Below are 115343 nucleotides of genomic sequence, written 5' to 3'. Positions count from 1 at the left end.
GTTGTTGCGGTGTCTCCGCCGAGTTGAAGCTCGTCAGCCCGCGCTGGATCGGCATGAGGCTGTTGTCGTCGAAGAGGACCAGGGCCATGAGGTACTCGTTCCAGGCGTGCAGTCCCTGGATCACGGCGACGGCGGCGAGACCTGGACGGGCCAACGGCAGGATGATGCTCGCGAAGATCCTCAGAGGCGACGCGCCGTCGAGTGCCGCCGACTCCTCCAGTTCCCTGGGCTGACCGACGAAGAAGCTCCGCATGATCAACGTCGCCATGGGAACCCCGGAGGTGATCAGGATCAGGATGTAGCCGAGCCGGCTGTTGGTAAGACCGAGATCGAGCAGCAGCCGGTACTGGGCCAGGAACATCGCTGGCGCGGGGATGATCATGACCGCGAGGATCACGAAGGTGAAGAACCCCTTGCCCCAGAACTCGACCCGGGCCAGGACGTATCCCGCCATGCTGGACACGACGAGGATGCCCAGCACGGCGGTCAGCGTGTAGAACACGCTGTTGGAGAGATACGTCCCGAGGTCACCGTCGGTCCAGGCGGTGACGTAGGTCTTCCAGTGGAACCCGCTCGGTATGAGGCTGTCCCCGGACAGCAGTTCGTCCTGGGTCTGGAGCGATCCGGACAACATCCACAGAAGCGGGAAGAGCGCGGTCAGTGCCGCCACACCGAGCAGACCGTAGAGGCCCACCCGGTTGGCCCTGATCCGGCGTCGACGCGGCCGGGGAGACTGGTCCCGGGAGTCGCCGGACGGATCTTCGGCAGCACCGTTCTTCTCGGTGCCTACGAGCGACGTCACCATGTCTGCCCGGTCACCTGCTTTCGTCGTCATTTGTCGGCCCGCCGTCGCGCGATGGTGAGCTGGAGGAAGGAGAGCACCACGAGGGCGCCGCCGAAGAGCACCGACATCGCCGCCGCGCTGCCGTAGCGGTTGTTGGTGAAGGCCTCCTCGTAGATGAGCAGGGTGGGTACCAGGGTGTGCGAGCCGGGACCGCCATTCGTCAGGACCTGGACCGTGCCGAAGATCTGGAGGGCTGCGAGAAGTGTCAGCAGGCTGACGATCGTGGTCACGGGTGCGAGCTGTGGCCAGGTGACGTACCGGAACTTGGCCCAGGCACGCGCGCCGTCGAGTTCAGCCGCCTCGTACAGCTCCTCCGGAATGTCCTGGAGACCGGCGAGGAAGAGGAGGAATCCGAAACCCCAGTGGAACCAGATGAAGACCGCGGCGACGGACGGCAGGGCGAATGACGGGTCACCGAGCCAGTTCTGCTGAAGGGACTCCAGGCCGACCATGTCGAGCATCTGGTTGAGGACCCCGGAGCGGGGTTCGAACATGAACAGGAAGATCACGCCGACGACCACGACGGAGAGAATGCCCGGCAGGTAGAAGACGGTGCGGAAGAAGGTCCTCAGTCGCCGGATCCGGTTCACCGCGATGGCCATGCCCAGGGGGAGCGCGTTCCCCAGGAAGAAGCCGACCACGCCGAATATCGCGACGTTCTTCATGGACGCCCAGAATTCGTCGTCCCCGAAGACGAACTCGTAGTTGTCCAGGCCCACCCAGGGGGTCTCCAGGCTGATCCCGTCCCAGGACTGGAAGCTCAGCAGGATCGCCTGGACGAACGGTGTGATGGTGAACACTCCGATGAGCGCGATCGCGGGAGCGAGGAACGCCAGTGCGGTGATGTTGCGGCGCAGGGTGCGTCGGTCGCGGACGCGCGCCGTCAGCGAGGCCATCAGCCGCGTTCCTGTGCCGACTGGAGGTCATCGAGGATCTGGTCGACGGTCTTCTCGCCGAGGACCAGGCTCTGGGTGTCACGGGTGAGCGCCGCGTTGACATCGGGGGTGAGGCTGTTGGTCACCTTCTGCTGGTTCTCGGTGGCCGCGGCGAAACCGGTGAGCTGCGCGGGAAGGCTGCCGCCCGCCAGGAGCTCCTTGCTCGTCGGTACGATGCGGGCCTCCTCGGCGAACACCTTCTGCTGCTCCGGCATCGTCAGCCACTTGACGAAGGCCAGCGCTTCCTTGGGGTGCTTGCCACGGGGATTGACGACCGCGCCCTTGCCGGGGACACCCGGGGACCGGGGAGCGAGCGTGGCGTCGGAGGCGGCGGGCAGGGGCATCGAGGCGTAGTCGGTGTAGTTGGGGGCCGTGCGCTTGCCGACCGAGACGCCTGCCGAGGCGTCGAAGATGGCGCCGACCTCACGCTTGTTGAAGAAGGACGTCTCGACCGCGGGGTTGTCGCCCTGACCGCCGGGGAGCGCTCCGTTGGATATGACGCCGGCCTTCTTCAGATCGAGGAGGAGTTGGAACGCCTTGCGCCAACCGTCCGACTTCCAGCTCGACTTGCCGGCGAAGGTGTCCGAGATCTGTTGGTCGGTGAGCCAGTTGGAGGCGAACTGCTGGATCAGCGCCGGGGTGAGCGACGAGGCGACCGAGAAGTTCCCCTTACCGTCCTTGTTGGACGCCTTGAGCGCGGTGATGAGGTCGTCCATGGTCTTCGGCGGCGCCTTCGGGTCGATCTTGGTCCTGGCGGGATCGAGGATCAGGCCATAGGACTGCGTCTCCCAGTGCGCCGAGTAGATGCCCGGCGGGACATCGAGGTTGTTGTCCTTGATGAAAGCGGACTGCTCGACGACTCCCGGAGCGAACTGGTCACCCCACGCTCCCTTGAGTTCGGGCTCGAGGTTCATGGCCCAGCCGGCCTTGTAGAACGGGGCCATGTCGACGGCGAGGAAGGACGAGTACACGTCGGGCATGTTGCGGGACTGCGCCTTGGCCTGGAGCTTCGCGAGGTAGTCGGACGGTCCGGGGGACTCGACCTTGACGACGATCCCCGTCTCCTTCGTGTACTGCTTGGCGAGGGCGTTGAGGGCGGCTTCCTGGCCTCGCGACTGGTTCATGAAGGTCAGCTCTACCGTGCCGTCGTCGGACCCGGAGTCACTGCCCGACCCGCATCCCTGGAGGAGGAGCGACGCGGCGATGCCCAGCGAGCCGGCAGTCCAGACGAAGGAGCGGCGGCTCATGGGCCGGGACACGGACTGAGTGGTGGGATTCCTGCGCATGGCTATCACCTTTGATTCGTGCGCTGTTGACATATGGAGGTGTGCTGTGGTGCTGGAGTCGTGGGGGGATGTCGACGCCCCGGCGCGGATGCGCGGCCGGGCCGTCCGGGTAAGGCGGCCACTAGGCCGTCATCCGAAACCCTCGGCCGCGACGGTCCAGCCCGCGGGAGGCTTCGCTCCGCCATCCACGGCGGCCACGACGTGGGCGACCGCGGCGAGCAGTCCGCCGTTCGCCGGAAGATAGAGCGTGAGGAAGCCCGGCATCTGTGGGTTGTGGCCGTTGGTCAGGAACTGGTTCTTGGGTGAGGGGAACAGCAACGCGTCCAACGCGCGGCCCACGTCGCCGAGGCGCGCGGCCGTCATCGCCATGACCGGGTAGTCCCAGCCCCAACTGGTCTGGAAATCCCAGTGGTTCCACACCGCGTCGAGAGTCGCGCCCATGATGTCGGGGTCCACGATCCCGGTGTCGGGCAGCCAGCCGAGCGCCATCAGCATCGACGGATGGTCCTTGCGCACCAGGTACGGCGGCGTCGCGATCGCGGCGTACCTGCCGTCCGGCAGGACCAGCGGACGCCGCAGGCCGCGCGCGACGCGGTCCCAGTCGTCGCGGAGCGGGAGCCCGAGACGTCCCCTCCACGCGTTCGCGACGTCGAGTGCCCAGCACCAGTAGACGAGTTCGAAGGTCGGGTCGGCGTTGGTGAGGCGGTCGGCGAGGTAGCTCTCCTGCGCGGGAATGAGCGGAGGCGGCAGTGTGAAGACACCGTCGCGTTCCTCGACGAAGTCGGCCATGAAGTCCGCGGTGGCCTCCACCAACGGCCAGTGCTCTGTGAGGAACTCGGTCGAGCGTCCTTCGTCGTACAGCAGCTCCAGCAGATGGATGACGTGAGGCTGCTGCCAGATCAGGAACACGCCGATGTGGCTGGGCGACTCACGCGCCGAGTTGTCGGTCTGCTTCGGCCAGCGCGCGCCACGGTAGCCCTGACGCCGGGCTGTGCTCCGTGCGGCGGCCAAGGCGCCGTGGTACCAGCCGAGGCTGCGCTCCAGAAGTTCGCCGCGACCCCACAGCGCGAAGTGCGCCGCATGCCACCAGTGCATCTCCAGATGGAACTTGCCCGTCCACGTGTTGTACGTCAGCCCGGTCTCCGCAGGCGGTGTGGCACCGGCTCCGTTGACCGCCGTCAGGTACTGCGACAACACGACGCGGCGTTCCAGTTCCCCGGCCCGCTTGTCAGTGCTGCCCTCGAAGCTCACCGCGGCGCCACCGAGCCAGTGGTCCTCCCACCAGCGCGCGGAAGCCGCCTGGACGGACGTGAAGTCCGAAGCGGTCGTGCCGGCGTCCGCCCTCGGTAGCCCGTACGAGGGTGTCGGGGAGGCAGCTCGCTCCTCGGGCCGGAGGGTGACGATCACATCGAGTTCCGGCTGATCGGTCGTCACCAGGACGCGAGCGCCGTCGTCGTGGGGGGTGAGGTGACCGGTCGTCTCGATCGTGACGACGTACGCCGACGACTCCACGGCGCGGTGTGCTTCCCAGCGTCCGGGGCCCAGCTGGGCCCAACTGACGCGCTCGTCGAGCGGAAGCTCGAAAGGCGCCAGGTCGTCGGGCTGCGGGTCGGAGCACCAGGCCACGCCGAGGCCACGCGCCAGCAACGGGGATCGCAGACGCACCGCGAAGCGATGGACATCGGGGTGCGCCACGGTCGTGACCGTCACGGGGACTCCGTCGAGGCGGTACGTGGCGTGCACGGTCCCGGTCCACAGGTCGAGTTCGGTGCGGGTGTCCGTGAGCCGGTGCGGGCCGTCCAGCCGGGGTCCGTCGGATGTCACGTCGAGCGCGAGACGCCCGAGGTGCGTCCGGCGGGGGTTGAAGGCCAGCCAGGCACCGGCCGCGAACTCGTCCGGGATCGGGTCGCCGGCGCGGTGCAGTCTCTTGCGGTCGAGGTACGGCACCGTGCCACGCGACGTCTCGTAAGTGGTCGTCGCCTCGTCGGGGAGGAACTCGCGCTCGGTCCGGGTGCGGTACCACCCCCAGGTCGACTGCGTGCGCAGCGGTATCTGGTGGTCATCGCGGTCGAACGGGCGAGGGATGTGTGCGGGCAGGCCGGTCTCGCCGCCGTCGACGACTCGCCGCGGGTCCGGGCGCAGCTCGTGGAAGTCCGGGAACGTCTGAAGGCCCGACAGGTCGACCGTCATCGCTATGTCGCCGTTGCCGACGGTGAGGACGTCGGTTGGGTGCGGTGCCGTCAGGACGGGGTTGTGTCGGCGGACGAGCGCGCGTCGATCGAGCGTCATGTGAGGGCTCCCTCGCGGGAGCCGGCCTGCGGAGTCACGGCGGGGCGACGACGGACCGGGGTGGTGTGCTGGGCGGACATGCGTGCTTCCTTCATGTGCTGACGCCGCGCGAGGCTGTACGCAAGGCGGCGGAATGCTCGCCCTCACCCGCGGGGGCTCGGAGATGTTCAGGGGTGGCCGCGGCGGGCCACGTCGCCGAGCCAGGCGAGGCTCGGCTTGGGACGACGCTCGAAGGTCTCCCGGTCCACGGCGATCAGCCCGAACGTGGGTGCCCAGTGGCCCCACTCGAAGTTGTCCAGGGCGGACCAGTGCAGATAACCGCGTACGTCGACGCCGTCGCCCATGGCGGTGAACAGGTGGCGCAACGCCTCGTCCGTGTACGCGATACGGCGGGTGTCGTCGGCGGTGGCGATGCCGTTCTCGGTCACCAGGATCGGGGTGCCGCCGGTGACCTCCCAGGTGTGGCGCACCGCCATGCCCAGCGCGTCCGGCCGGTACGCCGAGCCGACCTGGGTGTTGTCCGGGTGCGGCGGGTGCGGCTCGATGCCGTCCTTGCCGACCCACACACTGGAGTACGCCTGGACGCCGATGAAGTCGTCGCCGCGCGCGGCCTCCAGGTACAGGTCCTCCCAGATGTACTCCAGTTCACGCTTCCGCTCCTCGGCACCGGGGCGGGCGGCGAAGGCCCGGTTGGCCACCGTCCAGCCGACGGCCGCGTCGGTGTTGGCACGCACGATGTCGCGGACCGCGTGGTGAGCCTTGACCAGGGCGTCGCTGATGTCGGTGTCCGGAGTCGGCCACTTCACGCGACGGTCGGTGTCAACGGTAGGGCTCTGCCACATCCCCGACCGCTGCTGCTCCTTGAGCGTCAGGCGGTCCCTGGTCAACATCATCGCAAGCATGTTGGGCTCGTTCATAGTGACGATGTACGGGACGTCGCCGAGGATGTCGGTCACCCGCTCCGCGTACGCGACGAAGCGGTCGACGGCCCGCTCGCCGGCCCAGCCGCCCTCCTCGGCGAACCAGCGCGGGTTGGAGAAGTGGTGCAGGGTGATCATGGGCGTCAGACCGAGACCGAGGGCGGTGTCGATCATCCGGCGGTAGTGGGCGAGTTCGGCCCGCGAGAACTCCCCTGGGACGGGTTCGATGCGTGCCCACTCCACGCCGAAGCGGTACGAGTTGAGCCCTGCATCCGCGAGCAACCGCATGTCCTCCTCGTAGCGGTGGTAGCTGTCGCAGGCGTCCCCACTGCGTTCCAGGCCGGGGACCTGGCCCTCTCGTACCCACCAGTCGCTGTTGGTGTTGTTGCCCTCGATCTGGTGCGGCGCGGAGGCGGCTCCCCAGAGGAAACCGACGCTGTGGGTGCTGTCCGACATTCCAGCTCCTTCGGATGCGGACGACGCCACTGTCCTATTGTTCATTCGATCATCCATGACACCTCCCGCCTGGTCGAGTCACGGGAATACTGATCGGCTTGCGACATTTGGTCAATAGGTCAATCAGAAGAAAATAAAACGTTCAAACGCTCACCCGGACACGAGGGCTTCCCTGTCCGCACCCCCTGGCCGGTGCCACTCAGGAGGCCACAAGTCGCCCATCAGTGGCGCGCGCCGTGCCCACTCTCACGTCGGCGACCCCAGGTCAGGGCCGACCTACGCCGCACGCAAGCGGCTCACATCGACGTGCGGACGGGGCGGAACTCATGCAACCTCCTACGCCGATGAGGACAACTACCGGCGAGGGCAACCGCGTTCAGGGTCTTGCCATCCGCTGCGATCGGGAGTCTAATCACCGAACTGCCACCACCGTGGTTACATTCTAACGAGCCGCCCCTCTCGCGTTCCCTCCCTGTCCTCATCCGAGGACCGCTCGACGCGCGGGCCACCCGTCGGCCCGCGCGAGCCCGTCTGCGCCGCCCCTGCCCCGTGAGCGCGACACGCGTCCCGCGCGCCGTTCACCTCGGGCTCCTCGCGGCACGCGGTGCCCCGGCCGGGCGACGGCGACCTCTTTCTGCCTCCCCGCAGAACCACAACCACACCCGAAGGAGCCGACATGCGCGTCGGGGGCACCGACGACGCCGAACCGAGAAGGAGCCCTGTGGCTGCGTCGAGTACGGGGACGCCGCAGCGGTTCATCACCGAGTGAACAGAGCCGACCCCGCCCCCTCCACGCGCGGGTCCGTCTCACGCCGACCGCTCTGGTGCCGGGCGACGCCTGCCGCCGAACGAGGAGGACATGGCCTTCCCTGCCAAGGACGCCTCCACCCATATGACGCCCAACTCAAGTAGGAGATGAGCATGCTCTTGCGGAGAAGAACAAGAATTCCGCGAGTCTGGCCGGTATTGGCGCTGATCCTCGCCCTGGCCGTGACCAGCACCTCATGGCAGCCCGCGCATGCCTCACCGGCCGCGGGCAGCGGGCAGGCCGTTCCGCCGCCGCCCAAGCCCGAGCCGATCAAGGTGAGGCAGCTGCCACTGCCGCCGGTCACACCGAGCATCGAGGCCGGTTCCTGCACCACGGAGAACAACCCGCGCGGTACCGGATGCATCGGGCAGTCCCCGGGCCTGTTCTCGGGGAACTTCCTGCCGGACAGCCGGAACATCGTCGCGACGGTGCTGTTCACGGGCGCACCGGCGGCACCCCATCCGTCGAGCATCTACACGGGCCAGCAGCTGATCCTCGTGCGGGCCGATGGGACCACCTTCCCCAACGGGGACGCGTGGAAGTGCGTCACCTGCGGCATCCCACCGGGTAATGCGCCGGGACCCGCCGATGCGATGGACTACCCCCAGGCTTTCGGCGACGGCAAGCGGGTCCTGGCCGGGACGAACATCATCGACTGCGGCCCCTACAAGCTGGCCGACCGGGCCTGCACCCCACAGCGGGTCCGCATCTACCCGATCCGGTGGAACACCACCGCGGACGGCTCGGGGCCCGGCGGAAGCATCCGCGAACTGCGCCTGCACCCCGACGACACACACCTGGGCTTCAGCTCCATGACCGTGACGGGCGGTCGGCTCGACCAGTTCTCGTACATGGGCCGGTTGCAGTTCAACCCGTCCCCGACGACGGGCACCCCACTGGTACCGCGCTATGACCTGGTCAAGGTCAGCCGGCTGTTCGACCCGAACGCCACGCAGCCGGTCGACGTCGATCCCAGCGACCCCGGCAAGCTGCGGTTCGACCCGTTCGTACCCTCGGTCGGCGAACTGCGGGGCTTCTCCGCCGACGGACGCGAGGTCACCTACGTCGGCTACCCGGCGGAGTCGTCCAACATCGACGTCTTCGCGGCCGACCTGACCACCGGCAAGGTCCGCCGGCTGACCGCCGATCCCGAGTACGTCGATCCGGTCGACCTCTCGCCCGACGGCAAGTGGACGGTGGTGATGGACACCCGGGGCACCGACCGGCTGTCGTTCCTGTCCGCCATGCGGGGCGTCCCCGGCATCACCGACCTGCTGAGTGCCAGCGCGATCTCGGCCGCCCGCAACAACGGCAAGCGCCGGTTCTTCCAGCCGTACCTCATCGACGCGTACGGCGACCGCGGCTCCTACGCGGGCCAACGGCTCAACGCCGCCGGCGACGGCAGCCCCGGCAGCATCAACGACCCGCTGTGGAACGGCCGGGCCGACCCCAAGTGGTCACCCGACGGAACCCACATCGCGTACTGGCAGTCGCTGGCCGTCGCGCCCGACTGCGGCGGCCAGAACCCGCTGCCCTGCCCCGTGTCCACCGCCCCCGGCGGCCGGACCGAGCGTTTGATGATCGCCGACCTCACCAGCCGCCCGCCGCAGACGCGGGAGCCGGTCGTCCCCGTCTCCGACACCGTCCCCTGGGGCGTCCCGTACGAGCCGGGCAGCGCGATCCCCGCGCGGACGCATCTGACGCAGGGCACCTACACCCTGGACGGCAAGAAGTCCGGCTCGGCCGAGGTCACCGTCACCGAGAACAGCACACGCACCGCCATCAGCACCGTCGCCGTCACCTACCAGGACTACTCCGACGACGGGCGCTACGTCATCAACGGCACCGAGACCATGACCCTGCAGAACGACACTCCCTTCCACAACAAGATCGACTGGTTCTCCGACCTGGTCCGGACCGACATCGGGACCGGCCGAGTCCATGCGACGAAGAGGACCAGCCCCGACGGGTTCCACCTGGACATCACCGTGGGGACCAACAAGTTCCAGGCGACCGGCACGCTGACCACCACCGTCGACGGCCACGTCTACAACCAACCCGCCAACGGAACCTGATCCAGGCGAGACCACGATGTAACGGGCAGATCCGGGTGGGCGGCGACAGCCGCCCACCCGGATCTGCCACGTCGCGGAGCACCCGTAGGACGTCAGTGGCGAAGCGAGCGGTGGTGCCGCATCCACCTCTCGGCGATCCCCTCGTTCGCCGCCTGGAAGGTGTCCTCCAAGCGCTCCGGCTACTTCGGCATCCCGGACGACGCCGGACACAGCGCCAGTGTCATCCGACGCAATCGCGTCCAGCCACGTCATGCCCTCTCACGCATCCTTGATGCGCCGCGTACGAGAGCGGGCGTTGTAGCCGGTCACCACCCGCGCGAGCGGCTGTCGTCGGCGCGCGGGCTCGGCGCGGCTGATGCCGGCTGTCCGGTCCGGACATCGACGACGAGCTCCGAGCGACAGAGCCGCACGGTTTCGGGTCCCTCTTCGTCACCGCTGACCAGCCGTCCACCTACCGCGCCGCAGTCGCCTGTCTCGAAGTCGAGGGCACCTGCGGCTCCGGAGCCACACCTCACGGCGAATGGACGCGCGGCACCGACCGCCTACTCGTGGGAGGACGCGATCCTCAGAAGCTTCGTCGGGGCTCCGCGATCCCGACGACGTTCGCGCCGAGGCTGATCCAGCTCTGAAGACAGGGCGGGTTCCGACTTCGACACGGGGCGCGGACTCACCGGATGAGGTCACTCGAGACGTGGATGACCTTGCCACCGGACGGCTGCCGGAAGGCGTCGATCAGCATCCCGTCCTCGCAGATTGCCTGACGGGCGATGCACCCGCCGTCTGCGATGCCGTCCACCTCGATCTACTTCGCCGTGTTCGGGTAGCTGGATGTAGTCCGCGGCCACATACCGGTCGAGGTGCTCCAGGCCCGCCACCGTGCCGTGGGCGATATCGAAGAACTCGCCTGATGGGTGGAGTGCTGGAGGGTGCCTGAGCGCCCTCAACGATGCCACCCACGCCCTGAACCCCTGCACGCCGAACCGATCCCCGCCGTCCAGGCACCAGGCCGACGTGATCGGGCAGGTCGCCCCATACTCCGGCGCGCACACCCGGACACGCGGCCTGCATCAGATGCCTACCGCGGCCCGGGACCCGACACGTGAACAGGGCCGGCACGCGGGATGGCATCCGGTCGCGGCACATCCCGGCACGGCCGTGCCGACCCGTCGCGGTCGGCACGGAGACGATCGCCCCCTGAGAGGTCCCACGCCGCGGCATCGGTCTCAGTGGCGACCTTCCGCTCCCGTCGCGAGCATGCCATTGACCACGAGTGCCGCAAGCGCGTCCGCCGTGGCCGTGAGCTGCTGCGGTGAGGACGGCACGGGTCGGCCCAGGCGTCGAGCCAGGGGCACGTCCACCATGCCCGAGACGGGCGGAATGATGGCGAAGAAGAACACGTCCACCGGGACGGGCGCCATGCGCCCGGAGGCGATGAGCCGATCGATACAGTCCGTCATGGTCTGCAGGACCGGGCCGATGTAGTGCGCGTACAGGTAGTCCAGCCGCTCGGTGTCCCGGTTCAGCTCGTCGACGAACAGCCGTCCGATGAGGGGCGCGTCCGCCGCCGTTCGGTAGAAGTTGCTGATGATCTGCCGCAACCGCTCGGCATCGTCCAACGAGGGGTCCACCTGCGGCATACCGGCCAGCCGCGCCCCGAGGGCGAACTCCACCACCGCCCGCCAGAACGCGGCCTTGGACCCGAACCGGTCATTGATGAAGTTGTGGCTGACGCCCAGTCGGCGAGCCAGCTCCCGCGCGGAGGCATGGTCGTACCCCAGCTCCGCGAAGGCTTCGAGCCCGCGTTGCAGGATGCTCTCCTCCCCCGGCACCGCGGGAGTGTCCGCGCCGGGGCGCCCCGGCCTGCGAGCTGATGCGGCGCTTGCTCCCATTTCCTGCCTCCACGACTGCCTGCTCGTCGAGCCCGCGCGGCAAGCACCCCGACAGGTGCTGCTGCGCGGCGGTCCGGTGGACCCGAGAACAGCTTACTTGACACATGTCAGATTAAAGCTAATCTGACATGTGTCAGGCTACCTCCGCGCATGATCGCCGGACCGCCTTGCCCTCTCGGAAGTGAGAGCCATATGACTGCGAACCAAGCACCCCGAAAAGCCCCCGAGCGAGTGATCGACCTGGCAGCCGCGCGACAGCGGCACACCCCACAGGCCGAGCAACTCGTCGCCCTGCTGACGGCCGGCGATCCGCTCGCCGACGCCGTCGTCGTCGAACTGGACCTCTACGGCAGGCAGGCCCGACAGGCCCTCGACACGGGCCTGAAGGGAGGGCTGGCGAGCCTCGATGATCAGCCCTCCACAGCCATCACCGCGCTGCTGAAGGAGCTGGAGGCCACTCCCTCCTGGGTCGACCCTCTGACGCTCCACCGCGGCGATGTAGTGAGCCAGTCCGTACCGCCCATGTGGTCCGGGCTCTGCTCGATCACCAGCGCGCTCGCCCACACCTACGCCTCCCCGGCAGTAGCGCGGCTGCTGGCACGGAGCGGCACGCCCACGAACACGGCTTCGCGCAGCCTTGTGGAGACCGCGGTGTGGGCACGGCAGATCGTCCGGCCGGGCGGCCTGTTGCGCGGACGGCAGGGATACGTGGCCACGGCCGAGCTCCGACTGAGCCACGCCCGTATGCGTGCCATGTCCCTTACGGACTGGGACATGGGTGCCCCCGGTCTACCGATCGGTCAGCTCGACATGGCCCGCACCTGGCTCGGCTTCACCCTGGTCGCCTACCGGGCCCTGGCGGCCGTCGGCATCCAGATCAGTCCCGAGGAAGAGCGCCGGCTCTACCAGTACTGGTCGTACGCAGCCCATCTCCTGGGACTCGACGAACGCCTTCACAAGGGCGTCGCCGACCACGCCGGAGCGCGTCGGCTGCAGGACCTGCTGGACTCCGTGACACCCCCACCTGACGAGAACTCACGTGCCCTGACGGCCGCCATGGTCGAGGGGCAGGCACATGCCATGGCCGGCGCGCCAGGCATCACCCTGCCCGAGGAACAGCTCAGCGCGCTGATGTACACCGTGCTACGGCAGACCTTCGGGGAACAGGCGTCGGACCGCATGGGCCTTCCCGTTCCGGCCACGCCGGATCTCATGCCGCTGATCGGCACTCTCAACCGGCAGGCCCGGCACTGGCAGGCCTTGTTCCCCGCCTCGGCGCGGGAAGCCCACCGCCGGGCGCTCGAGGAGTCCGGACCGGACGTGGTCCCACGTGTCCTGCGCTGTGGCGTCCGTCGGCGGCAGAGCTCAGGAGCGGGTCCCTCACAGTTCCCAGCCGCCTGATTCTCCTGCCTCCAGGGCGCGCGGAGCACCGGCCGACTCACCGGCTGCCGCGCACCACTCCGAACCACGTGACGAGCTCCGACGACGCAGCCGTCCCGCACCGCACCATCACCACTCCCACGTTTCGATTCGTCTGGAGCTCAGCCATGTCCCAAAACTCCACCGGCGCCCGTGGCGACACGGCCACCGTGTCCGCACTCCCTCCCGCCGAGTCACCGCCTCGTCATCGCTGGTGGATCCTCGCCATCATCGGCCTGGCCCAGCTCATGGTCGTCCTGGACGCCACCATCGTGAACATCGCCCTGCCCTCCGCGCAGCAGGATCTGGGCTTCTCCGACGGCGACCGGCAGTGGGTCGTCACCGCCTACGCCCTCGCCTTCGGCAGTCTGCTGCTGCTCGGCGGACGCATAGCGGACCTGTTCGGCCGCAAGATCACGTTCCTGATCGGCCTGGTCGGCTTCGCAGGCATGTCCGCCCTGGGCGGTGCCGCCACCAGCTTCGAGATGCTCGTCATCGCCCGTGCCGGGCAGGGCGTCTTCGGCGCGCTCCTCGCCCCGGCCGCCCTGTCGCTGCTGACCACGACCTTCACCGACGCGAAGGAACGTGCCAGGGCCTTCGGCGTCTACGGGGCCATCGCCGGCGCTGGCGGTGCCATCGGCCTGCTCCTCGGCGGGCTGCTCACCGAGTATCTCGACTGGCGCTGGACCCTGTACGTCAACCTGATCTTCGCCGCGGGTGCCTTCGTCGGTGGCGTCCTGCTGCTGCACCGCACCACCCGGGACAAGACCGCCTCCCTCGACATCCCCGGAGCCATCCTCGTCGGCTCCGGCCTGTTCTGCCTGGTCTATGGCTTCTCGAACGCCGAGTCCCACGACTGGAGCTCCCCGCAGACCTGGGGATTCCTCCTCGCCGGAGCCGTCCTGCTCGCCGTGTTCGCCTGGTGGCAGACCCGATCCACCCACCCTCTCCTCCCCCTGCGCGTACTGCTCGACCGCAACCGCGGTGCCTCCTTCGTCTCCGTCCTGATCAGCGGCGCCGGAATGTTTGGCGTCTTCCTCTTCCTCACCTACTACCTGCAGCAGAGCCTCGGCTACACACCGGTCAAGACCGGCCTCGCATTCCTGCCCATGGTCGCCGCGCTCATGATCGCCTCCACCCTCGCCGCCAGCGTGCTCGTGCCCCGCATCGGCCCCAAGCCGGTGGTCCCGCTCGGCATGGGCCTGGCCGCCGCCGGCATGGCCTGGCTGACCGCCCTCGATCTGAGCAGCAGCTACGCCGCTGATGTCATGCCGCCGCTGATCGTGGCAGGCCTGGGCCTGGGCCTGGTGATAGCCCCCGCCATGAGCCTGGCCGTCGCCGGCGTGGACACCGCGGACTCCGGTGTCGCCTCCGCTGCCGTCAACGCCATGCAGCAGGTCGGCGGTTCCATCGGCACCGCTCTGCTCAACACCCTCGCCACCAGCGCCGCCGCCGACTACCTCGTCGGCCGCGACCCCAAGGACCCGCTCGTCCAGGCCAACTCCGGACTTGAGGCCTACTCCACCGCGTACTGGTGGTCGGCCGTCTTCTTCGCCGTCGGCCTGGTCGTCAGCGTCCTCCTCTACCGACGCGGAGCACCCGAGCAGGACCCGGACGCGGCACCCGTCGTCCACATGTGAGAATCAGCCAGGGCCGGCCCGCGAGAAACTCCTCGCGGGCCGTCTCCGCATGACGGGAAAGCGCATGGCAGGCCACCCGCACGAAGCCGGGGCCGCTCGCCAGCAGGTCAACGGGTTCGCCACGGTCCTCGGGGACACGCTTGGCCCGCGCAGCCGCCCTTCGCCCGAGCGCAGGCCGTGCCAAGGCGCGAGTTCGGTAACGGCGCGTCGAGCGCATGCAGGGCATCACACCCTGCTGCTGAGGCAGAGCGGAGCCGACCCTACAAAGTCCCGTGGTGAGTTCGGTGCGGAAGGCGCTCCTTCCACCCGCGCGAGCGCTCTACGCTGCGGCGTCTGAGGACACCCTGGGGCGCGCGGCGCGGGTCTGTCCCATGGCGCCCCGTACGTCAAGCGCACCGATGTATGTCCGCCACGTTCGCAAGGTTCGGTCGAACTAGGTTCTGTCTCCTTGGTCAGCGTCGGGCCCAGATGAGGATCACGGCGAAGGTGGAGTGCCGCCTGCCCGTCTGTATCCCCCGAGCGGAGAATCCGGTTGCTTGGGCTGCCGATTCGTCCGCAGACTCACGATCATGATGTCTCACGCGCGCGGTCTGGTCCTTGAACGCTTCCGTTGGATCGGCGGCCACGCTGACGTCTGGCAGGTCTTTCGTGACCCCGAAGCTCTTGCTGCGGTAGTCCGTGAACTGGCCGGGCCGTTCCGGGAAGACGGCGTCACGGCCGTCTGCGGCATTGAGTCGCGGGGCTTCCTGCTGGGCGCGGAAGTGGCCGTCGAGCTCGGCGTCGGCTTCGTCGCGGTACGCAAGGGCGAGGGCATCTTCCCTGGGAAGAAGGCCACCAGGTGCAGCTACCCCGACTACCGGGGTACTCGCCAGGAGCTGCGTCTGCAGCGGACGGCGGTGGGCCCCGGGGACCGGGTGCTGCTGGTCGATGACTGGATCGAGACGGGTAGCCAGGCGTCAGCTGTGCGGTCGATGGTCGAGGAATGCGGCGGGCAGTGGGCCGGCTGCTCCGTCATCGTTGACCAGACAGCCCCGGCCCGGCGGGCGAACCTGGGCGTCCGCAGCATTGTCACCGCCACCGAACTTCCCGCTTGGGATGGGCAGTCCTGACACGTATCCGCCTGGCTGGTTGCTCGGTTGACTGGATGTGTCTGTCCGACTAGTGATCACTGATGCGATGTGGGACAGGATCGCGCCACTGATGCCGGCCGATCCCGTTCGCGGGCGGCGGTGGGCTGACCACCGCCGCACACTTGAGGCCATCGCGTGGAAGTACCGCACCAGCTCGCCATGGCGAGACCTGCCGGACGTGCTCGGTCCGTTCCAGACTGCTCACAAGCGTCTGATCAGATGGGCCGTCGACGGCACCTGGGAACGCATCCTCGCCGCTCTCCTGGTCGCAGCCGATGCCGAGGACGACATCGACTGGACCGTCTCGGTCGACTCGACCATCGTCCGAGCCCATCAGCACGCCGCCGGCGCACTCAAAAAGGGGCAGCCGACCGAGCCGAACCCGCTGATCACGCCCTCGGGCGTTTCCGCGGTGGGCTGAGCACGAAGGTTCATCTGACCGCCGACGGCCGGGCACGACCTCTGGCCTTCACCCTTACCGCAGGCCAGGCCGGTGACGCACCCGCCTTCGAGACGGTGATGTCCGGCATCCGCGTGCCCCGCAGCGACCTGGGCAGGCCACGAACCCGGCCCCTCGCCGTCCTGGCCAACCGTGCGTATTCTTCACGCGCCATCCGTACCCACCTGCGGCGTCGGGGCATCCGCGCTGTCATTCCACAACCGTCCGACCAGGTTGGCCACCGCCTGAGGCGAGGCAGACTCGGAGGCCGTCCGCGAGGCATACAAGCAGCGGAACACTGTCAAGCGGTGCATCAACCACCTCAAGCAGTGGCGCGGCCTGGCCACACGAACCGACAAGCTCGCGATCGCCTACCAGGCTGCCCTGCACCTCGCGGGCATCCTCATCTGGACCCGACGCTGACCAAGGAGACAGAGCCTAGGCGACAGATCGAAGGAGTTGCCGCTGCTCCTCGAAGGGGGCTGGGTCCGCGGGGGCCGATGCCGCGCAGCCACTACGCGACCGCGTCATGGGCTGCCCGCATCTCGTGCTCTCTGCTCAGACACACTCACCGGTCAGACTGCCCCTTCCGGTTCCGCCACGCCCAGACAGGTGGCCTCCTCCGCTACAACAGACTGGCCGTAGGAGCGCACTCGCTACGACAGGAACAGCCACGTGTACAGGGACCCTGCGAACGCCACGGCGATGCTGACGAACGCCAGCCATCGCCCCGAGTCCAGGCCCAGGAACGTCGGCGTCGGAGGACGGCCAGCCTGCTCCCGCTGATTGAGCCGCATCGTCTCCGTGCTCAGTGCGTCGGCGAGACGGCCCTGAAGCTCGGTGACCGCTTCGGCGCCAAGCTGCGCGGAGGCGCGCAGCCTGGAGGTCTCCAGATCAGTCGCGGCCACACTGACCGCCGCCAGTACTCCCAGCGATCCCGCGAGACCGTACTGCCCGGCCTGCACAGCAACGCCGTAGGCGGTACCGAGAATGGCCAGCCACAGGACGAGAATCTGAAGGAGCAATACCGCCCGGCCACGCCGGTTCTCGTACCAGCGCCACGCATGGTCCAACGCGATGGCCAAAGTCTCCCGCTCCCCCTCGATCACCGCCGCACCATCGCATAGGAGGCGGACCCCGTCCAGATCTACCCCAACTCCGAGGCAGCCGGGGCGAGCTGGCACGCCGTCACCTCGCAGACAAGTCCCTGCACCTCCATTCAGGCACTCGCTGCGAGGATCAACGACAACCGTGACAACCTGACGATCGAGGTGAACCGCGACTCAGCGCAACGCCCGAAGGAAGCACTCCAGAAAGCGGAGCCGCCAACGAGTCACAGCGGACGGAATGACCTGCACCCAGTCCCGCCAGCAGGGAGACACACCGGACGATACTTCCGAAGGCGCCCGAAGCGTCCCAACTCACCGACCACTGACTTGGGGCCGCATCCTGCACCCGACGGGTGCCCTATATGCCCTGCCCATCCCTTATCGGCGGGACAGGGTGGACGATACGAGCCGTACATCTCCGCGCCGTCGCCAACTCACACGGCTCGGATTCGACCCAGATTCGACCCGGCCAGTTTGTTCAATGAGTAAACATGCGCCTTGACCTGCGAAAACGGAGAGTGGCAGACGAGTCGGGCTGCACGCCGGGTTCCGTTCGAGACGTAATCGACGATTCGCGCACCAGGCCACTCAGTGCCTATTTCTGGTGGGCGACATCCGGGCCCTTGGCGAGTATCCAGGTACAGGACGCGGTGGCGCCGCACTCCGAGCCGGCAACGCTTCAGGCATGACGTGGGTGTCGAACGTGTCGATGCCCCTGGCGCAGGAACGAGGGGGAGCGAATCACTTATTACGAAAGTAATACACAAGTAGATTCGACCCCGAATCGACCCCCATCGGCTCGGCTGGACCTGCATCACGACCCTGACCTGCATAAATGTAAATTAAACTAAGGTCAAATGCTGTACTCCCAGTACTGGGTAAGCCCCACCACCCACGACAGCCAGGTCCTGCCCGGCATCCATACCCGCCTCGCCCGCCGCGGCCTGCTGCCCGGCGTGTACCTGGTCGACGCCGGCTACACGTCTCTGCCCCACCTGGAACAAGCCGCCCGTGAACAACAGGTCACCGTCTGCGGTCCACTGAAGGGCAATCCCACCGCCAGCACCGCCGAGGCGAAGGCTTCGCCCGGGACGACTTCCACATCGACTACGGCAAGCAGCAGGTCACCTGCCCCCAGGGACAGGTCAGCCGCGTGCGTCGGTCAGGCCAAGGCGTCCGTGAAGCCGGCCGGTGCGTACGGCGGCGTCTAGGACGCGGAACACCGTGAAGGTGCCGGGCGCCCCCTGGAGGTGGGGTCTTTTACGTCGGTCGACATCGATGCCGGTCGGCGTGGCATGGGTGGTGCAGTCCAGCGGCGATGTGGTGGAGGGGGCGTCGCCGGGCTGTGGGTCGAGCAGGTCGTCGCGGCGGTCGCGGTGTTGCACGGCGACGTGGAGGTCATCATCGGTGTTCCGGTTCCGTCGGGAGAGCTCCGAAGGCGGATTGGCCGAGGTCCTCTGCTCGGTCCTCAGTGTCTATTACTGGTTGGCGGCGTCGGTTCTAGGCGGTGCCCGGGCCGGTTTGTGAGAGGCGGACCATGGCGCGGTAGAGGGCGGTGGGCCTCGGGGCTTCGGGCAGCGGGGGGATTGGCGCGCCGGGCGCGGCGTAGGAGCGGAGCATGTGACCTACGAGGCGGCGCCAGGTGTCGGGGGCGGCGTCGCCGGTGGCGGTGACGACTCCGGCGTTGGCGATGAGCAGGATGACGACGTCCTGGTGAGTGAAGTCCTCGCGCAGGTGCCCGGTGTCCTTGGCGCGGGTGATGAGCTCGAGCAGCCGCTCGTACGCCTCGGCGCGGCGTGCTTCCAGCGCCTTGGCGGCGGGGAAGGTCATGGTCAGGACGTCGGCGAAGCCGCGGTCGGCGGCCTGCATGGCGCAGACGGCGTGGAGGTAGCCGATGAAGCCGTGCCAGGGGTCGGGGTCGGCCAGTGCCTCGGCGACGGCGTCGGCGTAGGCGTCCATGCGGTCGGCGAAGACCGCGTTGACGAGTTCCTCCCGGGTGGCGAAGCGCCGGGAGAGCGTGGCCTTGCCGACGCCTGCCTCGCGGGCGACGCAGGCCATGGAGACGCCGAGTCCTTCGGTGGCGTAGAGGCGGCGGGCGGCGGCCAGGATGCGGCAGCGGTTGCGTTCGGCGTCGGCGCGCAGTCCCGTGCCGGGCTGCTGGTCTGGCGTCTGGTCCGAGGGTGGCGAGGTCATACCCCCACTCTACCCAAGTGGAACGGGCGGACCGCTTCTGCTGTACGGTGGCCGACAGCAAAAGTGGGACGCCTGGCCCACTTACTTGAAAGGACTTCACCATGCCCAGCATCGCCATCGTCGGAGCCGGCCCCGGCATGGGCCTCGCCATCGCCCGCACCTTCGGCTCGCGCGGGTACGACGTCGCTCTCATCGCCCGCAACCGCGCCAAGCTCGACGATCTCGTCGGCCGGCTCACCGCCGAGGGCATCACCGCCGCCGCGTTCCCGGCCGACGTGCGCGACCACGACGCGCTGACCCAGGCCCTCAAGGACGCCGCCACCCGCTTCGGCGGCATCGACGTCCTGGAGCATTCCCCCGCTCCAAGCATCGCCTCCGTGAACCTCACCTACCCGTCCCAGACCAGCCCCTCCGATGTACAGGAATGGATCGACTTCCTGCTCTACAGCGCCATCACCGCCACCCAGGCCGTCCTGCCCGCGATGCGTGAGGCCGGCGCGGGCACCCTGCTCTTCACCAACGGCGCCGGCTCGGCCGACCCCATCCCGATGCTCGGCAACGTCAACCCCGCCCAGGCGGCGCTGCGCAACTGGGTACTCAACCTGCACAAGGAGCTGGCCGGCACCGGTATCCAGGCCGCGCACGTCGCCATCGGCGTGTGGATCGGCGCGGGCGGCCCTCCCGAAATCCCGACCGCCGAGGCCGAGGACATCGCCCCTCTCTACTGGGACCTGCACACCCAGCGCGACGAAGCCGAGCGTGTCTTCACCGTCTGACGCAGCCCAGCTCTCCCGCGTTGAATCCTGATCCGCTCAATCCTGATCCGCCGCGGCGATGCCCGCCGCGGCGCGGTCGAAGAAGAAGGTCTCCGCTCCGATGAACGTGTTCCTGTGGATCCTGCAGGGCGTCCTCGCCGCGCTGTTCGCGGCCGCCGGCGTCACCAAGTCCACCCAGCCCCGCGAAAAGCTCATATCCCAGCTGCCGTGGGTCAGTGACGTCTCGACACCCGTGGTGCGTCTGATCGGCGTCGCCGAACTCGCAGGCGGTCTCGGGCTGATCCTGCCGGGCGCCTTCGACATCGCCACCGTGCTCACCCCGCTGGCCGCCACCGGCCTGGCTGTGATCATGGTCCTGGCCATGGGACTCCACGCACGCCGCAAGGAGCCGCAGGCCATCGGGTTCAACGCGATCCTGCTCATCGTCGCCGCGGTCATCATGTGGGGCCGGTTCGGGCCCTACTCCTTCTGACCACCCGGTCTCCCGCCTCTTCACAACGGCCCGGCCCGCGACCACGCCGGCCGGGCCGCAAAGCGCTGTCGTACTCGGCCGCCGGACTGATCAGGAACGGCTGACCTTCGGGCACACCCGGGCCATCCAGCCGCTGATCCAGACCGTCGAACAGCGCATTGAACTCCCGTATGAATGGGCCCACTTCCCTCGGCCGCGCGAGGTCTCGCCGGGTGAAGTGCACCCGCCACCCTGTGATCGACATGGCGTATGACGGCCAGGCGCCGCTTGGCCTCGCGATCGAGCGGGGTTGTCTTCGACATGTGGATCTCCGCAGGCGTCGGGAGACCCAGGTGTCAACGATGGTCGTCAGTTCTAGACCGACACCGGGGCTGCTCAGGTCGCTGTTTCCCGACGGCCGCTTGGCGGGCGCGCTTCTGTGAGGTGCTACTGGGCGGTGAAGCTGCTGAGCGGTGTACGGGGGGTAGCCCTACCCACAAGTCGGTGGCTGGCGGCATCCCGGGCCCGGACCTTGATCGAAAATACTGGGCCCGTCCAGTCATGACCACCGCTTGAGGAGTCTTTCGTGTGCCAGCACGCGCATGCAGCAGACGGGTCACGTTCGTGCGGACGGGGCGGTCGCAGGTTGCGGCGCGCCGCCGTCGGGGCGTTGGCGGCAGCCGTGATCACCGCCGGACTCACCCTGCCCGCGTCAGCCGCGGGCACTGAGGACGCGTCGGCCAGGCGGTCCGAGCACGTGGCGACCCAGGCGGCCTTGGAATCGGTGGTCCACGACGGTCCGCCCGGCGGGATCGTGCTCGCCGAGCTGGGGCCCACTGCCTGGGCGGGACGTGCGGGCACCGCAAACCTGGCAACCGGCCGCACACCGCGGGCCGATGACCGCTTCCGGGTCGGCTCGATCACCAAGACGTTCGTGGCCACGGTGCTGCTCCAGCTGGAGGAGGAAGGCAAGCTGAGCCTGGACGACACGGTGGATCACTGGCTGCCGGGTCTGGTGGCGGGAAACGGCAACGACGGCAGCAAGATCAGGCTACGGCAGCTCCTGAACCACACCAGCGGCATCTACAGCTACACCGAGGACGACACCTTCAAGCAGAGGGAGTTCAGCACGGACTTCCTCCAGCACCGCTACGAGACCTGGACGCCTCGCCGTATCGTCCGGCTCGCCATGACCCACCAACCCACCTTTGCTCCCGGCCACGACTGGAGCTACTCCGACACCAACTATGTCATCGCCTCCATGGTGATCCAGAAGGCCACCGGCCACTCCTACGCCCACGAGATCGAGCAGCGCATTCTGCGTCCCCTGCACCTGGTTTCCACCAGTGTGCCGGGCACCCGTGTCCGTATCCCCGGGCCCAGCGGACGCGCCTACTCGAAGCTGACCGGGGAACTCGCCGGACCGGGGAAGCCCGGCGGCGCGGTCTACGACGTCACCGAGCTGAACCCCTCCTTCGCGGGCGCCGCCGGAGAAATGATCTCCAACGGCCGTGATCTCAATCGCTTCTACCGTGCCCTGTTCTCCGGCCGACTCCTGAAAGATCGTCAGCTCAAGGAGATGATGACGACCGTGCCGATCGAGAACCTGCCGAACTTCTCCTACGGTCTGGGACTGATGAAGATGACGTTGTCGTGCGGAACCGAGGTGTGGGGGCACAACGGCGGCATTCAGGGCTCCATCTCACAGACCATGGCGACGGCGGACGGCGACCACGTGCTGTCGCTGAACTTCAATGGCGACTGGAACGTCCACGAACAGCGGGTCGTCGACGCCGAGTTCTGTGGCGCATGAGCGGCGAGAACGCCCCTTTCGACCGAGCGCGACACACCCCGTTGTGAGGCCTTCTTGCGGTGACCGCAGACCGTTGGCCTGCGGCGCCGCAGACACATCGCGACGACTGCCGGACCCGGCTCGGGGCTGCTTACCTGTGGTCCTGCACGTCGGGTGAGACTGCCGCAGTTGCGGTGAGAACGCCGATGCAGGTGCTGGGGCAGTGTGCGGGAAGGTGATCACGGCCGCACCTCGGGGAGGGAGCGTTCATCGGTGCTCAAGGCCATGCGCTCAGGCTGGAGGCGGGCGCCGGGCCCACCCGGCCAACCGCGATGCCGCGTGACTCAACGGCTTCGTCCCCGCCGATGCGCTGGGCTGCGGCCGCCTCGGCGGCCATGCCTGCAGCGCCAGGTCCCCGGGATCTCCCAGCGGACGCCCACCCTCACGCATCCCTGATCGGCTGGGCCACCGACAACCACGACGAGATCCGCGCACACCGGGCCCGCGCTGCGGCACCAGCAGCCCGGTCCTGACCGCAGGATCAGCGATCGGCCGTCGGCGCCGGCTCACCACTACAACAGCTGAGCGGGTCCGAAGCCCGCGACGATGATCCGGATCAAGGACGGGAACTTACGCGTTCGCGTCGCGGAGCGTGCGCAGGATGCGCTCGAGGTGGCGGCGGTCCTCGACTGAGAGTGGTCCGGCGACGTGGTTGCGCAGGTGGGAGACGTGGGCGGTCAGTGCGCGGTCGAGCGCCTGACCACCCTTGTCGGTCAGTACGGCGAGTGCGGCTCTTCGGTCGGCAGGATCGGGGTCGCGGCGGATGAGTCCTTCCTTTTCCATGCGGTCGGCGAGCCGGGTGAAGCCGCCCGAACTGAAGGACACGGCCTCTGCCAGATCCGTCATGCGGAGCTGGTGGCCGGGGGTGCGGCCCAGTCGCAGCAGCACTTCGAACCAGGTGTGCGGTATATCGAGATCGCGGTTCACCAGGGCCTTGATACGGCTGTAGGCCTCCACGAAGAGACCGAAGAGTGTCACGTCGTCGTCGTTCAGCAGTTGCTCGTTCACTCCTCAAGGATGACAGAAGGACCTGAGAGGCAGAATCTGCCGTTGCAATATCTGTCACAGCAGATATATTGTCTGCGTCGGCAGATACTTCGTCGTGTCCACCCCACAGATGTGGAGTCCGCCCCATGGGAAAGCGCGTCCTGGCCGCCTTCGGCGTCGTAGCTCCCATGGACGGTGTCCTCGTGTCCGGCCTGTCTGCGGCGCTCACTTCGGCGGAGCGGCCACTTCCTCCATCGCCGAGCGAACCGGCTCAAGCGAGGAGGCCCAGTTGCGGGCGCTGTACCGGCAGACCATGGCCGAAGGCGGCCGGCTCGTTGTCCTTACCGGTGGTGACAGGTCCGCCTCGGCCCGGTTCACGCCGTACACCTCGCCGCGAGGCGATTTCCCCGACCGCTCACCTTCACCCGAGGAAGCACGCATGAGCACTCTCTCCTTCAAAGTCCTCGACCTCGACTTCCCGGCCGGCAGCAGGAACAAGACCGCCACCCTCGTCACCGGTGAGAACGAGGCGCTGCTGGTGGACGCCGCCTTCACCCGCGCCGACGGCCATCGCCTCGCCGCCGAGATCCTCGACTCCGGCAAGACGCTCACCACCGTGTTCGTCTCCCACGGCGACCCCGACTTCTACTTCGGCGCCGAAGTCCTCGCCGACGCCTTCCCCGAGGCGAGGTTCGTCGCCACGCCGATCGTCATCGAGCACATCCAGCACTCCTACGAGGGCAAGCTCAAGGCCTGGGCCGCCCTCGGCCCCAACCTCCCCACCCGTCTGGTCGACCTGGAGCCGCTGACCGGCGACCTCACCCTCGAAGGCCACCGCTTCGAGCTCAAGGGCGGCCCGGCCGGCCTGCCCGACCGCCACTACCTCTGGCAGGCCGAGCACCGCGCCCTGCTCGGCGGCGTCCTGCTCTTCCAGCAGGAGCACGTCTGGGTCGCCGACACCCCCACCCCCGGCGACCGCGCCGCCTGGATCGACCTGCTCGACGACATGGCCGCCCTCGACCCGCAGTTGGTCGTCCCCGGCCACCGCCTGCCCGGCACCGCGGCCGACGCCTCCGCCATCACCGCCACCCGCGAGTACCTGCTCGCCTTCGAGGAGGAGCTCGGCAAAGCGGCCGACGGCGCCGCCCTGACGGAGGCGCTGGTCAAGCGTTACCCGGACAACGGCATGCTGATCGCCGCCCAGATCGGCGCGAAGGTCGCCACGGGCGAGATGAAGTGGGGCTGACCATGAGCGAGTTCGCCTCGTCAACGGCTCCCGCCGACGTCGTGCGCCGCCAGTACCTGGCCTCGGCCGCCGGCGACCTGGAGGCCCTGCGCGCCACCCTCGCCCCCGACGTGGAGTGGACGGAGATGGCCGGCTTCCCGCTGGCCGGGACCTATCGCACGCCCGAGGGCGTCACCTCGAACGTCATGGAGCAGCTCGGCAAGGAGTGGGACGGCTGGACCGCCCACGACGACACCTACGTCGTCGACGGCGAGAACGTCGTCGTCCTCGCCCGCTACACCGCGATCAACAAGGCCACTGGCAAGCCGATCGACGTCCGTGTCGCGCACCACTTTGTCGTACGGGGCGGACTCATCGTCCGCTTCGAACAGTTCGTCGACACGGCGCTCGTCCGCGAGGCCATGAACGACTGAGTCGTACCACACCCACCGTGAGGCAGGAGACAGACATGTCCGCTGCGGACAACAAGGCACTCGTGACCGCCTTCTATGAGCAGGCATTCAACGACTACCAGCCCGAGGCGGCTGCCACCGCACACCTCGGCGAGAGCTATACGCAGCACAACCCCGAGGCGCAGGACGGCCCGCAGGCCTTCGTCGGCTATGTGCACTGGCTGCGCGGGCAGTTCCCCGACCTGCGCCTGGACATCAAGCGCGTGATCGCCGAAGGGGACTTGGTGGTCACCCACAGCAACCTGCACCTCAAGCCCGGTGACCGTGGCATGGCCGTCGCGGACTTCTGGCGCGTCGCCGACGGGAAGATCGTCGAGCACTGGGACGTGATCCAGGAGGTGCCCGAGAAGAGCGCCAACGACAACACCATGTTCTGACCCCACAGCAGCAGCACGGCACCCGTGCCGTACCCGGGCACCGTGCTGCTCCGCTGCCGTGGTCCAGCCGCACCACACAGACAACCGAACAGAACAGACAGAAAGGCTCACCCCCACCATGACCAGCCTTCCCAGCCGACGCCGCCTGCTTGCCACCGGAGCGGGCGCCGCTCTCGGTCTCGGTGTCGCCGCTGCCTCCGTCACCCCCGCTCAGGCCGCCACCGGCCAGGCCTCTGCGGGGCGCGTGACAACGGGCGGCGCCGAGGAGAAGCGGACTCTTGACGAGCTCTACCAGGCAGCCCTCGCGGAGGGCGGCAAGCTCGTGCTCTACGCCGGCGGCGATGTCTCCAGCCAGGCGGACGGAATCCGCAACGGCTTCAAGAGCCGCTTCCCGGACATCGACCTGACGGTGGTCGTCGACTACAGCAAGTACCACGACGTCCGCGTCGACAACCAGTTCGCCACCGACACCCTGATACCCGACGTCGTCCAGCTCCAGACCGTGCAGGACTTCGTGCGCTGGAAGGAGCAGGGCCGCCTGCTCGCCTACAAGCCGGCCGGTTTCTCCAAGCTCTACGCTCCCTTCAGGGACCCGCACGGCGCGTGGGTCGCCGTCCAGGTCAGTGCCTTCAGCTACATGTACGGTCCCGCCGCGGTCGGCTCCGACATCCCCAGCGGTCCGCTCGACCTGGCCGACGCCCGCTGGAAGGGGAAGATCGCTTCCTCCTACCCGCACGACGACGACGCGGTCCTCTACCTCTACACCCTCTACGTGCAGAAGTACGGCTGGGACTGGCTGGCCCGGCTGGCCACCCAGGACCTTCAGTTCGCCCGCGGCAGCTACACCCCGAGCGCGGCCGTCACCAGCGGCCAGAAGGCCATCGGCATCGGCGGCTCCGGCGCGCCGCTGTCCACCGGGCCGGTCAAGTGGGTGCTGCCCGAGGAGGCGCCGTTCATGTCCTGGGGGCAGCGGGCCGCGATCCTCAAGCAGGCCAAGAACCCCACCGCCGCCAAGCTGTACCTGAACTGGCGGCTCTCCGTCGAGCAGCAGAAGGCCGCCACCAACGGCTGGTCGGTCCGCACCGATGTCACCCCGCCGACCGGGCTGAAGCCCGTCTGGGAGTACCCCAACGGCAACCTCGACGGCTTCCCTCGCTTCATGGCCGACCGCGCGGCGATCGAGCGCTGGAAGCAGACCTTCGCCCTGTACTTCGGTGAGGTGAAGGGTGACCCCTCACCGGGCTGGCTCGGCCTGCACCCCGGAGCCTGACCGCCGACCGGTGCCCGTCCGCCGCCGAGACAACTGTGCCGCCGCCCGGAACCGAGGGCACCCCGCCGGTGGGCATCGCCGGGCGGTGGCTGGTGGTGGCACACTCCGTCCCGTCGGCCCCAGGCAACTGGGTCGACAAGTCCGGCGAGCCGCTGATGGCCCTCCCGCTCACCGGCGGCGACCCGATCACCCTGCTCCGGCACGCCGACACTTCCCTCGTCACCGCACCGGACGGCAGCCTGCTGACCGTCGGTGGCACCGACGTCGGCCGCTGGGCGGTCCGCAGAGTCACCGACACGGGGCCAGCACCCCGACGCTGCCGGAGTTGACCGCCTCACCGCCGGTGGCCGCGAAGATCGACCGGCTGTCGTTGCCGAACGGCACCCCTGGCCACCGACGAGGCCGACAGCAGCTCCATGGGGCCTACCAGACCCGCCGAATCGCCTCCGACGGAACTCCGAGCGCGCCGACCTGGCAGACCTGGAACAACCGAGGAGCGGGCCTCTACACCACCGGCGACGGGAAAACGGTGACCTTCACCGCCGCCCCCGGCCCCCATGGCACCATCGTCCAGTCCCCCGACAACGAGTCGGGTTCTTCGTGCCCTCGGCCGCCGGCACGGTCCTCGACATCGCCGGCCGCTACGCGATCGTCAACGGTTCCTCCCCCGCCAAGCAGTACGTCGGCGACCGCGGCGTCCACTCCGATCCGCAGCCCATCGTCATCCGCTCCGTCACGGCCGCGTCCGTCCGGGGCACCAAGTCGTGGACGCCGGGCTCGGGCAACGGCTTCGTCACCGCCGAGGACCTCCACATTCGACCTCCTCCGACGCCGCATCCTCCTCACACCCTGAGCAATTAGCGTCACTGCATGACCGCTTTCACCCCTGATGCCGAGGCCGACCTCGACTTCCGCCTCATGGCGAACGGCTTCGTCACACTCATGCGCCGCCGGAGCCTGCTGGAGGAGTCCGTCTCCTGGCTGGATGAACACGGCTACCAGGTCACGACCCTGGATGCGGCGGCCTGGTCCTCGCAAGAAGACCTACTCAGGGATGTCGGCGCGGCGCTGGACTTTCCCGACTACTACGGCCGTAGTCTCGACGCCTTCAACGACTGCTTCGGCGATGTCGTCTCTTACGCCGCCTACGGGATCGCCCTCGACCTCGCCTCGCCTCGCCCTACGCCGATCACCCTGACTACCCGCGACGCTCATAAGACGGAGATCGTTTGCGGGACAGCCCTTAAAGGGTGTTGCACAAGGCTGTCTTTGGGCAGGTCAGGGCCCGTGATCGCAGTCTTCTGGTCATGATGCGAGGGCGAGGTTGTGCATGTGGGCGATGGCCTGGACCGCGTGGTGGAGGCCGTCGCCGTGTTGGCGGCAGTCGCGGAGGATCTTGTAGTTCTTCATTCGGCCGATCACATGCTCCACCCGGGCACGCACCGTGCGGTGGGCGGCGTTGTCGTCCTCCTCGCCCGGCAGCAGGGGCCGGTGCGGGCGTTTGCGGTGTGGCACGACCATCCCGCAGTTGAGGTAGGCACCGTCGCCGAGCACAGTCACGCCCTGGCAGTGGGCGGCCAAGCCGGAGCTTCGCCAGGCGTGTGCGTCCGCGGTGGTGCCCGGCACCGGGCGGGCGGCGGCGATCACGAGGCGGGTGTCGGCATCGACGATGACCTGCACGTTTGCCGAGAACCGGTAGTTGCGTGATGAGGAACCGACGTTGCGGTCGCGGACCGGGACCAGGGTGCCGTCCACGATCCACAACCGGTCCGCCGCATCCCCCGTGCGGGAGAAGGGCTCCACCGCCAGCAGTGGTCCCAGCCGCTGGATGACCCGGCACACGGTGGAGGAAGAAACGCCGAACAGCGGACCCAGCTGCCGCATCGTCAGGTTCGTCCGGTAGTACACGGCAACGATCAGCACCCGCTCGGCCAGCGGCAACGACCACGGCCGGCCTCGGAGAGTGCCGTTGCCGCCCCGCTCCCGCACCACCTTCAACAGACCCAGAAACGGCGTCATCCGCAGCCCCGTGAACGTCTCCACCCACACCCGCTCAGCACGTAAGACCCCAGCCATACACGGGAGATGCCCAGTTCAGAGCCTTGTGCAACACCCTTTAGCTTCAAGAAGCGCGCTGCAGACCGGACTGCGGGTGCTTTTCAGCGTTGCCGCCCCAGGGTGAGGACGGACGTCAGGGCGATCATGTCGCATAGGGCAGCCGTCGCCCCGACGTATCGCTGATCAGTACCGCTGTCTGCTGGCTCGCCGACGAACCGCAACCGGGCCTGATGCTGGTGGAGTTCGCCGACGTCTACGACCGCGCTCACCAACTCGTCGGCAAAACTGCCTACTTCGGCGGAGACCTGCAGCCGACCTCGCCCTACCCCTGCCCCACCAGCATCCAGTGCACGATCGAAGAGATCGCCGACGACGTCGCCACAGTGAGCACCTGGTGGCTGGAGGGCGGCCCCAACGACACACGCTTCGTCTTCGACGTCTGGCTCGACATCCTCACACCCATCACCGATTCCTGACCTGCCGGCATCGCTCCGAGTTCCATCCCACGGTGGTCCACCAGCACTTACATGCCCCTCCGGACCGTGCGATCGTCACCCCGGCATTCGATGACTCAGCTGGAGACAGGCATGAACAAGGTCGGCCTGTACGTCAAGTTCCGCACTCAGCGCGGGTAGCGCGACGCCCTGGTCAAGATCCTCCTGCCCCTCCTGACGTACGGACGGCAGGAGGGGTGGCAGGACTCTCCCGAGGGGTGGCCTCAGTCGCCGACCTACAGCCGTTGGGCAACGTCCAAAGACATCGCTGCGCTCTATGGCCCGAACTCCCACGGCTGAACAACCCGCATCACGGCCGGTGAACGGGTCAACTCGGCTGCGGCGGCCGCCATCGTGCCACGGCACCGCCGGCCTCGCCCAAACCCGGCAACTCGTTCCCCCGAGCTGACGACGCGTTCCCCTTTACGGAATGCCGGGCGGCATGCCGCAGCAGGCAACGGTCTGGGTCTGGTCGGCGTTGGTGAACGGCGCGACAGTGAGCACCGCCACCAGAGCCACGAATACACCAAGTACGGCTTTACGCATCACAACTCCAGGTCGAGACGGACGCCGGCCAGCACTTCGGCCAGCAAATGACCCCGTTACGGATGACCGGGCGGCTGGGGGCCGCAGCAGGCAACGGTGTCGGTCTGATAGGCACTGGCAAGCGGCACTACCGCGAGCACCGCCACCAGCGCCACGAACAAGCCGAGCACGGCTTTACGCACTCTCTCCTCCTGATGGGGAAGCGGGAGCTGGGTCAGTGATCCACCCCGCCACCGCCACCGCAGCAGGCGACGGTTTCGGTCTGATCGGCGCCAGCCAGAGGTGCCACGGCGAGCACCGCTGTCAGGACCACGAACACAGCCAGCACGGCTTTACGCACTGTCGCCTCCAAGTAGATGTCGAACCCGGTACCGCTGAACGCGGCTCCCCCTCACACTCCGACAGCAGCAGCCTAGGTTGCACGCCAACCGTGTCCCTTCCATGCAGCACCCCGGCGTCCCCGGATCACACCCCACATGTGATCAAGCCCGCCGTCGTCACCACCCGCTCACGCGGGCTGGGATAAGAACATCGCTGCGGCCCGCCAACCACACCCCCGCGAGGGGCACCAGTACGTACCGCGCCAGCACCCGCGAGGACGTCGACAGGAAGCCGTTGGGGCTGGGGTCCTTCAGCACCAACACCCGACAGCGGGCCAACAAACTCCACCCCGAACGACGCGGCGCCCGGACCGACTTGGGAAGGCGCTGGCAGACGGCTGAGGCGGCGGGGAACGCGCGTACCGGGTTCACTCGCTGGCAGACGGTGCAGAGCAGTACACGACACCATTTTCAATCACTCGCCCCCGGACCTTCGCTGTACCGTCTCCGCAGACGATTACGGGGAGGGGTCGAGATGGCCGGACGTTGGTACACAGCGCTGGGCGTGAACCTGCTGCTTGGAGTCCCGGCAGTGGTGCCGATCTGGCTGCTCTGGTTCCTGGCGGCGAACTGGGCAGGGCCTCGGGAACCCACGGAGAACGACGGCATGGCCCTGTGGCTGGTGATCATCGTCCCCGTCGTCGCTCTTTACCTGCTGCTCTGGTCTGCCGCTAACCGGCCTCTGGCACGCCGGACTTCGCTCGACGCTCGCGGCTACTGGGCGCTCAGCATCCTGGGTACTCTCCTGCCCACCGCCGCACTCATCTTCATCTCACCCTGATCGGATCGCCACGAACCGAAGGTCCATACGTGGCCGACCTCAGACCTGATGGCTATGTAGCCGATCGAGAGTCCCTCATCAATCCTGTGGTCCCCCGATAGCAGTCGAGTTCGAGCCGACGCGGCGGACAATGCGGAAGGTCGGCCGCGGTCGTTCAGAACAGGTACCGATATGATCACCTGTCCATGGATGCGAGCGCAGGAAAGATGATCGCCATCCCGCCGGGACAGGTAACGCTGTCGGACCGGCGGACACAGCGCAGTTGGTCGGTCGAGCTCGCGCCCTACGAACTCGCGGCCTTTCCAGTCACCCAGGCACTGTACGCACAGGTCACCGGCCTGCGGCCAAGCTCCGCCCAGGGGGCCCAATTGCCCGTTGACAGCGTTTCCTGGTGGGACTCGGTCCGATTCTGCAATGCCCTGTCCCAACACGACGGGTTCGCACCCGCCTACCGCCTCCACACCGACGGCGAAGGCATCGAGTGGGACACGTCCGCCGACGGGTACCGGCTGCCGACCGAAGCCGAATGGGAGCACGCCTGCCGTGCCGGTACGACCGGACCGCACTACGGACCTCTCGACGAGATCGCTTGGTACCGCGGCAACTCCGACGAGCAGATCCACGACGTGGGTCGCAAAAGGCCCAACCCGTGGGGCCTGTACGACATGCTCGGCAACGTCTGGGACTGGTGCTGGGACATCTACGACGCCGAGGTCTACGGCGCCTACAGGGTGCTACGCGGCGGAGGCTGGTTCGACGAGCACTGGAGCTGCCGGACCTCCGCGCGGCGCCGCAGTCACCCAACCTTCCAGGTTGACGACGTGGGGTTCCGCATCGCACGTTCCCTCGTGTGCTGATCCGGTGTTGTGTGCATGACCGCTTCCCGCCAGCCGATGCGGTGCAGCAGTAGGTCCAACCCAGCCAGGGTGTACTCGACACCGAACCGGCAGCGCACAACCTCGTAATCCTCGTCAGCGTCCAGCACTGGTCATGCCATCCAGAGGCAGCCGGACCGGTATCCAACACCGTCTCCAGCGCACGAAGTTGTTGCGGGGTGAGGCGGCAGGGGGCGCCGCCGGAGTCGACAGCGGCCGCGGCGTCGACGACGAGGAAGCCGGGCTCACTCTGGTTCACCTCGTTGATGGGGGCCATTCAAGGCACTACGCTCGGGCCTTCGGGAGGCTCCTGGCAATCCAGCCACTTCACGGCCCCCGCGTACACCCCTGGCTGGGACGCGCGGTTCACCTCGATGTCGCCGCTGCCTACCCGGCGCGACTTCGTCGGATCAGTGGACGGCCGCACCAGTTCTCCCTTGGTGGCCTTGTCGGGCATCGTCAGCGTGAACTGACGAAGCCCTGTTCGAAGACGCTGTACTCCAACACGCTGTAACCCAGCGGCCCGGGTGATTCTCGGCCGACGAGGACCACACACTGTTCGCACCAGCGCCGGATGCTGCCCCGTCGTGCGCCGTCGCCGGGATGCGGCGACGGCGCCAACGAGGGAAGATGGAGAGGCGGTCGCCGTCGGGGGTGCCGGACCGCCGGGGGAATTCGTACTACCGACGCCCCCTTCATCCGGTCCGCATCGCATCGGCCACGCCTGGGTGCCCGAGCTGGGGCGCCCCGTGCGGCCTCAAGGACGTGGGGCGAACCAGCCCGTCCAGGAAAGCGAAGCCCGTGGTCCGCGACGCACGGGAGATGAGACGGCATGCCACTCGAGTTCTTCACGGAGGCCGCTGACGACAGCGGCACCGCCGCCGGACAACTGTCCCTGGCGGTCGACGAGACGAACACCCCCTGGCTCGCGTACGCGACGAACAACGGCTCCGTGGTCGTGGCCAGACGGGAAAAAGAAGGATGGATCAAGCAGATTCTGCCGCAATATTCGGCGGTACGGGACGCCTATCGCATCGGGCTGGCGATTTCGTCCTACCCGGACCTGAATCCGCACGTCGCATACCTGAACCCGGGCACCGATCACCTCATCTACGGGGTACGCGGCACTGAGTGGGCTCTCGAAGAGGTTCCCACCAAGGGAGGCATAATCATCGGCCCGGCCCGATTCGTCTCGCTGCGCCTGAACCCCGGGCTCGTCGATCCCTCCCTCAAGAACACCCCGAACCTCTCCTACCAGTCCGGTCTCTCCCTCTGGCACGCCGCGAAGGCAGCCTCGCCCACGGGAGGGCCTCCGCGGTGGAAGAAGAACGTGCACGAGGTCGATGCGGGCAACCTCATCGAGAAAGGCTGGTACTCCACGTTGGCGTTCGACCGCCACGGGCTCTTGCACATGGCCTCCTTCGACGACCTGTCACCCGCCGGACAGACAGCCAGCCGACTACGGGTCGTACGGCTCGCGGGAAACGCCGTGGTGGGCCAGCCGGAGGCCTGGATGGTGGAGCTCTTGGACGGCGATCAGATCCTCGGTTCCCGGCCCTCCATGACCTATGCGGACTCCGGAGAGGGGCTTGTCACCTACTACGAGCGACACGAGCGTGCGATCCGCCTCTGCATCTTCGGGACCGACGACCAACCGCCATCGACTCAAATCCTGGGCGATGGCGTGGAGAGCGATGAAGAGGCGTACTCGGCCTGCTGCATAGGCACGCACCCACCGATCCGTGTGGCGTACGGCGCAGGAGGCCAGCTAAAACTCGCCGAGCAGCAGTTCGGCGACACCTTCGACGTGAGCGACGTTGAAGCCGGCGGGGCCTGGAGCGACCTCGTGCTCGACCGCGAGGGGACCGTACACGTGGCGCACATGAACGGCAGCGAGGTCAGGTACGGCGCGGCGGCGCCGTGAGGCCTTGGCCCCCCAGACGGAAGCGGGTGAGGATCGATGGGAGCGCCGATCTATCTCATCGTGCGCAGCGCGGACTTCGTCGTCCTGACCGTGGAGTGGAGCGGGTTCGAGCTCAGGACGAGCGCAGCTTTCCCAGCGCCACGGCTGGCCGCCACCGGAGCCGATCCGTCCGTGACGCTCACCTTCCCTCCTCAGGCGGTCCTGGAGCAGACGACGACTTCCGACTTCCACACGGCAGGTCTCGTGTACAGCGACTCACGGCTGTCGAAGCCCAGCCGGCTCGTCTTCCGGGTCAAGTCGGGGACCCTGATCGAGTTGAGCGCGCAGGGCATCCTCGACGCGCTCGAGCGTGACGGGCAGGCGCAAGTCGAGGGGAAGCCGTCCGGACTCGAGCTGCCCTGGGGCATCGATGCGTACCCCGTGGCCCGCCACCATGGCGCCCTCGTCAGGTCGGACCACCCGACGCACCCCGTGCTCTCGATGCGGTCGGGTGCCGTGGGGTTGTGGGCGGCGTCCCTTCGTACGTCCGATGGGACCCGGTGGGACGCCGACGCGCTCCTGTCGTACCGGCCCACAGCGTCGCGGGAGGCCGTGGGCATCCCGGAAGGCGCCCTGTTCCAGTCGCCACCACTGGCGAACTGGCGGTCCAACATCGTGACGTGGAGCAACGCCAGCGAGTCCGCGCGCCCCGACGTCACCAGGCTGGAACTCACCGCTCTGGGTGGAGCCCTTTCGGCGAAGGGGAAGTGGGCCTCTTCCTCCTGGACCCACGATATGGCGCTCGGCCGTGACAACGTGGCGAACGGCACGGCGAAAGGGAAGCTCTGGCCGTTCGGTATTCCGTGTGTGTACCAGGACTTCACTCGCAGGTCGTTCTTGCGCGTGTACGGCGGGGACGCGGTCCGCTGCGTCGCGGCCCTCCGCAAGCGCAAGGTCCTCGTGATCCCGCACCCGCTGGTCATTGGGCTCCGCACTCCGACCTTCCCGTTCGACGAGGCGGAGGTTCTGGAGCAGGTCGTCGATCTCTCCGGCTCGCCTACCCCGGACTCCCCTGTCAACTTCCTGCCAGGGGGTGCCCTCTCGCCACTGAAGTTCCCCGTGTGCTGCCGCTCCGGCGGGACCACAGTGCGGTTCGACATCCCACTGGTCTTCGTCGGCGATACGGAACAGGGCCCCTCGCAGGCGGTACTGGACACCTGGCGGCCGCACGCCAAGGTGACGATCCCTGGCATCGACATCGACCTGATCGGAGCGGACGGGAAACCCGGTGACGTCCAGGAAGTCCATTCCCTGACGTTTTCCGGTACGACGTCGGGGCCCGAGTACCAACCGGACCTCGCGGCGTTCGGGGTCGTCCTGGCCTCGCTGCGCACGTTGCTTCCCGGTGTCGGGGGGCACGACCATCCGCGGCCCATGGCTTACGCCGACGAGATGCGCACCGGTTCCACGGGGGCTCACCTCCCCTCGGTGCCCCTGGTCTTCGACGCGTCGTCCAAGGTCCCGGTCAGTTTCACGGCCAACGCCGATCGCTCGGGCGGACTGGTGGCGCCCAAGTTCCTAGCCGACGGGATCTCACGCGAGCTGGGCCCCGTGACCACGAGCACCATCAGGGAGCGAGCCGACCTTGCGGCGGCGATCGACAGTGCCTTCAGCGGGGCTACCCTGTTCGGTCTCCCCCTGAACGCACTCATCGAGACGGCGGGCAGTCCCAAACCGACGCCACCACAGATCGTGCAACGCCGGGTGGGCTTGGAGATCCACACCCAGATGGTGTGGAAGGGGCTCCGGTTGAAGGCGTACAAGACCTTCCAACCAAGGCCCACCGGGCCGCCCCCGCTCCTCGACCTGGTCGTCGGCACCCGGCCACCTGCCAACGAGCCGCTGCCGGGAGCGGCGACCCCGCCTCCTCCGACCTGTGCCCTCAAGAACTTCTCGCTCGTGCTGCCTCCCCCGTCGTCCGCACACCCAACGGACCCGCTGCTGACGCTCTCGTTCGCCTCGGTCGAGTTCAACCAACGCCCGGGCCAGCCGGCGAACCTCGCCCTGGTCGATCCGGAGATCACCTTCCACGGTGCGCTGAAGCTGCTCCAGACCCTGCAGAACAAGCTGAAGGCGATCCTCGGTGACAAGGTGCAGAGCAAGGTCTCCACCACCGGGATCACCATCGGCTACGAGGTCGCGCTGCCCAAGGCCGCGGCCGGCATGTTCGTTCTGCAGAACATCGCCGCGAAGCTGGCGGTGACGGTTCCGTACACGGAGAAGCCGGTGAGCGTGGTGCTCGGGTTCGCGAGCCGTGAGCATCCCTTCGCCCTCTCCATCACGGGCTTCAGCGGCGGCGGATACGTCTGCGTGGAGATCGCCGGTGACGCGGAGCCGAAGGTGGAGATCTGCATGGAATTCGGTGCCATGCTCTCCGTCGACTTCGTGGTCGCGAGGGCGGAGGTCCACGCCCTCGGCGGAGTGCGCTTTCTCCGTAAGGACACCGGGGCTCTGGAGCTGGAGGCGTTCATACGCATCGGCGGAAGCGTGGAGCTGCTCGGTCTGGTGACAGTTTCGATCGAACTGCGTGTCTCCCTGATCTTCGAGGACAACCCGCCGAGGTTGCTCGGACGCGCGACCCTCGTCATCGAACTCGACCTCACGCTGTACTCGGGGTCCGTGACGGTCGACAGCGGGAAGTTCGAGCTCCTGGGCGGCGATTCCTCCGTGCGTGCGCTCGAGACCCCCGCGGAGGCCAGGGTGCGCGAGGCGACGGCGTTCGCGGCCTGGGAGGAGTACCGAAAGGCGTTCGCATCATGAGCGACTTGCTGTGGATACCCGTACCGGGCGGTTTCGTGAACGGCAAACCGCTGCTGCGCGTCCTCGTCGTGCCGAGGCTCGACGGTGGTTCGCTGGCGCAGCACGGCATGGCGGCCTGGCCGCCGGCGGCCCTCACGACCGGTACAGTGCGTGTCGAGCTGTTCCATCGCGACGCCGGACCGTCCGCTGCCCCGGACGCGGTGCGCAGCCTCACCCCTGTCGTGCCGTTCCAGCAGGGCGTCTGGAAGCGACTGGTCGCCGGACTCGCCGTCGAGGACACCTCCGTGCGGCAGGACGGCGTGGACACCGCCCAGTTGGTCGTGTCGGCTACCTCCGAGGAAGCGGCAGCGGTGGCCCAGGCGTTCCACACCGCGGCGAAGGCCAAGGTGACCCCGGAGCAGGGACCGCAGTCGGGGGACTTCGTACGGTGCGTACGCAAGGTTCTTAGCAGCACCTACTGGCTGAATCCCCCCGCGCAGCCGCCCGCCCCACCGAAAGAGAGGCAGCAGGCGCAGCCCCCGGCCGGGAAACCGGGATTCCACCGTGCGCTGTCCCTGCTGCGGGAGCACCCGGCCGTGCTGCGGGCACTGGGGCTAGTCTTCGAACTGACACTCACTCCGGGCGACGTCACCCACTACGCCGGAGGCTCGGTACGCGTGGCGTGGCCCGGCAAGCCTGCCCCGCTCCCGGTGATCGCGTCACCCCGCACGATATTCGGCACGGACTTCCGCCCCGGCGCGACGCCACGGATCAGCGGCGGCATGGTGCAGCTGGACCGGACCGACGACGCGGACCGGCCGCTCTGGCAGGTCGTGACCGTCGACGTGGACGTCGCGGTCCAGCGGATGCGCGAGGCCGCTCGCGCCGAGGACGCCCACCCGTCCGAGACCCCGACACTGCCGTACCTGCGCTCCAGCGGCCTTCAGCTCGTCCTGCGGGGCCGTGGCGAGGAGATGCGCGAACGTCTGGAGCGGGCGGCCGCCCGGAACGGAGCCCTGCCGGACGTCCTCACCGCGGACGACCTGGTGCTCGGCTACCGGATCGACGTCTGCCCGACGCTCGGCGGCACCGACTGGTTCTCACTCCACCGGCGCCGGGCCACCTACACGATCCGGCAGCCGCTCGCCGACGGCCCGCCGGTCGGCAGTCCCCTCGTGATCGGGGTGGCGGACGGACCGGAGGAGGGCCACACCAAGACCAATGCCGCGATCAGCGACTGGACCGGACTGCACGCGGACGAGATCGTGGCCAGCTGGCGCGGCGGGAGCCTCGCGGTTCCTCGACCGCCCATCGACGGGTCACCGCCGGCCACACCACCCCTCGACCCGGGCCTCGACCTCGGGACGTCGTTCCGGGTCGAGCCGGGCTCGCTGCCGCCGCTGCGCTTCGGACGCCAGTACACCTTGCGGGCGCGCGTGGCCGACGTAGCGGGCGGCGGACTCGCACTCGGCGACGCGGCAGCCGACCAGCACAGTACGGAGCCGGAGGTGTACGCCCGCCACGAACCGCTGCCGGCACCCATCGTCGCGTATCCCGTGGCGACCAGCCCCCTCGGCGTTCCGCCCGGCGAGGCCGCCGAGCGGGTGGTGATCCGCAGCGACCCCATGACCGGACTGGACGTCGCGGCGTACTCCGCGAAGAACGGCTACGCCATCAACGACAAGCGGCTGCTCCGGCTGCCCGACGGCACGCCGGACCTCGCCGAACGGCACGGCATGTTCGACCTCGCCGGCGATCCGGCGGTGGCGACCCACGTGACCTGGCAATGGGTCCGACGGGCACTCCTCGCGCCGGCGCCGGAGGCCGCCCCGGACGAGGCCTCCGAGGCGGCCGAACAGCCCCGCCTCCCGGATCCGGCCGCCGGTGGGATCGTCGTGGCGCGTGGCGACACGAACCCCCCGGTCATCTTGAGACGGGCCTGGGCGGACTTGGAGGCGTGGCCCGACCTGCCGCCGAAGACCCTCCACCTGACCACCCCAGAGGCCGGGAGTCCCCTGCTGACATGGGAGGCGGAACGGCTGGTCGCCCGCCTGGAGCCGGGACGGCAGCTCACCCTGGACATGTCGACCTTCCCGCGTGAGGGCATCACCGACGCCTTCGCCCTCCAGCTGGCCGATCCGCCGGAGTACTCCTCGAAGGCCTTCGGTCAAGGTCGTCATCCCCTGGCCACCCCGGCACGGCGCGTCACCCTCGTACACGCCGTGCAGCATCCGCTGCGCGTGCCCGAGACGGCCCTGACCGTGACGCGGGCCGCGGGCTGCACCTTCGCCGAGCTCAAGCCGCAGTCCGACGTCTTCGATCCGAAGAGCACCGCGGAGCTGCACGTCACCGCCAGGTGGGAGGACCAGATGGACGGCCGGCGCCAGGAGGCCACCGACGTCCCTGTCCAGACGCTCACGATCGATCCGGACGGCCCGGCGCGGCCCGCGACGCTCTTCCGCCACGAGTTCGGCGACACACGCCACCGCACCGTGACGTACACGCTCAAGGCGATCAGCCGTTTCCGGGAGTACTTCCGCAATCCCGAGCTGGTCGACGAGTTCACCGTGGCCAAGGAGCTGGTCCCGGTGTCCGTGCCCAGCTCCGCGCGTCCGGACCCGCCGGTGGTGGTTTCCGCCCGGCCCGCCTTCCTCTGGCGGCAGTCGGGAGACCTCGACGCCCCGTCCCACACCCTCACGCGCGAACGCTTGGCGGGCCGCATCCGAGTGGCCCTGCGACCGCCGTGGAACAGCTCCGGTGCCGGCGAACTGCTCGCGGTGGTGACGCGTCCTGAGGGTGCGAACCTGGACGACAAGCTCTCGGCCTACGTCTCGGAGGCCGGCAGTGACCCGCTCTACCCCACTCCTGGCCTGCCCGCCGGCTCACCGTTCCCGCCGCAGGTCTCCAGCGCGACGGGACCGGACGCGCGCCTGCGGCTTCCGGAGGCGGCCGCCGACGTCATCGTCAAACCGCACCAGCCGGAGTACCACGAGGACGACGGGCTCTGGTCGTGCGACGTGGCCCTGACCGGGACGGAGGGGACACCGCTCCACAACGTGCTGGTGAGCCTCGCCGTAGCCCGCTACCAGCCGGACAGCCTGGCCGGTCTGTCCCTGTCACCGGTCGTCAGAACGGACACCGTGCCCCTGCTGCCCGACCGGACCGTCCGCGTGACACGCCTCGCCGACCGGTTCAGCGTCAAGCTCACCGGATCGGTGTCACAGGCCGCCGCGGTGAACAAGGTCGACATGATTCTGGAACGCTGCAACGCGCCGATCGGCGTGACCCCGGCCCAGGTGGACCTCATCGGATTCGACGCCACCGCCACCGGAGTCCCCGCGTGGCACCTCGTTGCTCTGAAGAGTCCGACTCCCAAGAAGATCGGCCTGACCCGTGTACGGGAATGGACTCGCGAATTCGTCCCCCCGCCGGGCCCAGGAGCGCTCCGCGTACGCATCCGCGAGGTCGAGCTCATCCCCAACGGCCCGTCACAGCAGAACACCGTACTGAAGTCAGGCACTCCGGACGAGATCAAGGAGCGCATCGTTTTCACCGACACCGTCATGCTTCCCGAAATCTGAGCGGAGCCCAACCCGGCTTCCTAGGACGACAGGAAGCTCATTCGCCGCATGGAGTTCTTCACCACCTTCCTTAGGGGTGGTTACTGAAGGAGGAGATGCAGCCATGGCGCTACAGCTCGTATCAGCACGTTTCAGGGGGGATCCGATCCTGGAGAGGATCCGCGCGGCGGACACGACCGCATACCTCAAGTCCGGCCAGTCAGGCGAGCACATCAAGGCCGTCCAGTTCGCGCTCATCGACCTGGGCAATCCGGACTACGCGATCCCGAGCGGGGCCACCGGATTCTTCGGCGCGGAGACCGCCAATGCCGTCAAGAATTTCAAGCAGGACGAGGGTCTCGTACCGTCCGACCCCGTCGTCGGCGTCGGGACCATCACCAGGCTGGACGGGAAGTGGGCCCTGCCAAACGCGGACCGGGACGAGTGGCTCTCCTGGACCACGCGGCTGATCCCCGAGTTCAACTTCACCCGCAAGAACGAGATGACCCGCCTGTCGCTGGGTCAGACGTTCACGTTCAACCCGGTCTGCGGGGCGATCCCCACGAAGTTCAAGGACGCGATCACTGGCGCCCTGGCAGAGTTGCTGGACTACGAGGGATCACCGGACGGGAAATACAGCCCGTCGGCCAGCTGGGGCGCCTCGCCACTCGACTTCTACCACTTCCACGTTGACGTCGACTTGACGCCCACCGGCTACCACCCGAGCTGGGCCGGGTCCGGCAGCACGAAGGACAAAGCCGGCAAGTTCTTCGATCATGCTGAACAACTGAAAGCAAAGGCCAATCTGGTGGCACCGCAGGGATCGCCCGCCTGGACCGTCAAATACCGGAACCTGCTGCTCGCTCCCACGTCGGGCAGTTCCCCGGGCATGGTCGACCAGTACATAGACCTGATTAAGACGGCGCTCGCCAACAGCGTGGCCATCAACCAGCCCCTCCGCCTGATCTGGCACAGTTTCGAGGCACCGATATGGCGCCCTGTCAGCATGTACAGCACGGATTTGCGGCGCCACTGGCTAAGCAGTCTGTTGCAGACCCCGAGCACCCCGCTGACGCACCCGGCGTTCGTCCCGACATCCGACGGCTACAAGCAGCACTACTTCGAGCTCTTCGAGCCGCACTTCCTCGTGGATCAGAACCGCGTCATCACCCTCTTCGGGCCCACCATGATCGAGACTGCGGCCCTGGCCAACCTCAACATGCAACGCATCTGGGACGCCTGGCCCCCGGACCCCGTGTTGCTGAAGTCCGGAGCCGAACGAGCCTGATCACTCCATCTCGGATCGCTCGTTCAACCGGCCCCGCCCTCAGGCTCTGCGCGGGTCTGTACGGTCTTCGGTGTAACTTCCGATCATGGAAGTAGCACCTGATGAGCGACGTGATTGTCTCTGCTGAGGCGGTTGAAGAGGTCCGGCCAGCTGAGTCGCCGACGGACGTGCTGGACGAGCAGTTGATCGGGCAGTTGGTCGATCGGGCCCGCGCGAGCGCGCTGCAGCTGACTGGTGAGGGCGGATTGCTACAGCAGCTGACCAAGGGGGTATTGGAGTCCGCCCTGGAAGGCGAGATCACCGACCATCTCGGCTATGAGAAGCATGACCCGGCCGGTGCCGGCAGCGGCAACAGCCGTAACGGTGTGCGGTCCAAGACCGTGCTGACTGACGTCGGCCCAGTGCAGATAGAGGTGCCCCGGGACCGGGAGGGCAGCTTCGAGCCGCAGATCGTCAAGAAACGCCAGCGGCGGCTGACCGGTTCCCGCCCCGGCGCCCGGTTGTTCACGGCGCCGCCGAGGCGCTTCGCCGCTGGCCCGGAGACGTGGACGCCTCGGCGGGGATGTACGGGGTGCCTGGATCCCGGTATGCCGCGGGAACAGGATGCCGCCCAGTGCTTGCCGGTCCGGGGACCCGAGGCCGGCCCGCTACCAACTTCGGACCCGGTTCGGGCAGCAACGGCTCAATCAACGACCACAGTTCATCCGAGACGATCCACGGCCCCGGCTGGTGCTTCCCCACAACCGAACCAACGAACCACCGCACCGACAGCCACATAATCAACTGACTTCTGTTCGGACCTCTACGACCCGTGCTGCTCCTTGCTCGTCAGCGACACTGGGATCACAAGCCCCCAAGGCCCGTCCGGAGTGCAGTCCACCTGTCCTCTGAGGGACCTGCCTGCGTTGGATGACTTGCCCGACGACCTGCGACGTCTTTCGCGTTCACCGCGCACCTGATCGAGGCTGGCATCAACGCCTTGGCCTCGCCGACGTCGAACTCGCCACCGCGGAATGGGGCGACTGGTTCAACAACCAGCGCCTCTCGGGGGCGGCGGCGGGTTTCGTGGCCACGCCCCGCACCGAACCGGCACCGCCGGGAACGGGCCGGGAACGTCACTCCCAGCGCTGTGCGTTGCTGTCGTCGAGGTTTCCGGGCGGATGCTGGATGACACAGAACAGGAGGCCCGCCGGGTCTCGCATGACCCACCAGGAGTGGACGGGGCGTACGCGGGTCGCCCCCAGCCGTTCCAGCCGTCTCACCTCGGCCTCCACGTCGTCGGTGTGGATGTCCAGGTGGACCCGGGGGCCGCTCTCCTCCGAGTCCAGGCGCTGGAAGTACAGCCACATGCGGGGGCTGCGGAGCAACGCGCTCAGGTACTCCGGCGAGTCGGGGACCACCGCGATGGGTGCGCCGGCGGCGGCTCCCCAGAAGGCCGCGACGCTGTCGTGGTCGGCCGCGGGCACGTCGATGACCACCTTGCAGATCCTGCTGTAGTGCGCCATGTCAACCGGCCTGCCGCGTCAGGTGCTCCGCCTGCAGGCGGAGCGTCGCGTCCAGAAGGTCCCCTGTAGTCAGGCGCTCCAGCAGCAGCAGGGTCGCCCGTCGCAGGGCCCCCGCCGCCTCGACCCGCGCCGCGTCGGACAGGTGAGCGTGGAAGGCGGGTACCACCTGGTGCCCGACGGCACGGCCCCTCGCGACCTGCGCGAGGAACGGCAGGACCGCCGATTGCAGCGACACCGCCGGACAGACCAGGGACAGGCTCAGGGACTCCGCCTCGGACACCCCGGAGTGCAGCCAGAGGACCGGGATGTAGAGCAGGTCCCCCGGACGCACCTGAAAGGTCAGTACCTCCGTGTCCGGCAGGGCGTGGCTGCCGACGCCGGGGACGTCCATCATGCGCCGCGCCCTGGCCTCGGCCGGGATGTGGTGCGGCCCGGCGAGGGACCACTGCTTCGTACCGGTCTGCTGGAGCACGAAGTTGTCGCTGTGGTCGAAGTGGGCGCCGATACCGTCCGCGCCGTAGGTGCGCACCGTGTCGAACCAGGCCCGGGGCGCGCCGAAGACGCGGGCGAAGTCCCCGGCGCGCTCGGCCAGATCGGCGTCGAAGGCGGAGACCTGTTCGATGAACGTGACCTCGTCCAGGCGTTCGGTCACCGCGCCGCCGCCGTGTGCCAGCGCCCGGGTGCGGGCGGCGGCGAACTCCTCCAGGCTCCAGGAACGGCCGAGGAAGGTTTCGGCCCCGCCCCGCACGAACAGCGGCCGCTGCCGCCAGAAGACCGCGAAGAACTCGTCGAAGTCGAAGGTGCTGCGCTCACATTCCATGATCTCGGTCATTCACCGGGCTCCTTCTTCATGTCGTACCGGGGCAACCATCAGTACCGGCGCTTCAACAGCCCGCAGACGTAGTCCTGCTGGCTTTCCGTCAGGCGGGGGTGGCAGGGCAGGGAGAGGGCGTGGTCCGTGTACCGCTCGGCCGCCGGCCAGCGGCCCGGCTGCACGTGCGCGGACATCGCGGGGTGGTGCGGAACCAGTTGCCCGTAGAAGACCCGGGCGTCGACGCCGTTGCTGCGCAGGTACGCCAGGGTCTCGTCCCGGTGCTCCGGTCCGCCGGGTACGGTGACGGTGTACTGGTGGAACGCGTGCGTCCGCCCGACAGGGACCTCGGGGGTCCGGATGTCCGTGTCCCGGAGGAGTTCGTCGTACCGGGCGGCGGCCGAGATGCGCCGGGCGATGTCCCGCCGCAGGGTGCGCATCTTCACCGACAGGACGGCGGCCTGGAGGCAGTCGAGGCGGGAGTTGATGCCGCCCTCCTCAACGGCGACGTATCCGTCCGGCTCGAACCCGTGCTCGCGAAGCCTGCCGATCCGGGCGTGCAGCGCCGGGTCCCCGGTGACAACGGCGCCGCCGTCCCCGTAGCAGCCGAGGTTCTTGGTCGGGAAGAAGGAGAACACGGCCGCGTCGCCGAAGGAGCCCGCGGGCCTGCCCCAGTACGCCGCGCCGACGGCCTGGGCGGCGTCCTCCACGACCGCCGCTGACGCGCGTCGGGCGTCCTCCAGCAGCGGGTCCATGTCCGCAGTCAGCCCGAACAGGTGGACCGGCACGATCGCCTTCGTCCGCGGCGTGTACGCGTCCGCGGCCGCGGACGCGTCCAGGGTGAACGTCGCGGGGTCGATATCGGCGAAGACCGGTGTCGCCCCGGTGCGCACGATCGCGGAGACGGTCGCGACGAAGGTGACCGGCGAGGTGATGACCTCGTCGCCGCGGCCGATTCCCAGCGCGGTGAGTGCCATGAACAGGGCGTCCGTGCAGGTGCCGACGCCGAGGGCGTACGGCGTCTCGCAGAAGGCCGCGAAGTCGTGCTCGAATTCCTGGACCGCCGGGCCGAGGACGAGTCGACCGTCCGCGATCACCCGCGACATCGCCGCGTCCAGCTCGGGCTTCAATTCCGCGTACTGCTGCTGCACATCGTTGCCCAGGACGATCTGCCGGGACGGATCGATCATGTGGTCGTCTCCCTCTGTGCCACGTCACACCAGCGATCCCGACGATCCGCCGTCCAGTTTGCAGAGCATGCCGTTGGCCGTCGGGCCCAGTTCGGCGAGGTACCGGACGCTGCGGAGACAGGACGCGTGGTCGATGAATTCGTCGATCACCAGGTTCGGGTTCGATCTGCGCAGGAAGAGCCGTACGACGTCGGACGCGGGCAGCCCCTTGCGTGCGGCGATCGTCTCGATCTCCGCGAGTTTGGAGCGATCGGCCAGCGGGCCGAGCAGCAGCGTCGACACCGCGGCCCCGGCGGACCGGCAGCCGGCGGCCAGCCCGGCGGTGAGCACGCGCAGCGCCGCCTTGCTGGCGGCGTAGACCGCCGAGTGGTCATCGGCGCTGTAGATGGCTTCGGAGTTGACGACGACGTAGGAGCAGAACCGGTCGGCGGGCTTGCGTGCCAGCAGGTTCAGGGTGAGGTGGTAAGGGGCGAAGGCGTTGACGCGGAACACCTCCTCCAGGTCGCGCGGTTCGGGCCCGGACGGCCGGGCGGGCGGGTAGGCCACGGCGCAGTGCACGACCAGGTCCAGGGCGGGATCGAGCCGTTCGGACAGGGCGGCGGAAGTCTCTGGACGCGAGAGGTCCGCCTGGAGGTAGGTGACGTTGGATACGGCCGCAACCTGCTCTTCGGGACAGCGGCCGACGCCGGTCACGTCCCAGTCCTCGGCCGCCAGGCTCGCGGCGAGGTACTGGCCCAGTCCCTTGCAGGCGCCGGTGACCAGCGCGCGCCGGTCGGTCATCAGCATTCCTTCCGGCTGATCAGCAGGCCGTTCTCGGTGCCCGCGAAGGCCGAGAGAAGCCGTGGGCTGCGGCCGACGGCGCGGGTGTACGCGGTCAGGGCGGCGACCTCGCGGGCGTCCGTGGGCTCGTCCGGGGACTCGGCGCCGTAGTCGCCGAGGGCGAGGACATCGTCGGCGACGAGCAGGCCACCGGGTTCGAGGAGCGGGAAGCCGTGCGCGAGGTAGCGCGGGTAGGACCTCTTGTCGGCGTCGATGAAGAGCATGCCGACGCTTTCCGGTGCCACCGTGGCGAGATGGCCGAGAGCGTCGCCCACGACGACGGTCACGCGGTCCGCCACTCCGGCCAGTTCGAAGTTCTCCCCGGCGATGCGCGCCGCCTCGGGATCCACCTCCAGGGTGGTGACGGTACCGCCGGGCGGCAGCCCCCGGGCGATGTGCACGGTGGAGTATCCGAACAGGGTGCCGATCTCGATGACATGGCGCGGCCGGTGCAGTTCGGTCAGCAGTTGGAGCAGCCGGCCGGTATTGTCGTCGACCTGGATCGTGGGCAGCCCGGCGGCCTCCAGGGAGCGGCGCAGGATGGCGTCGAGGACCGGGTCCCTGGGGCCGAGCAACGCCCGGGTGAATCCGTTCGACAAAGTGATCATGTGGTGGGTCCTCCCCTCATCCGGTCAGGGCCGACGAGCCGTACAGCCGGAACACCGCCTCGCTGGCAGGGACTTCAGCCGGGGTGTCGGCGTCGAAGCAGGGGGCGAGGATCCGGCGCAGATCCGGCCGCGTGGTGATCTCCGCGAGGCTGAGCTCCCGGAACGCGGCGAACTTCCCGGCGCTGTCGGCCGCTCCCCACAGGTAGCTGAAGTTGGCACCAGGGTTGGCCACGTACATGGGCCAGGTGAAGTACGCGGCGACATCACCGAGCAGGTAGTGGCGGCCGATGCCGTACCGGCCGTCCAGGCGGTCGAAGGCGTCCCGCAATCCGCCGGTGTCGCTGCGGTGCACCTCCAGGTCCAGGGCGGCGGTGACGGCCTGTTCCAGCAGCCCGGCCCGCCCCTCGAACATCTTGATGCGGACGCACCGCGCCCATTGCTCCTCGCTCCCCGGGCCGAGGGCCAGCCGACGGGCGAACTCCGGGTGGTACGCCCACTTCTCGAACCACATGCTCAGGACCTCCAGCCGCTCCGGCGGCAGGGATTCGAGTCCGGAGCGGAACGGCACGCCGGTGCGCAGGAGGAGGTGGTTCAGGGCGTGGCCGAACTCGTGGAACATGCCGTGCACGTTCTGGAACGTGAGGTGCCCGGTGCCTCCGGCGTCCGCGTGGAAGCGGCACGAGACGTAGGCGACGGGCCGTTGGACCAGGCCGCTCCAGTCGGTGCGGGCGCGCAGGCCGAGGGTGTGGTTGGGGCCGGGCATCCTGCGGTCCGTGTCCCACAGGTCGAACAGGATGTCGCCGATCTCGTCGTCCGCGTCCCGCACGGCGACCTTGATCAGGTGCGGGTGCCCGCTCGGCCGCCGCGTCAGCGTGAGGCCGAAGACGGCACGGGTCACGTCGAAGAGAAAGTCCAGGCACTCCCCCACACCGAACGTCGGTGCCGGCTCGGCGCCGAACACGGTGCGCATCGCGAACCCGAAGTGCTCCATCGGCCGACTGGTGGCACCGGTCACGGCGGCGATCTCGGCCTCCACCTCCGCATGTGCGGCCAGGGCCGTTTCCAGGCCGCTCGTCACGAAGGCAGCGATCTCGGCCTCGGAGACCCGGCAGCGGGCCAGTGTTCCCGCCGCGACGTTCGGATGACCGGCCCGCGCGCTCCGCCGGCGCCGTGCCGCGACCATCGCGTCGAGGGCGGCGAGCAGAGCGGGCTGCCGGGCGTCCCGAGCCGCGGCCCACACCCGCGCCAGCTTGTCCCGAGTGACCGTGCTCTTCATCGTTCCCAGCACGGTGTAGTAGACCGCCGCCGGATCCGCCTGACCGGCCCGGACACCCACGCGTCGCAGGATCTCCCGGCGGTCGTCCTGCACCTGGGCCAGCACCGCCTTGGCCTCGTCGAGGAGATCGTCGAGCCGGCCGTCCTCGGCCGGGTCGCGCCGTTCCGCCGCCGTCAGTTCGGCGAGGTACTCCTCGCGGAGGGCGTCCAGCCGGGGGTCGGCGCAGCGCATTTCCCGCAGCCGGCGCACGATCCTGGCGGTGAGCTCCTGGTCCTGGTAGAAGGCCCGGCGCCAGGGCAGCAGCCGGGTGAAGTTCTCGTCGTCGTCGACGGCCTCCAGGTAGAGGAACACGTAGGCCACGTTGTTGTAGACGGCCATGAGTTCCACGAGCGTCCGGTCGGTCAGCGCGTCCGCGGCGAGGATGACGTCCAGGCGGGACATCATCCCTTCCAGTGACTCCTCGATCGGGCTCGCGCCGGTCTCGGGACCGGCGCCGGATGCTACTGCGGGCACGGGGCGACCTCCGTGTTCGAGGGCTGGAATCGGAATTCGTAGAAGTCCCCGGCGTAGGAGGCGCAGTAGAGGGTGCCGTCCGGCGAGGCCAGGGGGGTGGTGTCCATCCGGGGCTCGTGGTCGGGCAGTCCCAGGACCTGGCTGCTCTCCCAGCGGAACCGTCCGTCGCGGCGGCGCAGCGCGATCGCGTTGCCGCGCTCGGCGGTCGCGACGAAGTCCCCGCTCGGCAGCACGCTGAAGGACGTGTACGAGTGCGGGGCTCCCTGCGCGGCCCGCCACACGGGCGTGTGCCTGCGCACATCGAGGCCGGTCACGGTGCCGTCCTGCGCGCCCACCGCCAGGACGTCGGCCGAGAGCGCCGGACTCGCAGTGATCTTGGCCCCCAGGAACTCCGTGTGCCGCAGACGTCCGGTGCGGGAGTCGAGGAACAGACACTCGCCGGCGACGGTGCAGACCGCGATCTCAGCGGTGGCCCGGACGGCGACCGGGGAGGCCTTGATGTCGGCTTGCGCGGCGAACCGCCACACCTCCTCACCGTCGCCGGACAAGGCGACCACGTGGTGACCGCAGCAAAGGACGACGGTGCCGTCGTCGGTGACGGCCGGGCTGGCGTAGGGGTCCCGGTAGGACGCCGTGCCGCCGTCCGCCGCGTGCCAGGGTGCGGGCAGGTCCCGGTCGAAGACGGGTTCGCCGTCGGACAGGCGGAAGGCCAGGCAGCGCGCGTGGAAGGCCGCCACCACGAGCAGGTCGGCTGCCGGCAGCACGACCGGGGTCGCATACACCGGAAGCCGGGTACGGGCGGCCCACACCAGCTTCCCGCGCAGGTCGAGGCAGGTGATCAGGCCACTGGTGGCTGCGACAACGACCCGGCGCCGCACGGGGTCGACCACGAGCGAGGCGTACACCCCGCTGTCGAGGCGGCGCTCCCAGAACACCTTGCGCAGGCCCCGGCCGTAGAACCGCACCCGGCCGTCGTCGGCGGCGAGCAGCACCCCGATGCCCGGCACCACAGCGGGAGACGCGCTGACCGGTACGGGCAGCGTGCGGCCCAGCCGTTCGTTGTGGTGGGTGAGGCGGCGGTGGCCGAACACCACGGGTTCCCTGCTCCAGTGGAAGGTTCCGTGCTCGCCGCCGGGCAGGACGGACTTCACCGGGTCATGCCGGAACGCCGACACCTGTGTCACGACCCACCTCGCTCCGCGTCCAGTGGTCCTTGCGCAGCGACCTGTGGAAGGCGGCGGCGAGCACCGCCGAGGGGAGCACGCCGGAGGCGACCACCAGGAACGGGGAGTCCAGGACGAACACCCCGACCGCGGCCAGCGGGATGGCGAGGGCGTACGTGGTGACGGCCGAGGCGGTGGCGAGCAGGGCTCCTCGCTGGTGCACGGAGAGGATCTCCCCGTAATGGTTCTCCAGCAGGTAGGCGGGGACCGTGAGGAGGAAGGCGAGCAGGAGGGACCGGGTCAGCAGTTCGTCCTGGCCGGCACTCGCGAACAACCGCACCAGCCAGGGGGCGGTCAGCGCCACGGTCACCGCGCCGACCGCCGTGGGGACCGCGGCGTAACGCAGCAGGCTGCGGGCGGTGCTCGGCAGGGTCCGGGCGGTGGCCGGTAGGTCGGGGCCGGTCTTGCCGAGCCGGTAGCCGTAGTACACGAAGGTGCCGGACACGCAGGCCTGCGGGATGCGGCAGAACAGGCTCCAGATCTTGGTGGCCACCGTGACCGCCGCGAGGACCTGCACGCCCAGCGTGCCCAGCAGCATCGTGACGGTGATCGTGCCGGCGTAGTCGTTGAAGTGCCGGACGCCCACGCCCGGCGCGTTGCGCGCCATCGAGCGTGCCTCGGCGACGACCGTGGCACGTTCGGGGCGGGTGAACCGCTCACCGCGGGCCCGCATCCGGCGCAGGAAGATGCGCAGGGCGAAACAGGCGATCAGGAACTGGGAGCCGGTGGTCGCCGTCGCGACCGCGACCACCGGGGACGGGAACCACCCGGACAGCGGCGTGTAGAGGAAAGCCCAGTCGAGAACGGCGTTCGTGGCGAAGCCGACCACCAGGAGCAGCAGGGACCTGTTCTTCAGCCCGCAGATCTTGAGGGCCTCGTTCAGGGCCGCGTAGAGGATCGTGAAACCCATGCTGCAACTGCGCACGATCACGAAGTCCGCGGCCAGGTGGGTCAGTTGCTGGTCCTGCCCGGCCAGGAGCAGGCCAGGCTGCACAGCGGACGACAGCAGCACCGCCAGTGACTGGGCCACCAGGAGGAGGACGAGCAGGGCCCCGGTCAGCTCCGGCAGCCGCCGGGCGAGGTGTCCGCTGCCCTCGGCGATCGCCAGCCGGCTGCTGAAGGTGTCGACGACGCCGATGGCCAGCAGTGCGGTCATGCCCGCGTTGACGACGTCACCGAGGCCGACCGCCGCCACCTGGGTCAGGCCCTTGGGGGAGATCAGCAGGATGTCGATCGCTCCGAAGCCGACCGAGACCAGGCCGGTGAGGAAGATCGTGGTGGCGAAGCCCGTGTAGTTCCTGACGGACAGTTCGGTGTGCTTCATGTCGCCTCGCCCGCCGGGGTTTCGAGCCGGTCGAGCAGCGTCCGGAAGCGATCGGCAGAAGGGTCGCCGGTGCGCAGCGCGACGGCCAGTCCCTGTCGCAGTACCTTGTCGTCGCGGGACACGAGGTCGGCCAGGCGCCGGTAGTGCTCCAGGGCTCGTACGTCGTCGCCGAGGCGCTCCCTGGTCTGGGCCGCCCGCAGAAGGTGGTGCCCGTAGTACGGCGGTCCGGTCGCGACGGCTTTCTCGTACAGCGCGGCCGCGTCCGCGATCCGGTCGAAGTGGGCGTAGGCATCGGCGAGTTCGCCGTAGCTCGGGGACCAGGCCGGGTCCAGCGCGATGAGGTCGAGGCCCGCCTCCTCGGCACGGTCCGCGTCCCGGGTGACGTACATGTGCTCCTTCAGCGTGGACTCGTGGTACGTCTTGAGGAAGTGGGCCTCGTAGGCACGCGGCCGCCCTGCCAGGGAGAGCGCGGCGGTCTCGCGGGTGAACTCCATGTAGCGACGCGTCAGCCGGGCCTTGCCGCGGGCCGCGGGCACCATGGCGAGGGCGCGGTACCACGCCGACAGGGAACCGGCGCCCAGGTCCCGCGGGCGCCTGGCGAGTTCGCGGCCGGTCGCCAAGTACCAGAGGAAGTCCGCGGTCGGCAGGTCGCGGCGTTTCATGTACCAGACGACGGCCTGTGCGCAGGCGTCGAGGGTACGGTCCGCAGGCAAGGTGCCGGACTCGACGGCCCGGCGCATCGTGTGGAAGGCCCGGGAGATGGCGGGGCCGTCGCCCAGCCGGTTGGCCACCACGAAGCGCAGCATGGCCACCTCGAAGGAGTCGCGCGGTGTTGTGGTCCGCGGCTCGGTCCGGTCCAGGACCCAGGCGGCGGGGCCGAAGCGGGAGACGCTGATCAAGGCGGCCGCCACGTTGACCGCCGCCACCACCGGCAGGTCGCCGACGCCGTCAGCCAGTTCACCGAGCCGGGCGGTCGCCTCCGAGGGACGGTGGCGCAGGTCAGCCAGGTCGTCGTAGGCGATGCCGTCGAGCAGGGCCACCTCGCGCAGCACGTCAGGCTCGAAGACCTGCGCGAAGCGGTAGGCGTGGCGGGAGAGGTCGGCGGTCCGGTACTGCTCCACACACGCCCGTGAGAAGAGGTCGCTCTCCTGGAGCGGCGAGAACGTGAGACCGGTCATCGTCTCCTGGAAGGCGTTTCGGGTACGCGTTTCACTGGTGAGCATGGTCCCCCCGTGGGAAGGCTTCGGTACGTGCGGCTTCGGGAGTGCGCGGTGTCAGAGATCCGTCCGGGCGTCCTTCTGCCGGGCGGCCCAGCTCAGCAGGTGGACGAAGACGAGTGCGGCGCGTTGTGCGTCGGCGAGTGTCTTCGGGGACCGGTCCGCCCGGTCCGCGGCGAACTCCACGACGTCGTATCCGACGAGCCGGTTGTCCGCGAGGGCGAGGTCGATCAGCCGCAGCAGACGGCGCAGGCTCAGCCCAACCGTCGCGGGGTACCCGGTCGACGACATCTCGGCCGCGTCCAGCACGTCCAGGTCGACGCTGACGTAGACGTCCCCGCCCCGGCCGACCACCTCTCGGAAGGCCGCCGCGTCGTCGATCTCGGGAGCCGACACCGGCACCTGGCGGCCGATGGAGCGCAGGAACCCGGGCAAGGCGGGCGCGCTGTCGTCCTCCACGGTGGCGAAGGGGAAGACCCCGACCTGGAGCAGGCGTCCCGGGCCGAGCACGTCGGACACGTGGGACATGACGTTGGTGTGGAAGACCGGATCGCGTTCCCCGGGGTGCGCGGGAGCGCCCTCCCAGATCTGCAGGTCCAGGTGGTGGTCGAACTGGATCACGGTAAAGGGTCGGGTACGTCGTGCGGCGAGGGCCGAGACGACCGGGAGGGTCACGGTGTGGTCGCCACCGATCACGCACGGCAGCACGCGCGGCGGGAGCCCGGCGACGAACGCCCGGGTCGCCTCCAGCACGCCGGTCAGGGTGGTCTCGGCGGTGGCCAGGTCGCCCACGTCGACGACGCCGTCGAACGCTCCCGCGCCGTGGCGGAGGTCGACCACACGGGCCGACGCGGCCGACCAGGTGTACTCCTTCGAGACGGTACGAAGGAAGAACGGTCCGTGCTCCGCGCCGCGATGGGGGCTTCCCAGGGAATGGCCGACACCGGCGACGGCGGCCACCGTGCCGGCCGGAACGCTCCGCGGGTCCGCAAAAGGTAGCCCGCAGAAGGGAGTCGTGCTCTTGTCAGTGGACAATGCGCAGCCCTCTGTGCCGTACCGGGATGCGGGGACGGCGGGCCTGCCGCCGCCCCCGCGTGATCACTTCACGGATCGCCGGCGGGCAGGCGCGGGTCCGCCCGGCGTGCCCGTCAGCGGTCCGGTCAGGCCTCGGCGCCGAGCAGGGCGTCGAGTTCCGCGTCGACGTCGATGTCCTCGGCGAGCGAGCCGAGGACGACCTCGGTCTCCACAGCCTCGGACTCGAAGAACATCGCCACCGAAGTAGTGCGGAAGAACGCCGGCTTCTTCTCCAGGGAGTAGCTTTCCATCATGACCTCCTCCGTTGGACGGCGGCGCGCATCGAACCGGTCGAGAACAGCGGAAACGCGGCCCCGACCAACCGTCCCGCGGAGAGGGAGACCCCGCGGGAGCGATGTCGCCCCCGTGCGATTGACTGCCGCTTCAGGCTGAGGTCCGCCGCCCTGATCTCACAAACGTTTCAACGAGCGTCGAAACCGGTGTGACGCTCGCTCCGTCCGGGCAGCGCCGGTCGGCTGCCGCTGCGGCGGCCGCTCCCGCCGAACCGTTCACCGGTGCCCGTTCGCCCTGGTAGGAAGGGCCTTATGGAAGATCACTTCGGCGCGTCCGTACGGCGGTTCAGGCTGCGCGCGGGGCTGACCCAGGAGGCTCTGGCCGAGCGTTCCGGTGTCTCGGTCAGCACGATCCGCGGCATGGAGACCGGCAAGCGCCGCAACCCGCAGCTCGCGTCGCTGCGCAGAGTGGCCGCCGAGCTCGGCCTGCGGCCGGCCGAACAGGACGACCTGCTGGCCGCGGCGGGCGTGAGCGAGCCCCCCGTGGTCCCGGTGCCGCGCCAACTACCCGCCCCACCGGCGCCGTTCGTCGGCCGCGACCACGAACTGGCGCGGCTCGACGCCGCCTTGGGCCCGCGGGCCGACGCCCAGCAGGGGCCGCGTTCCGGTCCGGCGGCCCCGGTGGCCGTCTGCGCGATCGCCGGGGCGGGCGGGGTGGGCAAGTCCTGGCTCGCGTTGCACTGGGCGCACCGCAACGCCCACCGGTTCCCCGACGGGCAACTCTTCGTCGATCTGCGGGGTTTCAGCCCCGACAGCGATCCGATGGACCCGGCCGTGGCGGTCCGCGGATTCCTCGACGCGTTGGGCGTCGAGCCGGACCGCGTGCCCATCGCCGCGCACGCGCAGGCGGCGTTGTTCCGCAGCCTGGTGGCGGATCGGCGGATGCTGCTGGTACTCGACAACGCCGCCGACAGCGCCCAGATCACCCCGCTGCTGCCCGGTGGTGACAGCAGCACCGTGCTGGTCAGCAGCCGCAACCGGCTGCCGGGCCTGATCACCGGACACGGCGCGCATCACGTGTCCCTCGACATGCTCACCGACACCGAGGCCCGGGAACTGCTCGCCGCCCGCTTGGGTCCCGCACGCATCGACGCCGAAGCGGCGGCGGTGGACGAACTGGTGCGCCTGTGCGGCGGGTTCCCGCTGGCCTTGAGCATCATCGCGGGCCGTGCCCACACCGACCCGCACCTGCCGCTGGCCGACCTCGCCGACGAACTGCGCGAGGACACGCTCGACGTGCTCGACGACGCCGACCCCGCCGCCAGCCTGCCCGCGGTGCTCTCGTGCTCCCACCGCGCGTTGACCGGTGCGGAGGCCGAGGTCTTCGGGCTGCTCGCTGTCGCCCCCGGTCCGGACATCGCTCTGGCCGCCGCCGGCAGCCTCACGGGCCTGGGCCGACGCCGGACCCGGGCCCTGCTGCGCCGGCTTGAGCAGACATCGCTCATCGCCCAGGACGCCGGGGGCCGCTACCGCATGCACGACCTGATCCGCCGTTACGCCACCACCGCGCACCACCTGCCCGCCGGTACGCGCGGGGCGGCACTGCGGCGGGTGCTCGGCTTCTACCTCCACACCGCGTACGCCGCCGCCCGGTTGCTGGACTCCCATCGCACCCCCGTCGAGCTCGCTCCGCCGCCCCCCGGTTGCCACCCTCAGGCACTGGCGGACATCCCCGCGGCCATGGACTGGTTCGAGGGCGAGCACCGCAATCTGCTCGCCGCCCAGGGCGCCGCCGTGGCGGCCGCGGAACACCGCACGGCCTGGCAACTGGCCTGGACGTTGTACGACTTCCACTACCGGCGAGGACACCGCCACGACCAGCTCGCGGTGTGGCGGATCGCGGCCGACTCCGCGGCCCGGCTGCCCGACCCGGGCGCCCAGATCATCACCCAGCGGCTCCTGGGCCGTGCCCACGTCGTACTCGGCCATCACGAGGAGGCGATAGAGGCCCTCCACCGGGCGCTCGACCTGAGCCAGCAGCAGAACGACCGCGCCCTCCAGGCACAGGCGCACTACACGCTCGCGTCGATCTGGCCGGACGACCGGCGGGCTCTTGAGCACGCCAGGCGGGCGCTGGACCTCTACCGCGGGCTCGACCAACCGATCGCCGAAGCCAACGCGCTCAATGCGGTGGGCTGGTACGCCGCGCGCCTGGGCCGACACGACACCGGCCGCGAACACTGCCAAGCCGCCCTGGCCCTCTACCTCGACCACCAGGACGTGAACGGCCAGGCGCAGACCCTGGACAGTCTCGGCTACATCGACCACCACAGCGGCCGCCACCACGCCGCCGTCGAGCACTATCGCCAGGCCATCGGCCTGTACCGCGACCTCGACAACACCTACGAGGCCGCCGACACGCTCGGCCGGCTCGGCCATCCCCATGCCGCACTCGGCCACCACGACCAGGCTCGCGCGGTGTGGCGGGAGGCACGTGACTTGTACCGGCGACAGGGACGTGACCTGGAGGCCGAGCATGTCGAGCAGCTCCTCAACGGCCTCGCCGGACAGGACGACGCCGACAGCGGCCGGTGACATCCCCGCCGACGGCGGTCGCGAGCAGCGAAACCGGTCACAAGTGAACGATGCGTGAGCTGTTCGCCGGCGCGGTGGGCCAGCACGATGGTGCGGAAGCAGCCCGGCGTGCGGTCCGAGGCGGACCGCACGCCGGGCTTCACCAGCGCTGCCCGCGCCGGGTGTCAGGATCCGGCCGATGTTCCCGGCCGTCCGGCCCAACCCCCGGCCGACCCCCCACCGTTCGAGAATGAGGCCGTATGCTCCGCATCCACTTCACCGCGCACGACTTACAGAACATCCGCCTCGCACGCCGACCCGATCCGATGTGGGAACTGATCTGCGCCGCCTGCCGGCTGGTCACCCAGCAGGGCCCGTTGGAGTTCGGGGCCTGGCGCCGCTCCGTCCGGGAACGGGTCACCACGGATCCGGCGGCCGGCCATGCCCTGCACACGCTGCGAACACTCGTCCCGCCCGTCGGGTACATCCCCGACTTCCTCACCCCGTCCGTCCTGGAGGGAGGGCTTCCCGCGGCCTTCGAGGAGATCCGCGCCACTCCCGTCGGTCGGCTGCGGCACGAGTTGGAGAGGCTCGCTGTCGCGCGTCCCCTCCCGCCGTGGACCACGGCGCTCGGCCGACCCGGCGCCAACGGCATGCGCTCCCTGGTGAAGGCCCTGGAGATCTCCGCCAGGACATTGCTCGAACCGCGCTCGGCCCATATCCGCAGAGCCGTCCGTGACGAAGTCGACATGCGCTCCCGCATCCTCCTGGACGGCGGTGTCCTGGCCCTGCTGGAGAGCCTGCGTCCGCTGGCCCGGTGGCGGGCGCCCGTCCTGGAAGTGGAGTATCCAACCCACCGCGACCTTCGTCTGGAGGGGCGCGGACTGCTTCTGGTCCCGTCCTACTTCTGCTGGCGCAGGCCCACCGCCCTCGCCGATCCCGCCCTGGGCCCGGTCCTGGTCTACCCGGTCGGCGAACGGCCGCTCGACTCGATCGCCCTGAACGACAACGGCCTGGACCGTCTCCTGGGCCGTACCAGGGCCTCGGTCCTCAGCGAGGTGGCCCGCCGCGGTTCCCGGACCACCTCGGAGGTGGCGACGGCCGTGGGCATCGCCCTTCCAAGCGCCAGCTACCAGCTCGGCGTCCTCCGGGACGGGGGACTGCTGGCGAGTCGGCGCGACGGACAGTACGTGCGGCACTCGGTGACGCACACCGGCCTGCGGCTACTGGACGGAGAAGAAGGAGAACTGCGGCAACCGGGGCAGCCCGTCGGCGGCACAACGTAGCCTGCCCCTCCGTCCCCCGCGATTCGAGCACCTGCGAATCGCTGCTCGCCCGCCTGGAGCCGGAACGAACATCGACGCAGAGGCGTGGCACGGCACGACCGGTGCCGCCGTGTTACGCCCCTGCACCCTCCATCCGAGGGGGAGAGAACATGGGCCTCAGGGAGAGGGGTTGAGAGTCGCGGGTATCTCGCCTCATCTGCTGGACGAGCTGGTCGACGAGGGCTGGGGGCTGCGCTACGGCCGGCCGGTGCGCCTGGGGAAGAACCCCACCAAGCCCGTGACCAGGATTCTTGCCAGCAGAACTATCACCGTGACGCCGCGGGACAGCTGCGCCGGCGCACCGCCGCGAAGGAGGGTGGGGCGGGTCTGCCGCCGTCGTCGAGGGCGGTCGTCTCGCCTTACGACACCTCGGCCCGCTCCGCGCGGCACGGACACATCATCAGCTGGAAGGTCCTGCACTACATGACCATCGAGTGCGAACATCGGCGCAAACTGCGCGCCTTCGTCGAGGTCGACCGCACCACCATGAGCAGCGAACGCTTGGCCGTGAAACTGATCGAGTACGCCAGGCTGTTCCAGTACGAAGCCCACTGCCGCCGAACCGCCACCACCGGCCCGGCATGGCTGCGCTGGTATCCCGTCTTTCCTCGCGTGCCGTTCGTCCTCACCGGTGTTTCCCGAGCAAGGCTGGCGGACCGCATCAGTGACCCGCAGGCCATGACCGCCCAACACCCGCTCGTCGCCGCCCTCGCCCGCGAAGTCCCCCTGGGAGCGGCCATCCTGGAAGACATCGAACAACACGGCCCGACCGCACCAGTATGGGTACCACTAGCCGGAGGCGAACCCCCGCCCCTGGGCCGAGCGGTGACCAGAACGCCTCCGGGCCAGAGCCTGCCTGAACCGTTCAGCTGGAAGCCCAGCAGCAGTCAAACGGAAACCGCCGAGCAACCGGCCATGAGCCCCAATCGCCCAGAGAATCCTTCCTCTGCGACAGTCGGGACTCTGCAGGATGGTGGAACGCCTCCCTCACCTTGGGCTCCAGCAGTTCCAGCGTCTCGTCCGCGCAGTGAGACCTGGTGGTGCCGGTGGGCTGGGAGGGGGCCAGCACGATTTCCGCATCGGCCGGTTCGTCGTTGGTGACCCGGGTGAGAACCTGGGCACTGGGTTATGGGGTCGAGTAGGGGTCTTGGCTGATCAGGTGGGCCTTCAGGCCCTCTCCGACGCCGGGTTCCGGGGTGCCCGCCCAGTCCTTGATGAGCACGCCACCACTGCTGCAGCCCCAGGGGTTCCAGGTCCACGCGAGATAACTCATGTTGTGCGCGTCGGCCCAGTCCACCAACTGCTGCATGTAGTCGAAGCCGCAGTTGTCCTGGCCGAACTCACCGATGACGACCGGAACTTGTTGTGCGAGCGGGGCGACCTGGCTGTCCCAGCAGGACACTGTCGCACAGGCGTTGAAGCTGTACGAATGCCATGACGCCGCGATGTTGTTCAGCGGGTCGTTCGGCATGTGCGTCAGCCACTCGCGCATGTCATTGGCCCACTCAAGGCCACCCAGCATGAGGACGTTGGTCGCGCCGGTGGCCCGGACCGCGTCGACCAGGTCCTGCATGCCGGCCGTCTCGTACGGAAGGCCCGTGCAGGTGCCGCCGTCGCGCCAGCACTGCCAGCCGACGGTCTTGTCCCAGTCGGCGGCGATCTCCGGGTACGGCTCGTTGAACAGATCGAGGACGACGGCGTCATTGCCCTTGAAGGCGCCTGCGACACCGGTCCAGAACTGGGGGGCGTACTGCGCGTCCGGCATGGGTTTCTGGCAGGTCGCGGTGGCGTCCTTGCAGTGCCAGTCCGGCCCGTTGGTATAGGCGCCCCGCGTCCAGTGCAGGTCGAGGATCGGGGTGATGCCATTGGCGACCAGCAGGTCGACGTAATCTTTGACGCCCTGCTGGTAAGCGGTCCCCTTGGGCGAGCCGTTGAGGCCGAGCCAGCATTCCTCGTTCAACGGCACACGTACCGCGTGGATGTTCCAGGTCTTCATCGCGTCGACGGAAGCCTGGTCGACCGGGCCGCCGTCCCACTGTCCCTTGCCCTGAACACAAGCGTATTCACCGCTGGAGCGGTCCACGCCCAGCAGCCGGTACGGCTTGCCGCTCGCGGTGACGATCTTGTTGCCGGAGACCTTCAGCTCCGGGGCGGGACCGCTGGGACCGGCGGTCGGAGTGGTGGTGGGGCTGGGGGTCGGGGATGTCACCGAGCCGGTGCAGGTCACGCCGTTGAGCGCAACCGACGCGGGTTGCGGATTGGCGCCCTTCCACGCGCCGTTGAACCCGATGGACGCCGACCCGCCCGTGTCCAGCGTCCCGTTCCAGTCGAGGTTGGTGGCGGAGACGTGGGTTCCGGACTGTGTCCAGGTGGCACTCCAGCCGTTGGTGACCTTCTGGTCGGAGTTCGGGAAGTCGAAGGTCGCGGTCCACCCTCGCACGGGGGAGCCGAGATTGGTGATGGTCAGGTCCGCGGTGAACCCTCCCGGCCATTCGCTCTGCACCTTGTACGCGACCGAGCAGCCGGTGGCGGCTGCCGATGCGGGCAGGGTGGCGAGGGCAAGGCCACCCAGGATCAGTGCACCGGCGGCGCCGGTGGCTATCAAGGTGTCACGACGTTTCACTTGATCTCCTTGTTGCGTAAGGGATCGATGAGCTCGTTACCCATCTGATTGACGGACGGGTGAGCCAGGGGCCCAGCCCGAGGGCTGGCAGTTGACCGGTCCACCAGCGGGTGCTGCGCGCCGTACGGATCGAGGAATCGACAACTGTCGCGCGTTCAGGTCCTGTCGGCCCGGCACGTTGCATGCGGGCGTCAGCAGCCGATGGGTGAGGAGCCCAGGGCCACGTCGTCGAACCAGAGAGTGTCGTCTCCGGTGCCGTAGCTCTCCCAGCCCAGGCGCAGGCCGGTGGGGCGGGGAGGGGTCCTGCGGGCGAGCCACTGTCCGTCGACGTTCTGGGTCGGCACCCCGTCCACGTGCAGTCCGGCGATCTCCTGGTCGTCGACCCAGGTGCGCATGGACTGGGTAGTGGTGTCGATCTGGTACCGCAGGCACAGCCACCGGCCGGTCGCCAGCGGGGTGCTGAGCGAGACACCCGCCGGGCTCTGTTCCGGCAACGTCGCGTCGTCGCTCTCACGGTTCCACTGCAGCGCGCCGTTCTGCCCGCCGACGCGCAGCGCCTTACCGCCCTGGGAGGCGTCCGGCATGGACACGAAGGTGACGTGGTTGAGGGGCAGGGCGGTGGTGTGCCGGACCCGCATCCGCACGTACACCACAGGCCCGACGGAGGACAGATCGCGGGTGGAGGCTGCGAAGACGTGGTTGCAGTAGCCGGCGCCGCCGTCGACGCGCAGCGACCTGGTGCCGCTGTAGGCGACGGACGTGTCGACGCTGACCCTCCCCGTTCCCTGGCAGTCAGGTGCCGTGGTCTGCCAGTCGCCCGAGGGTACGGTGCCGCTCTGGTCCTCGAAGTCGGAGCAGATCGTCGCCCCGGCCCCGGCGCATTCGGCCGGAGCCGTGGCCGTCGGAGTCGGCGTCGGCGTCGTAGTCGGCGTGGGAGTCGTGGTTCCGCCGCACGGAGCGCCGTTGAGGGCGAAGGCGGTGGGGGCGGGGTCCGCGGTGCGCCAGGTGCCCTGGAGGCCGAAGTCCACGGACCCGCCGGTGGCGAGCGCGGCATTGTGCGCGGCGTTCACGGCGGTCACCGCGCTGCCCGACTGGGTGACCTGCGCGTTCCAGGCGGACGTGACCTGCTGGTCGCCGCCGTAGGCCCATTCCAGCCGCCAGCCGTTCAGGGTGGCGCCGAGATTCGTGACGCGGATCTGGGCGGTGAAGCCGCCGGACCACTCGTTGGTGGTGTACGTGACCGTGCAGCCCGTCACTGCGCCCTGTGCGTGCGACGTCGCGATGGCGGGAAGGGCAACCGCCACCACCGTCAGCACCAATGCCCACAGAGGCAGCCGGTGGCGGCGCACGCGTAATGAAGTCATGGCCATGATCACTCTCTCGACGGGAGTCAGGACGCGGTGCAGAGGGGTGTGCCGAGGTCTCGGTCGTCGCCGCTGAGCGTCATCCCCCAGGTCGTCGATGCGCCTGGCGCGAGGGAGCCGTTGTAGGAGGCGTTGTGCACGGTGGTGGCGGGACGGGACGGATCCACCACCGCGTTCCAGCGGTTCGCCACGGTCACACCGCCCGGCAGGGTGTGGTGTACCGACCAGCCGGTGATCGGCCGGGACCCGGTGTTGGTGACCGTGACGTCAGCCTGGTACCCGCCCTGCCATGAGCCGGTCAGCTTCCACTGCGCCGTGCAGGCGGTGTCGCCGGAGGGGCTCGGCGCGGGAGTGGGAGACGGTGTCCCTCCAGAGGTGTCAGTGGCGTAGGGGACGGCGGTGTAGTCCTGCGCGCAGCCTCCCGCGCAGCCCGACGGCAGCGAGAAGGAGTACGTACGGCCGCCGCCCAGCCAGGCGTCGGCGGCGTCGCGGATCCGTATGGTGAAGTCGCTTCCGCCGGAGGCCGTCGCGCCGATGACATAGGACTGCCCCATGTCGCTGTTCATGGTGGCGTCGGTCCAAGTGCCGTTCGCCAGGTACTGGATGCCGTGGACGCCGTTGGGCAAATGGGAGACGGCGATGGCGGGCCAGTACCGCTGGGCTCCCCTGAGGAAGCCGATACGGATGTCGCCGCTGTAGTCCGGAGCCGGGACGAAGCTCCAGGACACATGACGGTTGTTCCAGCGGTCCGGGTACATCGCCCCCACGGGGGTGCCGCCGATCCGGAAGCGGTTGAGGGAATCGGTCGCCAGGTCGAGGTGGTTCGGGTCGTCCCGGCACCAGGCGTTGGCATCGGCACAGCTGTCCGCGACGAGCATGGTCAGGGTGGCGCCGTTGTACTTGTCGGCCACCCAGGAGCCGTTGCGGCAGAAGGGCTGGCCAGGGGCGCCGTCGTTGGTGCCGGTGCAGTAATCCCCGATGGTGACCTTGACCCAGCGGCCGCAGTTGCGGCCGTTGTCGAAGGCACCCTTGATCGATGCCTTTGAGTCCGGCACCGGGCGCGGGTAGGAGCCCGAGTAGTCGCCGGGTGTGTTGAACACGTTGAGCGCCACGAAGTCCTGGCTGTCCAGTTCGCGCTGCGGCAGACCACAGCCGCCGTAGGGGCTCCCGAGCCCGTCGAAGTGGGTCGCGTTGCCCAGGACCTCAGTGGCGGCGGCGCTCGCCATGGGCGGCTGGGCGGTTGCGGCCACGACGGGAAACGCGGCACAGCAAAGTGCTGCCAGCAACACAGCAATGCGCTTTCGGGCGGGCGAGCGGTGGATCGAAAGAAGCTGCATGGGGGTCCGCCTTCTTCGGGACGGGGCGCCGTGACGTTCGTGTGGGACCCCTCTTGGAGTGAGGGGGGTGAGGGGGTGAGCGCTGGAGCACGCCTCCTTGTGGGAGCGCTCCCACAGTCGCCGTATTCGGGACTGTAGAAGAGGGGCATGACCCTGACAAGGGGTCGCGTTTCTGTCGAGTTTCGCCGTGTCCGGGCTGGGGCACGTGCCCGGCCCTCGTCGCGGCCCGGACCGCGGTGCTCGGCAGTCCTTCGCGACCCTCCGAACTCTCGCCACTTGAGCAGGTGTCAGGAGAGGGTTCTGGGCTGCTCGGCATCTCAACTACTCCGGTTACGGCGAGGAGTTCGCCTGCGTACCCGGTCGATCTGATCACAGGCTGGTCCAGGGGCGGGGGTCGCCTGCGGTCAGCCAGCGGGGACCCATACCTGTGCGGTCGGGCCGTGCTTTTCGATGTCCTCGAGAACGGTGGCGCCCAGTGGTACCTCCCTGGCGAGGGCGGCGACGAGCGGGTGTTGGGCGGTCATGGCCTGCAGATCACTGATGCGGTCCGCCAGCCTTGCTCGGGAAGCACCGGTGAGGACGAACGGCACGCGAGGAAAGACGGGATACCAGCGCAGCCACGCCGGGCCGGTGGTCGCGGTTCGGCGGCGGCCGACGGGCTGGGCTTCGTACTGGAACAGCCTGGCGTACTCGATCAGTTTCACGGCCAGGCGCTCGCTGCTCATGGTGGTGCGGTCGACCTCCACGAAGTCGCGGAGTTTGCGCCGGTGTTCGCCCTCTAGGGCGCACATCCGCCTTGGCCCGGTTGCTGGTGGCGGCGGACCAGCCCACGATCGCTCGGGAGAACACGTCCACGACGAATGCGATGTAGACGATCCCCGCGGAACCGTCGACCTTTTCCGGGTCTTCGAAGTTGAGCGGTGCGGAGGTGTCCGCGGGCTCGGCGTGTGGTGACGTAGCGTGTCCGTAGTCGTTGGTTGTCGGCATTGCGGAAGCCGAACGCGTTGCGCGCGACGAGCTTGATCACGCGGTTGATGCCTTCGCTCCTGGCGTTGCTGTGCCCGGTGTCGATGAACGCTTCGATCTCCGGCCACCAGCGGTCGACGGTGACGGCGAGTTGCCTCACGTCGTGGATGTCGGAGTTAGCGCACCAGGTGAGGAACTTCCAGCGGGCGTGGCCGACTTGATGGCGGTCGGCGCCGGTGCAGGCGCGCGCGAGGAGGTTGCGGAGGTTCTCCTTGGTTATCCATGCCGTCAGCAGGGTTCGAAGCCCCCGCCATTCGTTCAGTCCCAGGACAGTGCGTCGTCCTTGACGAAAGGCACATAGCCGCGCAGTTTCGTGACGTTCTCGACCGCGTCGGCCAGGTTCTCGGTGAAAGAGGCGAGCGAATCCCACCGCCCGCACTCTCCGCCGCTCTCCATGAAGAAATAGCCCACCTTCCCGTAGCCGGGCCCGGGACGAGCGTCGACGAAGCAGCAACTGGCCCCGTCGTGGTTGGCCGAGAAGGGAATCCACTGCGGGTGCCACCACACCCCGAGAACCTCGTCGCTGTCGATGGAACCGCTCAGCCTTCTGGTCAGCACGGTGGCCTCCTGGACGGAGAGCAGCCGTGCCTCGCCCGGGAAGAAGGCGCCCGCTTCGGTGTGGTCGGCGCCGTCATGCAGTTCGAAGAGACGTACCAGCTGGTCGGGAAACTCGGCCCCCGTTTCCTCCTGTGCCCTCGCGATCGCCGCGGGATCAGCGGGCGGCCGGAGCGCGGCCCAGCTCGCGGGTGCCATCACCCCAAGCCACTGCTCCACGCCTGACCAAGCCCGATCCAGAGATCCTCCACCCATCGCCGTCCTCTCTCCCGACACGACCGCCTCATTATGGGGACTTCGAACTAGAGCGGTGTGTCGTCCCGAGTGGACTGACTGGCTGTCACATTGCGTGAGGACTAGGGACTTTCGTTTGGATCACTGTGCGGACCACAAAAAGGATTCCTGCGACGTGGAGTCCGGCCAGGTAGATCGTGGTTGTCTTCTCGTATTGGGTGGCGATGCCGCGCCACTGCTTGAGGCGGTTGATGCACCGCTCCACGGTGTTGCGGTGCTTGTAGGTCTCGTGGTCGAAGGCAGGCGGCCTGCCACCCTGGCTGCCGCGTCGGAGGCGGTGTGCCTGCTCACCGGCCGGAACGGGGAGACCGCACGGATCCCGCGCTTGCGCAGGTGTGTGCGGATGGCACGCGAGGAGTACTCCTTGTCGGCCAGGACGACTTCCGGGGTGGTGCGAGCCGACCACGCTGTCAGGGCACTCGCAGGCGGGCCGTGACCCGCTCGAAAGCAGGGGCGTCACCTGCTTGTCCTGCAGTCAGGACGAACGCCAGTGGGCGGCAGCGGCCGGCGGCCACCAGGTGGATCTTCGTGGTCAGTCCGCCGGGGGACCGGCCGATGGCGTGATCGTCCGGTTCGCCGGCAGGGCCCCTTTTTTTTCGGGCTCCTGCCGCGTGCTGGTGAGCGCGCACGATGGTGGAGTCCACCGAGACGGCCCAGTTGAGGTCTTCGTCGGCGTCGGCCTGGGCCGTCAGCGCGGTGAACACCCGCTCCCAAGTACCGTCGACGGCCCACACGCGCAGCCGGTTGTAGACGCCTCTCCAGTTGCCGTACTTCGCCGGGAGATGGACCCACTGGGTTCCGGTCTGGAACTTGAAGGCGATGGCGTCGATCACCTCACGGGGGGGTCACGCCACCGGCCACCCCGCCTCGGCGTTCGGTCCGGGAGTAACGGCTCAATCCGCGCCCACTGCGCGTCAGTCAACGGCACACCCGGGCCAGCGATCAGATGATCCGAACGAAACGCCCTGGATGGTTGACCTGCTGGGAACCCTGCGCACCGCCGGTGACGTACACGGTCGGCAGCCGCCCATCGAAGCCCTGCAGGCCCAGAGCATGGATGGGCTTGTGCGCCTGGCCGGTGAAGACCTCAGGCCGCACCGGGTTACCGGTGACCACCGCTGCGGGACGCACACTCTCGGGCAGCAGCGGCAGCGTGGACGGCGAGGACACCGCGATGCGGGTCGCGGCCCCGGCCAGCGTCCGATTCGCCAGACCCAGCCGCACCGTCTCCTCATGCACCACCAACGGAACCCGGCACAGCCGCGTCGCCGCCACACCGCCCGGAACCGTCACATAGCCGCCCGCCGCCAGCACCACATCCGGACCGAACCCGGTGATCACCTTCCGGGCCTGCAACACGCCAAGCGGCACCCGGCTCATGTCCGCAATGTTCGCCGGAGACACCAGCTTGATGGGATTCTTCGACCGGCGGATCTTGCCCACCGCAACCGACGCGAACCTGATCCCCTCCCCCGCCGCGACTCTGAACTCCAGGCTGTCCACCTCGCCCACCCACATCACATCCAGCCCGGAGCCTTGTGCCGCGAGACGGGATTGAAGCGTACGCACCGCCGTCAGCGCCGGATACGTGTGACCGCCCGTACCGCCACCCGTCACCATCAGACGAAACCGACGGTGATCGCTGCTCATGCTGCTCCAGTTACTCCAGAAAACGGGCCGCGGCCAAGACCCGCACACGCCCCAGCGGCCGCGGGCCTTGGCACCCGAGCCTCCGACAACCACACACACCAACGCCCCCAGCCAGCCACGGGACAGCCGTCCCGCCGCCTACGCCCTCGTAGAGTGCACCGGTTCACTCCCGCGTCGAATGCCTCAGTGCCCTCTTATCCAGGAAGCAAGCCGGGCGCCGGTGGCCGCGCTGGGCGGCAGGCCTAGGGGTCAGGTGTGGCAACCACCTCTAGAGCCCCGAGTCGTTGCCATGGGGCTGGTGGACTCGTTGGAAACCAGAAATCAACTCCGCTCGTACCACGGGCGTGGCGCACGGAGCTGGTGAATGCTTGACCTATATCCGATCTCTTGAGCGGGGAGACGAATACCGTGACCGATCTCGACCCTTTCACCGATCTGCTCGACTACCCGATGTACGTCGTGACCGCGCAGGCCGACGGGGAAAAGGCCGGATGTCTGGTCGGATTCGCCTCGCAGTGCTCGATTCAGCCCGCCCGGTTCATGGTCTGGCTGTCCAAAGCCAACCGGACCTACCGTGTGGCCGAGCACACCGACCGACTCGCGGTCCATCTCCTGCGCCGCGGCCAGGACCAGTTGGCCCGGCTCTTCGGCGGTGAGACCGGCGACCACACCGACAAGTTCACCCAGGTCCCGTGGCACGCGGGACCGGGCGGTCCACCGGTTTTGGACGAGGCTCCCGCCTGGTTCGTCGGCCGCGTGGAGAACCGGATCGACGGCGGCGACCACGTCGGTTTTCTGCTCGCCCCTGAGGCGACGGAGGGTGTCATGGGCAGCCACACCCCCGTACTGACATTAAGCGACACCCATGACATCGCTCCGGGCCACCCGGCGAACTGAGCGGCAGGCCCTGGTCGTCGCGCTCCTCCTCGCTCACGATCCACGGTGCACTACCTCTCTGGCCGGGCCATCCACGACTCGGACGACTACCTCGGCGCAGGCAGGACCGATGCCCCGGCTCTCGACGAAGTCGTGAAGCAGGACTCACGCGCAGTCGCGGCAGGGCGGCCTGGGCGACTCAGAGTCGACAGGGGGGTTGGGAGACTCGGTGGGGCCCTGGCCGGTCGGTGGTAAAGGGCTTCCTGCTCGGCGTACTTGCCTGCCTCTTGAAGGACTGGCTCGGCGCCAAGGGAAAGGCCCTGCGCGACTTCCTCTACGGCCGTTTTGCGGCCAGCCGACTGCTGCGACGGGCGGCGCCGGCAACGTACACGCACGAGCTGTACGCCGACATGCGGGGCCGCGCCCGGCGCTACTGGGGCGAGGCCCTCACCACCGCAACCGTCCTGGGCAACGACCAGCTTCCCCACCGCCGCCCACCTGGCCTCCTACGCAGCGACGGCCCACTCTGCCATTCCCGCCGCGGCCAGTTCGGCTTGGATACGGTCGGCCTCCTCCCCCAGCTCGTCCACGCGACGGCGAGCACCCAGCTCACGCTGTTCCAGCAGCCCAATCACCGACGGAATCCCCGACCTCCCGGGAAGCCACACAACGCCAGGCCACTACTCCCACGGCACCTCCCGCCCTACGCTCCACCAGGGTCACCGGGTTGATGAACCTTTCCTGCTGGGCTGTCTTGGCCGCCGCCGCGCGCATCGCCAGCAGTGTGACGCCCGCGACCAGACCGGCGGTGACCGCCATGACGCAGGTGAAGCAGGTGTCGGTCCAGCAGTTCAGCAGGTCTTGGATGGTGTCGAGGATCTGGTATATGGACGCGCCTGGACGCGCTGACGGCGGACGTTTTCCACGACCTCGTGGTGGGCCTTCGCGCCGCCAACGGCACGGGAGCGCTGTCCGTTGCACGCTCCGATCGCACACCGCCCCCTCGTCCGATCAGCGGCCACACTGAAAGCGTTCAGTGTTCGGTGGCTTGTCAGGCGGTGCCGAAGATCCGGAGCGCGTACGTCGCCGCGTTCTCGCTCGTGCCGTACTCCTGGAGGTAGGTCGCGGCCCGGCCGGAGCGGTGGAGGGCACTGCCGACGGGCTTGTTGGCCTGGGCAAACACCTTGTCCACGGCCGATGTCGTCCGCTGGAGCCAGCTCGCCGCCGCCTGCGGGTGTGCGCCCGGGTGGTCCAGTTCGGCGCACTGCCGCAGGAACTCGGCGCGGCCGGGAGCCTTCCGGTCGGCCGTGCAGGTGAGGGACTCCAGGTCGCCGTCCAGGCTCCACACGACGGCGATGCTCACCTTCGTGCCAGGCGTGGGGTGGGTGGAGCCGGAGGAGATCCACACGGCGGGCCAGGCGTCGTTCGCCTTGAAGTCGTTCTTCTTCTTCGCGCTCAACGTGATGTTCCACCGCTTCGTCAGCCGGGCCAGGAAGGCGGCGCCGGAGTACCCCTGCGCGAAGGCGGTGCTGTGAATGCCGGCGGGGAGCTTGTCGGCGGTCGCGGGTTCGGTGGGCCAGTCGTCGAGGTCGGCGGTGGCCGTGGCCGAGGGGGTGATCGCAGCCGTGCCGGAGGGCGTGACCTCGCCCTCCCCCGGCCCGGGTGACGTCGAGGAGGCGGAGCCCGGTGCGGAGCCGGCTTGCGAGGAGCAGCCGGTGAGGAGGGCGCAGACGGCCAGCGCCGCCGCCAGGGTGTGGGGGAACTTCATGGACGTGGGCTCCGTTGCGAGGGCGGGTGTGCCAGAGGCGGTGCGCCGACGCGCCCGGCCGTTTCCGGGCCGTGAGGCGCACCGCCGTGCCGTGGTGTGCGGCGGTCAGGGCATCGCGTCGTGGAAGCAGATGCCTGTGCCAGAGGCCGTCGTGGTCGCGGAGAAAACGACAGCGTCGTAGGCGACGTCCAGGTCGCCCGTGTAGTCGGAGCGGCTGGTGTTGTCGGCCTGGAGGTTGCCGCCCTGCCACATCCGCACGGTGCCGAGTTCGACCCACACGTCCTTGCCGTTGCTCCTGGTGGCCTGGTTGACGCTGCAGGTTCGGGTGGCGGCCACCCCGGCGGTGTTCATGCCGACATGGACGGTGTACGGCACGATGGCCTGGGCGCCGTGGTTGGGCAGGTGGACGAAGATGTCGTAGAGCAGACCGGTGGTGCCGGACTCGGACATCAGCGACGGGTTCGGGGTCCAGGTCGCGGTGACCTTGTGCCACAAGTTGGCGGCGCTGCCGGTGCCGCCGGCGTAGCCGTGGGTGAACCAGGCGTGTCCGTCGTATCCGGCGCCGAGTTGGTGCAGGTCGATCGGCGCAATGTCGCCGGTGGCGCGCCAGGTGCCGTCGCTGCGGTCGTAAGTGAAGTTGTCCCCGAGTTGTAGGGTGAACTTCCCTTCGGCCGACTGTGATTCGGTGCAGCCCTGAGTGTTGTCGTCGGGGTCAGGCAGGTCATCGACGAGCAGACCGGCGGGCGCGTTGTTGCAGGGGCCGGCGTCGTACTGCCGCTTCAGCGCCGGCTCACTGCTGCCGAGCGCGTGGACGAGGTTCTCGGAGGAGCCGTCGGTGCTGTCCTGGCCGGCGCCCCAGTTGACCGAGCCGTGGAACCAGCAGGTCTCGTTCTCGGCCGGGCACGGGTCGCTGCCGGAAGCGGCGCCGGGGTCGCAGTTGTTGGAACTGTCGCAGTAGGCGCGGTAGTTCAGGTTCAGATTGAGCTTGCCGGCCGGGCTGGTGCCGCCGGTGGGAAACTGGGGCAGCGCGTAGGACGGCTGGCTGTTGTAGGTCAGCTGCGGGGTCTCGATCCAGCCCATGATCTTTTCCTCGTACGGCCAGTCCGCCGGGTGGGAGGCGTCGTCGTACGAGTCGCGCAGGAACGGGGCACGGTCGGCCGGGTAGTCGGGGTTGGCCGGGTTGTTGAACCAGCCCAGACCCGTGTGACCGCCGTTCTGCGAGGAGTCGGTGTAGACGCCACTGTTGTAGCCCCACAGCGCCATGAACCAGTTCTCGATGTAGGCGGGGTTGCCGGTGTTGACGTTCATGCCCTGGCTCTTGAGCTGGTTCCACGTCTGACTCAGGATCTGCACACCGGCGGCGATATTGGCCGCGTAGTCGGTGGCGATGGCGTACGCCTCGGTGGGCTCGTACGGGTTCGGCTTGGCCTCGTTCATGCCCGTGGTGACCTGGGCGATGCCGTAACCGCAGTCGGCGGCCCCGCCGTTGGGGTAATAGTGGATGCTGTCGCCGTTGCCGTAGTAGTCGCCGAGCAGCGGGTTGCCGCCGTCACCGGGCACCGAATGCCAGGACGCCTGCTTGAAGTTGGACTCCTGGGCGAGGATGCCGAGCATGACCTGGGCCGGGACGGTGCCGCCGCCGGTGAGCGCGACGCGCGGGAACAGCGACTGCGGGTTGTAAGCGGCGCTTCCGGTGCCGAGATAGTTCGACGGCCGGGTGATGTTCAAGTCGCCGTGGACGGCCTGGTCTACGGCCCACTCGACCATGTTGGGGCTCGGCTGGAGTGCCTGGGCATGGACGTTGTTGCGCTTGACCAGGCAGTTGGAGTAGTGCGACTGGGGGTTGGGGTCGCTCGGGGTGATCCCGGACTGCGCGAGGGCGTCCTTCTCCGGCTGGCCGTCGACGTCGGGCTCCGTGTCGTCGGTGGTGTCGGCGGCGGTCGCCTCGGTTGTCACCTGCGTGGTCGCCGTGGTGTCGCTGGCGGTGGCGAGGGCCTGTAGGCCGATGAGCCCGGCGCCCTCTCCGTCGGTGGCGCCGATCTTCGAGGTGATGCCCTTGAGTTCCTCCGAAGCCACCGAGGTGGTGAGCAGATGACCCTGCCGGGAGGCGGCGACAGGCTTGCCGGGGGCGTCCTCCTTGACCAGGCCGGGCGCGTCGGCGGAGTCGATGCCGGACACCTTGCCTGCGACCAAGTCGCCGCCGCGACGCGGGAAGAGACCGAGCTGTCCGAGCGGCGCGGTGCCCAGTTTCGTCAGCTTCCGGCCGTTCCAGCGGTGCAGTTCGTCCCTGCCGTTCGAAACGACCGCCACGTCGACGGCCCCGCCGGCACTCGGAGCGAGCCCGAACAGACGTCCCGGGAGCTTGGTGAGCGTGCTGGTCGTGCCGTCGGCGGCGGCCTTGACGAGCCGCCCGTTCAGCACGCCGAAGTCGCCGCCGACGGTCGGCAGCGGATTGGTGAACTGACCCTTGACCGTGGCGTGTTGGACCGTTCTACCGGTCGCGGCATCGACGTCGAAGAGTTCGGTGGACCCGTGCGCCGTGTCACCGACGGCGCTGCGGGTGAAAGTGACGGTGTCGCTCTGTCCGCAGCCCGGGGAGAAGTAGGCGAGCTGCACACCGGTGACCGACCGGGTGACCCGTCCGGTCGCGAGATCCACCACGGCGGCGAAAGCGCCGTGCTGCATCAGGGCGGGCTTGTTGGCCGCCATGGACGGGGCGTAGACGGCGGCCGCGTACCGGCCGGAGCCGGTGGTGCAGACGTATCCGGTCCACGGGCCGATGCCGTCCATCCCCTCCTCGGTGAGGTCGGCCACCTCCCGGTAGCGGAAGGACTGCGACTCGTCGGCCACCAGGATGTGGAAGCCCGCGGAGTCGCCGGTCCCGACGACCGCCCGGTCGGAGGACGTCCGCCAGCCGTCGCCGAGCGCCCGGTCGGGCGAGGTGAACAGTCTGCCGTCGCTGCGCGTCGCGGGCGCCGGTGTCGCGGCGGCCGCGGTCACTCCCGAGGCGGGTAGCAGACCCGCGGCCAGTGCCGCGCAGGACAGCACGGCGGTCCTGGCGGTCCGGCGGGTGCGTGCGGTGCGGTCGGTGCGTGCGGTGCGTTCGGTGCGTGAAATCCTCGTCAGTGCCATTGGGTGCACTCCCCCGCTGTCCCTTGCTGCTTCCAGGTCTCCGGAGCCGGGTCGAATCCCGGGCCGTCATCGGCGGAGCATCCCTTCGCCATCGCGTCGCCGCCCACCATGGGCGTCGCCTTGGCCACGTCGTCCTGGTTCACGTATCCGGCGGACAACGACGCCTCGCTGCCGCCAAGTTGGGGGACGTAGAAGATGTTGGCGGCCTGCGGAATGATGTCCGACGTCGGATCGACTGTCACATACGCCCACGAGGCGTCACAGGTGCCCGAGTAGTAGAACCGCAGGGAATGGTCCGTCTCGTCGATCTCTTCCAGGAGCCGGGCGTCGCTGTCGCAACCCATCGTCGCCGGGTTCTGGCCGGTGCACTCCGCTCCTTTGCAGCTGGCGGCCGACGCCGGGCCCGACGAGACGAACACCGAGCCGCCGGCCAGAGTGAGGGCCAGCAGCAGGGCTCTGAGCGAAGGAGCGAGCCGGAAGCGGAAGCCGGATGGGTGTCTTCGCCTGACCATGATCGTCCTTTGCGCTCGTGGATGTGGTCAAATCCCCTGCGGTGGCGGCGGTTTCGCCATCGACTCGCACGTGCGCGACGCTCCCGCCCCCATTGCTGTCGCGCATCGGAGTGCTTGATCACGCGACCGTCACAGAGTCCTCGTCAGAGCCCGTCATGAACAACCAAGCTCTTCCCAAGGGCCGCCCAAGCTTCATCGCCCACGGGAGCATCCGGGCGCCGTGTGCATCCGCCAACAGCGGCAACTGGCTGTCCTCTAACCGTCCGTGTGGTCGGTGGGATTCGAACGAGAGGCTGGTTCGGGCGAGTTGGCCGGTGCGGGTAAATGGAAGAAGACGCCTCCGGCACCATCACCTCCAACGCCCGAAGCCTGAACGACGCTTCCGGCACTACCTGGGACATCCAGTGCTTCACCTACGACGCCATGGGCGAGCTGGTGAACGCCGGGACATCGAACATCACCCCCGACGGCAAAGCCACCGGTTGCAAGTCGGCAAGCGGCGAGCGGCGAGCGGCAAGCAGCAAGACCTGGGGCCACCGCACCGACTACGAAGCCTCCACCGGCCCGGTGGCTGACTCCCCCGACTCCTCGACCGACGTCTCGAGCCCGGGCACCTCGATGTCCTCGCCCCTGACCGCCGCCGCACCCGACTCGGCCACCCTCGCCACGGGGCGCTTCGTGGCGAGGCGGAGGCACGAAGTCGCTGGTGGCGACTCGGCGGTTTTGCCGTCTGGCAAACCGTCCCAGTGCTCTTCGTCGACGATCCGAACGCCTTTGCCGACCGCTCGCGGGTGAGTGGCCAGCAACGTCGAGCCTTTGTCGTCAGCGACGATCGCATGCAGCATGACCTGGGACTTCGTCGCCCGGGCGATGAGCCGGGGCCGACAGGCTTTCGCCGGGCCACAGATCCCGCTCCCTCACGAGGCCGGCGAGATATGTGTCGATCTCGGCGAGGATGGCTGCCCGGCTTCTACAGCCCTGGACGGCTTCTACAACCTGCTGCGGGGTGCTGCCGCGAACCTTCAGGCGCGAGGGCGAACGCGGTCAGTGGCTGGGAGCGGTACGACTCCACCCGACAGCGACGGCCCAGGTGACGCCCGCGTCGCCGGTGACCTCGAAGTGGGTGGCTGGAGTCGAGAAAGGCAGATGATCGGCATTGAGCGTGCCCGAAGCACCGGCCGAGCAGGACTCGGTATAACTGGACGGGCCGACGACGACGGTGACCTTGCCGCTGCCTTGGCACTCGATGCTGGTCCAGACGGTGCCCGCATGGGGCTGGGCAGGCAGCGGGAAGTGCCCGGCTCCGGTGCGGCGGCCGGTGTCGGCCCAGACCTTGCTCCCCTGACCGCGGAGCGCTGCGGCGGGCTCCTGCCACGACGTGGGGGCATCGTCCGGGATCCCGGACGGGCTCGGGGACGGGGTCGCGGCCACGCCCACCTTCGATGCATGGCTAGGGCTCGAACCGGCCGACAAACCGGTGAGAGCGAGCGCGGTAGCGCCGCCACCGATCAGGACCGTACCCAGGACCAGGCCCGTGACGGCCGAGCGCCTGCGCCGGACACGGCGCTTGATGTTCACAGCGTCGAACTGAGGAGCGTCGGGGGTGTTCGCGACATCGGTCAAGGCATCTACCAGGTTCTGTTCGAAGGGTGTCAGGTTGGCGTCGTGGAGAGCTCGCGCGGAGTGACGGGTCATGGGGCGACCTCCTCGGTCAGCTGCAGGCCAGGACTGGGAAGCTGAGCGCGCAGCTTGTCCAAGCCCCGGGCGAGCTGGGAACGCACCGTGGTGGCAGAGATCCCGAGATCTGCGGCTATCTCGGTGTCCGGCATGTCGTGGAAGTACCGCAGTACGACGACCGTGCGCATGCCCATCGGTAGCTGGAGCAGCGCGCGAACGAGCTGGTCCCGGCTGTCCAAGCGGGCGTACTCGTCCGCAGCTGAAGCCTCGTCCATGACCTCCAGCCGAGGGGAACGCCGGAATCGGCGCCAGCGGTCGTTGGCCAGATTCACCATGATCCGCCGCACATAGGCTTCAGGGGACTCGGTTGCCGCGACCTTCCGCCAGCGACGGCACGCGCGCTCCAGAGTCTCTTGAACCAGGTCCTCGGCGGCCTCACGGCTGCCAGTCAGAACGTAGGCCCCGCGGAACAGCGCCGCCGACCTGCGCGCGACGAAGTCCTCGAACGCCACTTCCGGGCAATCGGCCCGCTGGTGAGGCGGCGCCGGGTCGGCACCATCCATGAACGTCTCCTTCCTTACAACCCACCTAGACGGTGCCGTCCCGGCATCTGCTGCATGAGGATGACGAGACGTAGATCACAGGGAGTCGCCGCGGGTGGCGCTGTCATTTCTCCTGAGCATCCAAGGAAGGGTTGATCACCAACTGCACGAACGCACGGTCCTGCGCGCCCTGTTGCGGATCGGGCTGCTCGTCGTGGGGTGCCGGTGCCCCGAGTGATCGCCGTCGACAACGACCAGGATCGCGTCCGGAGCGGCGGTGCGGGCCACGTCGCTCCAGGCGCGGACCGATCCCGGCAGATGATCTCGCCCCCTCGCGGTCTTGGAGCATGTCGATCGGCTCCGACATCGACTAGGAGCTCATGCCCTGCTGTGTGTGGTCACGGGAGTTCCACGCGGACGGCATTACGCGGGCTGGGACTCGCGGTGGGGGCATGGCACTGGCCACTGGGCTCGGACCCTCGCCGGCCGCGGCGGGCCCTCGTCGCGGGCTCACCACCTACGTGCTGGTGCACGGCACGCCGAGTTGAGCCTTCGAACACCTCCCTCAACAGCACGGGAGCCCTGTCCGTTGCACCCTCGGCCTCACGCCGGCTCCGTCCCCCGATCGGTGGCCGCTCTTAGAAGGCGCAATCAACCGTTTGCTCAGACGGGAAGTTCGGTGATGCTGAGGGCGAAGTCCAACTTCCCCCACCCCGTGGTTGGCGAGGCCTACTGTGACCACGCCCGCTCCTTCCAGCCAGTGCGCCATTTTCAGGCCGCCGACGTCCAGCGGGCGCAGCCCGAGGCTCTCGACGAACGCCCCCACACCTGCCTTCGCCTGCGCGCTGTCGCCCGCCGGCGATGAAGACGTCGGGCCGGCCCTTCTCCAGGACATGGCGGAAGACGGTGTTGAACGCCTTCACCACGCTGGCGCCGGCCGGGGCAGCTTGGCGGCTTCCTGCGCGATCGAGGTCTCCTCATGGTGGGCCAGACCGTCGAACGTGGAGTTGAAGGGATTGCTGATGTCGACGATGACCTTGCCCGCGAGTGCGTCTCCGTACTGGGCAACGGCCGGCACGACACCGTCGTACAACAGGGCCACGATGACGATGTCCCCGGCCGGGGCGGTGCCTATGGCGCCGGCATGTCGATCGAGGACGGCTACTTCGTTCTGGCCCACCCAAGTAGCCGTGTCAGGTTCTGCTGGACTTCGTCCGCTTTCAGGCTCGGCTTCGACGAGGAGGCCGCGCTTGACCAGGCGCTTCAGCTTGGCGCCCTCGCGTCGGGGGCGGGAGTCTTCGGTTCTGGCACGGTCGCAGCTTCCTGCGCGTGCACCCGCGCCTTGCGTACGGTCGCGTCGAGACCGGCTGCGACTTCCTGTTGTCGGTCGTCGGCGGAGTGCTGATAGATCAGCGCAGTCTTCCCCTCCGAGGACTGGCCGGCGGGGACCCTCGTGTCCTTGCGGGTGGCGCCCGAGCGGGCGCGAGAGCGTGTGTCCGGTGTGACGGAGGTCGTAGAACCGGAAGCCCTCGGGGGCGCCGACGACGGTACGGGCCTTACGTCATTTCCCCTGCCCCACCGCGGCCTCTCGTTGCAGGCCCGTAGAGGGGGGCGTCGTCGCTGCCTGCGGGTCCGGGCATCACTTCGGCGGGCCCGCCCACCGCTCGACCGGCGGTCCGCGACTGGCGGGCTGCCATGAGCCCCATCTCTGTTTACGGCTGGGCACGCGAGGACGAGGGCTTGGGAGGGCGCTTCCGGAGCGGCTTGTGCTGCGGAAGTGTGGGAGGGCTACTTGCCAACCTGGCTTTCTGCCTGGTGCTTGAGGTTGTTGACCCAGTTGTGGAGGGAGTTGTCCAGGGCGGTCTGCAGGGTGGCCTGGTGGGCGGTGACGGGGTCGCCGGTCCAGGATTCCTCGGTGTGGACGAGGACACCGTCGGTGGTCGGGGTGAAGGTCCATACGTGGATGGCGGTGATGCCCTGGGCGGGGCCGCCCCAGGCCAGGCGCTTGCCGTAGTCGACCTGCTTGACGGTGGAGGTGATGTTCAGTCCCTCGGTGGTCCAGCGGAAGACGGAGCCGGGACGCAGGCGTCCGGGGGTGTCCTTGACGACGACGTCGACGTCGGGCTGCCAGGTGGGCCAGTTCTCGACGTCGGTCTGGATCTTCCAGACAGTGTGCAGGGGGGCGTGGATGAGGATGCTGTCGCGGGTGATGACCGGGGCGCCGGCGTCGATCTGCACGTCGTCGGTGTGAGTGGCGGCGTCGGCCGCGATGGTGGCGGCGGCGGTGTGAGTGGCGGCGCCGGCCGCGCTGGTGGTGGCGGCGGTGGGCTTGTCGTCGTTGAGGGCGTGGGCGGTGCCGGTGGCGAGGAGGACAGCGCCGGCGGTGGCGGCGGCGAACTTCGTCGCGGTGAGGATGCGCATGGTCGGGGACCTTTCATCACTTGTGGTGGTGGTTGCCTGCCGGGCAGGGGACCGGGCCCGGCATGGGAGTGCGTGTGGTTACGGGGCGCCGAAGGCGGAAGGTGGCGGGTTGAGGCCGTGGGGGTCAGCCGGCCTGCTCGGCGCGGATCTTCAGGCACGCGAGCCAGGCGGTCAGGGACTGTTCCAGGGCCTGACCGAGCTGCTGGGGGGCGGCGTCGACGGGGGCGCCGCTCCATGACTCCTCGGTGCGGACGGTGACCTGACTGCCTGTCTGCTCGAAGGTCCACACGTGGACGCCGTCGATGCCGCCTGCCGGGCCGCCCCAGACCAGGCGCCGGCCGGGGACGACCTCACGGATCGTGGAGGTGATGTCCATGCCGTGGGTCTTCCAGTGGAAGGAGTTCCCGGGCAGCAGCGGGCCGTCGAGCCGGGCCTGGTCGACGTCGGTGTTCCAGTCGGCCCAGGCGTCGATGTCGGTGTGCAGAGCCCAGACGCGCTCCAGCGGGGCGTCGATCACGGCGGTCAGGCGGACGATGACGGGGGCGTCGGCGTCAATGGTGAACATGGCGGTGGCTTCCTCTCGGTTGGCGTGGCGTCGGGTGCGGTGGGGCGATGGGGATGGGGGGTCAGGGGTCGGGTTGCGCGACGGTCGGCCGGCCGGTGTCACTGCGGGGGCGGGTGGTATCGGTGGGTGCCGGTAGGGCTGGGGTGTCAGTCAGCGCAGGTGGTACCGGGTGTCGGCGGGGCGCGGGTGGTCAGGTGGCGATGGGTGGCGTCGCGCACGTCCTGCGCGGGCAGGGACCCGCTGTAGTCGTCGCCTTCGGGGCTGAGGGACAGCGCGGTGGGCGTGTGAACGCTGCGAGCGCCGGGGGACGGATGTGTGTCGGCTTCCGCGTGGTGCGTCAGGCGCGCAGGACGACCTTTCCGGCGACGGTGCCGGACTCGGCCAGTCGCATCGCCTCGGCAGCCTGGGCGAGGGGCAGTTCGGCGGCGATCTGAGCGGTGATCTCACCGCGCCGGAGCGCTTCGAAGACCTCGCTGAGGTCGGCGCGCAGCCGGGCCTGGAAACGGCCGCGGTTCAGGGCCCGGCCGGCCCAAACGTTGAAGAAGTAGGCGCGGCGGCGGTTGGGCAGGGCGTTCCACAGCCAGATCCGGCCGAGCAGCTTGAGGACGGGCCACTGCTTGGAGCCCTCGTCGTCGCGGGTGGAGGCGGTGCCGTAGGAGACGAGGGTGCCGCCAGGCGCGAGCAGGCGCCAGGAGTCGACGATGCCGCGGCCGCCGACGTGGTCGAAGACGGCGTCCACGCCGCGCGGGGCGAGCTCGCGGACGCGGGCGGGGATGTCCTCGGTGCGGTAGTCGATCGGGCTCACCCCCCGCTCCCGCAGAGCGGCGTGGTGACGCGCGGAGGCAGTGCCGATCACATCGGCCCCGGCGGCTTGGGCGAGTTGGACCAGGACCGAGCCGACTCCCCCGTTGGCGCCGTGCACCAGGACGGTCCGCCCGGCGCGGATGCGGGCCTTGCGGTGCAGCATCTGCCAGGCCGTGATGCCGTTGATGACCACGGTCTCCGCCTCCGCCGCGCCGATCCCGTCCGGGACCGGCACCACGTCGGTGGCGTCGAGGACGACGTGGCTGGCCCAGCCGCCCACCTTCAGCAGCGCGGCCACCCGGGTACCGACGAGACCGGCGCCGACCCCGTCCCCGGCCGCCAGCACGGTGCCGACCATGTCGTAGCCGGGGACGAAGGGGAAGGGCGGCTGGTCGTAGTAGCGGCCGCGGCGCATCTGCTGCTCCGCGAAGGAGACACCGGTCGCCTCCATGCGGACGACGACCTGCCCCGGCCCGGCACTCGGGACGGCACCCAGCCGCACCTGCAGTCCCTCCGGCTCGACCTTGCCCGGCAGCACGACCTCGATCATTTCTGCGGCGCTCATGGCGACCTCCATCGACTCCACCAGCTTCGTTAGTGGCTGACGCGTTCGTTAGAAGTTATAACTCCATCGCACAGTGACAGTCAAGCGCGTTCGTAATAGGGTCTAACTCAGAGCGTGCGAGCAGCGGCTCACCCGGCCCACGGGAGCCGGCGAACACGACTGAGAAGGGACGAGCACATGGCCATCGCGGGCAAAGAGGCCCCACGTGAGCGCTACCGCGCCCAGCTACGCGCCGAGATCAAGCAGCACGCCTGGGAACAGATCACCGCCGCCGGGGCGCCGGGGTTGTCCCTGAACGCCATCGCCAAACAGATGGGTATGAGCGGCCCCGCGCTTTACCGGTACTTCGCCAGTCGGGACGATCTGATCACCGAGCTGATCCGCGACGCCTACCGCAGCCTCGCCGACACCATCCAGGCCACCGCCGACTCCGGCGCGGACCTGGCCGGACTGGGACACGCCCTGCGCGCCTGGGCCCTGGACGACCCCCAGCGCTACTTCCTCATCTACGGCACACCCGTCCCCGGCTACCACGCCCCCGACGACATCACCACGATCGCCTCCGAGATCATGGACGCCCTCCTCGACGCCGCCCAGGCCAGCGGCACCCTCGCCGGCACTGCGGACGACTCCCGCTTGGAGGCCCACCTCGCCGAGCACCGCGGGTGGGCAGCCGACCACCCGGCACCCCCGGCCGCCCTGGGCAGCGCCCTGCTCTTCTGGACCCGCCTGCACGGCATCCTCTCCCTGGAACTGGCAGGCCAGTTCACCGGCATGGGACTCGACCCGGCCGAGCTGTACGAGCACGAACTGCGGCACCTGACCCGGTAGGTGCGCCTCCGCTCTCCGGCCTTCAGCCGTGACCAGGCCGTCCAGCCACCGTCGTCAGCAAACGAGGCGTCAGAGCGGATCAAGAATGTCGCGCAGCCGGCATGCTCGAATCGCGCCTGCCCGTCACACCTCGCCCCAGCATGGGTGCAGGCTCCCCAGTGCTGCCCCAACTCGCCGCTCAGCGCGACCCAGAACCGACACCCGCCGCACTGCTCGCCATACCACTCGTCCCGGTAATCGGGACCTCCGGTTTGCCTGTTCATCCCACGCAGCCATCGCTCGTGAATCCCGTCGATTCGTCCGAGGTCGTCCCCCGTCCAAGGCCCGCCAGACACCCGGAGACCATCGTCGACCTGGTAGTCCCCGTCGCCCCGACCGCGGCCCTCGCCACGCCCCGGTCACCGGTCACCGAGCAGGGCGCGGAGGGCGGGTTCCGCAAGGCCGCAGCAGAGGCGTTCGCAGTCGCCGTACTCGGCGACTCACCGATGTCCGCTACGTCTGGCACCACCTGCCGCTCAGCCGACGCCCACCCTCGTGCCCAGCTCGCCGCCGAGGCCGTCGAGGCGGCGGCCCTCCAGGGCCGCTCCTGGGAACCGGACGACCTACTGATTTGCCACCGAGGCGCGCCCTGCGCCCCGACCAGCTGCGCGGCTACGCGGCCGAGGCCGGACTCGACACCGTGCGCCCCGCCCGTCAGGCCGCGTCCGACGGGGCCGTCACGGCGGAACGGGCCGGGGCCATCGCCCAGCGGATCGCCGCGGTCATAACCGAGCCGAGCGGCCGCACGCACAGCCCGTCCACCACCGGCAGCCGAGGCAGCCGCAGCTCGTCGGCGGCCCAGCCGGGCAGCGCGGACACCGCGTTCGCGGCCAGCACCCCGTACGGCAGCCGGGCGGCGAGCGGCACCGGCGGATTGAGCAGCAGGAAGCGGGCCGCCTCCCGGGCCGGCGCGGTGGAGCGCAGTTCCGGACGGTAGGCGTCGAGGCGACGCGCGAGCTGGTCCCGGGTGCGCGGCGGGTCGGGGACCCCGAGCGCCTCCGCGATGCGGGCCATGTCCTCGACGTAGCCGTCGCACTCCGCGGCCGTCAGCGGGTGCGCGCCGTAGCGCTGGTGGGCGCGTAGGAAGCTGTCGACCTCGGCGATGTGTACCCAGCACAGCAGGTGCGGGTCGGAGGCCCGGTAGGGCTCGCCGTCGGGGGTGACGCCCGCGATCCGCTCGTGCACGGCCCGGACCTGCGCGCACGCGGTCTCCGCGTGCGCGGCCGTGCCGTACGTCGTCGTCGCCAGGAAGGTGCTGGTGCGCTGGAGGCGGCCCCAGGGGTCCCCCCGGAAGCCGGAGTGGGCGGCCACCGCCGCCATCGCCCGCGGGTGAAGGGACTGCAGGAGCAGGGCGGAGAGCCCGCCGATGAACATCGACGCGTCGCCGTGCACCCGCCGCACCGGCCGGTCCGGCGCGAACCAGCGAGGGCCGGGGGTCTGGTGGATCAGGGCCCGGTTGCGCGGGCCGTCGGGGCCGGCGACCCGGGCGAAGAGCCCGCCGCCCAGTCGCGCGCGGGCGCCTGCCCCGAGCGCCCTGAGCGGATCGAGTGCCCTCAGCGGGCCGAACGGCCCGGACCCGCCGTCGTGTTTCGGGGTAGTCGTCGCTCCTCCTGGTGCCGGGGCGCACCGGGGTGCGCCGGACGAGACCGTACGTCTACAGCTTCCCCCGTCGTCCGCCCCGCGGATGCGAGGACCGCGAAGTGGGGACCCTCGACAGCATCCTCGGAGTACCGGAGCCGATTCGGAATCGCGGCACGAGCCGGCCGACAGGAGGATCTGTCGACGGCTCAGCCGGCGAGGATCCGCTCCACTCCCTCCCGATAGCCCGTGACCGGGAAGTCGGGAAAGCGGGCCGCGAACTTCGAGCTGTCGAAGATGTTGTCGTCACGGTAGCGGGCGAGCAGCTCGAACATCTCGTCGAGCGGCTTGACGAAGCGGCGCCCGAGACGGAAAGCGAGCATCGGCAGCACCGTGTAGCCGATCTTGCGGCCGGTGACCTCGCCGGCGATCCCGATGAGCTGGGCGTAGGACTGCCGGTCCGGGGCGACCGGCAGGTGCCACGTCTGGCCGTAGGCATCCGGTGTGTTGCCGAGCAGGGCGAGAGCGCGGCTCGCGTCGGGGGTCCAGATCAGGGACCGCCTGGCATGGGCGTCGACCGGGACGAACGGCCGCTTGCCTGCCTTGATCCGGTCGAACACCAACGAGTTCGTGTAGCTCGTCGTCCGGCCGGGGCCGTAGAACTCGGGCGCGCGGCCGATCAGGGCTTCGACCCGTCCGGCCCGCATGGCCTCGAGCAGCATGGTGGCGATCTGTCCGCGGACCCGTCCCTTGCGTCCGCCCGGCGCGAATGCTGTCGACTCGGTCTGGGGCGTCGGCGTTCCGGGATACATGTAGGTGTTGTCGAAGAAGACGAGCTTCGTGCCGTGTTCGGCGCAGGCGTCGATGACGTTGCGCATCATGACGGGGAACTGTCGCTCCCACAGCTCCGAGTCCAGGGGCAGGCCGACGGTGAGGTAGGCGATGTCGCTGCCCGCGACGGCACGGCTGGTGGCGTCGGCGTCGGTGAGGTCCGCGGCCACGAGCTCGTCGGTGTCGTTCACCCTCACCGGCCTGCGGCTGACGAGGCGGATCTCCTTGGTGTGGTTGCGGTGGAGCTCGTTCACGAGCTCGTCGGCGATCGGCCCGCCGGCGCCGAGAACGGTCTGCATGGGGTCTCCTTGACGGGGATGGTGCGGGTGCCGACGGCAGCTCAACTGCGAGGAGTGCCGTGCCACCACGTGACGATGCGGTCGACCACCGTGACGGAGGTGCGGACCCAGCCGACGTGGTCGCGGGTCGAGCCTTCGGGCACCTGGTCGCTGGGGTGGTGCCGGTGTGTCACCGAGGTGGACCAGAGGAGGCGACGAACGAGGTCGTCGACGGCACCGACCGGCGACAACATGTCGTCGCCAGGCTGATGACGAGGGCCGGTGTGGTGATCCCCTGGTCGACCGCGCACGGCGGTCGGCCGCTGAGGCGGCATGCCGGCCCGTTCCTGCACTATGTTTACAGTGCTAACACACCATAGGAGGGCAAGTAAGCAATGTCAACATCAGAGAAGAGCGGCTACCACCACGGCGATCTGCGGGCGGCACTCCTGTCGACCGCAATGGAGATGCTGGAGGGCGGCGAGCCCTTCTCACTGCGCGCCGTCGCGCGACAGGCCGGCGTGTCGCCGACCGCGCCGTATCGCCACTTCAAGGACCGCGACGCCCTGGAGTCGGCGCTGGCCGTCGAGGGATTCCGGGACCTGCTGGCCGACCTGGACGGCGGGCGCGGCCTGCCCGCCTCGCTCCCGGACCTGGCCGAGTTCGCCGTCGCCTACGTCGCCTTCGCGTTGCGACGCCCGGCTCTCTTTCATGTGATGTTCGGCAAGCCGTGCGATGACGCCGACGACGAGCGAGTCAAGGCCGCCGACGCCCTGCACCAGCTGCTGGCCGACGCACTCGATCGCGTCTTCCCCGACGCGGACGCCTCAGCCCTGGCGACGGCCGGCTGGGGGCTCGCCCACGGGCTGGCCTGCCTGTATCTCGACGGCAAGCTACCGGCCGCGTCGAGCGAGGAAATCGCCGACCGGGTGCGCAGCACCTTCCTCGCCATCACGTCGGTGCGCCCCTGACGCGCGCCGCTCGCGCGTCGCGCGCCTCACACCTTCCATTGTTGACGGTGCTCACATGCCGTGTAATCCTCGATGTTAGCGCCGCTCACATCGGAGGAGAGAGTCCATGACACCGAACGGCAAGCTGACCGACCGGACCGTAGAGGTCGATCTCGGAGGGCGTCTCGTCACCGTCCCCCAAGGCGGCCTCTATGACCGGTTCCGCATGGACACCGACCTCGACGAGGTCGAGCGGGACCCGCGGGTCAGCAGCACCGACTTCTTCCGCCGGATACCGAAGAGCCGCGTGGACTCCCGCATCGGGCCCACACTGACGCCGAACTTCTACTACCGCATCTCCACGACCCGGCTCACGATGCTCGCGCCGACCAAGGCGATCCGGGCCCGCCTGCCCCAGGAGCTGGACCCGCTCGAGATCGCCCCGGGGCTCGGGATCGTCTCCGTGATGGCCTTTCGGTACGACGTGTGCGACATCGACTTCTATACCGAGGCCGCCGTCGGCATCGCCGTGAAACCGGCACGGCACGGTGCGCTGGGCCTGCTCGACCTGGTCACCGGACTCAAGAACGACTCCCTGCACTCCTACGTCCTCTCGCTCCCGGTCAACACCGAGATCGCGCAGGTGCGCGGCCACGACGGCTACGGGTTCCCCAAGTGGGTCACCGAGCTCGATGTCGACATCGACACCAAGCGCACCTCCACCAGGGTCGCCAACGACCACGGCGGCCTCGACCTCGCCCTGTCGGCGCCCACCCCGAAGCAGACCGCCCGGCCCACCGGCGCACACGTCTCAACCCTGACCTCCTACACCACGATCGACGGCGCCTGGCACTCCACGACCAGCCAGATCAACATGCTCTCCTCGGGCACCACGCGCTTCCCCCGCGGCCTGGACCTGCAGCTCGGCGAGGGCCGGATGAGCGACGACCTGCGCTCGCTGAAGCCGAACCGGACGATCCAGCTCGACGTCACCACCGAGGGCCAGCTGGCACTGCACATGCCGGTACCCACCTCCATCCAGGACAGGAGCTGAGGGCGACATGACCACCACGCGCGTCGCGGCCGCCCTCCCGACATCGCTGACCCCTGCCCGACTCGCCCGTCTGGCCGCTCTGGTGGCCGCCGGTGCTCCCGCCCAGCGGGTCACCACAACCTCGCCGTACACCGGCGCATCCCTCGCGGACCTGCCGGTCTCCACCCCCGGCGACGTCGAGGATGCCTTCGCCCGGGCACGCGCCGCCCAGGCCGGCTGGGCCGCCACCCCGGTGGCCGACCGCAAGCGCATCATGTTGCGCTTCCACGACCTCGTCCTCCAGCGGCAGGAGGAAGCCCTCGACCTGATGCAGGCCGAGAGCGGCAAGACCCGTCGCGACGCGTTCCTCGAGGTCAGCGACATCGCGATCACCGCCCGCTATTACGCGCGCAGCGCACAGCGGCTGCTGTCACCCAAGCGCCGCAAAGGCGCGATCCCTGTGCTGACCCACACCACCGAGCTGCGCCACCCCAAGGGCGTCGTCACCGTCATCTCGCCCTGGAACTACCCACTCAGCATGGCCGCAGGCGACGCCATCCCGGCCCTGATGGCCGGCAACGCCGTCGTACAGAAGCCCGACACCCAGACCGCGCTGACCGCGCTGTGGGCGCTGGCCCTGATGCGCGAGGCCGGACTGCCGACCGACGTCTGGCAGATGGTGATCGGCCGTGGCAGTTCCATCGGAGACGCGCTCATGGCCGGCGGGGACTACATGATGTTCACCGGCTCCACTGCCAGTGGGCGCCAGATCGCGCGCAACGCGGGTGAACGGCTGATCGGCGCGTCCCTGGAGCTCGGCGGCAAGAACGCCATGGTCGTCCTCGCCGACGCCGATGTCGAGAAGGCGGCCGCCGGCGCGGTCGCCGCTTGTTTCCCCTCGGCCGGGCAGCTGTGCGTGTCCATCGAGCGGCTCTACGTCGCCGATGAGATCCACGACGCGTTCGTCACCGCGTTCGTCGAACGCGTCCGGGCCATGCGCCTGGGTGCGGCCTACGACTTCTCGATGGACATGGGCTCGCTCACCACCCCCTCGCAGCTCAAGACCGTCAGCTCGCACGTCGATGACGCGGTGGCGAAAGGCGCGACCGTGCTGGCCGGAGGCAAGGCCCGACCCGACCTCGGACCACTGTTTTACGAGCCGACGATCCTGGCAGATGTGACCCCGGAGATGACTCTGTTCGACCACGAGACGTTCGGCCCCGTGGCGTCGATCTACCGCTACCGGTCGGTCGACGAGGCGGTGGCGATGGCCAACGCCACGCCGTACGGCCTCAACGGCAGCGTCTGGGGCCGCAACGGCGCCGAGGCGCGCAAAGTCGCGGCACGGCTGCACGCCGGCACCGTCAACGTCAACGAGGCGTTCGCCGCCGCCTGGGGCAGCATCGACGCCCCCATGGGCGGCATGGGCGACTCAGGCCTCGGCCGTCGTCACGGCGGCGACGGGCTGCTGAAGTACACCGAAGCCCAGACCGTCGCCCACCAGCGCCTCCAGGGCTTCACCCCGCCCGGCAGAGTCGAGCACGAGCAGTGGGCGCGGGTCCTGACCCGGGCGTTCAAGACCCTGCGTGCCCTGGGCGTCCGCTGACAGACCACCGGCTACGACGGCCCGCCACCTCGCCGGCCCGGTCCGCATGAAGGAAGATCAGTCATGTCCAAGCGCATCCTCAACGTCGTCACCAACGTCGGCCACTACGACGACCCCTCCCACACCACCGGCCTGTGGCTCTCCGAGCTCACGCACGCCTGGCACGTCTTCGAGGAACACGGCTACGAGCAGACGCTCGTCAGCCCAGCCGGCGGCGCGGTGCCTCTCGAACCGCGTGCGCTGAAGTTCCCCAACTACGACAAGACCGCCAAGACCTGGCGCGCCGACCCCAGGAAGATGGCGATGCTCGAGAACACGGCGAGCCCGGACCAGATCGACCCCTCCGATTACGACGCGATCTACTTCACCGGCGGTCACGCGGTGATGTACGACTTCCCCGACAGCGAGGGCCTGCAGCGCATCACCCGCGAGATCTACGAGCGCGGCGGCATCGTCTCCGCGGTCTGCCATGGCTACTGCGGCCTGCTCAACACCCGGCTCTCCGACGGCTCCTACCTCATCGCCGGCCGCAAGATGACGGGATTCGCCTGGACCGAGGAGGTCCTCGCCCGCGTCGACAGACTGGTCCCCTACAACGCCGAGGAGATGGCCAAGCAGCGCGGCGCGCTCTACGAGAAGGCGACACTGCCGTTCGTCTCCTACGTCGTGACCGACGGCAACCTCGTCACCGGCCAGAACCCGGGCTCGGCCAAGGCGACAGCGAAGCAGGTCGTCCAAGCCATCGAGGGCAACGCGTCGAAGGAGCAAGGCTGAGTCGAGACGCAGTCCTCCCGTGACGGAAGGCCCCCGGATGGATGTCGCCGACGGTCGCGCTTCACGTCCGAGACGGGACAGCGGACGTCGGCAAGGCTGAACGAGCACGCGAACTCGGGACCCGAGTCGTGCATCCGAACGACTTCCGCATTCTCCTCGACCACCTCCACCCGGTGCGGCCCCGCGGAGACGAAGCCCCCGCCCGAGCCGCGAGGGGCCGCGAACCGAAGGCTACGACCACGGCTCCCTCCGAGTTGACGACGTCACCCCCCCTTCACGCCCGGACAGCAGCCGCCCAGGTTGCTGAACCGAGGCATGACAGTTGTCACCAAGGCGGCCTCTTTGTCACTTCGCGTCTGGGTCTGGCGCTACCGGGGACGCGGCCCTGGCCACTCCGGTGCACGCCAACAGGCGGTGGCGTCAGCGTTGAGGAAGAGCATGAACGGGCCCTTGTGCCGCCTGGACAAGTTCGACGGTGGCGGCGAGCACCAGCGTCGGCTATCCGCGCTTTTGAGTTCGGCGCAGTCGAGCCCGGTAATTGCGCGCGAGTTGGCTATCAGGAACCAGAGCAACCCACACAACGAAGGTCCCACCGGCGATCAACGCGGCGCGTGCAGGCTCACATGCCGTGTTTTGCTCGCCCAGCATCCCATCGAGTCCGTCGCACGTTACGCCTCGCCCTGGTTGACAGGACTGCTGCTGATCGAGCGTCCGTGACAAGCAGCCTGCCTCTCAGGTGACAACCAGGCTGCTTCGGCCCGGCCCTTGTGCCAGGTTATTCGTCTCCACCAGTGACAACTAACGTGCCTCGGCACATCCATCGCCCGCGACTACGCCGCCGTCCACGGCCACCTCTTGCCCAGTACCTCCGTGGTGTGGGACGGAGTGGCCCTGGTGGCTCAAAAACCAGTGGGCGGCGGCCAAGTGGGCGCGGGAGAACGCCGTACGCTGCGCGAACGGGGAGAACGGCGTCTCGTATGCCGGGGAGCTGTCCGACACATGAAGGCGGGCGGGACGCTTCCGGCCGGACCGGGAGACGTCATCGTCCAAGGCGAAGACCTCGGAATGTGGATCGCCGGGCAGGTAGCCGGGTGGGAGCGGCTCGTACCCGCTCAGCAGTACCTGCTGAAGATGCTCGGAGTGCACCCCGAGACCGAGGGCGTGCCGAGGGTGCCGGCGCGGCGGTCTCAGGATGAGCGGTGGGCCGCCAACCTCGCCACCGCCCGCCAGTTCCACGCCCGCGAAGAACACTTGCAACCCGCCCGCAAACACATCGAGACCGTCAACGGCGAGGAGATCTAACTCGGGTCGGGACAACACCTGACGGCGGGCCCGCAATCTCAGCCCCGAAGGAAATGCCGCCCTCACCGCTTTGGGGATGCGCTGGTAGACAGGAAGGACGCGGTACCGGTCGCAATCACCCGTGCCCTACTCTCCCCGCTCCCTTCGCAGCTCCTCCAGCCAGCGGGCTGTACGACGGGTCTCAACGTCATCCTCACCCAACACCCGACGCCGCACCTCCAACGTCTCCTCTCCCAGGGCGAGCGCCTCCTCCACCCGGCCCGCATCCCGCAGGGACACAGCCAGATTGTTCGCCGTGCGCAGCGTGTCCGGATGCTCCACACCCAACACCCGACGCCGCACTCCCAACGTCTCCTCACACAGGGCGAGCGCCTCCTCCACCCGACCCACATCCGCAAGCCGATTCGCCAGGTTCGACGCCGTGAGCAGCGTGCCCGGATGCTCCGCACCCAGCACCCGACGCTGCACCCCCAATGTCTCCTCTCCCAGGGCAAGCGCCTCCTCCACCCGGCCCACACCCGCCAGACGGACCGCCAGGTTCGACGCCGTACGCAGCGTGTCCGGATGCTCCGGACCCAGCACCCGACGCTGCACCCCCACCGTCTCCTCGCACAGGGTCACCGCCTCCTCCAGCCGACCCACATCCGCCAGCCGGTTCGCCAGGTTCGACGCCGTGGCCAGCGTGTCCGGATGCTCCGCACCCAACACCCGACGCCGCACCCCCAACGTCTCCTCACACAGCGCGAGCGCCTCCTCCACCCGACCCACACCCGCCAGACGGACCGCCAGGTTCGACGCGGTGACCAGCGTGTCCGGATGCTCCACACCCAGCACCCGACGCTGCACCCCCAGGGTTTCCTCCTCCAGGGCCAGCGCCTCCTCCACCCGACCTGCATCCGCCAGCTCGACGGCCAGTCCGGTCGCCGTGCGCAGCGTCTCCGGGTGATCCGCTCCCCGTACCCGGCGCCGTGCCTCCAGCGTCTTCTCGTCCAGGATGAGGGCTTCCTCGTGCTGTCCCAGCGACCACAGCCGAACGGCAAGGTTGCGGGCACTGTTCAGGGTGTCGGGGTCGTGGTCGCCGTGGAGGCGTCGGCGGCGGGCGAGGGTCTCTTCGTCCAGGGCGCGGGCGCGCTCATGCTCCTGGGTGTCGTCATAGGCGCGGGCCAAATTGTGGGCGGCTCGCAGGGTGTCATCGTCGTCGGGGCCCAACTGCTCCAGGCAGGTGTCGTACAGGCGTTGCAGGCGCTCACGGGCCGGATGGGCCTGCCCGCGATCCATCAGATACCAGCACGCCTGAAGCACCACGTACCGGCCCCAGCTGGTGGTCAGGCAGGCGGGGTCGACGGCCAGGGCATGCGGGAGCAGGACCTCCCAGGCAGGCCACCACCGCGGATCAGCCGGGGTGCCGGGGTAGGCGGCGGTCAGGAGGGCTTCGGCATGGCGCACCGCGTCCTGGCGCTGGGGCGGGGTGAGCTGGTCGGCCACGACCGCCTGGGTCAGGCGGTGCAGCTGCACGGTGCCGTTCTGGGTACGGGCCAGGCTGTGCCGGGCGATCGCCTCCACCACACCACCAGCGCCCAACCGCGATGGCAGCGCTTCTTTCAGCAGCGGCGAGGTCTGCTCGGGCAGTCGGCCGGCGCAGGAGGTCAGGGGGAAGGGTTCGGGAGCCAGCAGCGCCAGCGCCGTCAGGACCGCGGCCGCGGCCGGCTGGTCGGTGTCCAGGCGGGTGAGGGTGAGGCGGACCTGCGCGGCCAGCGACACCGGATAGTCATCCGGGCACCCCTCCTCCAGCACCTCCCGCATGCTCCGGGCCAGCTCGGCCTCCAGGTCCGCCGCCGACAGCCCCCGCCTGAGCAGGGCCGCCGCCTGTACAAGCGCCAACGGCAGATCGTCCAGGAGGCGGGCGAGGCGGCCGGCTTCGGCATCGGACACCCTCGCCCCTTGCTCGCGCAGCAGGGCGACCGACTCGGTGCGGGTGAGGGTGTCGACGTCGACAGGGACAGCTCGGGCGCGCCAGTTCGGGTTCCGGGAGGTGATCAGTACATGCCCCGGCCCGCCCGGCAGGAACGGGGCCAGGGCGGTGGGCTCTTCGGCGTTGTCGAACACCAGCAGCCAGCGCGACATCGCCCCCAACTCGCCCAACAACAACTCCACCGCGTCGGCCGGCGGCGCACCCGCGGACACGACATTCATGCGGGCGGCAAGCCCAGCCAGCTGACCAGGGATCAGGGCAGGATCCTCCGCTGCGATCCACCAGGCGTACTCGTACTCGCCGGCGAACCGGTAGGCGTACTCCAACGCGAGCTGCGTCTTGCCGACCCCGCCGCGGCCGTGCAGCGCCTGCACCGCCACCCGCTGCTCGGCGGCCAGCGCTTCGCGCAGGTGGACCAGGAGGCTGTCGCGGCCGGTGAAGGCCGCGTTGCGAGCAGGCAGATTCCGCACCCGCGGCAGACTCCCCGGCAGCCGCGGCCCGGTGCCGCCGATCCTCGACAGCATCCCCGGCGGCCGGCTCGGAGCGCGATCAGGTCGGGTGGGGCCCTTCACTGCCCGGAGCAACACCTCACGCGCATCCTGCTCATGCAGACCGAACAAGTCCGCGGCGATCAGCGGACGCAGGACCGGGGGCGGCGCCGTCTCAGCGATGCGCACCGGTGTGATCCTCTCCCGCATCGCCAGCATCGCTTCCCACTCAAGGGTGGTGAAGCGCTCGGGATCGAAGTAGGCCGGAGAGTACAGGGCCAACATCCGGCCTCGTTCGAGAGCCGAGTTCATCTTGGCGATGAAACTGTCCCCCGCACCCCAGTCCCAGCAGTCCAGCTCCACCTCATGGCCGGCGTCCAGGAGTTGCCAGGCGGCCCACTCCGCCCAGGCTCTGTCCGCACCCGCATGGCTGATGAACCAAACCGTGTCCGACATTCCGCCAGACGCCCCCGCACCCGTGCCCATCACGCCCCCGCACCCCGCACTGCCTGAATAGTCCAGCGTAGGGGGCGGGAGTCTGCCCCGACCCGGTGTTCACGATGCTCCGTCCAGGCCAGGGCGCGCTTGCCTGGCGCCGCCGGGGTCAGCCGCGCTTGAGACGGGTGATCTTCTGCTGGGCGGCCACCACCGCCCGCGCCAGCTCGCCGCGGGCGCTCTCCTGCTTCAGCTCCTTCACCCATTGCGTGCCGTGCTCCAGCAGGGAGACCTTCACCGCAGGACCAGGATCGGGCAGGGCGGTGGCGACGTAAGCGGTGGCGTAAGACAGTGGCATGAAACGGGTGCGGGAACAGACGCCGGTAGCCTCCGAGCGGACCTGGCGAAGCTGTGGTGACGCGGTCACTTTCTGTGCGTGAAGCGCACGTCGAGGCCGCAGGGGACGTCGGGGTCATTCGTGGCGCACAGTGTCTTGCCGTCGTCCACCACGGCGAAATTCATCGTGCAGTTCCAGTCCCAGTACTTGCGTGCCAGACCGATGCCGATCTGAGAGCCGGACTTCGCGACCTTCGACATGTGGCTTCCGTTGGCGTCGTCGACGAAGAACCCCCATCCGCCGGCCGATTTCCCCCCGGGGCAGTCCTCCCCGGCGAGCTTCTTCGAATCGAGGCCCGACGCGGTGAACTTCCGGTCTGCGGAGAAAGTGATTTCTTCCCCGTCCGGCCCCTGCCAATGTCCGACGACCTGATCCACCGAGACCTTCGCCGTCTCATCGGTGGTACAGGCGGTGAGCAGCAGGAGAGGTGCCACAGCGGCGATCCAGCGGCCGGAACGCGGCGGGGGCTTGAGCACGCTTTCATCCTAGAGGTGAGGAGGGAGGGGGCCCGCACCCCAGTCCCAGCAGTCCAGCTCCACCTCAAGACCGGCATCCAACAGCTGCCAGGCGATCCACTCCGCCCACGCACGATCCGCACCCGCATGACTGACGAACCACATCACGTCCGACGATCTGTCAGACGCGCTGCCAGATTCCTCAATCGCGCGCATCCTGTCCCCCGAAACCACGTGTTCGTACCGGTGCAAGCGTAGAAGTCGAAGCCCCTGCCGGGCCCTGGTCTTCACCAGGCCGCAGGGCGCTATGCGGGAAGCCTCCGCGGCCGGACAGTTCGTCGGCGCCCGAATTGCCGTTCACCAGCTCGGTCGGGCCTGTTCGGAACGCAATCCACCACTCGCGATGATCGTATGAAGAACTGCCGGACTGCTCCCACAAACCTGGTTCGGGGCTTCGCGCACTGTGAGACTGGCAGCCAACCGAGGCGGCCTGACCGAGCAATGTGCCGGCCGCCGAACCTCCCTGGCCGAGACGTTGATCGAGGAGTCCAGATGCGTCTGCGCAAGCGCGCGATTGCCGCAGTGTTCATGACCACCGCAGCCTTCACCGCCCTCGCCCCACAGGCCATGGCCGCCCCCATGCCCTGGGAGACCAGTAAGACCCCCACGGCCACCACCCACGACGCCAGCTCCACAGCGGCCAAAGAGAGCGGCACGGTCTCCGCACTCTGCGGAGCCCCCTGCTTCGAGTAGGCGGCTCACTCGGTGATTGCGGACATCGCGCTGTGCCGCCTTCGCGGCTTCGCCGTAAGGCGGCGGGCTATCAGGACGGCACTGGGGTTCCCCTTGGGACCCCAGGCCACTCCGGCGCGCTCCCGCATGAGCCACAACTCCCGTACCACCAGGCCCCTGTTTCGCGCATCTGAGCCAGTGACCGCTTCAAGCGGCACCCGATTCCGGCAGACCGTCGCCTGCTACGGCGGCGGACCCGGCTTCCCCTAGAGGGCGCTCGCCAGTAGCTCGACTGCATGAGGGCCCGTCAGCTCGCTCGCGGGCCCTCCCGTCGTACAGAACGGTGCCGAGACGGAAGCCCATCCTCCGCGGCATGCTGGGAGTCATACAGACCGTGAGCGCGTGGATCTGCGCCGCCACCGGAAACCTGTCGAGCCTTCGGCCCATGCGGTGTCCTGCCGGCGCAGGACGTTCACCTGGTGCGTGGTGATGCCGACCGTCCTAGTCACTTGACCAAAGCCCCCTGCTCTTGAACACCAAATGTCACCAGGGCCAGCCTTCTCACACCTGCCAACTTCGGCACTCTCAGGGAAGTCCACATGCCTCGCCGGACACCGGGCGAGATCAGGTCCCAGCTGCCGCTGCACGACACCAGGCACTTCAGACGGACCGTCATCAGAGGACTGTCCACTTCAACGAACCGCCAAATCGCCCAGTTCGAGCGGGAGCGACGCTTGCCCAGGGGTCACATTGCGCTTGCCTTCCACCGCTGGACCCAACGAGCCGGTCGCCCCCGCAACGCGGAAGAGTGGCGATACGGGTACTCCGACGTCCCCACAGGGCACATCCGCACGCTACTCGAAGTCGCCGCCTGCAACCTCCGTCCCCGTGCTCGAAGAGAGCTGCAAGCCGTGTTGGCGCCGCTGGACGCACGCGTCCTGAGGCGCACTGTCAACGATCCATTCGCCCTGCAACATCTGCCCTGGTGGCAACGGCGCATCGAGATTTGACCCCGTGCCGGCATGGATGGCACCACCGTTCCGGGTCACCAGCACCGTCCCCACGGCGGGCAACCGCCAAAGCACGGCGGTGAGTTCGTCTACGGCGACCCGGCAACCTGGGCGCCGAGCAGGCCGTGACGGTCACCGACACCAGCCGCTACGGGAAGGCGACCGCCCAGGTGATGAGGATCTTTGGAAACGGCTCTGGCCGCAGTTCCGTCAAGCTTTGAGGCACAGGCGCCGGCCAACGCCGCAGAGGGGCTTGGGAATTCGGCGTAGGCACAGGTTGGTGTTGAGCGAGGTCAGGATCCGGCGTCGTATCGGGCACGTGCTGTCTGCATCTCGGTCTCGTGGACGACTGCCCATTGTCCGAGCGTGATCAGCAGCTCGCGTAGGGAGCGGCCGAGGTCGGTCAGGGCGTACTCGGCCCGCACGGGTGTGCCGGGATGAAGGGCTCGGCTGATGAGTCCGTCGCGTTCCAGCGATCGCAGCGTGCGCACCAGCATGCGGCGGCTGATGCCCTGGACCGACCGGTCGAGTTCGTTGAACCCATGACTGCGCTGCGCCAGGAGCGACAGCAGTACCGGGCTCCACTTGTCGCCGACACGGCGTAGCAGCGCCGTTGCCGGACACCGCTCGTGGTCGTCGACGGTGACCGGCACCGTGACGCCGCCGAAGGGTTCGACTGCCGAGGTTTCAGAGAGGGGTGACATCAATGTGCCTTCTTACGGGACGACGCGCACTGACCAATCATCAGATTAGACACCTGGTAAAGGAGCTTCTCGTGATCGCAGTGACTGGAGCCTCGGGAAACCTGGGCAGCCTGACTGTCCGACATCTCATCCAGCGCACCGACGCCGCCCGCGTCCTGGCGTTGTCCCGCACTCCGGAGAGGAGTGCCGACTTGGGCGTGAAGACCTGCTACGGCGACTTCGACGATCCGAACGCGATGGTACGCGCTCTCGACGGCGTGGAACGGCTCCTGATCATCAGCATCGGTACCAGCGACCGCCTGCCCAAGCACGCCCGGGCGATCGACGCCGCCGCGAAGGTGGGTGTAGGCCACGTCGTCTTCACCTCCCTCACCCGCGCCGGCAACCCAGGACACCCCAACCCCCTCGTCCCCGACTACGGGGCCACGGAACGGTTGCTGGCGGACTCCGGGCTGCCCTTTACGGTGCTGCGCTTCAACGTCTGGGTCGAGATGTTGACCCTGATCGGCGTGGCCCCCCGGGCCGTAGCCACCGGAGTCCTTCCCAGTAACAGCCGGGACGGGCGCATCGGCCACCTCACCCGTGACGACAGCGCCGCTGTGGCCGCCGCCCTCCTGGCCGAGGGAGGCAGTCAGGGAGAGATCCTGGAGATCACCGGGCCCGAGGCGGTGACCGACACAGACATCGCTGCTGCGCTGACCGAGGCGACTGGCCGCCACGTGCGGTGCGAGGATGTGTCCGACGCCGAACAGCCCCAGCGGCTCCTGGATCAGGGAATCCCCGAGCACTTCGCTCACGCCTGGAGCACCTCCGGCATCGCCAAACGCAATGGCTGGTACGACATCACGACCCACACCGTCCAACGGCTCACCGGTGAGCCGGCCACACCTGTCACCGACTACTTCGCGGCGCACCGCGCCGACCTGGTCGGCTGACCACGGGGCGATGGCGGGTGCGCTGGATGAGCTGGGTGCGGGGCAGTTCCGTGGGCGGTAACAGCATCGGGGTCACCTACGGCACTTCGGCCGCTTCGGTCACCGTCTCCTCCTCGGCGCGTTTGCGCAGGCAGTCGCGGTGCTGATGGCAGGCCTTCTCCACCGCGGCGGACAGGTTCTGCAACAGGTGCCGGCGATCAGCGACTTCGAGGGCATCGGGGGCGGCTTCCCTGACCGGCTTGGTGTAGGCGGTGGCCCGGTCCCGGCAGATGATCTCCGCGCCGGGATAGTGCTTGAGCCAGGCCGCGAACGTCTCGGTGGTGCGGGCGGGCAGCACGTCCACGACCCGGCCGGCCTCGACGTCGACCAGCACGGTGTCGTAGGTACAGCCCTTGCCGCGCGCTACCGCCGTTCCAGTACCGGACTGGCGGGCTGGCTCCGGTCGATCGCGATCGAGCTCGGCGGCCGTCCCGTCGCACGGGTGTGCCGCCGGCTGCGACAGACCGGGCACCTGCTCGACGAACGGCGTGCGGGAACAGCTCCTGCGGTCGCAGAGGTACCGGCGCACCCGCAGTCGGCGACGACCCGGCGCGAGCCCAACGGCCGCTCACCCAGGGTGCGTTGACATGTGCTTCGGACTGATGGTACGGCGCATCGACCGCGACGACGGCAACGGCGCGTTCCAGGACTCGACCCGCGGGCCGGTCGACCCCGACCGGTGTCCATAGGCTCCGTCAGGGCTTGGGCAGTTGCAGGCCCGGCGCCTGCGGGTGCCGCACCTACGGGCCGCCGCCTAGACGCGCAGAGTGCAGGTCTCCGAGCCCAGGGTGCCGGCCAACAGGCGTCCATCAGGTGCGCGATCCGTGCCCGCAGTTTCACCGCTGATCAACCTCCGCGACGAAGGCACGATCTCCTTCACCGTCAGCGCCGTGCTGTGCCCGCACGACGTGGGTTCCCCTGGCCAAAATCCACCGGGCGCGCTGACAGCAGGACCTCACGCCGGCCGGGCCGCCGCAGCGGCCCCGGCGACGAGAACGAGGTGAGGAAAGGAGAGGAGAGGTGAGGAGAGGAGAGGTGTCACCTGGTGACCACCAGGTGACCGCTGTCCGCACGGCACTTTGTCGGAGTCCAGGGAAAGCTTGGAGAGCGTCGCGGCGAGCGATCAGCCGCCGACACGCCGCGCGCACTACCTCGACCGCACCGGAAGGAATCTCACGCCATGACCGCGACCGCGCCCAAGGCTCCGACTGCACCAGGGGTGCGGTCCTGGTGGGGAATCCCGTACGCCGCCGCCGAGCGGTACCGCCGCCCCGTGGTCGCGGACTTCGCTCCGGACCGCCCGTATGACCGCAAGGGCGTCGTCTCCGTCCAGCCCGATGCCGGCGACTGGCTCGAAGCGGACAGCGGGATGGGCGAGGACTGCCTGAACCTGAACGTGTGGGCTCCCGAGCAGCCGGCAGGGAAGGCACTTCCGGTGGCCGTGTACATCCATGGCGGCGGATTCGAGTACGGCGCGAACACGCAGACCACCTCGAACGCCGCCCCTCTCGCCGCGACGGGACGCGTGGTGAGCGTCTCGGTCAACTACCGGCTCGGCGCCCTGGGCGCGCTCTCGCTCTCCCAGTACGGCGGGCGGCTCGCCGAGGCCAGCAACCTGGGCCTGCAGGACATCATCGCCGCCCTCACCTGGATCAAGCAGAACATCGCCTCCTTCGGTGGCGACCCCGACGAGGTCACCGTCTTCGGCCACAGCGCCGGCGCCTACACCACCCTCGGGCTGCTCGGGGCCCCCTCCGCGGACGGCCTGTACCGGCGACTGGCCGGGTTCTCCGGCGCTCCCTCGCGCCTCGTCCCGGCATGGTGGGCCGAGGAGCTCGCGGAGCGGTTCGTCACCGAACTCGGTGTCGCGGGCAACCCCGACAAGCTGATCGATCTCGACGCCGCCTCCCTGGTGGCCGCCCTGCACACGGTCTGTCCGACGGACCTCGGAGTCCGCGGCGGGATGGACAACCAGAGTCTCGGTGTCGTCCTGGACGCCGGACAGCCCGGCTCGGTGGTGCACGCCCACCCCCTGAACGTCCTGGCCTCGGGCTCACACCGGGGCATTGACGTGCTCCTGAGCACGGCCAGCGACGAGATGGGCTGGTGGGTGGCGAACGACCTCGACCGGTTCGACCCGCACACCGTCGAGCGCGTCACCGACGAATTCGCGGGGTGGCGCGTTCCCCGCTCCCGCGCCAAGAAGATCGTCGACATCTACGACCAGGGCGGCCGCAGCCCTGCCGAGGTCCGCGCCGCGTCCCTGACGGACTACATCTTCACGCTCCCCGCCGCCCGCGGCGCTCTGGCCCACGCCGCCGCGGGCGGCAACGCCCATCTCCTCGCGATCGGGCCCGCCGAGGGCGCGCCCGCCGTGCACGGCACCGAGATGTACGCCCTGGTCGGCCAGGAAAAGCCGGGCCGCAGCCCCGAACAAGCCGACCGTGACACCCGTATCCGCGACATCGTCCTCGACTTCGTCACCGGCGAGCAGAGGCGCCTGTGGCCCGCCGTCACGGACCGGCCCACCTCGGGAAGTATCGGCAGCCTTCCCTACGAGCCCAGCGCCCACTACCAGGAGGTCCTCGACCTGTTCGAAAACATCGCCCGCCCCTGACGGCCGTCGGACGATACGCAACAGCGCACCAGGGAGTAGGGAACTCGACATGAGCCAACCGTCAGCAGCTGGTGACGCCACCCCGGGGACGATGCGGGCCGTCGTCGTCACCCGGCCCGGCGGCCTCGACGCACTTCGGATCAAGGATGTGCCGGTGCCCGTGCGCAAGCCCGGCTGGGTACGGATCAGGGCGAAGGCGTTCGGCGTCAACGAGTCCGAGGTCACCACCCGCAAGGGCGAGTCGGACGCCGAGGTCACCTACCCGCGTGTACCCGGCATCGAGGGCGTCGGCGTGGTCGATGAGGCCGACGAGGACAGCGGGCTGCGCCCGGGGCAGCAGGTCGCGACCATGATGGGCGGCATGGGCCGCTCGTACGACGGCGCGTACGCCCAGTACGTGACCGTCCCGGCGGCGCAGGTCATCCCGTTCGAGTCCGGCCTGCCGTGGGAGGTCGTCGGTGCGCTGCCGGAGATGTTCCAGACCGCCTATGGATCGCTGACCACCGGCCTGGACCTCAAGGCCGGGCAGACGCTGCTGATCCGCGGCGGCACCTCCACGGTCGGGCTGAGCGCGGCCACGATCGCGAAGGACCTCGGAGCCACCGTGCTGTCCACCACCCGCACCCCGGAAAGGGCTGGAGACCTGCGGGCCGCGGGCGTGGACCATCCCCTCGTCAACAGCGGCACGATCGCCGACCAGGTGCGCGAGCTGCTACCGGAGGGTGTCGACGCCGCACTGGAGCTGGTGGGCTGCTCGGTACTCGCCGACACCCTCGACGCCGTCCGCCGGCACGGCACGGTCTGCTTCACCGGAGCCCTCGCGGGCCAGTGGACGATTCCCGACTTCAGCCCGTTCATGATCCCGGGCGGGGTGCGGCTGACGTCCTACGGCGGTCAGGCCGCAGACCTCCCGGCCGACGTCTTCGCTAGCCAGCTCCAGGCCATCGCCGCAGGGCGCCTCAAAGTCCCGGTCGCGAAGGTCTACCACGGCCTGGAACAGGTCCGTGACGCCCAGGCCGACGTCGAGTCCGGCACCACGCCGGGCAAGCACGTCGTCGTCCTGGACGACTGAGACGTGGGCAACTCTGCGTCCCTATGAGGAACTGGCACTGGAGTTGAAGAAGTCCTTGATGGACGGCCCAGCCCGGGCTTCCAGGAGGCGCCGCTCGTCGATGAATTCCGTGCCCGGTGCCAGCAACACCCAAGAGAGCAGGGTCCAGATGAGAATTCGACTGACAGATGGACGACCTGCTCACGCGCGAGAAGTACGGTCACCTGCCCCGGTCGCTGGCCGCAGGGGGCAAGCGGCAGTTCGGCTACGAGATCGGCAACGTCGCCTACTGGTCACCCGGTCCCGACATCACCCTCTTCTATGCCCACGACGGCCAGTCCATCCCCGACCCCGGCATCGTCATCTTCGGCCACATCGACGCTGGGGCCGATGCCTTCAAGAAATACGACGGCACGGTCGACGTCAACATCGAGGCCATCGACTGAGCCCGCCCGGAAACCACCGAGAATCGTCAGCCTGCCTCGCCGGCCGCGAAGGCGGCCGGGGTGAGGCCGGTGCGGTCGCGGAAGAAGCGACCGAAGTTCGCGGGATCACTGAAGCCGAGGTGGACGGCCACAGACCGGGCATCCCACCGGGCAACTCCCAGCAGGCGCCGGGCTTCCAGCAGGCGCCGCTCGTCGATGAGCTCGCGTACACCCTTGCCGGTGGCGTGCCGGGCGGCACGGCTGAGGGTGCGGACCGAGCAGCCGAGCAACTCGGCGTAGTCCGCGGCGTGGTGGAGCTCGCGGAAGTGCAGCTCCAAGGCGTCCAGGAAGCGTCCGTACCAGTCGGCGCGGCCCGCGTGGGCCGTGGCAGCGCCGATCGGGGCGATGCCCGGGGAGTTGGCCAGGCGCAGCAGCAGCGATTCGAGCAGGCTGCGCCGCAGGGCGTGGTGGATGTCGAGGGGGCGGCGCCCCAGTGCGCGGTGTTCGTCCAGGAGCTGGAGTGCGGTCTGCCGGAGCCAGGCGGTGTCGTCGGGGTGCGGGGTCAGCACGGCGGGGGCCTCGTGCGCGGTGAGTGGGGCCAGGAGACGGGCGAGGTCGGGCCGCAGCACGTCCGGTTCGAACAGGATGAACGGGCCGCGCGCCGCGCCGGGCGGATGCCAGCACTGGGCATGCCCGGGACGTACCCACAGCCACTGACCGGGCGCGACGGTCCGCGTGACGTGGTCGACGTCATGCAGCAGCTCACCCTCGGTGACCGCGATGAGGTAGTGGAAGGTGGCACGGCCCGGACGGGGCGGGTTCCACGGCCAGTCGTCGTGGTGGGCGAAGAAGTCCTCGACGGTACTCACCTCAAGGCCGTACGGGGTACCGACCGGAGGCTCGAAAGCGAACAGCGGAACCGCGGCGGAACTGGCCGCGCTTCCGCTCGGGCCGGGGTGTCGCTTGTCGACCATCACGTGTCCGCAGCCTACCGCCCTTCTGCCTGGCCGCAGCGGAAGGATGGACGTGCCACCGCGCCCGCGCGGCGCACCTCCCCGCGTCCTTGGATGCCACCGTCCGTCACCACCTGAGGAAGGCAACGCCCCATGAACGGATCGGACCTGCACACGACCGCCGCCGAATGCGCGGAGGAACTCCCGGGAGCCCAGCCGGAGCACCCCTTCGGCCCCGACTGGGAGGTCTACAAGGTGCGCGGCAAGGTGTTCATGCTGATGACCGACGTCCCGGGGCGGCCCGTCGTGATCCTCAAGGCGGACCCCGGCGAGGCCCACGCCCTACGGGAGCAGTACAGCCACATCACCCCCGGCTACCACATGAACAAGAAGCACTGGATCACCCTGGAGAGCGGAGAAGGCGTCGACAAGGAGTTCGTCCGGGAGCTCGTCACCGACTCCTATCGGCTCGTCGTCGCCCGCCTGCCCAAGGCCGAGCAGCCTGTCGACCCGCACACCTACGGCACCGGCACACGGGCGGCCCGGTGAGCGCGGCCGGTGACCGGCTCCAGGACATCGCCCGCCAGGCGGCCCTGTCCCTTCCCGACGTCAGCCACGCTATCTCGACAAGCGCCACTGGATCTCGCTGGGGCCGGGACCCGGCGTCACCGAACGGCTGATCACCAACGCGGTCGAGGATTCCTACGACTTGGCCGCCGAGCAGTTGCCGAGAGGCAACCGCCCCAGAGCCCGATGAGCCCCCGCGAGATTCCTGCGGGGCCGCCGGGCTCGGGAGGACACCAGGACGGCGAGTCTGCGCAGACCCAGACTGTGCCGACCGGGCGGCAGGTTCAATACGCCATCGGCCGGATACGCGTTCACCACGCCCGGGAAGCGCAGCGCGCACCGGGACACGGTCAGCGTTCCGACGGGCACGGCCATGCGGTCGACAGGTCTGCCCCTCACGACGGCTCCACGCCCCGAACCCGCGCCAGCACGTCACGGATCATCTCGGCGCTGATCATGAAGTGCTGCCGGGCGATCTCCTCCGCCCGCTCGGGCTCACCGGCCGCGATGGCCTCGTAGAGCGCCTTGTGGTCCTCGCCGCCGCGGTGGAAGTCGGTCCGTTCGCCCTTGCCCCAGGGTTCGACGGGGAAGCCGAGGCTGATCCGGGCGAGCAGGTCGCGGCTGAGCATGACGATCTGCGGATTGCCCGTGGCGGTGCGGACGGCCTGGTGGAAGGCGCTGTCCGCGGTCTGTTCGTCGCGCGGTGTGCGGGCGGACAGGTAGGCGGTCAGGGCGTCCCGCATGGAGTCGACGTCCTCGGAGCTGCGGCGCCGGGCTGCCGTCGCGGCCACCATGCCCTCCACCAGCCCGCGCAGGTCGAAGAGCTGCTCGAACTCCTCCCAGCGGGGCACGAGTGTGTGGCGGACGGCGGCAGCGGTCGACTCGGTCCAGCTGTCGCGGACGTAGGCACCGCCGTTGCGGCCGCGGCGGATCTCGACGACACCCACGGCCTGGAGCCTGGCGATCGCCTCGCGCACGGTGGGGCGGCTGACCCGCAGCAGCTGGATCAACTCGCGTTCCACCGGCAGCCGTTCGCCCGGCAGGAAGTCTCCTACGGCGATCGCGGTGAGCAGCCGATCCGCGACCTCGTCGACGGCGGAGGCCACGCGCACCGGGCGCAGCTCGGGCGAGGGTGCGCCGCCGAGGAGGACACGGTCGAGCACCCGCGAGAACTCGCCACCCGGTTCGGATGCCTCAGGCACGGATGTCAGCTGGCTCCCCCTTGTTCGCCGCTCTTGTTAACGCACGCAGGCCACGTAAACACGCCGTTACGTCTTGACCCGGCCCCGCTAAAAGGTCTTGTGCGCTGACCATTTGCCCAATCACTATCTCACCCATCCGTCACACCCACACCGTTTTCAGCCAGCGGCCGGCTCGCACCGGCCGGTCCGGGAGGCTTCCTCGTGGCGATCCCCGAACCGAACCACACCGGAACCGTCGACTTCAACGGCTGTTCCACCTGGTACCGGATCACGGGCGAACCGGGCCGGACCCCCCTGGTGGTCCTGCACGGCGGGCCCGGCGCCGGTCACAACTACACCCTCAGCATCGCGAACATCGCCCAGCAGGACCGCCAGGTGGTGCACTACGACCAGCTCGGCACGGGACTGTCCACCCATCTGCCCGACAAGGGCGCCGACTTCTGGACCGTCCAGCTCTTCCTCGACGAACTCGACAACCTCCTCAAGGCGTTGGGCATCGCCGACGGTTACCACCTGCTCGGCCAGTCGTGGGGCGGCATGCTCGCCGCCGAGCACGCCGTACGGCGCCCGACCGGACTGCGGGGTCTGGTCATCGCCAACTCCCCCGCGTCCATGGAGCTGTGGCTGAAGGCGGCGGCCGGACTGCGCGCCGAACTGCCGCCGGAGGTCCAGCACACCCTGCTCGCCCATGAGGCCGCCGGAACCACCGACGACCCCGCCTACCGCGCGGCCGAGCAGGTCTTCAACGAGCGCCACGTGTGCCGCCTGACCCCCAACCCACCCGAAGTGCAGGCGACTTGGGACAACATCGCGGCCGATCCGACCGTGTACCACACCATGAACGGGCCGAACGAGTTCCATGTCGTCGGCACGCTCAAGGACTGGTCCGTCGTCGACCGGCTGCACCTGATCGACGTACCCACCCTGCTGGTGTCCGGCCGCTACGACGAGGCGACCCCCGAGACGCTGCGCCCCTTCGCCGACCACATCCCCGATGTGCGCTGGCACATGTTCGAGCACTCCAGCCACATGCCGCACGTCGAGGAAGAAGAGCTCTACCTCCGGGTCGTGGGCTCCTTCCTCGACTCCACCGACTGACCCCAACGGCCGTTCCCCCGACGGGAGTTCATTGCGATGTCCCGCAGCACGAGACGGGGCGCGCTCGCCGCCGCCACTGTCGCCCTCGCCCTGACCGCCGCCGCCTGTTCGTCCTCCGACAGCGGCTCCTCCGACAACCCGAGCGCGTCCTCGTCCGGCTCCGGCTCGTCCGCCTTCCAGCCGCAGCACAAGGGCGGCACCCTGAAACTGACCGCCCACGCGGCCGCCGGCACCCTCGACCCACAGGTCAACTACACGCTCCAGTACTGGCAGTTGTACCAGTCGATGTACGACGGTCTGCTTGCGTTCAAGAAGGTCGGTGGCCAGGAGTCGTTCACCGTCGTCCCGGACCTGGCCGCGGCGATGCCGAAGGTGACCAACGGCGGCAGGACGTACACCTTCACGCTCCGCAAGGGCATCACCTTCTCCAACGGCAAGGCGCTGACCACCGATGACGTGGTGGCGTCCTTCCAGCGCATCTTCAAGGTCTCCAGCCCCACCGCCGGCACCTTCTACAACGGCATCGTCGGCGCCGACGCCTGCCTCAAGAAGCCGGCCTCCTGCACCCTGTCCAAGGGCGTGATCGGCGACGCGAAGAACAACACGGTCACCATCAACCTCACCGCCGCGGACTCCGAGTTCCCGTACAAACTGGCCGTCCCGCACGCCAGCGTCGTACCGAAGGACTCGCCCACGAAGGACGCCGGCACCAGGCCGCTGCCGTCGACCGGCGCGTACATGGCCGCCTCCTACGATCCGAACCGCGAGCTGAAGCTGGTGCGCAACCCGCACTTCAAGGAGTGGTCGCGGCAGGCGTCGCCGCAGGGCTATCCGGACGTCATCGACTACACCTTCGGGCAGACGGTGGAGTCCGAGGTCACCGCCGTCGAGAACGGCCAGGCGGACTGGATGTTCGACGCGCCGCCCACCGACCGGCTGGGCGAGATGGGCACCAAGTACGCCTCGCAGACGCACGTGAACCCGCTGACCGCGTTCTGGTACGCGACGCTGAACGTCAACATGGCGCCGTTCAACAACAAGTTGGCGCGTCAGGCGATCAACTACGCCGTCGACCGGGCGGCCGTGGTCCAGCTGTACGGCGGCAAGAACCTCGCCTCTCCCGCCTGCACCATCCTGCCACCGGGCTTCCCCGGGCACGTCGACTCGTGCGACTACACCAAGGGCGGCGGCACCACCTGGAAGGCCGCGGATCTCGCCAAGGCCAAGGAGCTGGTGAAGAAGTCCGGTACGGCCGGGCAGGAGGTCGGCATCGTCGTCCAGGACGACGACGTCAACAAGTCGATCGGGCAGTACCTGCAGAGCCTGCTCACTCAGCTCGGCTACAAGGCGAAGCTCAAGCCGCTGTCGCCGAACATCCAGTTCACCTATATCCAGAACACCAAGAACAAGGTGCAGTTGGCGCTGACGTCCTGGTACCAGGACTATCCGGCGGCCTCGGACTTCCTCAACGTGCTGCTGTCCTGCGCCTCGTTCCATCCCGGCAGCGACTCGAGCATCAACATCTCCGGCTTCTGCGACAAGGGCATCGACGCGAAGATGCACTCGGCGCTGAAGACCGCGCAGACCGACGAGAAGGGCGCCAACCAGCAGTGGGGCGCCGTCGACCAGCAGATCATGGCCGAGTCGCCGGTCGTCCCGCTGATCAACCCCAAGCTCGTCGACTTCACGTCGAAGCGGGTCGGCAACTACCAGTTCAGCAAGCAGTTCTACATGCTCGTCGGGCAGCTGTGGGTCAAATGACCGCCTCGGAGCCCCTGTTGACCGCTGAGGCCCGGCGCTCGCCGGGCCCCTGGCGGACGGCCGCCGCCGACCTGGTGCGCAACAGGTCGGCGCTGGCCGCGGCCGTCGTCCTGCTGATCGTCGTCGTGGCCACGCTGTGCGCGCCGCTGTACGCGGCCCACATCGCCCACACCGACCCCTTCCAGTCCCACGTCTCCGGCACCACGGTCATCGACGGCAAGACCGTGCCGGTGCTCACCCCGAGCAGCACCGGCCTCGGCCTCGGCGTCACGCCCATCGGCCCGACCTGGGACCCCGCCCACTACTTCCTCGGCGCCGACAACCAGGGCCGCGACGTCATGGCACGCCTGCTCTACGGCGGCCGTACGAGCCTGTTCATCGGTGTCACCGCGGCTCTGCTCACCTGCGTCGTCGGTACGGCCGTCGGGGTCGTCGCCGGGTACGCGGGCGGCGCCGTGGACTCCGTCATCTCCCGGATCCTGGACGTCATCTGGGCGTTCCCGGTGTACCTGCTGGCCATCTGTCTGTCGGTGGTCCTGCTCACCAACGGGCTCAAGCTGGGCCCGCTCACCGTCGACGCGGGGAGCCTGTGGCTGCCCGTCGCGATCATCGCGGCGATCTATGTCCCGTACATCGCACGGCCGTTGCGTGGTCAGGTGCTGGTGCTGCGCAACAAGGAGTTCATCCACGCGGCCGTCGGATCCGGCGCGCCCACCCTGCGCATCCTGCGCCGGGAGGTGCTGCCGAACGTGCTGCCCACGGCGATCGTGTTCGTCCCGCTGATGACCGCGCTGGCCATGCTCACCGAGTCGGCACTGTCCTTCCTGTCCGTCGGCGTGCAGCCGCCCGACGCCAGCTGGGGCACGATCATCGAGGACGGTCTGGGCCTGCTCTACACCCGCCCGACGGTGACGATCGCCCCCGGTCTGCTCATCGCGCTCACCACGGCGGCCCTCAACGTCCTGGGTGACGGGGTACGCGACGCGCTCGACCCGAGCGCCCGGCTGCGCGGAGGGGTGTGACGCTGCCATGCTGTCCTTCGCGCTCAAGCGGTTCGGCTCGGCCCTGCTGGTGATGTTCGCGATCAGCGTCCTGGTGTTCCTGATCTTCTTCGCCACTCCGGGAGTCGACCCCGCGGCACGCATCGCGGGCCGCAACGCCGACCCTGCCACCCTCGCCCAGGTGCGGCACTCCTTCGGCCTCGACCGCCCGATGCCGATCCGCTATCTGCTGATGATGCGTCACCTCCTCGTCGACCGCGACCTGGAGTCCTTCGTCAACCGCGGCGCCCGGGTCATCCCGCAGATCGTGCAGGCCACCCCGGTGACCCTGTCGCTGGTCGTCGGCGCCGCGGTGATCTGGATGGTGGCCGGCATCCTCATGGGCACGGCCGCGGCCACTCTGCGCGGCAAGGCGGCCGACCCGCTGATCATGCTCGTGGGCGTGGTCGGCGTCTCGCTGCCCGCCTACTGGCTCGGCGAGGTCGTCAACCTCATCACCCAGAAGCAGCTGCACAGTTCGGTCTTCTCCTGGGTACCACCGCCCGGCTACGTCGGCCTGAGTCAGGACCCGGGCCAGTGGGCGCTGCACATGCTCTTCCCCTGGCTGACGCTGGCCCTGCTGTACGCCGGGATCTACGCCCGCCTCCTGCGCGGCGAGGTCATCACCGCCCTCAACGAGGACTACGTCCGCACGGCCCGCGCCAAGGGCCTGTCCGAGCGCCGGATCCTGCTGCGCCACGCCCTGCGCTGCTCGCTGATCCCGATCGTGTCGCTGTTCGGCCTGGACTTCGGCGCCCTCGTGGGCGGCGCGGCGCTGCTCACCGAGGTGGTCTTCGGCCTGCCCGGCATCGGCAAGCTCACCTTCGACGCCCTCCAGAACCTCGACCTGCCCGTGATCATGGGGACCGTTCTGTACGCGGCCTTCTTCGTGGTCCTCGCCAACGCCCTGGTGGACATCCTGTACGCGCGACTCGACCCGAGGGCCCGCCATGCCTGAACCCCTGCTGGACGTACGCGACCTGCGGGTCTCCTTCCGCACCCGCACCGGCCCGGTCACGGCCGTCGACGGCCTCTCCTTCACCGTCGCACCCGGCGAAGTCCTGGGCGTGGTGGGCGAGTCGGGCTCCGGCAAGAGCGTGTCGATGCTGGCCGTCCTGCGCCTGCTGACCAACCCCAACGTCACGGTGTCGGGCGAAGTCCGCTTCCGAGGCCGCGACTTGCTCGCCCTTCCCGACAAGGACATGCGTGCGATACGGGGCCGGGAGGTCGCCATGGTCTTCCAGGACCCGATGACCGCGCTGACCCCCGTGTACACGGTCGGCTGGCAGATCGCCGAGCAGATACGTGCGCACGAGCAGGTGTCCCGCAAGGCGGCGCGGGCCCGCGCGGTCCAGCTGCTCTCCGACGTCGGCATCCCCGACGCGGCCTCCCGGGTGAACGCCTACCCGCACGAGTTCTCCGGCGGCATGCGCCAGCGCGCGGTCATCGCGATGGCCCTGTCCTGCAGCCCCGCGCTGCTCATCGCCGACGAACCGACGACTGCGCTGGATGTCACCGTCCAGGCCCAGATCCTCGACCTGATGCGGGAGTTGAACGCAGGCGGTGCGGCCGTCGTGCTCATCACGCACGACATGGGGGTGGTCTCCCAGATCGCCGACCGGGTCCTGGTGATGTACGGCGGCCGGGCGGCCGAGGAGGGCCCGCGCCGGGCGGTGTTCCACGGCCCCCGGCACCCCTACACCTGGGGCCTGCTGGACTCGGTGCCCCGCGTCGGCGGTCCCCGGCTGCGACGGCTGCCCACCATCGCGGGCATGCCGGTCTCGCCCGGCGGCCTTCCGGAGGGATGCGCGTTCGCGCCGCGCTGCCGGCTGCGTCACGAGCGGTGCGAGGAGCGCCCCGCACTGTCCGGCGACACCCACCGCGACGCCTGCTGGCTGCCACCGGACGACCGCGCGGCTCTGCGCCTGACGGCACGGGTGGCGGCGACCGGTCCTGCGGACACGAACACGGAGGACACGAACACGGAGACGGTGGCGACCGGCCCGGCGGACATCAACACGGAGACGGTAGCGACCGGCCCGGTGGACATCGACACGGAGGCGGCGAAGTGACGGCACAGGACATGGTGGCGGTGGACGAGGACGCGCCTCCCGCGGGCGACGTCCTGCTGCGCGCCACGGACGTCACCAAGCACTACCCACTCACCCGCCGCCGCAAGGTCCTACGAGCCGTGGACGGAGTGTCCCTCGACGTCCACACCGGCGAAACCCTCGGCATCGTCGGCGAGTCGGGCTGCGGCAAGTCCACCCTGGGCCGCTGCCTGGTCCGGCTCACCGAACTCACCAGCGGCCGGGTCGAGTTCGACGGGCAGGACATCAGCACCTTGTCCACGCGCCGACTGCGGCCCGTGCGCCCGGGCATGCAGCTGGTCTTCCAGGACCCGCAGGCCTCGCTCAACCCCCGCCGCCGCGCCGGCGACATCGTGGCCGAGCCGCTGCTCGTGCACCGCTACGGCGACGCCGCCACCGTCCGCCGCCGGGTCGCCGAGCTCTTCGACGTCGTAGGACTGGCCGCGGCGCACCTGGACCGCTATCCGCACGAGTTCTCCGGCGGTCAGCGCCAACGCATCGGAATCGCCCGGGCGTTGGCCACCAACCCGAAGCTGATCGTCGCCGACGAGCCGGTGTCCGCGCTCGACGTGTCGATCCAGGCCCAGGTGCTGAACCTCTTCGCCGACCTCCAGGAGGAGTTCGCGCTCACCTACGTCTTCATCGCGCACGACCTCGGCGTGGTCCGCCATGTGTCGGACCGGATCGCCGTCATGTACCTCGGCGAGATCGTCGAACTCGCGGGTACGGAGGCCCTGTTCGAGGCACCCGCCCACCCCTACACACAGGCGCTGCTGTCCGCGGTGCCGGACATCGACGACGGCAGCGCGCCGGACGCACCGCCCCGGGAACGCATCGTCCTCACCGGCGAGGTACCCAACCCGGTGGACAAGCCGACGGGCTGCCCCTTCCGCACCCGCTGCCCGTACGCACGCGAACGCTGCGCCGTGGAGCGCCCCCGGCTCACACCGACGCCCGCAGGACGCCGCGTTGCCTGCCACTACCCACTGACCGACTGACCGCCCGCCAGGAGTGGTGTCTCTCGCGCAGCCGTGCCGGGTTGTCGGCCAGGCCGTGGTTTGGAAGGTGCTGGTGTGCCGGGTCGGCCGTCCGGGAAAGTCGCGGCCGGCCCACCAGATGATGAGGTCGTCGGCGGTCGCGCCGATGGCTGTGGCGGTGGTCACACAGCCGCGGGGCCCGGGTCAGTGCCGCCCCTTCGCTCCCCCGAACAGTCGTGGTGGCCGCCCGACGCACCCCTCACTCCTCCTGCGTGTCGAAGGCGACGAACCTCAACTCCGATGTGTAGCGCCGCCCTTCGTCATCGGTGAGCCAGGTCTGTTCCGGCGTCGGGAGCATCTCCGTGAACGTGGCTGTGCCGTTCGGGCCCTTGCGGGCCAGGCGGCGCAGGGCCTTGGCGAGGATCGTGACGTAGACCGGGCTGTCGAAGTCGACGTAGAAGGGCCGGGACTCCGTCGGAGAGACCACGAAGACGTAGCGGGGCAGAGCGTGTCGGGCGCGCCACTGGCGGGCCCGGACGAAGCGCCGGGCTTCGTCCTTGTCGTCGGCGAAGGCCGCGTCCGCGGCGAGCAGCTGCCAGGTCTCGCGCGCGACCACCATCCGGTCGAGGGTGACGCGAGGGGTGTGGGCGGCCGGTGGCAGCAGCCGGAAGAGGTCCATGGACAGCGTGGTCAGGACGTGCGAGAAGACGTCGACGGCGGGGAAGAGGGCGCCGTCGGGCAGGCGGACGACCAGGTCGTCGCCGCGCTCCTCGACGAGGGCGTCGGCACTGCGGACGGCCCGCGGGCGAGCAGGGTCGGCGGTGAAGTCGGAGAGGGCGACCTGGTAGTCCTGGGGGCGTATCAGCGTCTGGCGGACGCGGGCGGAGAGGCGGGCGCGGTGTTCCTTGGGGATCAGGGGCAGTAGCCGCGGGCCGGGGTGGTCTAGGTCGGTGTGGGCGAACAGTTCGTCGATGTCGGGGTGCTGGTGGGTGAAGAGCGAGGCGCCCAGGGTGTTGGCGGCGAGGTGGAGTTCGCCGAGGACGAGGGTGAGGTCGCCGCGGGCGGCTGCCTCGGGACCGTCGGCGGCGATCATGATGTCCGGGCTGAGGTAGCGGGCGGCGGTCCAGCCTCCGCCGCCGTCGAACTCCTGCCGCACGGCCCCTTCGATGTCGGCGACGTGCCGGCTGACCCTGCGGGCCCCTTCGGGGACTGTCAGGATGCGCTGCCAGCGTGCGGCGAACTCCCGCTGCAGTTCCCCGGCCGTGGTGCGGGCGGTGCCGTGCAGGACCGGCAGGCACGCGAACCAGAACGAGGCCAGGTCGACCGGGCCGTCCGCGGCGAGCCGGCGATGGATCCCGCGGATCTCGGCTTGCACGGTGGCGGCCAGTTGTGAGGTGAGCCAGCCCGCGCTGTCCATCAGGATGCGCAGCGGCGCCAGCGCCTCCACGACAGCCGGACCGAGGCGGGCGGTGGCCGAGCGGCGGGTGTCGCTGTACACGAGAGCGCGGCAGGGGGCGGTGGAGGCCGACTTCTCGCGTACGGCGGCCGTGTCGGTGAGGCCGGTGAAGTCGCGCTCCAACTCCGCCAGCGCGGTCAGTAGTTCGTCCTCGTCGGTGGCTGCGGCCACTTTCGTCTTCCCCGCCTCCAGGAGGTCGAGGGCGGCAAGGCCGCGTCGCCTGAGGCCGGGCTCGCCGATGGTCAGCAGCCAGCTGCGCAGGGCACGCTCGGGGTGGGTGTCGGCCGGCACCTCCACCCGCCAGGTCACCCAGCGGCGGGCCACCAGGTCGTGCAGCGTCGCGTCGACATCGATGCCGGGCAGGTCGGCGGCGATGTCGCGGGCCTTGCGGACCCCGTCGCAACGGGCGAGAACCGCCGCGGCCGCGGCGGACACCGTCGTCGGGCGCCGGCCGGGCACACGCACCTCGGCACCGTGCACGACGACGAACGGCACCCGCCTCGGGGCGATCCAACCGCGCACCGCCGGGTCCGCGTCCAGAATCCTGGCGAGTGCGTCGATGCCCCAACTGGCCCAGTAGACCGCGGAGTCGGCGGTCAGTCCGGTCCCGGGGTCGACCTGCGCCCCGGACGCCGCGGGGTCCCAGCGGCCCCAGCCGACCGGGCCGAAGAAACCGATGGTGTCGTTCTTCACGCAGAACCGCTGCCAGTAGTGCGCGACGAGCTCCTCGCGCTGGCGGGGCATGCTGCTGCGCGCGTCGGTGTCGGGATTCCAGCGCAGGAACGGGGCGATGCCGGTGGTGAGCACGGGACGGTTCTGCCAGGCCAGCGCCTGCCGGAACGCGGGGGTGCGGGCGATGTCCTGAAGTGCGTGCGCGGTCTCCACGGCCGCCGCGCCCAGTTCGCCGGCGAAGGCCTCCCAGTCGGGGCCGGACAGCGGGGTGTCGGGGTCGAACTTGTCGGCGGCCTCGGCCAGTCCGGGCGGGGCCAGGCGCAGCACGCCGTCGGCCGGGAAGCCCGGGCCGCGCAGCGCGAACTGGTTCCACAGGCGCCAGCGGCCGAGGAACGGGACGAGGTCTTCGGGCATGACGGCACTCCTTGACGCGCGCGGGACGGGGTGAGGCGGTGGTTGCGGGGTCCGGCAGCAGGGCGGCCGGCCGGTGGCCCCGGCCCGCGCACGGGTCGAGGTGCGCGGGGCGTCGGGGAACCCGGGCGTGGCCACGGTGCCCTGGGGTCAGGGGCGCCCGAAGTCGGCGTCGACGACCTCGGCGAGGTCGCGCGGGGTCGGGTAGGCGAAGACCAGGGAGACCGGGATGTCGTCGGAGCCGAGGATCTCCTGGAGGCGGCCGGTGATCTGGAAGGCGGTGAGCGAGTCGCCGCCCGCCTCGTAGAAGTCGGTGTCCGCGGTGAGGTCGGCGTAGTCCAGGACGTCGCGGAAGACGTCGACGAGCAGGTCGAGGGTGCTGACGGCGGTGGCGGTGTTCTCGGTCATGGTGTGTCCTCCGGGAAGGTGGTGGGTGCGGTGCAGGTGTGCAGGCGGGCGGCGGTGTTGCCGCCGGAGACGACGGCCACGGCGGTTTCACGGCGGCCGGCGCGCAGGGCTCCGGCCAGGGCGACGGCGCCGCTGGGTTCGGCGTCGACGCCGTGGCGGCGCAGCAGGGCTGCCGCGGCGAGGATCTCGGCCTCGCCGACGGCGATGAGGTCGTCGACCCGGTCGCGGATGATCGGGTAGGTGAGGTGTCCGGGCCGCTGACCGCGCAGGCCGTCGGCGACGGTGTCGCTCGGTGGTAGCTGAACGGGGTGTCCGGCGGCCAGGGAGCGGGCGTAGCGCGGGGTCAGGGCGGGTTCGACACCGACGACGCGGACGGGGTGTGCGGTGGCGGCGAGACAGACGCCCGCCAGCAGACCGCCGCCGCCGACGGGGACGTAGACCGTCTCGGTGTCGGGGGCGTCGGTGAGGAGTTCGGTGCCGACCGTGCCCTGACCGGCGATCACCAAAGGGTGATCGGACGAGGGGACGAGGACGGCGCCGGTCGTCTCGGCGAGTGCCCGGGCGCGGTCCTCGCGCTCGGCCACTCCCCCGCCGACCTGGACGGTGCGGGCGCCCAGGGCGCGGATGGCGGCGGCTTTGGCGGGGGCCGCACCGGCGGCGAGCACGACGGTCAGTTCGAGGCCGAGGGTGCGGGCGATGCGGGCGAGGGCGATGCCGTGGTTGCCGGAGGAGCCGGTGACGACGCGTTCGGCGCCCAGGGCGAGGACGGCGTTGGCGGCACCGCGGGTCTTGAACGAGCCGCCGATCTGGCGGTGTTCGGCCTTCAGCAGCAGGTACGGGCCGCAGGCGGTGGTGACCGGACCGGGCAGCAGGGGGGTGCGCACGATGTACGGAGCGATGCGGGCGGCGGCGACGGCGAGCTCGGCGGGCCCGTGGACAGGGCCCAGGGCGCGCGTGGTCGCGGGCCGGGTGCCGAGCGCGGTGTGGTGGCCGGTGGCGGTCGGCGTGCTCATGCGGTGCTCCCGGCGACCAGGCGGCCACGGTCTGTCTTGCCGCCGCGGGTGGTGGGCAAGGTGGTGTGGCGGTGGAACCGGCGCGGCATCAGATGGGGCGGCAGAGTGCGGGCCAGATGGGCGCGCAGGGCGGCGTCCGGCATGGTGTCGTCCCCGGTGACATGCGCCGCCAGGTAGACGCGGCCGCGGTCGTCGGTGTGCGCGGTGATGACGGCCCCGCTGACGGCGGGGTGGGCGAGCAGGGCTCCCTCGATCTCGGCGGGGTCCACCCGGTAGCCGCGGATCTTGATCTGCCGGTCGCCGCGCCCCTCGTAGCGCAGTCCCTGGGGACTCCACCGGCCGAGGTCACCGGTGCGGTACAGGCGGGAGCCGGGTGGTCCGTAGGGGTCGGGGACGAAGGAGGCGGCCGTGCGGGCCGGCAGTCCGCCGTAGCCGCGGGCGAGGCCGGTGCCTCCGATGTACACCTCGCCCACCACGCCGTCGGGGACGGGTGCGAGGTCGGGGCCGAGGACGCGGACCGTGGTGCCGGGCCTGGGCAGGCCGACGACGTCGTCGGCCGGATCGGCATCGGGTACGACATCGTGACGAGTGGTCGTCATGGTGCACTCGGTCGGGCCGTACTGGTTCACGAGGCGGCCGGGAACGAGGGAACGGCCGCCCGCGGTGAGGAAGGGACGCAGGGACTCGCCGCTGGACGCGACGAGCGTGACGCCGGCCAGCGGGTCGGCGAGGGCGCGCTGTGCGGCGAGGTGGGTGAGGAAGGACGGGGTGACGCTGAGCAGGGCGGTGACACCGTGCTCGCGCACGGTGTTCGCGAACTCGGCCGGGCGCAGCAGCCGGGCGCGCTCCACCAGGACGAGGCGGGCGCCGGCCAGCAGGGGTGCGAAGGTGTCGCGAATCGAGGCGTCGTAGCCCAGCGGAGCCATCTGAAGGACGACCGTCTCCGGGCCGAGGCCGAAGGCCCGGGCGGTGTCGCGCAGGTAGCCGTCGAGGGCGTGGTGCTCGACGAGGACGGGACTCGGCTCGCCGGTGCTGCCGGAGGTGTGGCTGACGTAGGCCAGGGCACGGGGGGCTACGGGCGCAAGCGGAGGATCGACGGCGGGGGCTGCGGCGTCCGGTGCGTCCAGCTGGACGACGGGGACGCCGAGGTCCAGGGCAGGGGCGTGCGCCGTGGTGGTCAGCAGCAGGCGGGCGTGCGCGCTGCGGACGAAGGAGGCCAGCCGGTCGCGGGGCTGGCTCACGTCCAGGGTGAGGAAGGCCGCACCGCAGCGCAGGACGGCCGTCATGGCCGCCACGGCGTCCAGACCGTGGTCGACGGCAACGGCGCAGACGGTCTCCGGCCGCACGCCGTGGGCCCGCAGCAGGCGGGTCAGCTGTGTGGTCCGGTCGTGGAGTCGCCGGTAGGTCACCGGGCCGTCGGGGGTGTCCAGGGCGATCCGCCGCGGGTGCCGGGCGGCGTGTTCGGCGAGGTCGTCGGCGAGCGTGCGCATCAGCGCTCCCCCTGATCGGTGACGGTCCGGTCGACGGCGACGAACCGCAGTTCGGAGGTGTAGCGCCGGCCGTCGGCGTCGGTGAGCCAGGCCTGCTCCGGGGTGGGCAGCATCTCGCTGACCTTCAGACGGGCGCCGGGGTCCTTGCGGGCGAGGCGGCGGGCGGCCTTGGCGAGGATGGTGGTGTAGACGGGGCTGTCGAAGTCGACGTAGAACGGGCGGGGTTCGGTCGGGGAGACGACGAACACGAAGCGCGGCAGGTCGTGGCGGCGCTGCCAGTGGCGGGCCCGGACGAAACGCGCGGCCTCCGACTTCTCGTCGGCGAAATCGACGTCCGCGACCGGCAGTTGCCAGGTCTCACGGGCCAGGATCATGCGGTCGACGCTGATGCGCGGGGTGTGGTCGCCCCCGGGGCGCAGGGTGAAGCGGTCCATCACGCGCTGGGTGAGGGTGTTGGCGTAGGCGTCGAGGAGGTCGTAGCGGGTGCCGTCGGGGAGGACCACGGTCAGCCGGCCGTCGGCGTCCTCGACCAGGACATCGGCGCTCAGCACGGTGCGCGGACGGTGGGGGTCTCCGGTCTGGTCGACCAGCGCCACGTAGTGGTCCTGCTCACGGTCGAGCGAAGGGCGGCTGCGGGTGGACCACTTCAGGGGCAGCTCCTTGGCGAGCATGGGCAGCAGGCGCGGGGCGGGGAAGTCGCGGCTGGTCTCGGCGATCAGTTCGTCGCGGCCGGGGTGCTGGTGCACGAAGAGGGAGGCGCCCATGGTGTTCAGGGCGCAGTGCATCTCGCCCA

General features: G+C 69.3%; 100 protein-coding genes and 10 pseudogenes (2 of these 110 only partly in view). 48 read left to right on the top strand and 62 right to left on the bottom strand.

Features of this window, described 5'->3' with window-relative positions:
* The 5 genes from EJC51_RS45750 to EJC51_RS45730 form a co-directional block, all read right to left on the bottom strand.
* On the bottom strand, positions 1-805 hold the 5' portion of the coding sequence (locus tag EJC51_RS45750) for a carbohydrate ABC transporter permease (RefSeq protein WP_166682980.1). Its footprint begins 107 nt before the window's first position; only the first 805 of its 912 coding nucleotides appear in the window; its start codon is at positions 803-805; its stop codon lies off the left edge, out of view.
* Positions 806-831: 26 nt separating this feature from the next.
* Complete coding sequence (locus tag EJC51_RS45745) at positions 832-1740, bottom strand: carbohydrate ABC transporter permease (protein WP_126276513.1); 909 nt, start codon at positions 1738-1740, stop codon at positions 832-834.
* The gene (locus EJC51_RS45740; RefSeq protein ID WP_165951059.1) at positions 1740-3065 is read right to left on the bottom strand and encodes an ABC transporter substrate-binding protein; all 1326 of its coding nucleotides are present in this window, start codon (positions 3063-3065) and stop codon (positions 1740-1742) included. The genes EJC51_RS45745 and EJC51_RS45740 overlap by 1 nt, the downstream gene beginning before the upstream one ends.
* A 129-nt stretch (positions 3066-3194) precedes the next feature.
* Positions 3195-5354 carry a hypothetical protein gene (locus tag EJC51_RS45735; protein ID WP_126276511.1) on the bottom strand — a complete coding sequence of 720 codons (2160 nt, stop codon included), beginning with the start codon at positions 5352-5354 and terminating at the stop codon, positions 3195-3197.
* A gap of 167 nt (positions 5355-5521) precedes the next feature.
* Positions 5522-6730: a glycoside hydrolase family 1 protein gene (locus tag EJC51_RS45730; protein WP_126276510.1), complete on the bottom strand. Its 1209-nt coding sequence runs from the start codon at positions 6728-6730 to the stop codon at positions 5522-5524.
* 990 nt (positions 6731-7720) lie between these two features.
* Here EJC51_RS45730 and EJC51_RS45725 point away from each other — a divergent pair.
* Positions 7721-9613: a TolB family protein gene (locus tag EJC51_RS45725; RefSeq protein ID WP_208870793.1), complete on the top strand. Its 1893-nt coding sequence runs from the start codon at positions 7721-7723 to the stop codon at positions 9611-9613.
* Positions 9614-10280: 667 nt separating this feature from the next.
* On the opposite strand, the gene EJC51_RS49325 is transcribed toward EJC51_RS45725, so the two are convergent.
* Both EJC51_RS49325 and EJC51_RS45720 read right to left on the bottom strand, forming a co-directional pair.
* Positions 10281-10409 (bottom strand): hypothetical protein, encoded by a 129-nt coding sequence (locus EJC51_RS49325; RefSeq protein ID WP_279631417.1) that lies wholly within the window; start codon positions 10407-10409, stop codon positions 10281-10283.
* Positions 10410-10836: 427 nt separating this feature from the next.
* Positions 10837-11502, bottom strand: coding sequence for a TetR/AcrR family transcriptional regulator (locus EJC51_RS45720; RefSeq protein WP_425276831.1), 666 nt, complete (start codon positions 11500-11502; stop codon positions 10837-10839).
* 192 nt (positions 11503-11694) lie between these two features.
* Between EJC51_RS45720 and EJC51_RS45715 the strand changes: the two genes are divergently transcribed.
* From EJC51_RS45715 to EJC51_RS45700, 4 genes and pseudogenes are all read left to right on the top strand, one after another.
* Positions 11695-12903, top strand: coding sequence for an oxygenase MpaB family protein (locus EJC51_RS45715; RefSeq protein ID WP_126276509.1), 1209 nt, complete (start codon positions 11695-11697; stop codon positions 12901-12903).
* A 146-nt stretch (positions 12904-13049) separates the two neighbouring features.
* The gene (locus tag EJC51_RS45710) at positions 13050-14561 is read left to right on the top strand and encodes an MFS transporter (protein WP_126276508.1); all 1512 of its coding nucleotides are present in this window, start codon (positions 13050-13052) and stop codon (positions 14559-14561) included.
* A 569-nt stretch (positions 14562-15130) separates the two neighbouring features.
* Positions 15131-15670, top strand: coding sequence for a phosphoribosyltransferase family protein (locus EJC51_RS45705; RefSeq protein WP_208870792.1), 540 nt, complete (start codon positions 15131-15133; stop codon positions 15668-15670).
* Between the two features lie 52 nt (positions 15671-15722).
* Positions 15723-16553 (top strand): annotated as a pseudogene (locus EJC51_RS45700) (IS5 family transposase).
* Positions 16554-16786: 233 nt separating this feature from the next.
* On the opposite strand, the gene EJC51_RS45695 reads toward EJC51_RS45700, so the two are convergent.
* A complete protein-coding gene (locus EJC51_RS45695) occupies positions 16787-17239 on the bottom strand; it encodes a hypothetical protein (RefSeq protein ID WP_126276507.1) in 453 nt (150 codons plus the stop codon).
* An 857-nt stretch (positions 17240-18096) separates the two neighbouring features.
* Here EJC51_RS45695 and EJC51_RS45690 point away from each other — a divergent pair.
* On the top strand, positions 18097-18450 hold the full coding sequence (locus EJC51_RS45690) for a hypothetical protein (protein ID WP_244363559.1): 354 nt from the start codon (positions 18097-18099) through the stop codon (positions 18448-18450).
* Here EJC51_RS45690 and EJC51_RS49030 read toward each other — a convergent pair.
* Positions 18385-18711 carry a DUF5990 family protein gene (locus EJC51_RS49030; RefSeq protein WP_279631451.1) on the bottom strand — a complete coding sequence of 109 codons (327 nt, stop codon included), beginning with the start codon at positions 18709-18711 and terminating at the stop codon, positions 18385-18387. The two genes, EJC51_RS45690 and EJC51_RS49030, sit on opposite strands and share 66 nt — an antisense overlap.
* Before the next feature lie 28 nt (positions 18712-18739).
* Entirely contained in the window at positions 18740-19432 is a 693-nt protein-coding gene (locus EJC51_RS45685; RefSeq protein WP_126276506.1) for a TetR/AcrR family transcriptional regulator, read from the bottom strand.
* A 101-nt stretch (positions 19433-19533) separates the two neighbouring features.
* Between EJC51_RS45685 and EJC51_RS45680 the strand changes: the two genes are divergently transcribed.
* The 3 genes from EJC51_RS45680 (at position 19534) to EJC51_RS45670 (ending at position 22472) form a co-directional block, all read left to right on the top strand.
* Complete coding sequence (locus tag EJC51_RS45680) at positions 19534-20208, top strand: SDR family NAD(P)-dependent oxidoreductase (protein WP_126276505.1); 675 nt, start codon at positions 19534-19536, stop codon at positions 20206-20208.
* Between the two features lie 58 nt (positions 20209-20266).
* On the top strand, positions 20267-20680 hold the full coding sequence (locus tag EJC51_RS45675) for a DoxX family protein (protein WP_244363261.1): 414 nt from the start codon (positions 20267-20269) through the stop codon (positions 20678-20680).
* A 649-nt stretch (positions 20681-21329) separates the two neighbouring features.
* A complete protein-coding gene (locus EJC51_RS45670) occupies positions 21330-22472 on the top strand; it encodes a serine hydrolase domain-containing protein (RefSeq protein ID WP_126276504.1) in 1143 nt (380 codons plus the stop codon).
* A 609-nt stretch (positions 22473-23081) separates the two neighbouring features.
* Here EJC51_RS45670 and EJC51_RS45660 read toward each other — a convergent pair.
* The gene (locus EJC51_RS45660; RefSeq protein WP_126276503.1) at positions 23082-23519 is read right to left on the bottom strand and encodes a MarR family winged helix-turn-helix transcriptional regulator; all 438 of its coding nucleotides are present in this window, start codon (positions 23517-23519) and stop codon (positions 23082-23084) included.
* A gap of 418 nt (positions 23520-23937) precedes the next feature.
* Between EJC51_RS45660 and EJC51_RS45655 the strand changes: the two genes are divergently transcribed.
* The 7 genes from EJC51_RS45655 (at position 23938) to EJC51_RS45625 (ending at position 28154) form a co-directional block, all read left to right on the top strand.
* Positions 23938-24744, top strand: a complete 807-nt coding sequence (locus tag EJC51_RS45655; protein WP_126276502.1) for an MBL fold metallo-hydrolase — start codon at positions 23938-23940, stop codon at positions 24742-24744.
* 2 nt (positions 24745-24746) lie between these two features.
* Complete coding sequence (locus EJC51_RS45650) at positions 24747-25157, top strand: nuclear transport factor 2 family protein (protein WP_126276501.1); 411 nt, start codon at positions 24747-24749, stop codon at positions 25155-25157.
* A 35-nt stretch (positions 25158-25192) separates the two neighbouring features.
* Positions 25193-25573, top strand: a complete 381-nt coding sequence (locus tag EJC51_RS45645; protein ID WP_126276500.1) for a nuclear transport factor 2 family protein — start codon at positions 25193-25195, stop codon at positions 25571-25573.
* 118 nt (positions 25574-25691) lie between these two features.
* The gene (locus EJC51_RS45640) at positions 25692-26843 is read left to right on the top strand and encodes an ABC transporter substrate-binding protein (RefSeq protein ID WP_126276499.1); all 1152 of its coding nucleotides are present in this window, start codon (positions 25692-25694) and stop codon (positions 26841-26843) included.
* 35 nt (positions 26844-26878) lie between these two features.
* Positions 26879-27172: a hypothetical protein gene (locus tag EJC51_RS45635; RefSeq protein WP_126276498.1), complete on the top strand. Its 294-nt coding sequence runs from the start codon at positions 26879-26881 to the stop codon at positions 27170-27172.
* 271 nt (positions 27173-27443) lie between these two features.
* Positions 27444-27704 carry a hypothetical protein gene (locus EJC51_RS45630; RefSeq protein WP_126276497.1) on the top strand — a complete coding sequence of 87 codons (261 nt, stop codon included), beginning with the start codon at positions 27444-27446 and terminating at the stop codon, positions 27702-27704.
* Between the two features lie 9 nt (positions 27705-27713).
* Positions 27714-28154: a barstar family protein gene (locus EJC51_RS45625; RefSeq protein ID WP_126276496.1), complete on the top strand. Its 441-nt coding sequence runs from the start codon at positions 27714-27716 to the stop codon at positions 28152-28154.
* On the opposite strand, the gene EJC51_RS45620 is transcribed toward EJC51_RS45625, so the two are convergent.
* Positions 28149-28919 (bottom strand): transposase family protein, encoded by a 771-nt coding sequence (locus EJC51_RS45620; protein WP_126276495.1) that lies wholly within the window; start codon positions 28917-28919, stop codon positions 28149-28151. The two genes, EJC51_RS45625 and EJC51_RS45620, sit on opposite strands and share 6 nt — an antisense overlap.
* A 212-nt stretch (positions 28920-29131) precedes the next feature.
* On the opposite strand from EJC51_RS45620, the gene EJC51_RS45615 reads away from it, so the two are divergent.
* Both EJC51_RS45615 and EJC51_RS49025 read left to right on the top strand, forming a co-directional pair.
* Positions 29132-29377 (top strand): hypothetical protein, encoded by a 246-nt coding sequence (locus tag EJC51_RS45615; protein WP_126276494.1) that lies wholly within the window; start codon positions 29132-29134, stop codon positions 29375-29377.
* 180 nt (positions 29378-29557) lie between these two features.
* Positions 29558-29695, top strand: a pseudogene (locus EJC51_RS49025) (DUF899 domain-containing protein); the annotation flags it as partial.
* A 123-nt stretch (positions 29696-29818) separates the two neighbouring features.
* Here the strand turns inward: EJC51_RS49025 and EJC51_RS49320 are convergent.
* A complete protein-coding gene (locus EJC51_RS49320) occupies positions 29819-29941 on the bottom strand; it encodes a hypothetical protein (RefSeq protein ID WP_279631414.1) in 123 nt (40 codons plus the stop codon).
* 56 nt (positions 29942-29997) lie between these two features.
* Positions 29998-30123, bottom strand: coding sequence for a hypothetical protein (locus tag EJC51_RS49315; protein ID WP_279631413.1), 126 nt, complete (start codon positions 30121-30123; stop codon positions 29998-30000).
* A gap of 703 nt (positions 30124-30826) precedes the next feature.
* On the opposite strand from EJC51_RS49315, the gene EJC51_RS45605 reads away from it, so the two are divergent.
* Positions 30827-31102, top strand: a complete 276-nt coding sequence (locus EJC51_RS45605) for a hypothetical protein (RefSeq protein WP_425276830.1) — start codon at positions 30827-30829, stop codon at positions 31100-31102.
* A 185-nt stretch (positions 31103-31287) separates the two neighbouring features.
* Entirely contained in the window at positions 31288-31959 is a 672-nt protein-coding gene (locus EJC51_RS45600; protein WP_425276829.1) for a formylglycine-generating enzyme family protein, read from the top strand.
* Positions 31960-31988: 29 nt separating this feature from the next.
* Here EJC51_RS45600 and EJC51_RS49675 read toward each other — a convergent pair.
* A pseudogene (locus EJC51_RS49675) lies at positions 31989-32179 on the bottom strand (helix-turn-helix domain-containing protein); the annotation flags it as partial.
* Between the two features lie 630 nt (positions 32180-32809).
* Between EJC51_RS49675 and EJC51_RS45590 the strand changes: the two are divergent.
* The 5 genes and pseudogenes from EJC51_RS45590 to EJC51_RS45570 all read left to right on the top strand — a co-directional run.
* Positions 32810-33901, top strand: coding sequence for a hypothetical protein (locus tag EJC51_RS45590; RefSeq protein ID WP_126276492.1), 1092 nt, complete (start codon positions 32810-32812; stop codon positions 33899-33901).
* Between the two features lie 36 nt (positions 33902-33937).
* The gene (locus EJC51_RS45585) at positions 33938-36700 is read left to right on the top strand and encodes a hypothetical protein (protein ID WP_126276491.1); all 2763 of its coding nucleotides are present in this window, start codon (positions 33938-33940) and stop codon (positions 36698-36700) included.
* Complete coding sequence (locus tag EJC51_RS45580; protein ID WP_126276490.1) at positions 36697-40260, top strand: hypothetical protein; 3564 nt, start codon at positions 36697-36699, stop codon at positions 40258-40260. The genes EJC51_RS45585 and EJC51_RS45580 overlap by 4 nt, the downstream gene beginning before the upstream one ends.
* 103 nt (positions 40261-40363) lie before the next feature.
* Positions 40364-41527, top strand: coding sequence for a peptidoglycan-binding domain-containing protein (locus EJC51_RS45575; RefSeq protein WP_126276489.1), 1164 nt, complete (start codon positions 40364-40366; stop codon positions 41525-41527).
* Between the two features lie 101 nt (positions 41528-41628).
* A pseudogene (locus tag EJC51_RS45570) lies at positions 41629-42009 on the top strand (transposase); the annotation flags it as partial.
* Between the two features lie 93 nt (positions 42010-42102).
* Here the strand turns inward: EJC51_RS45570 and EJC51_RS49020 are convergent.
* The 12 genes and pseudogenes from EJC51_RS49020 to EJC51_RS48075 all read right to left on the bottom strand — a co-directional run.
* Positions 42103-42241 (bottom strand): annotated as a pseudogene (locus EJC51_RS49020) (transposase); the annotation flags it as partial.
* Between the two features lie 401 nt (positions 42242-42642).
* On the bottom strand, positions 42643-43032 hold the full coding sequence (locus EJC51_RS45565) for a VOC family protein (protein WP_126276488.1): 390 nt from the start codon (positions 43030-43032) through the stop codon (positions 42643-42645).
* A 1-nt stretch (position 43033) separates the two neighbouring features.
* Entirely contained in the window at positions 43034-43864 is an 831-nt protein-coding gene (locus EJC51_RS45560; protein WP_126276487.1) for a JmjC domain-containing protein, read from the bottom strand.
* A gap of 38 nt (positions 43865-43902) precedes the next feature.
* Positions 43903-45033, bottom strand: a complete 1131-nt coding sequence (locus EJC51_RS45555) for a DegT/DnrJ/EryC1/StrS family aminotransferase (protein ID WP_126276486.1) — start codon at positions 45031-45033, stop codon at positions 43903-43905.
* A gap of 24 nt (positions 45034-45057) precedes the next feature.
* Entirely contained in the window at positions 45058-45813 is a 756-nt protein-coding gene (locus EJC51_RS45550) for an SDR family NAD(P)-dependent oxidoreductase (protein WP_165951064.1), read from the bottom strand.
* Positions 45813-46460, bottom strand: coding sequence for an O-methyltransferase (locus tag EJC51_RS45545; protein WP_126276484.1), 648 nt, complete (start codon positions 46458-46460; stop codon positions 45813-45815). The genes EJC51_RS45550 and EJC51_RS45545 overlap by 1 nt, the downstream gene beginning before the upstream one ends.
* Before the next feature lie 16 nt (positions 46461-46476).
* Positions 46477-48249 (bottom strand): M3 family metallopeptidase, encoded by a 1773-nt coding sequence (locus EJC51_RS45540; protein ID WP_126276483.1) that lies wholly within the window; start codon positions 48247-48249, stop codon positions 46477-46479.
* Entirely contained in the window at positions 48237-49433 is a 1197-nt protein-coding gene (locus EJC51_RS45535) for an outer membrane protein assembly factor BamB family protein (protein ID WP_126276482.1), read from the bottom strand. The genes EJC51_RS45540 and EJC51_RS45535 overlap by 13 nt, the downstream gene beginning before the upstream one ends.
* Positions 49405-50796, bottom strand: a complete 1392-nt coding sequence (locus tag EJC51_RS45530; protein ID WP_126276481.1) for an MATE family efflux transporter — start codon at positions 50794-50796, stop codon at positions 49405-49407. Before EJC51_RS45530 ends, EJC51_RS45535 begins: the two co-directional genes overlap by 29 nt.
* A complete protein-coding gene (locus EJC51_RS45525; protein WP_166682979.1) occupies positions 50793-52019 on the bottom strand; it encodes a tetratricopeptide repeat protein in 1227 nt (408 codons plus the stop codon). The genes EJC51_RS45530 and EJC51_RS45525 overlap by 4 nt, the downstream gene beginning before the upstream one ends.
* 51 nt (positions 52020-52070) lie before the next feature.
* Positions 52071-52973, bottom strand: a complete 903-nt coding sequence (locus tag EJC51_RS45520) for an arginase family protein (protein ID WP_166682978.1) — start codon at positions 52971-52973, stop codon at positions 52071-52073.
* 200 nt (positions 52974-53173) lie between these two features.
* Positions 53174-53341, bottom strand: coding sequence for a hypothetical protein (locus EJC51_RS48075; RefSeq protein ID WP_166682977.1), 168 nt, complete (start codon positions 53339-53341; stop codon positions 53174-53176).
* Between the two features lie 291 nt (positions 53342-53632).
* On the opposite strand from EJC51_RS48075, the gene EJC51_RS45515 reads away from it, so the two are divergent.
* Positions 53633-55915, top strand: a complete 2283-nt coding sequence (locus EJC51_RS45515; RefSeq protein ID WP_126276478.1) for an ATP-binding protein — start codon at positions 53633-53635, stop codon at positions 55913-55915.
* A 239-nt stretch (positions 55916-56154) separates the two neighbouring features.
* Complete coding sequence (locus EJC51_RS45510) at positions 56155-57180, top strand: ArsR/SmtB family transcription factor (protein WP_126276477.1); 1026 nt, start codon at positions 56155-56157, stop codon at positions 57178-57180.
* Between the two features lie 234 nt (positions 57181-57414).
* Here the strand turns inward: EJC51_RS45510 and EJC51_RS49670 are convergent, their stop codons facing one another.
* The 9 genes and pseudogenes from EJC51_RS49670 to EJC51_RS45460 all read right to left on the bottom strand — a co-directional run.
* Entirely contained in the window at positions 57415-57981 is a 567-nt protein-coding gene (locus EJC51_RS49670; RefSeq protein ID WP_166682976.1) for a hypothetical protein, read from the bottom strand.
* Positions 57982-58345: 364 nt separating this feature from the next.
* Positions 58346-59842, bottom strand: coding sequence for a cellulase family glycosylhydrolase (locus EJC51_RS45495; protein WP_126276476.1), 1497 nt, complete (start codon positions 59840-59842; stop codon positions 58346-58348).
* A 191-nt stretch (positions 59843-60033) separates the two neighbouring features.
* A complete protein-coding gene (locus EJC51_RS45490) occupies positions 60034-61206 on the bottom strand; it encodes a cellulose-binding domain-containing protein (protein WP_244363259.1) in 1173 nt (390 codons plus the stop codon).
* 26 nt (positions 61207-61232) lie between these two features.
* Positions 61233-62456 carry a cellulose binding domain-containing protein gene (locus EJC51_RS45485; RefSeq protein ID WP_244363257.1) on the bottom strand — a complete coding sequence of 408 codons (1224 nt, stop codon included), beginning with the start codon at positions 62454-62456 and terminating at the stop codon, positions 61233-61235.
* 456 nt (positions 62457-62912) lie between these two features.
* Positions 62913-63319, bottom strand: a pseudogene (locus EJC51_RS45480) (replication-relaxation family protein); the annotation flags it as partial.
* Between the two features lie 2 nt (positions 63320-63321).
* Positions 63322-63939 carry a transposase gene (locus tag EJC51_RS49665; protein WP_166682975.1) on the bottom strand — a complete coding sequence of 206 codons (618 nt, stop codon included), beginning with the start codon at positions 63937-63939 and terminating at the stop codon, positions 63322-63324.
* Entirely contained in the window at positions 63828-64322 is a 495-nt protein-coding gene (locus EJC51_RS45470; RefSeq protein WP_166682974.1) for an SMI1/KNR4 family protein, read from the bottom strand. Before EJC51_RS45470 ends, EJC51_RS49665 begins: the two co-directional genes overlap by 112 nt.
* Positions 64323-64464: 142 nt before the next feature.
* A pseudogene (locus EJC51_RS45465) lies at positions 64465-65361 on the bottom strand (IS5 family transposase).
* Positions 65362-65390: 29 nt separating this feature from the next.
* A pseudogene (locus tag EJC51_RS45460) lies at positions 65391-66068 on the bottom strand (UDP-N-acetylglucosamine--N-acetylmuramyl-(pentapeptide) pyrophosphoryl-undecaprenol N-acetylglucosamine transferase); the annotation flags it as partial.
* Positions 66069-66476: 408 nt separating this feature from the next.
* Here EJC51_RS45460 and EJC51_RS45455 point away from each other — a divergent pair.
* The gene (locus EJC51_RS45455) at positions 66477-66965 is read left to right on the top strand and encodes a flavin reductase family protein (protein ID WP_244363253.1); all 489 of its coding nucleotides are present in this window, start codon (positions 66477-66479) and stop codon (positions 66963-66965) included.
* 1030 nt (positions 66966-67995) lie between these two features.
* On the opposite strand, the gene EJC51_RS45450 is transcribed toward EJC51_RS45455, so the two are convergent.
* From EJC51_RS45450 to EJC51_RS45440, 3 genes are all read right to left on the bottom strand, one after another.
* Positions 67996-68712 (bottom strand): hypothetical protein, encoded by a 717-nt coding sequence (locus EJC51_RS45450; protein WP_126276471.1) that lies wholly within the window; start codon positions 68710-68712, stop codon positions 67996-67998.
* A 105-nt stretch (positions 68713-68817) separates the two neighbouring features.
* A complete protein-coding gene (locus EJC51_RS45445) occupies positions 68818-71844 on the bottom strand; it encodes a hypothetical protein (protein WP_126276470.1) in 3027 nt (1008 codons plus the stop codon).
* Positions 71835-72356, bottom strand: a complete 522-nt coding sequence (locus EJC51_RS45440) for a DUF2690 domain-containing protein (protein WP_126276469.1) — start codon at positions 72354-72356, stop codon at positions 71835-71837. Before EJC51_RS45440 ends, EJC51_RS45445 begins: the two co-directional genes overlap by 10 nt.
* A 324-nt stretch (positions 72357-72680) precedes the next feature.
* Here EJC51_RS45440 and EJC51_RS48065 point away from each other — a divergent pair, with 324 nt between their 5' ends.
* Positions 72681-73151 (top strand): hypothetical protein, encoded by a 471-nt coding sequence (locus tag EJC51_RS48065; protein WP_166682973.1) that lies wholly within the window; start codon positions 72681-72683, stop codon positions 73149-73151.
* 249 nt (positions 73152-73400) lie between these two features.
* On the opposite strand, the gene EJC51_RS45430 is transcribed toward EJC51_RS48065, so the two are convergent.
* The 7 genes and pseudogenes from EJC51_RS45430 to EJC51_RS45400 form a co-directional block, all read right to left on the bottom strand.
* Entirely contained in the window at positions 73401-74051 is a 651-nt protein-coding gene (locus EJC51_RS45430; protein WP_126276468.1) for a hypothetical protein, read from the bottom strand.
* Positions 74048-74596, bottom strand: coding sequence for a SigE family RNA polymerase sigma factor (locus tag EJC51_RS45425; RefSeq protein ID WP_126276467.1), 549 nt, complete (start codon positions 74594-74596; stop codon positions 74048-74050). Before EJC51_RS45425 ends, EJC51_RS45430 begins: the two co-directional genes overlap by 4 nt.
* Positions 74597-75238: 642 nt before the next feature.
* Positions 75239-75716, bottom strand: a pseudogene (locus EJC51_RS45420) (NADPH-dependent F420 reductase); the annotation flags it as partial.
* 122 nt (positions 75717-75838) lie between these two features.
* Positions 75839-76136: pseudogene (locus tag EJC51_RS49010) on the bottom strand (tyrosine-type recombinase/integrase); the annotation flags it as partial.
* 227 nt (positions 76137-76363) lie between these two features.
* Positions 76364-76996, bottom strand: coding sequence for an SRPBCC family protein (locus EJC51_RS45410; protein WP_126276466.1), 633 nt, complete (start codon positions 76994-76996; stop codon positions 76364-76366).
* Between the two features lie 124 nt (positions 76997-77120).
* The gene (locus EJC51_RS45405; RefSeq protein ID WP_126276465.1) at positions 77121-77561 is read right to left on the bottom strand and encodes an SRPBCC family protein; all 441 of its coding nucleotides are present in this window, start codon (positions 77559-77561) and stop codon (positions 77121-77123) included.
* A gap of 337 nt (positions 77562-77898) precedes the next feature.
* A complete protein-coding gene (locus EJC51_RS45400) occupies positions 77899-78930 on the bottom strand; it encodes a medium chain dehydrogenase/reductase family protein (protein ID WP_126276464.1) in 1032 nt (343 codons plus the stop codon).
* A 177-nt stretch (positions 78931-79107) separates the two neighbouring features.
* Between EJC51_RS45400 and EJC51_RS45395 the strand changes: the two genes are divergently transcribed.
* Entirely contained in the window at positions 79108-79761 is a 654-nt protein-coding gene (locus EJC51_RS45395; RefSeq protein ID WP_126276463.1) for a TetR/AcrR family transcriptional regulator, read from the top strand.
* A gap of 693 nt (positions 79762-80454) precedes the next feature.
* On the opposite strand, the gene EJC51_RS45385 is transcribed toward EJC51_RS45395, so the two are convergent.
* The 3 genes from EJC51_RS45385 to EJC51_RS45370 form a co-directional block, all read right to left on the bottom strand.
* A complete protein-coding gene (locus EJC51_RS45385) occupies positions 80455-81306 on the bottom strand; it encodes an oxygenase MpaB family protein (RefSeq protein WP_425276855.1) in 852 nt (283 codons plus the stop codon).
* A 281-nt stretch (positions 81307-81587) separates the two neighbouring features.
* Positions 81588-82508, bottom strand: a complete 921-nt coding sequence (locus EJC51_RS45375) for an NAD-dependent epimerase/dehydratase family protein (RefSeq protein WP_126276461.1) — start codon at positions 82506-82508, stop codon at positions 81588-81590.
* Positions 82509-82549: 41 nt separating this feature from the next.
* Entirely contained in the window at positions 82550-82741 is a 192-nt protein-coding gene (locus tag EJC51_RS45370) for a hypothetical protein (RefSeq protein ID WP_126276460.1), read from the bottom strand.
* A gap of 141 nt (positions 82742-82882) precedes the next feature.
* Here EJC51_RS45370 and EJC51_RS45365 point away from each other — a divergent pair, with 141 nt between their 5' ends.
* From EJC51_RS45365 to EJC51_RS45340, 6 genes are all read left to right on the top strand, one after another.
* A complete protein-coding gene (locus EJC51_RS45365) occupies positions 82883-83458 on the top strand; it encodes a TetR/AcrR family transcriptional regulator (RefSeq protein ID WP_126276459.1) in 576 nt (191 codons plus the stop codon).
* A gap of 106 nt (positions 83459-83564) precedes the next feature.
* Positions 83565-84491 carry an acetoacetate decarboxylase family protein gene (locus EJC51_RS45360; RefSeq protein ID WP_126276458.1) on the top strand — a complete coding sequence of 309 codons (927 nt, stop codon included), beginning with the start codon at positions 83565-83567 and terminating at the stop codon, positions 84489-84491.
* 7 nt (positions 84492-84498) lie between these two features.
* Positions 84499-86076, top strand: coding sequence for a succinic semialdehyde dehydrogenase (locus EJC51_RS45355; RefSeq protein ID WP_126276457.1), 1578 nt, complete (start codon positions 84499-84501; stop codon positions 86074-86076).
* Positions 86077-86139: 63 nt separating this feature from the next.
* The gene (locus EJC51_RS45350) at positions 86140-86850 is read left to right on the top strand and encodes a type 1 glutamine amidotransferase domain-containing protein (RefSeq protein WP_126276456.1); all 711 of its coding nucleotides are present in this window, start codon (positions 86140-86142) and stop codon (positions 86848-86850) included.
* A 438-nt stretch (positions 86851-87288) separates the two neighbouring features.
* Positions 87289-87567 carry a hypothetical protein gene (locus tag EJC51_RS48060; RefSeq protein ID WP_166682972.1) on the top strand — a complete coding sequence of 93 codons (279 nt, stop codon included), beginning with the start codon at positions 87289-87291 and terminating at the stop codon, positions 87565-87567.
* 282 nt (positions 87568-87849) lie between these two features.
* Positions 87850-88152 (top strand): hypothetical protein, encoded by a 303-nt coding sequence (locus EJC51_RS45340; RefSeq protein ID WP_244363249.1) that lies wholly within the window; start codon positions 87850-87852, stop codon positions 88150-88152.
* Positions 88153-88278: 126 nt separating this feature from the next.
* Here the strand turns inward: EJC51_RS45340 and fxsT are convergent, their stop codons facing one another.
* The 4 genes from fxsT to EJC51_RS49660 all read right to left on the bottom strand — a co-directional run bounded on the left by fxsT (position 88279) and on the right by EJC51_RS49660 (position 92064).
* Complete coding sequence (gene fxsT, locus EJC51_RS45335) at positions 88279-91068, bottom strand: FxSxx-COOH system tetratricopeptide repeat protein (protein WP_166682971.1); 2790 nt, start codon at positions 91066-91068, stop codon at positions 88279-88281.
* 148 nt (positions 91069-91216) lie between these two features.
* Positions 91217-91405, bottom strand: a complete 189-nt coding sequence (locus EJC51_RS45330) for a hypothetical protein (protein ID WP_126276454.1) — start codon at positions 91403-91405, stop codon at positions 91217-91219.
* A gap of 65 nt (positions 91406-91470) precedes the next feature.
* On the bottom strand, positions 91471-91920 hold the full coding sequence (locus EJC51_RS45325; protein WP_126276453.1) for a hypothetical protein: 450 nt from the start codon (positions 91918-91920) through the stop codon (positions 91471-91473).
* Between the two features lie 9 nt (positions 91921-91929).
* On the bottom strand, positions 91930-92064 hold the full coding sequence (locus EJC51_RS49660) for a toll/interleukin-1 receptor domain-containing protein (RefSeq protein ID WP_166682970.1): 135 nt from the start codon (positions 92062-92064) through the stop codon (positions 91930-91932).
* Between the two features lie 423 nt (positions 92065-92487).
* Here EJC51_RS49660 and EJC51_RS45315 point away from each other — a divergent pair, with 423 nt between their 5' ends.
* Positions 92488-92652: a hypothetical protein gene (locus EJC51_RS45315; RefSeq protein ID WP_244363247.1), complete on the top strand. Its 165-nt coding sequence runs from the start codon at positions 92488-92490 to the stop codon at positions 92650-92652.
* Positions 92653-93934: 1282 nt separating this feature from the next.
* Here the strand turns inward: EJC51_RS45315 and EJC51_RS45310 are convergent.
* Positions 93935-94345, bottom strand: a complete 411-nt coding sequence (locus EJC51_RS45310) for a winged helix-turn-helix transcriptional regulator (protein ID WP_244363245.1) — start codon at positions 94343-94345, stop codon at positions 93935-93937.
* A gap of 71 nt (positions 94346-94416) precedes the next feature.
* On the opposite strand from EJC51_RS45310, the gene EJC51_RS45305 reads away from it, so the two are divergent.
* Complete coding sequence (locus EJC51_RS45305) at positions 94417-95280, top strand: NAD(P)H-binding protein (RefSeq protein WP_244363243.1); 864 nt, start codon at positions 94417-94419, stop codon at positions 95278-95280.
* Positions 95281-95356: 76 nt separating this feature from the next.
* On the opposite strand, the gene EJC51_RS48055 is transcribed toward EJC51_RS45305, so the two are convergent.
* On the bottom strand, positions 95357-95791 hold the full coding sequence (locus tag EJC51_RS48055; protein ID WP_279631450.1) for a transposase: 435 nt from the start codon (positions 95789-95791) through the stop codon (positions 95357-95359).
* A 708-nt stretch (positions 95792-96499) separates the two neighbouring features.
* On the opposite strand from EJC51_RS48055, the gene EJC51_RS45295 reads away from it, so the two are divergent.
* The 3 genes from EJC51_RS45295 (at position 96500) to EJC51_RS45285 (ending at position 99433) form a co-directional block, all read left to right on the top strand.
* Positions 96500-97936 (top strand): carboxylesterase family protein, encoded by a 1437-nt coding sequence (locus EJC51_RS45295; protein ID WP_126276448.1) that lies wholly within the window; start codon positions 96500-96502, stop codon positions 97934-97936.
* Between the two features lie 49 nt (positions 97937-97985).
* Positions 97986-99008, top strand: coding sequence for an alcohol dehydrogenase catalytic domain-containing protein (locus tag EJC51_RS45290; RefSeq protein WP_126276447.1), 1023 nt, complete (start codon positions 97986-97988; stop codon positions 99006-99008).
* A gap of 167 nt (positions 99009-99175) precedes the next feature.
* Positions 99176-99433 carry a cyclophilin-like fold protein gene (locus EJC51_RS45285; RefSeq protein ID WP_126276446.1) on the top strand — a complete coding sequence of 86 codons (258 nt, stop codon included), beginning with the start codon at positions 99176-99178 and terminating at the stop codon, positions 99431-99433.
* Positions 99434-99459: 26 nt separating this feature from the next.
* Here EJC51_RS45285 and EJC51_RS45280 read toward each other — a convergent pair whose 3' ends face one another.
* Entirely contained in the window at positions 99460-100281 is an 822-nt protein-coding gene (locus EJC51_RS45280) for a helix-turn-helix domain-containing protein (RefSeq protein WP_244363241.1), read from the bottom strand.
* Between the two features lie 237 nt (positions 100282-100518).
* On the opposite strand from EJC51_RS45280, the gene EJC51_RS45275 reads away from it, so the two are divergent.
* Positions 100519-100914 (top strand): MmcQ/YjbR family DNA-binding protein, encoded by a 396-nt coding sequence (locus EJC51_RS45275; protein WP_126276444.1) that lies wholly within the window; start codon positions 100519-100521, stop codon positions 100912-100914.
* Between the two features lie 413 nt (positions 100915-101327).
* Here the strand turns inward: EJC51_RS45275 and EJC51_RS45265 are convergent, their stop codons facing one another.
* The gene (locus EJC51_RS45265) at positions 101328-102134 is read right to left on the bottom strand and encodes a FadR/GntR family transcriptional regulator (RefSeq protein ID WP_244363239.1); all 807 of its coding nucleotides are present in this window, start codon (positions 102132-102134) and stop codon (positions 101328-101330) included.
* 201 nt (positions 102135-102335) lie between these two features.
* On the opposite strand from EJC51_RS45265, the gene EJC51_RS45260 reads away from it, so the two are divergent.
* From EJC51_RS45260 to EJC51_RS45235, 6 genes are read left to right on the top strand one after another with little or no spacing between them, the layout of a single operon-like run.
* Positions 102336-103232, top strand: a complete 897-nt coding sequence (locus EJC51_RS45260) for a proline iminopeptidase-family hydrolase (protein WP_126276442.1) — start codon at positions 102336-102338, stop codon at positions 103230-103232.
* 36 nt (positions 103233-103268) lie between these two features.
* The gene (locus tag EJC51_RS45255; protein ID WP_126276441.1) at positions 103269-104993 is read left to right on the top strand and encodes an ABC transporter substrate-binding protein; all 1725 of its coding nucleotides are present in this window, start codon (positions 103269-103271) and stop codon (positions 104991-104993) included.
* A gap of 17 nt (positions 104994-105010) precedes the next feature.
* A complete protein-coding gene (locus EJC51_RS45250) occupies positions 105011-106015 on the top strand; it encodes an ABC transporter permease (protein ID WP_244363236.1) in 1005 nt (334 codons plus the stop codon).
* Between the two features lie 7 nt (positions 106016-106022).
* Entirely contained in the window at positions 106023-106991 is a 969-nt protein-coding gene (locus EJC51_RS45245; RefSeq protein ID WP_097259426.1) for an ABC transporter permease, read from the top strand.
* Positions 106984-108105 (top strand): ABC transporter ATP-binding protein, encoded by a 1122-nt coding sequence (locus EJC51_RS45240; RefSeq protein ID WP_166682968.1) that lies wholly within the window; start codon positions 106984-106986, stop codon positions 108103-108105. Before EJC51_RS45245 ends, EJC51_RS45240 begins: the two co-directional genes overlap by 8 nt.
* Complete coding sequence (locus tag EJC51_RS45235; protein ID WP_126276439.1) at positions 108102-109121, top strand: ABC transporter ATP-binding protein; 1020 nt, start codon at positions 108102-108104, stop codon at positions 109119-109121. Before EJC51_RS45240 ends, EJC51_RS45235 begins: the two co-directional genes overlap by 4 nt.
* Before the next feature lie 238 nt (positions 109122-109359).
* On the opposite strand, the gene EJC51_RS45230 is transcribed toward EJC51_RS45235, so the two are convergent.
* The 5 genes from EJC51_RS45230 to EJC51_RS45210 form a co-directional block, all read right to left on the bottom strand.
* Positions 109360-111642: a lantibiotic dehydratase gene (locus EJC51_RS45230; protein WP_126276438.1), complete on the bottom strand. Its 2283-nt coding sequence runs from the start codon at positions 111640-111642 to the stop codon at positions 109360-109362.
* 147 nt (positions 111643-111789) lie between these two features.
* Entirely contained in the window at positions 111790-112047 is a 258-nt protein-coding gene (locus EJC51_RS45225; protein ID WP_126276437.1) for an acyl carrier protein, read from the bottom strand.
* The gene (locus tag EJC51_RS45220; protein WP_126276436.1) at positions 112044-113060 is read right to left on the bottom strand and encodes a threonine ammonia-lyase; all 1017 of its coding nucleotides are present in this window, start codon (positions 113058-113060) and stop codon (positions 112044-112046) included. The genes EJC51_RS45225 and EJC51_RS45220 overlap by 4 nt, the downstream gene beginning before the upstream one ends.
* Positions 113057-114550: an amino acid adenylation domain-containing protein gene (locus EJC51_RS45215; RefSeq protein WP_126276435.1), complete on the bottom strand. Its 1494-nt coding sequence runs from the start codon at positions 114548-114550 to the stop codon at positions 113057-113059. Before EJC51_RS45215 ends, EJC51_RS45220 begins: the two co-directional genes overlap by 4 nt.
* A protein-coding gene (locus tag EJC51_RS45210; protein WP_126276434.1) for a lantibiotic dehydratase crosses the window boundary here: on the bottom strand, positions 114550-115343 show its final stretch. 1528 nt of this gene lie beyond the right edge of the window; the window shows 794 of its 2322 coding nt (coding positions 1529-2322); the start codon falls outside the window, past its right edge; it ends in the stop codon at positions 114550-114552. Before EJC51_RS45210 ends, EJC51_RS45215 begins: the two co-directional genes overlap by 1 nt.

The organism is Streptomyces aquilus (assembly GCF_003955715.1).
Lineage (GTDB): Bacteria > Actinomycetota > Actinomycetes > Streptomycetales > Streptomycetaceae > Streptomyces > Streptomyces aquilus.
This window is presented reverse-complemented; position numbering and strand designations above follow the sequence as displayed.

What these genes read in the sequence shown, in the direction of transcription:
- EJC51_RS45365 (WP_126276459.1), top strand. Translation starts at nt 82,883, where the DNA reads ATGTCAACATCAGAGAAGAGCGGCTACCACCACGGCGATCTGCGGGCG.
- EJC51_RS48065 (WP_166682973.1), top strand. Translation starts at nt 72,681, where the DNA reads ATGGAAGAAGACGCCTCCGGCACCATCACCTCCAACGCCCGAAGCCTG.
- EJC51_RS45615 (WP_126276494.1), top strand. Translation starts at nt 29,132, where the DNA reads ATGCTGGTGGAGTTCGCCGACGTCTACGACCGCGCTCACCAACTCGTC.
- EJC51_RS49320 (WP_279631414.1), bottom strand. Translation starts at nt 29,941, where the DNA reads ATGCGTAAAGCCGTACTTGGTGTATTCGTGGCTCTGGTGGCGGTGCTC.
- EJC51_RS45375 (WP_126276461.1), bottom strand. Translation starts at nt 82,508, where the DNA reads ATGCAGACCGTTCTCGGCGCCGGCGGGCCGATCGCCGACGAGCTCGTG.
- EJC51_RS45330 (WP_126276454.1), bottom strand. Translation starts at nt 91,405, where the DNA reads ATGCCACTGTCTTACGCCACCGCTTACGTCGCCACCGCCCTGCCCGAT.
- EJC51_RS45735 (WP_126276511.1), bottom strand. Translation starts at nt 5,354, where the DNA reads ATGACGCTCGATCGACGCGCGCTCGTCCGCCGACACAACCCCGTCCTG.
- EJC51_RS45285 (WP_126276446.1), top strand. Translation starts at nt 99,176, where the DNA reads ATGGACGACCTGCTCACGCGCGAGAAGTACGGTCACCTGCCCCGGTCG.
- EJC51_RS45585 (WP_126276491.1), top strand. Translation starts at nt 33,938, where the DNA reads ATGGGAGCGCCGATCTATCTCATCGTGCGCAGCGCGGACTTCGTCGTC.
- EJC51_RS45450 (WP_126276471.1), bottom strand. Translation starts at nt 68,712, where the DNA reads ATGAAGTTCCCCCACACCCTGGCGGCGGCGCTGGCCGTCTGCGCCCTC.
- EJC51_RS45445 (WP_126276470.1), bottom strand. Translation starts at nt 71,844, where the DNA reads ATGGCACTGACGAGGATTTCACGCACCGAACGCACCGCACGCACCGAC.
- EJC51_RS45525 (WP_166682979.1), bottom strand. Translation starts at nt 52,019, where the DNA reads ATGCTCACCAGTGAAACGCGTACCCGAAACGCCTTCCAGGAGACGATG.
- EJC51_RS45675 (WP_244363261.1), top strand. Translation starts at nt 20,267, where the DNA reads ATGCCCGCCGCGGCGCGGTCGAAGAAGAAGGTCTCCGCTCCGATGAAC.
- EJC51_RS45590 (WP_126276492.1), top strand. Translation starts at nt 32,810, where the DNA reads ATGCCACTCGAGTTCTTCACGGAGGCCGCTGACGACAGCGGCACCGCC.
- EJC51_RS45405 (WP_126276465.1), bottom strand. Translation starts at nt 77,561, where the DNA reads ATGTTCACCATTGACGCCGACGCCCCCGTCATCGTCCGCCTGACCGCC.
- EJC51_RS45560 (WP_126276487.1), bottom strand. Translation starts at nt 43,864, where the DNA reads ATGACCGAGATCATGGAATGTGAGCGCAGCACCTTCGACTTCGACGAG.
- EJC51_RS45470 (WP_166682974.1), bottom strand. Translation starts at nt 64,322, where the DNA reads ATGGCACCCGCGAGCTGGGCCGCGCTCCGGCCGCCCGCTGATCCCGCG.
- EJC51_RS45710 (WP_126276508.1), top strand. Translation starts at nt 13,050, where the DNA reads ATGTCCCAAAACTCCACCGGCGCCCGTGGCGACACGGCCACCGTGTCC.
- EJC51_RS45730 (WP_126276510.1), bottom strand. Translation starts at nt 6,730, where the DNA reads ATGTCGGACAGCACCCACAGCGTCGGTTTCCTCTGGGGAGCCGCCTCC.
- EJC51_RS45555 (WP_126276486.1), bottom strand. Translation starts at nt 45,033, where the DNA reads ATGATCGATCCGTCCCGGCAGATCGTCCTGGGCAACGATGTGCAGCAG.
- EJC51_RS45690 (WP_244363559.1), top strand. Translation starts at nt 18,097, where the DNA reads ATGCTGTACTCCCAGTACTGGGTAAGCCCCACCACCCACGACAGCCAG.
- EJC51_RS45245 (WP_097259426.1), top strand. Translation starts at nt 106,023, where the DNA reads ATGCTGTCCTTCGCGCTCAAGCGGTTCGGCTCGGCCCTGCTGGTGATG.
- EJC51_RS45575 (WP_126276489.1), top strand. Translation starts at nt 40,364, where the DNA reads ATGGCGCTACAGCTCGTATCAGCACGTTTCAGGGGGGATCCGATCCTG.
- EJC51_RS45490 (WP_244363259.1), bottom strand. Translation starts at nt 61,206, where the DNA reads ATGACTTCATTACGCGTGCGCCGCCACCGGCTGCCTCTGTGGGCATTG.
- EJC51_RS45720 (WP_425276831.1), bottom strand. Translation starts at nt 11,502, where the DNA reads ATGGGAGCAAGCGCCGCATCAGCTCGCAGGCCGGGGCGCCCCGGCGCG.
- EJC51_RS45400 (WP_126276464.1), bottom strand. Translation starts at nt 78,930, where the DNA reads ATGAGCGCCGCAGAAATGATCGAGGTCGTGCTGCCGGGCAAGGTCGAG.
- EJC51_RS45220 (WP_126276436.1), bottom strand. Translation starts at nt 113,060, where the DNA reads ATGAGCACGCCGACCGCCACCGGCCACCACACCGCGCTCGGCACCCGG.
- EJC51_RS45715 (WP_126276509.1), top strand. Translation starts at nt 11,695, where the DNA reads ATGACTGCGAACCAAGCACCCCGAAAAGCCCCCGAGCGAGTGATCGAC.
- EJC51_RS45410 (WP_126276466.1), bottom strand. Translation starts at nt 76,996, where the DNA reads ATGCGCATCCTCACCGCGACGAAGTTCGCCGCCGCCACCGCCGGCGCT.
- fxsT (WP_166682971.1), bottom strand. Translation starts at nt 91,068, where the DNA reads ATGTCGGACACGGTTTGGTTCATCAGCCATGCGGGTGCGGACAGAGCC.
- EJC51_RS45685 (WP_126276506.1), bottom strand. Translation starts at nt 19,432, where the DNA reads ATGACCTCGCCACCCTCGGACCAGACGCCAGACCAGCAGCCCGGCACG.
- EJC51_RS48060 (WP_166682972.1), top strand. Translation starts at nt 87,289, where the DNA reads ATGAACGGGCCCTTGTGCCGCCTGGACAAGTTCGACGGTGGCGGCGAG.
- EJC51_RS45650 (WP_126276501.1), top strand. Translation starts at nt 24,747, where the DNA reads ATGAGCGAGTTCGCCTCGTCAACGGCTCCCGCCGACGTCGTGCGCCGC.
- EJC51_RS45395 (WP_126276463.1), top strand. Translation starts at nt 79,108, where the DNA reads ATGGCCATCGCGGGCAAAGAGGCCCCACGTGAGCGCTACCGCGCCCAG.
- EJC51_RS45355 (WP_126276457.1), top strand. Translation starts at nt 84,499, where the DNA reads ATGACCACCACGCGCGTCGCGGCCGCCCTCCCGACATCGCTGACCCCT.
- EJC51_RS45350 (WP_126276456.1), top strand. Translation starts at nt 86,140, where the DNA reads ATGTCCAAGCGCATCCTCAACGTCGTCACCAACGTCGGCCACTACGAC.
- EJC51_RS45240 (WP_166682968.1), top strand. Translation starts at nt 106,984, where the DNA reads ATGCCTGAACCCCTGCTGGACGTACGCGACCTGCGGGTCTCCTTCCGC.
- EJC51_RS45680 (WP_126276505.1), top strand. Translation starts at nt 19,534, where the DNA reads ATGCCCAGCATCGCCATCGTCGGAGCCGGCCCCGGCATGGGCCTCGCC.
- EJC51_RS45580 (WP_126276490.1), top strand. Translation starts at nt 36,697, where the DNA reads ATGAGCGACTTGCTGTGGATACCCGTACCGGGCGGTTTCGTGAACGGC.
- EJC51_RS45290 (WP_126276447.1), top strand. Translation starts at nt 97,986, where the DNA reads ATGAGCCAACCGTCAGCAGCTGGTGACGCCACCCCGGGGACGATGCGG.
- EJC51_RS45425 (WP_126276467.1), bottom strand. Translation starts at nt 74,596, where the DNA reads ATGGATGGTGCCGACCCGGCGCCGCCTCACCAGCGGGCCGATTGCCCG.
- EJC51_RS45515 (WP_126276478.1), top strand. Translation starts at nt 53,633, where the DNA reads ATGGAAGATCACTTCGGCGCGTCCGTACGGCGGTTCAGGCTGCGCGCG.
- EJC51_RS45655 (WP_126276502.1), top strand. Translation starts at nt 23,938, where the DNA reads ATGAGCACTCTCTCCTTCAAAGTCCTCGACCTCGACTTCCCGGCCGGC.
- EJC51_RS45545 (WP_126276484.1), bottom strand. Translation starts at nt 46,460, where the DNA reads ATGATCACTTTGTCGAACGGATTCACCCGGGCGTTGCTCGGCCCCAGG.
- EJC51_RS45315 (WP_244363247.1), top strand. Translation starts at nt 92,488, where the DNA reads ATGACCACCGCAGCCTTCACCGCCCTCGCCCCACAGGCCATGGCCGCC.
- EJC51_RS45215 (WP_126276435.1), bottom strand. Translation starts at nt 114,550, where the DNA reads ATGCGCACGCTCGCCGACGACCTCGCCGAACACGCCGCCCGGCACCCG.
- EJC51_RS45550 (WP_165951064.1), bottom strand. Translation starts at nt 45,813, where the DNA reads ATGACCGACCGGCGCGCGCTGGTCACCGGCGCCTGCAAGGGACTGGGC.
- EJC51_RS49660 (WP_166682970.1), bottom strand. Translation starts at nt 92,064, where the DNA reads ATGTGGTTCGTCAGTCATGCGGGTGCGGATCGTGCGTGGGCGGAGTGG.
- EJC51_RS45565 (WP_126276488.1), bottom strand. Translation starts at nt 43,032, where the DNA reads ATGGCGCACTACAGCAGGATCTGCAAGGTGGTCATCGACGTGCCCGCG.
- EJC51_RS45230 (WP_126276438.1), bottom strand. Translation starts at nt 111,642, where the DNA reads ATGCCCGAAGACCTCGTCCCGTTCCTCGGCCGCTGGCGCCTGTGGAAC.
- EJC51_RS45620 (WP_126276495.1), bottom strand. Translation starts at nt 28,919, where the DNA reads ATGGCTGGGGTCTTACGTGCTGAGCGGGTGTGGGTGGAGACGTTCACG.
- EJC51_RS45310 (WP_244363245.1), bottom strand. Translation starts at nt 94,345, where the DNA reads ATGTCACCCCTCTCTGAAACCTCGGCAGTCGAACCCTTCGGCGGCGTC.
- EJC51_RS45640 (WP_126276499.1), top strand. Translation starts at nt 25,692, where the DNA reads ATGACCAGCCTTCCCAGCCGACGCCGCCTGCTTGCCACCGGAGCGGGC.
- EJC51_RS45370 (WP_126276460.1), bottom strand. Translation starts at nt 82,741, where the DNA reads ATGTTGTCGCCGGTCGGTGCCGTCGACGACCTCGTTCGTCGCCTCCTC.
- EJC51_RS45275 (WP_126276444.1), top strand. Translation starts at nt 100,519, where the DNA reads ATGAACGGATCGGACCTGCACACGACCGCCGCCGAATGCGCGGAGGAA.
- EJC51_RS45440 (WP_126276469.1), bottom strand. Translation starts at nt 72,356, where the DNA reads ATGGTCAGGCGAAGACACCCATCCGGCTTCCGCTTCCGGCTCGCTCCT.
- EJC51_RS45340 (WP_244363249.1), top strand. Translation starts at nt 87,850, where the DNA reads ATGAAGGCGGGCGGGACGCTTCCGGCCGGACCGGGAGACGTCATCGTC.
- EJC51_RS45510 (WP_126276477.1), top strand. Translation starts at nt 56,155, where the DNA reads ATGCTCCGCATCCACTTCACCGCGCACGACTTACAGAACATCCGCCTC.
- EJC51_RS45625 (WP_126276496.1), top strand. Translation starts at nt 27,714, where the DNA reads ATGACCGCTTTCACCCCTGATGCCGAGGCCGACCTCGACTTCCGCCTC.
- EJC51_RS45645 (WP_126276500.1), top strand. Translation starts at nt 25,193, where the DNA reads ATGTCCGCTGCGGACAACAAGGCACTCGTGACCGCCTTCTATGAGCAG.
- EJC51_RS45430 (WP_126276468.1), bottom strand. Translation starts at nt 74,051, where the DNA reads ATGACCCGTCACTCCGCGCGAGCTCTCCACGACGCCAACCTGACACCC.
- EJC51_RS45295 (WP_126276448.1), top strand. Translation starts at nt 96,500, where the DNA reads ATGACCGCGACCGCGCCCAAGGCTCCGACTGCACCAGGGGTGCGGTCC.
- EJC51_RS45600 (WP_425276829.1), top strand. Translation starts at nt 31,288, where the DNA reads ATGGATGCGAGCGCAGGAAAGATGATCGCCATCCCGCCGGGACAGGTA.
- EJC51_RS48075 (WP_166682977.1), bottom strand. Translation starts at nt 53,341, where the DNA reads ATGATGGAAAGCTACTCCCTGGAGAAGAAGCCGGCGTTCTTCCGCACT.
- EJC51_RS45225 (WP_126276437.1), bottom strand. Translation starts at nt 112,047, where the DNA reads ATGACCGAGAACACCGCCACCGCCGTCAGCACCCTCGACCTGCTCGTC.
- EJC51_RS45705 (WP_208870792.1), top strand. Translation starts at nt 15,131, where the DNA reads ATGATGTCTCACGCGCGCGGTCTGGTCCTTGAACGCTTCCGTTGGATC.
- EJC51_RS45255 (WP_126276441.1), top strand. Translation starts at nt 103,269, where the DNA reads ATGTCCCGCAGCACGAGACGGGGCGCGCTCGCCGCCGCCACTGTCGCC.
- EJC51_RS45740 (WP_165951059.1), bottom strand. Translation starts at nt 3,065, where the DNA reads ATGCGCAGGAATCCCACCACTCAGTCCGTGTCCCGGCCCATGAGCCGC.
- EJC51_RS45745 (WP_126276513.1), bottom strand. Translation starts at nt 1,740, where the DNA reads ATGGCCTCGCTGACGGCGCGCGTCCGCGACCGACGCACCCTGCGCCGC.
- EJC51_RS45530 (WP_126276481.1), bottom strand. Translation starts at nt 50,796, where the DNA reads ATGAAGCACACCGAACTGTCCGTCAGGAACTACACGGGCTTCGCCACC.
- EJC51_RS45360 (WP_126276458.1), top strand. Translation starts at nt 83,565, where the DNA reads ATGACACCGAACGGCAAGCTGACCGACCGGACCGTAGAGGTCGATCTC.